Origin of the sequence: Streptomyces sp. NPDC051921, assembly GCF_040680975.1 — a bacterium.
Lineage (GTDB): Bacteria > Actinomycetota > Actinomycetes > Streptomycetales > Streptomycetaceae > Streptomyces.
Genome location: NZ_JBFAXU010000019.1, coordinates 56,927 through 168,119, shown reverse-complemented (window position 1 = coordinate 168,119; position 111,193 = coordinate 56,927). Strand labels below are relative to the sequence as shown.

At 73.0% G+C, this 111,193-nt stretch carries 103 protein-coding genes and 4 pseudogenes (2 of these 107 cut by a window edge); 46 read left to right on the top strand and 61 right to left on the bottom strand.

Annotated elements, in window-relative coordinates:
- A protein-coding gene (locus AB0M16_RS24845) for a universal stress protein (protein WP_365346451.1) crosses the window boundary here: on the bottom strand, nt 1–140 show its 5' end (the start). The gene continues 271 nt to the left of window position 1, outside the view; only the first 140 of its 411 coding nucleotides appear in the window; it begins with the start codon at nt 138–140; its stop codon lies beyond the left edge, outside the window.
- The gene (locus AB0M16_RS24840; RefSeq protein WP_365346449.1) at nt 137–745 is read right to left on the bottom strand and encodes a universal stress protein; all 609 of its coding nucleotides are present in this window, start codon (nt 743–745) and stop codon (nt 137–139) included. Before AB0M16_RS24840 ends, AB0M16_RS24845 begins: the two co-directional genes overlap by 4 nt.
- Nucleotides 746–994: 249 nt before the next feature.
- On the opposite strand from AB0M16_RS24840, the gene AB0M16_RS24835 reads away from it, so the two are divergent.
- The 6 genes and pseudogenes from AB0M16_RS24835 to AB0M16_RS24810 all read left to right on the top strand — a co-directional run.
- Nucleotides 995–1,618, top strand: coding sequence for a CBS domain-containing protein (locus AB0M16_RS24835; RefSeq protein WP_365346447.1), 624 nt, complete (start codon nt 995–997; stop codon nt 1,616–1,618).
- 22 nt (nt 1,619–1,640) lie between these two features.
- Nucleotides 1,641–2,630, top strand: a complete 990-nt coding sequence (locus AB0M16_RS24830; RefSeq protein ID WP_365346445.1) for a nitroreductase family protein — start codon at nt 1,641–1,643, stop codon at nt 2,628–2,630.
- Between the two features lie 164 nt (nt 2,631–2,794).
- Nucleotides 2,795–4,222: an MBL fold metallo-hydrolase gene (locus AB0M16_RS24825; protein WP_365346443.1), complete on the top strand. Its 1,428-nt coding sequence runs from the start codon at nt 2,795–2,797 to the stop codon at nt 4,220–4,222.
- A gap of 94 nt (nt 4,223–4,316) precedes the next feature.
- The gene (locus AB0M16_RS24820) at nt 4,317–4,544 is read left to right on the top strand and encodes a hypothetical protein (RefSeq protein ID WP_365346441.1); all 228 of its coding nucleotides are present in this window, start codon (nt 4,317–4,319) and stop codon (nt 4,542–4,544) included.
- A 10-nt stretch (nt 4,545–4,554) separates the two neighbouring features.
- Nucleotides 4,555–5,211 carry a CBS domain-containing protein gene (locus AB0M16_RS24815; protein WP_365346439.1) on the top strand — a complete coding sequence of 219 codons (657 nt, stop codon included), beginning with the start codon at nt 4,555–4,557 and terminating at the stop codon, nt 5,209–5,211.
- Nucleotides 5,212–5,253: 42 nt separating this feature from the next.
- Nucleotides 5,254–5,484: pseudogene (locus AB0M16_RS24810) on the top strand (DUF4389 domain-containing protein); the annotation flags it as partial.
- Here AB0M16_RS24810 and AB0M16_RS24805 read toward each other — a convergent pair.
- The 7 genes from AB0M16_RS24805 to AB0M16_RS24775 all read right to left on the bottom strand — a co-directional run bounded on the left by AB0M16_RS24805 (nt 5,454) and on the right by AB0M16_RS24775 (nt 12,003).
- Nucleotides 5,454–8,165, bottom strand: a complete 2,712-nt coding sequence (locus tag AB0M16_RS24805) for a cation-transporting P-type ATPase (protein WP_365346437.1) — start codon at nt 8,163–8,165, stop codon at nt 5,454–5,456. The pseudogene AB0M16_RS24810 and the gene AB0M16_RS24805 sit on opposite strands and share 31 nt — an antisense overlap.
- Nucleotides 8,158–8,751, bottom strand: coding sequence for a hypothetical protein (locus AB0M16_RS24800; protein ID WP_365346435.1), 594 nt, complete (start codon nt 8,749–8,751; stop codon nt 8,158–8,160). Before AB0M16_RS24800 ends, AB0M16_RS24805 begins: the two co-directional genes overlap by 8 nt.
- Before the next feature lie 142 nt (nt 8,752–8,893).
- Nucleotides 8,894–9,055 (bottom strand): hypothetical protein, encoded by a 162-nt coding sequence (locus AB0M16_RS24795; RefSeq protein ID WP_365346433.1) that lies wholly within the window; start codon nt 9,053–9,055, stop codon nt 8,894–8,896.
- Complete coding sequence (locus AB0M16_RS24790) at nt 9,052–9,507, bottom strand: Hsp20/alpha crystallin family protein (protein ID WP_365346431.1); 456 nt, start codon at nt 9,505–9,507, stop codon at nt 9,052–9,054. Before AB0M16_RS24790 ends, AB0M16_RS24795 begins: the two co-directional genes overlap by 4 nt.
- Nucleotides 9,508–9,719: 212 nt before the next feature.
- Nucleotides 9,720–10,133: a CBS domain-containing protein gene (locus AB0M16_RS24785; protein WP_365346429.1), complete on the bottom strand. Its 414-nt coding sequence runs from the start codon at nt 10,131–10,133 to the stop codon at nt 9,720–9,722.
- On the bottom strand, nt 10,130–11,101 hold the full coding sequence (locus AB0M16_RS24780) for a universal stress protein (RefSeq protein WP_365346427.1): 972 nt from the start codon (nt 11,099–11,101) through the stop codon (nt 10,130–10,132). The genes AB0M16_RS24785 and AB0M16_RS24780 overlap by 4 nt, the downstream gene beginning before the upstream one ends.
- A complete protein-coding gene (locus AB0M16_RS24775; protein ID WP_365346425.1) occupies nt 11,098–12,003 on the bottom strand; it encodes a universal stress protein in 906 nt (301 codons plus the stop codon). Before AB0M16_RS24775 ends, AB0M16_RS24780 begins: the two co-directional genes overlap by 4 nt.
- Before the next feature lie 228 nt (nt 12,004–12,231).
- Here AB0M16_RS24775 and AB0M16_RS24770 point away from each other — a divergent pair.
- Nucleotides 12,232–13,020: pseudogene (locus AB0M16_RS24770) on the top strand (universal stress protein); the annotation flags it as partial.
- Here AB0M16_RS24770 and AB0M16_RS24765 read toward each other — a convergent pair.
- The gene (locus tag AB0M16_RS24765) at nt 12,958–15,825 is read right to left on the bottom strand and encodes a heavy metal translocating P-type ATPase (RefSeq protein ID WP_365346423.1); all 2,868 of its coding nucleotides are present in this window, start codon (nt 15,823–15,825) and stop codon (nt 12,958–12,960) included. The pseudogene AB0M16_RS24770 and the gene AB0M16_RS24765 sit on opposite strands and share 63 nt — an antisense overlap.
- 161 nt (nt 15,826–15,986) lie before the next feature.
- On the opposite strand from AB0M16_RS24765, the gene AB0M16_RS24760 reads away from it, so the two are divergent.
- A complete protein-coding gene (locus AB0M16_RS24760; RefSeq protein WP_365346422.1) occupies nt 15,987–16,214 on the top strand; it encodes a DUF2933 domain-containing protein in 228 nt (75 codons plus the stop codon).
- Nucleotides 16,174–16,452: a DUF305 domain-containing protein gene (locus AB0M16_RS24755; RefSeq protein ID WP_365346420.1), complete on the top strand. Its 279-nt coding sequence runs from the start codon at nt 16,174–16,176 to the stop codon at nt 16,450–16,452. Before AB0M16_RS24760 ends, AB0M16_RS24755 begins: the two co-directional genes overlap by 41 nt.
- A gap of 55 nt (nt 16,453–16,507) precedes the next feature.
- Here the strand turns inward: AB0M16_RS24755 and AB0M16_RS24750 are convergent, their stop codons facing one another.
- The 3 genes from AB0M16_RS24750 to AB0M16_RS24740 all read right to left on the bottom strand — a co-directional run bounded on the left by AB0M16_RS24750 (nt 16,508) and on the right by AB0M16_RS24740 (nt 18,938).
- On the bottom strand, nt 16,508–17,233 hold the full coding sequence (locus AB0M16_RS24750; protein WP_365346418.1) for a hypothetical protein: 726 nt from the start codon (nt 17,231–17,233) through the stop codon (nt 16,508–16,510).
- 83 nt (nt 17,234–17,316) lie between these two features.
- The gene (locus AB0M16_RS24745) at nt 17,317–18,039 is read right to left on the bottom strand and encodes a pyridoxamine 5'-phosphate oxidase family protein (RefSeq protein ID WP_365346416.1); all 723 of its coding nucleotides are present in this window, start codon (nt 18,037–18,039) and stop codon (nt 17,317–17,319) included.
- Entirely contained in the window at nt 18,039–18,938 is a 900-nt protein-coding gene (locus AB0M16_RS24740) for a universal stress protein (protein WP_365346414.1), read from the bottom strand. The genes AB0M16_RS24745 and AB0M16_RS24740 overlap by 1 nt, the downstream gene beginning before the upstream one ends.
- Before the next feature lie 370 nt (nt 18,939–19,308).
- Here AB0M16_RS24740 and AB0M16_RS24735 point away from each other — a divergent pair, with 370 nt between their 5' ends.
- Nucleotides 19,309–19,908, top strand: coding sequence for a CBS domain-containing protein (locus tag AB0M16_RS24735; RefSeq protein ID WP_365346412.1), 600 nt, complete (start codon nt 19,309–19,311; stop codon nt 19,906–19,908).
- 25 nt (nt 19,909–19,933) lie between these two features.
- On the opposite strand, the pseudogene AB0M16_RS24730 reads toward AB0M16_RS24735, so the two are convergent.
- Nucleotides 19,934–20,113, bottom strand: a pseudogene (locus AB0M16_RS24730) (DUF1918 domain-containing protein); the annotation flags it as partial.
- Between the two features lie 334 nt (nt 20,114–20,447).
- Between AB0M16_RS24730 and AB0M16_RS24725 the strand changes: the two are divergent.
- From AB0M16_RS24725 to AB0M16_RS24710, 4 genes are read left to right on the top strand one after another with little or no spacing between them, the layout of a single operon-like run.
- A complete protein-coding gene (locus AB0M16_RS24725) occupies nt 20,448–20,654 on the top strand; it encodes a 2-oxo acid dehydrogenase subunit E2 (RefSeq protein WP_365346410.1) in 207 nt (68 codons plus the stop codon).
- The gene (locus tag AB0M16_RS24720; RefSeq protein WP_365346408.1) at nt 20,651–20,920 is read left to right on the top strand and encodes a phosphopantetheine-binding protein; all 270 of its coding nucleotides are present in this window, start codon (nt 20,651–20,653) and stop codon (nt 20,918–20,920) included. Before AB0M16_RS24725 ends, AB0M16_RS24720 begins: the two co-directional genes overlap by 4 nt.
- Nucleotides 20,920–21,600, top strand: coding sequence for a CBS domain-containing protein (locus AB0M16_RS24715; protein ID WP_365346406.1), 681 nt, complete (start codon nt 20,920–20,922; stop codon nt 21,598–21,600). The genes AB0M16_RS24720 and AB0M16_RS24715 overlap by 1 nt, the downstream gene beginning before the upstream one ends.
- On the top strand, nt 21,597–22,454 hold the full coding sequence (locus AB0M16_RS24710; protein WP_365346404.1) for a universal stress protein: 858 nt from the start codon (nt 21,597–21,599) through the stop codon (nt 22,452–22,454). Before AB0M16_RS24715 ends, AB0M16_RS24710 begins: the two co-directional genes overlap by 4 nt.
- A 30-nt stretch (nt 22,455–22,484) precedes the next feature.
- Here the strand turns inward: AB0M16_RS24710 and fdhF are convergent, their stop codons facing one another.
- The 3 genes from fdhF to AB0M16_RS24695 are packed head-to-tail and all read right to left on the bottom strand — an operon-like array spanning nt 22,485 to nt 27,174.
- Nucleotides 22,485–25,178: a formate dehydrogenase subunit alpha gene (fdhF, locus tag AB0M16_RS24705; RefSeq protein ID WP_365346402.1), complete on the bottom strand. Its 2,694-nt coding sequence runs from the start codon at nt 25,176–25,178 to the stop codon at nt 22,485–22,487.
- Nucleotides 25,175–26,863 carry an NADH-ubiquinone oxidoreductase-F iron-sulfur binding region domain-containing protein gene (locus AB0M16_RS24700; protein ID WP_365346400.1) on the bottom strand — a complete coding sequence of 563 codons (1,689 nt, stop codon included), beginning with the start codon at nt 26,861–26,863 and terminating at the stop codon, nt 25,175–25,177. Before AB0M16_RS24700 ends, fdhF begins: the two co-directional genes overlap by 4 nt.
- Before the next feature lie 53 nt (nt 26,864–26,916).
- On the bottom strand, nt 26,917–27,174 hold the full coding sequence (locus tag AB0M16_RS24695) for an SHOCT domain-containing protein (RefSeq protein ID WP_365346486.1): 258 nt from the start codon (nt 27,172–27,174) through the stop codon (nt 26,917–26,919).
- A gap of 238 nt (nt 27,175–27,412) precedes the next feature.
- Here AB0M16_RS24695 and AB0M16_RS24690 point away from each other — a divergent pair, with 238 nt between their 5' ends.
- From AB0M16_RS24690 to AB0M16_RS24675, 4 genes are all read left to right on the top strand, one after another.
- On the top strand, nt 27,413–28,627 hold the full coding sequence (locus AB0M16_RS24690) for an MFS transporter (RefSeq protein ID WP_365346398.1): 1,215 nt from the start codon (nt 27,413–27,415) through the stop codon (nt 28,625–28,627).
- A gap of 97 nt (nt 28,628–28,724) precedes the next feature.
- On the top strand, nt 28,725–29,462 hold the full coding sequence (locus AB0M16_RS24685; protein WP_365346396.1) for an ABC transporter ATP-binding protein: 738 nt from the start codon (nt 28,725–28,727) through the stop codon (nt 29,460–29,462).
- Between the two features lie 2 nt (nt 29,463–29,464).
- Nucleotides 29,465–32,401: an FtsX-like permease family protein gene (locus AB0M16_RS24680; RefSeq protein ID WP_365346394.1), complete on the top strand. Its 2,937-nt coding sequence runs from the start codon at nt 29,465–29,467 to the stop codon at nt 32,399–32,401.
- Between the two features lie 334 nt (nt 32,402–32,735).
- Entirely contained in the window at nt 32,736–33,452 is a 717-nt protein-coding gene (locus tag AB0M16_RS24675; protein ID WP_365346392.1) for a flavodoxin family protein, read from the top strand.
- A 165-nt stretch (nt 33,453–33,617) separates the two neighbouring features.
- Here AB0M16_RS24675 and AB0M16_RS24670 read toward each other — a convergent pair whose 3' ends face one another.
- Nucleotides 33,618–34,874, bottom strand: coding sequence for an MFS transporter (locus tag AB0M16_RS24670; protein ID WP_365346391.1), 1,257 nt, complete (start codon nt 34,872–34,874; stop codon nt 33,618–33,620).
- 140 nt (nt 34,875–35,014) lie between these two features.
- Between AB0M16_RS24670 and AB0M16_RS24665 the strand changes: the two genes are divergently transcribed.
- Nucleotides 35,015–35,896 (top strand): winged helix-turn-helix transcriptional regulator, encoded by an 882-nt coding sequence (locus AB0M16_RS24665; RefSeq protein WP_365346484.1) that lies wholly within the window; start codon nt 35,015–35,017, stop codon nt 35,894–35,896.
- A 135-nt stretch (nt 35,897–36,031) separates the two neighbouring features.
- On the opposite strand, the gene AB0M16_RS24660 is transcribed toward AB0M16_RS24665, so the two are convergent.
- Nucleotides 36,032–36,790: a GntR family transcriptional regulator gene (locus AB0M16_RS24660; protein ID WP_365346389.1), complete on the bottom strand. Its 759-nt coding sequence runs from the start codon at nt 36,788–36,790 to the stop codon at nt 36,032–36,034.
- 162 nt (nt 36,791–36,952) lie between these two features.
- Between AB0M16_RS24660 and AB0M16_RS24655 the strand changes: the two genes are divergently transcribed.
- From AB0M16_RS24655 to AB0M16_RS24645, 3 genes are all read left to right on the top strand, one after another.
- Complete coding sequence (locus AB0M16_RS24655; RefSeq protein WP_365346387.1) at nt 36,953–37,552, top strand: hypothetical protein; 600 nt, start codon at nt 36,953–36,955, stop codon at nt 37,550–37,552.
- A gap of 66 nt (nt 37,553–37,618) precedes the next feature.
- Nucleotides 37,619–38,911 carry a VWA domain-containing protein gene (locus AB0M16_RS24650; RefSeq protein WP_365346385.1) on the top strand — a complete coding sequence of 431 codons (1,293 nt, stop codon included), beginning with the start codon at nt 37,619–37,621 and terminating at the stop codon, nt 38,909–38,911.
- The gene (locus AB0M16_RS24645; RefSeq protein ID WP_365346384.1) at nt 38,911–39,720 is read left to right on the top strand and encodes a hypothetical protein; all 810 of its coding nucleotides are present in this window, start codon (nt 38,911–38,913) and stop codon (nt 39,718–39,720) included. Before AB0M16_RS24650 ends, AB0M16_RS24645 begins: the two co-directional genes overlap by 1 nt.
- A gap of 76 nt (nt 39,721–39,796) precedes the next feature.
- Here AB0M16_RS24645 and AB0M16_RS24640 read toward each other — a convergent pair whose 3' ends face one another.
- From AB0M16_RS24640 to AB0M16_RS24605, 8 genes are all read right to left on the bottom strand, one after another.
- Complete coding sequence (locus AB0M16_RS24640; protein WP_365346382.1) at nt 39,797–40,486, bottom strand: response regulator transcription factor; 690 nt, start codon at nt 40,484–40,486, stop codon at nt 39,797–39,799.
- Nucleotides 40,483–41,835 carry a sensor histidine kinase gene (locus AB0M16_RS24635; RefSeq protein WP_365346381.1) on the bottom strand — a complete coding sequence of 451 codons (1,353 nt, stop codon included), beginning with the start codon at nt 41,833–41,835 and terminating at the stop codon, nt 40,483–40,485. The genes AB0M16_RS24640 and AB0M16_RS24635 overlap by 4 nt, the downstream gene beginning before the upstream one ends.
- The gene (locus AB0M16_RS24630; protein ID WP_365346379.1) at nt 41,828–42,994 is read right to left on the bottom strand and encodes an acyltransferase; all 1,167 of its coding nucleotides are present in this window, start codon (nt 42,992–42,994) and stop codon (nt 41,828–41,830) included. The genes AB0M16_RS24635 and AB0M16_RS24630 overlap by 8 nt, the downstream gene beginning before the upstream one ends.
- On the bottom strand, nt 42,987–44,018 hold the full coding sequence (locus AB0M16_RS24625) for an alpha/beta hydrolase (RefSeq protein WP_365346377.1): 1,032 nt from the start codon (nt 44,016–44,018) through the stop codon (nt 42,987–42,989). Before AB0M16_RS24625 ends, AB0M16_RS24630 begins: the two co-directional genes overlap by 8 nt.
- 211 nt (nt 44,019–44,229) lie before the next feature.
- Nucleotides 44,230–44,886 (bottom strand): maleylpyruvate isomerase N-terminal domain-containing protein, encoded by a 657-nt coding sequence (locus tag AB0M16_RS24620; RefSeq protein ID WP_365346375.1) that lies wholly within the window; start codon nt 44,884–44,886, stop codon nt 44,230–44,232.
- 112 nt (nt 44,887–44,998) lie between these two features.
- Nucleotides 44,999–45,571, bottom strand: coding sequence for a dihydrofolate reductase family protein (locus AB0M16_RS24615; RefSeq protein ID WP_365346373.1), 573 nt, complete (start codon nt 45,569–45,571; stop codon nt 44,999–45,001).
- Nucleotides 45,572–45,616: 45 nt separating this feature from the next.
- Nucleotides 45,617–46,096 (bottom strand): (2Fe-2S)-binding protein, encoded by a 480-nt coding sequence (locus AB0M16_RS24610; protein ID WP_365346371.1) that lies wholly within the window; start codon nt 46,094–46,096, stop codon nt 45,617–45,619.
- A gap of 33 nt (nt 46,097–46,129) precedes the next feature.
- Nucleotides 46,130–48,496: a molybdopterin cofactor-binding domain-containing protein gene (locus AB0M16_RS24605; protein ID WP_365346369.1), complete on the bottom strand. Its 2,367-nt coding sequence runs from the start codon at nt 48,494–48,496 to the stop codon at nt 46,130–46,132.
- Here AB0M16_RS24605 and AB0M16_RS24600 point away from each other — a divergent pair.
- From AB0M16_RS24600 to AB0M16_RS24590, 3 genes are all read left to right on the top strand, one after another.
- The gene (locus tag AB0M16_RS24600; protein ID WP_365346367.1) at nt 48,495–49,376 is read left to right on the top strand and encodes an NAD(P)-binding domain-containing protein; all 882 of its coding nucleotides are present in this window, start codon (nt 48,495–48,497) and stop codon (nt 49,374–49,376) included. The two genes, AB0M16_RS24605 and AB0M16_RS24600, sit on opposite strands and share 2 nt — an antisense overlap.
- Nucleotides 49,377–49,482: 106 nt before the next feature.
- A complete protein-coding gene (locus AB0M16_RS24595) occupies nt 49,483–49,986 on the top strand; it encodes a hypothetical protein (RefSeq protein WP_365346365.1) in 504 nt (167 codons plus the stop codon).
- A gap of 7 nt (nt 49,987–49,993) precedes the next feature.
- On the top strand, nt 49,994–50,455 hold the full coding sequence (locus tag AB0M16_RS24590; protein ID WP_365346363.1) for a hypothetical protein: 462 nt from the start codon (nt 49,994–49,996) through the stop codon (nt 50,453–50,455).
- Between the two features lie 289 nt (nt 50,456–50,744).
- Here AB0M16_RS24590 and AB0M16_RS24585 read toward each other — a convergent pair whose 3' ends face one another.
- Nucleotides 50,745–51,125, bottom strand: a complete 381-nt coding sequence (locus AB0M16_RS24585; RefSeq protein ID WP_365346361.1) for a hypothetical protein — start codon at nt 51,123–51,125, stop codon at nt 50,745–50,747.
- Nucleotides 51,126–51,393: 268 nt separating this feature from the next.
- Here AB0M16_RS24585 and AB0M16_RS24580 point away from each other — a divergent pair, with 268 nt between their 5' ends.
- Nucleotides 51,394–52,155, top strand: coding sequence for a type 1 glutamine amidotransferase (locus AB0M16_RS24580; protein ID WP_365346359.1), 762 nt, complete (start codon nt 51,394–51,396; stop codon nt 52,153–52,155).
- A 61-nt stretch (nt 52,156–52,216) separates the two neighbouring features.
- A complete protein-coding gene (locus AB0M16_RS24575; protein ID WP_365346357.1) occupies nt 52,217–52,660 on the top strand; it encodes an OsmC family protein in 444 nt (147 codons plus the stop codon).
- A gap of 44 nt (nt 52,661–52,704) precedes the next feature.
- Here the strand turns inward: AB0M16_RS24575 and AB0M16_RS24570 are convergent, their stop codons facing one another.
- Nucleotides 52,705–53,400 (bottom strand): RraA family protein, encoded by a 696-nt coding sequence (locus tag AB0M16_RS24570; RefSeq protein WP_365346355.1) that lies wholly within the window; start codon nt 53,398–53,400, stop codon nt 52,705–52,707.
- A 176-nt stretch (nt 53,401–53,576) separates the two neighbouring features.
- Here AB0M16_RS24570 and AB0M16_RS24565 point away from each other — a divergent pair, with 176 nt between their 5' ends.
- A complete protein-coding gene (locus tag AB0M16_RS24565) occupies nt 53,577–54,347 on the top strand; it encodes a metallophosphoesterase (protein WP_365346353.1) in 771 nt (256 codons plus the stop codon).
- Here the strand turns inward: AB0M16_RS24565 and AB0M16_RS24560 are convergent.
- Both AB0M16_RS24560 and AB0M16_RS24555 read right to left on the bottom strand, forming a co-directional pair.
- Nucleotides 54,323–54,478, bottom strand: coding sequence for a hypothetical protein (locus AB0M16_RS24560; protein ID WP_365346351.1), 156 nt, complete (start codon nt 54,476–54,478; stop codon nt 54,323–54,325). The genes AB0M16_RS24565 and AB0M16_RS24560 overlap by 25 nt on opposite strands.
- A gap of 103 nt (nt 54,479–54,581) precedes the next feature.
- Nucleotides 54,582–56,039, bottom strand: coding sequence for a carboxylesterase family protein (locus AB0M16_RS24555; protein ID WP_365346349.1), 1,458 nt, complete (start codon nt 56,037–56,039; stop codon nt 54,582–54,584).
- Between the two features lie 192 nt (nt 56,040–56,231).
- On the opposite strand from AB0M16_RS24555, the gene AB0M16_RS24550 reads away from it, so the two are divergent.
- A complete protein-coding gene (locus AB0M16_RS24550) occupies nt 56,232–56,606 on the top strand; it encodes a hypothetical protein (RefSeq protein WP_365346347.1) in 375 nt (124 codons plus the stop codon).
- Here AB0M16_RS24550 and AB0M16_RS24545 read toward each other — a convergent pair.
- From AB0M16_RS24545 to AB0M16_RS24535, 3 genes are all read right to left on the bottom strand, one after another.
- Nucleotides 56,588–57,118 (bottom strand): GNAT family N-acetyltransferase, encoded by a 531-nt coding sequence (locus AB0M16_RS24545; RefSeq protein WP_365346345.1) that lies wholly within the window; start codon nt 57,116–57,118, stop codon nt 56,588–56,590. The two genes, AB0M16_RS24550 and AB0M16_RS24545, sit on opposite strands and share 19 nt — an antisense overlap.
- 78 nt (nt 57,119–57,196) lie before the next feature.
- Nucleotides 57,197–57,703, bottom strand: a complete 507-nt coding sequence (locus AB0M16_RS24540) for a DinB family protein (RefSeq protein ID WP_365346343.1) — start codon at nt 57,701–57,703, stop codon at nt 57,197–57,199.
- A gap of 74 nt (nt 57,704–57,777) precedes the next feature.
- Complete coding sequence (locus AB0M16_RS24535; RefSeq protein WP_365346341.1) at nt 57,778–58,140, bottom strand: cupin domain-containing protein; 363 nt, start codon at nt 58,138–58,140, stop codon at nt 57,778–57,780.
- 289 nt (nt 58,141–58,429) lie between these two features.
- Here AB0M16_RS24535 and AB0M16_RS24530 point away from each other — a divergent pair, with 289 nt between their 5' ends.
- The 5 genes from AB0M16_RS24530 (at nt 58,430) to AB0M16_RS24510 (ending at nt 62,420) form a co-directional block, all read left to right on the top strand.
- On the top strand, nt 58,430–58,810 hold the full coding sequence (locus tag AB0M16_RS24530) for a VOC family protein (RefSeq protein WP_365346339.1): 381 nt from the start codon (nt 58,430–58,432) through the stop codon (nt 58,808–58,810).
- A 344-nt stretch (nt 58,811–59,154) separates the two neighbouring features.
- Nucleotides 59,155–59,514, top strand: coding sequence for an SPW repeat protein (locus AB0M16_RS24525; RefSeq protein ID WP_365346337.1), 360 nt, complete (start codon nt 59,155–59,157; stop codon nt 59,512–59,514).
- 196 nt (nt 59,515–59,710) lie between these two features.
- Entirely contained in the window at nt 59,711–60,064 is a 354-nt protein-coding gene (locus AB0M16_RS24520; RefSeq protein ID WP_365346335.1) for a DUF805 domain-containing protein, read from the top strand.
- A gap of 262 nt (nt 60,065–60,326) precedes the next feature.
- A complete protein-coding gene (locus tag AB0M16_RS24515) occupies nt 60,327–61,622 on the top strand; it encodes a bifunctional GNAT family N-acetyltransferase/ATP-binding protein (RefSeq protein ID WP_365346333.1) in 1,296 nt (431 codons plus the stop codon).
- A gap of 213 nt (nt 61,623–61,835) precedes the next feature.
- Nucleotides 61,836–62,420 carry a YdeI/OmpD-associated family protein gene (locus AB0M16_RS24510; protein ID WP_365346331.1) on the top strand — a complete coding sequence of 195 codons (585 nt, stop codon included), beginning with the start codon at nt 61,836–61,838 and terminating at the stop codon, nt 62,418–62,420.
- A 13-nt stretch (nt 62,421–62,433) separates the two neighbouring features.
- Here AB0M16_RS24510 and AB0M16_RS24505 read toward each other — a convergent pair whose 3' ends face one another.
- The gene (locus AB0M16_RS24505; protein ID WP_365346329.1) at nt 62,434–62,940 is read right to left on the bottom strand and encodes a GNAT family N-acetyltransferase; all 507 of its coding nucleotides are present in this window, start codon (nt 62,938–62,940) and stop codon (nt 62,434–62,436) included.
- Nucleotides 62,941–63,042: 102 nt separating this feature from the next.
- Between AB0M16_RS24505 and AB0M16_RS24500 the strand changes: the two genes are divergently transcribed.
- Complete coding sequence (locus AB0M16_RS24500) at nt 63,043–63,693, top strand: NAD(P)-binding domain-containing protein (protein ID WP_365346327.1); 651 nt, start codon at nt 63,043–63,045, stop codon at nt 63,691–63,693.
- On the opposite strand, the gene AB0M16_RS24495 is transcribed toward AB0M16_RS24500, so the two are convergent.
- Complete coding sequence (locus AB0M16_RS24495; protein ID WP_365346325.1) at nt 63,690–64,883, bottom strand: pyridoxal-phosphate dependent enzyme; 1,194 nt, start codon at nt 64,881–64,883, stop codon at nt 63,690–63,692. The two genes, AB0M16_RS24500 and AB0M16_RS24495, sit on opposite strands and share 4 nt — an antisense overlap.
- Nucleotides 64,883–65,284, bottom strand: a pseudogene (locus AB0M16_RS24490) (hypothetical protein); the annotation flags it as partial. The gene AB0M16_RS24495 and the pseudogene AB0M16_RS24490, both read right to left, overlap by 1 nt.
- A gap of 1,855 nt (nt 65,285–67,139) precedes the next feature.
- Between AB0M16_RS24490 and AB0M16_RS24485 the strand changes: the two are divergent.
- Nucleotides 67,140–68,585: a SpoIIE family protein phosphatase gene (locus AB0M16_RS24485; RefSeq protein WP_365346323.1), complete on the top strand. Its 1,446-nt coding sequence runs from the start codon at nt 67,140–67,142 to the stop codon at nt 68,583–68,585.
- 335 nt (nt 68,586–68,920) lie between these two features.
- On the opposite strand, the gene AB0M16_RS24480 is transcribed toward AB0M16_RS24485, so the two are convergent.
- Entirely contained in the window at nt 68,921–70,411 is a 1,491-nt protein-coding gene (locus tag AB0M16_RS24480) for a hypothetical protein (RefSeq protein WP_365346321.1), read from the bottom strand.
- Between the two features lie 237 nt (nt 70,412–70,648).
- On the opposite strand from AB0M16_RS24480, the gene AB0M16_RS24475 reads away from it, so the two are divergent.
- From AB0M16_RS24475 to AB0M16_RS24465, 3 genes are all read left to right on the top strand, one after another.
- Nucleotides 70,649–71,779 (top strand): aminoglycoside phosphotransferase family protein, encoded by a 1,131-nt coding sequence (locus AB0M16_RS24475; RefSeq protein WP_365346319.1) that lies wholly within the window; start codon nt 70,649–70,651, stop codon nt 71,777–71,779.
- A 334-nt stretch (nt 71,780–72,113) separates the two neighbouring features.
- Entirely contained in the window at nt 72,114–74,066 is a 1,953-nt protein-coding gene (locus AB0M16_RS24470) for a peptidoglycan recognition family protein (RefSeq protein WP_365346317.1), read from the top strand.
- A gap of 169 nt (nt 74,067–74,235) precedes the next feature.
- Nucleotides 74,236–76,434, top strand: a complete 2,199-nt coding sequence (locus AB0M16_RS24465; protein ID WP_365346315.1) for a terpene synthase family protein — start codon at nt 74,236–74,238, stop codon at nt 76,432–76,434.
- 52 nt (nt 76,435–76,486) lie between these two features.
- On the opposite strand, the gene AB0M16_RS24460 is transcribed toward AB0M16_RS24465, so the two are convergent.
- From AB0M16_RS24460 to AB0M16_RS24420, 9 genes are all read right to left on the bottom strand, one after another.
- Nucleotides 76,487–76,852 (bottom strand): RNA-binding S4 domain-containing protein, encoded by a 366-nt coding sequence (locus tag AB0M16_RS24460; protein ID WP_365346313.1) that lies wholly within the window; start codon nt 76,850–76,852, stop codon nt 76,487–76,489.
- A gap of 17 nt (nt 76,853–76,869) precedes the next feature.
- The gene (locus AB0M16_RS24455) at nt 76,870–77,370 is read right to left on the bottom strand and encodes a hypothetical protein (protein WP_265864155.1); all 501 of its coding nucleotides are present in this window, start codon (nt 77,368–77,370) and stop codon (nt 76,870–76,872) included.
- Nucleotides 77,371–77,429: 59 nt separating this feature from the next.
- Nucleotides 77,430–80,651, bottom strand: coding sequence for an AAA family ATPase (locus tag AB0M16_RS24450; RefSeq protein ID WP_365346310.1), 3,222 nt, complete (start codon nt 80,649–80,651; stop codon nt 77,430–77,432).
- Nucleotides 80,652–80,789: 138 nt separating this feature from the next.
- Nucleotides 80,790–81,185, bottom strand: a complete 396-nt coding sequence (locus AB0M16_RS24445; protein WP_365346308.1) for an ACT domain-containing protein — start codon at nt 81,183–81,185, stop codon at nt 80,790–80,792.
- 103 nt (nt 81,186–81,288) lie between these two features.
- Nucleotides 81,289–81,531, bottom strand: a complete 243-nt coding sequence (locus tag AB0M16_RS24440; RefSeq protein ID WP_365346306.1) for a DUF397 domain-containing protein — start codon at nt 81,529–81,531, stop codon at nt 81,289–81,291.
- 129 nt (nt 81,532–81,660) lie between these two features.
- Entirely contained in the window at nt 81,661–82,842 is a 1,182-nt protein-coding gene (locus AB0M16_RS24435; protein WP_365346304.1) for a thiolase domain-containing protein, read from the bottom strand.
- Nucleotides 82,835–83,908 (bottom strand): thiolase domain-containing protein, encoded by a 1,074-nt coding sequence (locus AB0M16_RS24430; RefSeq protein ID WP_365346302.1) that lies wholly within the window; start codon nt 83,906–83,908, stop codon nt 82,835–82,837. The genes AB0M16_RS24435 and AB0M16_RS24430 overlap by 8 nt, the downstream gene beginning before the upstream one ends.
- Nucleotides 83,905–84,864 carry an OB-fold domain-containing protein gene (locus AB0M16_RS24425; RefSeq protein ID WP_365346300.1) on the bottom strand — a complete coding sequence of 320 codons (960 nt, stop codon included), beginning with the start codon at nt 84,862–84,864 and terminating at the stop codon, nt 83,905–83,907. Before AB0M16_RS24425 ends, AB0M16_RS24430 begins: the two co-directional genes overlap by 4 nt.
- A gap of 58 nt (nt 84,865–84,922) precedes the next feature.
- Nucleotides 84,923–85,750: a crotonase/enoyl-CoA hydratase family protein gene (locus AB0M16_RS24420; RefSeq protein WP_365346298.1), complete on the bottom strand. Its 828-nt coding sequence runs from the start codon at nt 85,748–85,750 to the stop codon at nt 84,923–84,925.
- A 187-nt stretch (nt 85,751–85,937) separates the two neighbouring features.
- Between AB0M16_RS24420 and AB0M16_RS24415 the strand changes: the two genes are divergently transcribed.
- Nucleotides 85,938–87,569: an acyl-CoA synthetase gene (locus tag AB0M16_RS24415; protein ID WP_365346296.1), complete on the top strand. Its 1,632-nt coding sequence runs from the start codon at nt 85,938–85,940 to the stop codon at nt 87,567–87,569.
- 15 nt (nt 87,570–87,584) lie between these two features.
- Here the strand turns inward: AB0M16_RS24415 and AB0M16_RS24410 are convergent, their stop codons facing one another.
- Nucleotides 87,585–89,105 carry an alpha/beta fold hydrolase gene (locus tag AB0M16_RS24410; protein WP_365346294.1) on the bottom strand — a complete coding sequence of 507 codons (1,521 nt, stop codon included), beginning with the start codon at nt 89,103–89,105 and terminating at the stop codon, nt 87,585–87,587.
- 103 nt (nt 89,106–89,208) lie between these two features.
- On the opposite strand from AB0M16_RS24410, the gene AB0M16_RS24405 reads away from it, so the two are divergent.
- Nucleotides 89,209–90,054, top strand: a complete 846-nt coding sequence (locus tag AB0M16_RS24405; RefSeq protein WP_365346291.1) for a pentapeptide repeat-containing protein — start codon at nt 89,209–89,211, stop codon at nt 90,052–90,054.
- Here the strand turns inward: AB0M16_RS24405 and AB0M16_RS24400 are convergent.
- The 5 genes from AB0M16_RS24400 to AB0M16_RS24380 all read right to left on the bottom strand — a co-directional run bounded on the left by AB0M16_RS24400 (nt 90,051) and on the right by AB0M16_RS24380 (nt 95,090).
- Nucleotides 90,051–90,842: a GNAT family N-acetyltransferase gene (locus tag AB0M16_RS24400; protein ID WP_365346289.1), complete on the bottom strand. Its 792-nt coding sequence runs from the start codon at nt 90,840–90,842 to the stop codon at nt 90,051–90,053. The genes AB0M16_RS24405 and AB0M16_RS24400 overlap by 4 nt on opposite strands.
- A 66-nt stretch (nt 90,843–90,908) precedes the next feature.
- On the bottom strand, nt 90,909–92,120 hold the full coding sequence (locus AB0M16_RS24395; RefSeq protein WP_365346287.1) for a cytochrome P450: 1,212 nt from the start codon (nt 92,118–92,120) through the stop codon (nt 90,909–90,911).
- Nucleotides 92,117–92,686, bottom strand: a complete 570-nt coding sequence (locus tag AB0M16_RS24390; RefSeq protein WP_365346285.1) for a cupin domain-containing protein — start codon at nt 92,684–92,686, stop codon at nt 92,117–92,119. The genes AB0M16_RS24395 and AB0M16_RS24390 overlap by 4 nt, the downstream gene beginning before the upstream one ends.
- Nucleotides 92,687–92,703: 17 nt before the next feature.
- Entirely contained in the window at nt 92,704–93,933 is a 1,230-nt protein-coding gene (locus AB0M16_RS24385; RefSeq protein ID WP_365346283.1) for a cytochrome P450, read from the bottom strand.
- Entirely contained in the window at nt 93,930–95,090 is a 1,161-nt protein-coding gene (locus tag AB0M16_RS24380; RefSeq protein WP_365346281.1) for a type III polyketide synthase, read from the bottom strand. The genes AB0M16_RS24385 and AB0M16_RS24380 overlap by 4 nt, the downstream gene beginning before the upstream one ends.
- Nucleotides 95,091–95,521: 431 nt before the next feature.
- On the opposite strand from AB0M16_RS24380, the gene paaK reads away from it, so the two are divergent.
- Both paaK and AB0M16_RS24370 read left to right on the top strand, forming a co-directional pair.
- Entirely contained in the window at nt 95,522–96,802 is a 1,281-nt protein-coding gene (paaK, locus tag AB0M16_RS24375) for a phenylacetate--CoA ligase PaaK (RefSeq protein WP_365346279.1), read from the top strand.
- 58 nt (nt 96,803–96,860) lie between these two features.
- Nucleotides 96,861–97,235, top strand: coding sequence for a VOC family protein (locus tag AB0M16_RS24370; protein ID WP_365346277.1), 375 nt, complete (start codon nt 96,861–96,863; stop codon nt 97,233–97,235).
- Here the strand turns inward: AB0M16_RS24370 and AB0M16_RS24365 are convergent.
- Nucleotides 97,232–98,746, bottom strand: a complete 1,515-nt coding sequence (locus tag AB0M16_RS24365; protein ID WP_365346275.1) for a fatty acyl-CoA synthetase — start codon at nt 98,744–98,746, stop codon at nt 97,232–97,234. The genes AB0M16_RS24370 and AB0M16_RS24365 overlap by 4 nt on opposite strands.
- 158 nt (nt 98,747–98,904) lie before the next feature.
- Here AB0M16_RS24365 and AB0M16_RS24360 point away from each other — a divergent pair, with 158 nt between their 5' ends.
- Nucleotides 98,905–101,358, top strand: a complete 2,454-nt coding sequence (locus AB0M16_RS24360; RefSeq protein WP_365346273.1) for a penicillin acylase family protein — start codon at nt 98,905–98,907, stop codon at nt 101,356–101,358.
- 6 nt (nt 101,359–101,364) lie between these two features.
- Here AB0M16_RS24360 and AB0M16_RS24355 read toward each other — a convergent pair whose 3' ends face one another.
- Nucleotides 101,365–102,471: an ionic transporter y4hA gene (locus tag AB0M16_RS24355; RefSeq protein ID WP_365346271.1), complete on the bottom strand. Its 1,107-nt coding sequence runs from the start codon at nt 102,469–102,471 to the stop codon at nt 101,365–101,367.
- A 59-nt stretch (nt 102,472–102,530) separates the two neighbouring features.
- On the opposite strand from AB0M16_RS24355, the gene AB0M16_RS24350 reads away from it, so the two are divergent.
- A complete protein-coding gene (locus AB0M16_RS24350; protein WP_365346269.1) occupies nt 102,531–103,049 on the top strand; it encodes a DinB family protein in 519 nt (172 codons plus the stop codon).
- A 40-nt stretch (nt 103,050–103,089) separates the two neighbouring features.
- On the opposite strand, the gene AB0M16_RS24345 is transcribed toward AB0M16_RS24350, so the two are convergent.
- Both AB0M16_RS24345 and AB0M16_RS24340 read right to left on the bottom strand, forming a co-directional pair.
- Nucleotides 103,090–104,640, bottom strand: coding sequence for an acyl-CoA synthetase (locus tag AB0M16_RS24345; protein ID WP_365346267.1), 1,551 nt, complete (start codon nt 104,638–104,640; stop codon nt 103,090–103,092).
- A complete protein-coding gene (locus tag AB0M16_RS24340; RefSeq protein WP_365346265.1) occupies nt 104,637–105,746 on the bottom strand; it encodes a nitronate monooxygenase family protein in 1,110 nt (369 codons plus the stop codon). Before AB0M16_RS24340 ends, AB0M16_RS24345 begins: the two co-directional genes overlap by 4 nt.
- A gap of 98 nt (nt 105,747–105,844) precedes the next feature.
- Here AB0M16_RS24340 and AB0M16_RS24335 point away from each other — a divergent pair, with 98 nt between their 5' ends.
- Nucleotides 105,845–107,665: a serine hydrolase gene (locus tag AB0M16_RS24335; protein WP_365346263.1), complete on the top strand. Its 1,821-nt coding sequence runs from the start codon at nt 105,845–105,847 to the stop codon at nt 107,663–107,665.
- Nucleotides 107,666–107,765: 100 nt separating this feature from the next.
- Here AB0M16_RS24335 and AB0M16_RS24330 read toward each other — a convergent pair whose 3' ends face one another.
- From AB0M16_RS24330 to tdh, 4 genes are all read right to left on the bottom strand, one after another.
- Nucleotides 107,766–108,686: a proline iminopeptidase-family hydrolase gene (locus AB0M16_RS24330; RefSeq protein ID WP_365346261.1), complete on the bottom strand. Its 921-nt coding sequence runs from the start codon at nt 108,684–108,686 to the stop codon at nt 107,766–107,768.
- 110 nt (nt 108,687–108,796) lie between these two features.
- On the bottom strand, nt 108,797–109,705 hold the full coding sequence (locus AB0M16_RS24325; RefSeq protein ID WP_365346259.1) for a LysR family transcriptional regulator: 909 nt from the start codon (nt 109,703–109,705) through the stop codon (nt 108,797–108,799).
- Nucleotides 109,706–109,709: 4 nt separating this feature from the next.
- Nucleotides 109,710–110,909 (bottom strand): glycine C-acetyltransferase, encoded by a 1,200-nt coding sequence (locus AB0M16_RS24320; protein WP_365346257.1) that lies wholly within the window; start codon nt 110,907–110,909, stop codon nt 109,710–109,712.
- A 38-nt stretch (nt 110,910–110,947) separates the two neighbouring features.
- On the bottom strand, nt 110,948–111,193 hold the 3' portion of the coding sequence (gene tdh, locus AB0M16_RS24315) for an L-threonine 3-dehydrogenase (protein ID WP_365346482.1). 783 nt of this gene lie beyond the right edge of the window; 246 of the gene's 1,029 nt are visible here — the last part of the coding sequence; its start codon lies beyond the right edge, outside the window; it ends in the stop codon at nt 110,948–110,950.

Here is a 111,193-nt window from a genome sequence, read left to right as displayed (position 1 = left end):
TGCGGTGTTACGGCGACCACGAGGCGCAGTCGCACGCCTCGCAGGTGGGCCTCGTCCACTGACCAGGCAAGGGGCAGGTGCCAGTTCTTGACCGGGTCGATGCCGACCGCGATGTCGTGTCGGGCCGTGGTGCGTGTCATGACGTACTCCCGTGTCCTGGCCCTTGCCGAGGGATGAGCTCCACGGGGCATCGGGCGTGCTGCAGCAGGCCGAGCGTGATCCGTCCGATGGTGGGCCCGGGATAGCCGGGCGACCGCCGGCCCCCGACGACGAGCAGGTCGGTGTGGCGCGATGCCTCGACGAGAGCTCCGGGCACGCTGTGGCTTCTCTGACCTTCGGCGTGCACGGCCAGTTCCGGAAACTCCTGCCGGACCCTGTCCGCCACCGAGGTGAGCGCGCGTACGTGATCGCAGGCTGTCTCCTCGCCACCGTTGCGCAGCACAGTCCGCGGTCCGCCGGACAACCCCACACCCCAGATGTGCAGGAGTCGCAGGGGCACCTTGCACAGCAGGGCCTCACGGGCCGCCGCACGGGCGCAGACCACGTCGGCCTCGTCCCGGACCGCAGCCAGGACGAGGCTTGTCCCGGCGGGCTCGACGGCCCCCCGCACCACGACCACGGGCGTGGTCGCGGCGGCCGCGACCTCAAGGCCGACCGAACCGAGCAGCAGCGACGAGAAGCCGCCGAGGCCGCGGTGTCCGACGACGACCCTGCCGAGGCCGGGACGGGCCGTGGTTCCGCCCATCGTTCCTCCTCACACGCCATGAGGGACTCGTTCCCACTCTGGCAGCCGGTGCGGCGCCGCCGGAGGGCCGGTGGGGCCCATGACGGGACCGAAGGGCCCCCGCCCTGGCCAGTCGGAGTACGGAGGGGCGGTGACGTGCCCGTTCGGTCCTGCCCGGGGACCGTTCGGCCCTCGCGGCTCCCAGGCATGCGCTGGAGTCTGGTTACGCGGGACAGCGCACCTTCCGGACCCGCGACAGGAGGCGCCGCGATGAGGCACATGAAGATCGGCGGTCTCATGACCAGCAACGTGATCTCCGCCGTCCCCGCGACCTCGTTCAGGGAGATCGCGAAGCTGCTCGCCGAGCACGACATCAGCGGGATCCCCGTGGTGGACGAGGACGACCACGTCGTCGGGGTCGTCTCCGAGAGCGACCTCCTGGCCCACCACGAGCTGACCGCACGGGATCTGATGACCACGCCGGCCATCACTGTCCACGCCGAGGAGACAGTGGCCGACGCGGGGCGGCTGATGGTGCGTCGCGGAGTCGAGCGCCTGCCCGTGGTCGACGTGGAGGATCGGCTGGTCGGCATCGTGACGCGCCGTGACCTGCTCTGCGTCTACCTCCGCCCGGACGCGGAGATACGGCGCCGCGTCCGCGAGGACGTCCTGACGGACGCCATGGACCTGCCCGGGGACGCGGTGGACGTGCACGTCCTCGACGGCGTGGTCACCCTCGCCGGTCGTCTCCGTCGGCACAGCCAGGCCCAGACGCTCGTCGGACTCGCCGAGCGGGTGGACGGCGTCGTCGCCGTCGTGGACCGGCTGTCCTTCCACGAGGACGACACGCGTCTTCCGTCCCCCGCCAGGACTCCGCAAGACACGTCTTGGTGACCCATCGCAGACAGGACGAACCGTGTCCACCACCGCTCTGACCCGACCACTCGTGACGTCGCTGATCGAAGACGCCGTCACCGCTCCGTCGATGCACAACGCACAGCCGTGGAAGTTCGTCGCCAGGACGGACACCGGCATCATCGAGTTGCACGGTGATCCGCTGCGCGGCATGCCGCGCCAGGACCCGGACCACCGTGCCCTCCACCTCGGCTGCGGTGCCGCCCTGTTCGGGCTGCGTGTCGCGGCCGCGCACCGGGACCTGCGTCCGATGGTGCGGCTGCTGCCCACCCCCGACGATCCCTGGCATCTCGCCGACGTACGGTTCGAAGGGCCCGCCGACGCCGACAGCGACCTGGGTGTGCTCCATGCCGCTCTCGCCCGGCGGCACACCAGCCGCTTCCCCTTCACGGAGGAGCCGGTCCCCTCCGAGGTGATCGACGGGCTGTGTGCCGCGTCTCTGCTGGAGGGCTGCCACCTGGTCGTACCGGGAGCGTGGCACACCGACACCGTCATGGATCTCGTCCACGCCTCCGAGCTGTTCGAGGCAGCGGACGAGGCGGTACGCGCCGAGATCGCCGCCTGGACAGGCACCGGTGCGGCTGGGGAGGATCCCGGCACCGAGGGAATCCCGGCGTACGCCTTCGGCCCACGGCAGTACGACGTGACCTCACCCGTCAGGGACTTCGGCGCTCCCCGACACGTGCCGGGCCGCACGTCGGCGCGCTTCGAGAAGAGGCCCCAGATCGCGCTGCTCGGCACAGCCGAGGACACCCAGGAGGAATGGCTGAAGGCCGGCCAGGCCATGCAACGCGTCCTCCTGCAGGCCACCCTCGACGGCCTCGCCACCTCCCTCATGTCCCAGCCGCTGGAATGGCCCGAACTCCGTTCCGACGCGCGCGACCCCGGGTCGACGATCGGTTTCGTCCATATGGTGATCCGCCTCGGGTACGGCCCCCAGGGGCAGGCCACCCCGCGCCGCCCCGTCTCCGAAGTGCTCGCCTTCGACTGATCGGCCTCGCTTGTCGGCCGCCGGGGCGCCGACGTCGTCATGGAGGCCGCAGGCGTCCCGGACGCCACCCACTTCCCTTCGTGCGTCCCCGGGAAGCAGCGGAGGTCGAGGCAGGGGCAGGACGAGGAGCTCGTCCCGGAAGACATACCGAAGGAGGGCCGGCCATGCCCGAAGCAGCCTCGAACCCCGCTCCCACCACGCCGCGCCCGGCACTGCTCAGCTTCCTGGGCGGGGTGGGTACGGTCACCGGGAGCAAGTTCCTGGTCGAGAGCGACCACGCTCGGATCCTCCTCGACTGCGGTCTCTTCCAGGGTTTCGCGACCCTGCGGCGCCGCAACTGGGAGCGGTTCGCCCGCGACGCCGCGGACGTCGACGCCGTGGTCGTCACCCACGCCCACCTCGACCACTGCGGCTACCTGCCCCGCCTGGTCCGGCAAGGCTTCCGGGGACCGATCCTGACCAGTGCGCACACCGCCCGGCTCGCCGGGATCGTGCTGCGCGACAGCGCCCGCCTCCAGATGGAGGCCGCCCGGCACGCCGACGAACACGGCTGGTCCAAGCACCGGCCGGCCAAGCCGCTGTACGACGACTCCGATGTCGAGAAGACGCTGGCGTACTTCGACCCGATCCCGATCGGCGAGGACGTCGAGATCATGGCCGGCAACCGGCTGAGGCTGCACCACGGCGGACACATCCTCGGGTCGGCATGGGTGCACCTCACCCTGGAGGACGGCCACACTCTGGCCGTCTCGGGCGACCTGGGGCGGCCTGGACACCCGCTGCTGCTGCCGCCCGAGCCGTTCTCGGGCGCCGACGCGCTGCTCATGGAGTCGACGTACGGCGACAGGCGCCACGACCAGGAGTCCGCCCGGTCGGAGTTCGCCTCCGTGATCGCCCGGACCCTCGCCCGTGGTGGCACCGTGGTCATCCCGGCCTTCGCGATCGACCGCACCGAGGTCGTCCTGCACGAACTGAGCCGGCTGCGCGACTCGGGCGTCCTGCCCCGGTCGGTCCCCGTGTACGTGGACAGCCCCATGGCCCTGGCCGCCCTCGACGTCTACCGGGACGCGGTACGCGAGCGCTCCCCCGAGCTGCGGCCGGAGATCCTCTCCGAGGGAGTGGCCGTGCTGAGCCCTGAGCCGTTCCTCGCCGCGCGGACCGTTCAGGAGTCCATCGAGATCAACGAGGTGGAGGGCCCGGCTGTCATCGTCTCCTCGGCCGGAATGGCGACGGGCGGCCGCGTCCTGCACCATCTCCACCGGCTGCTCCCCGATCCGCGCAACGCGGTCGTCGTGGTCGGCTTCGCCGCCGCCGGCACCCGGGCGCGGGACCTGGTGGACGGTGTCCGGACGCTGAAGATGTTCGGCGAGTACGTGCCCGTACGGGCCGAGGTCGCCGACGTCCCCCACTTCTCGGCCCACGCCGACGCCGGACAGATCATCGACTGGCTCCGCGGCGCCCCTCCCCCGCACGCCACCTACCTCGTCCACGGCGAACCGGCCGCGTCGGAGGCCCTGCGCGACCGCATCGACCACGAACTGGGCTGGACGGCCGTCGTCCCCCGCTCCGGTGAGGCCGTCCTGGTCCGCTGAGAGGGGGCCCTTCGGTCCCCTGGTCCGGCCTGCGCGGCCCTCCCCGGACCCGCCCACCGCGCGGGAGGCTGTGAAGGGAGGGCTGGAGGACACCATGACCACCACGCGGACGCTGCCGAACGAGCTCGCTCCCGAGGCACGCGGCCGGCCCCTGGAGTACTCCCACCCGGTCCGCCTCCCTGCGGAGGACCTGTCCGTCGGCGAAGCGGTGTTCGTCGGCGTCGCCGCGACCATGGCGCGTCGGCTCCTTTCCGTCCGCAGCCGTCTTCTGGACGACCTCGTGCCGCGCGTCGGCGCGGAAGACCTCGCGTACGCCCGCTGAGGAGAGAGTCATGACCACCCAGCCGTTCACCGTCGCCGACGTGATGACCAAGAAGGTCGTCGCTGTCCTGCCCGGCGCGGAGTTCAAGGAGATCGTCACCACCATGGAGCGGTGGAAGGTGACGGCCGTGCCCGTGGTCGAGGGCGAGGGCCGCGTCGTCGGTGTGGTCTCCGAGGCGGACCTCCTCCTCAAGGAGGAGTTCCACGACCACCGCCTCGGCCTCGTCGAGCAGCTGCGACGCCTCGACGCCACCACCAAGGCCGGCTCTCGCCGTGCCGGGGACCTGATGACCTCGCCCGCCGTCACCGTCGCCCCCGATGCGTCACTGCCTCAGGCCGCGCGCCTCATGGCCGCCCATCGCATCAAGCGGCTGCCGGTCGTCGACGCGAGCGGCACGATCCAGGGGATCGTGAGCCGCGCCGACCTGCTCAAGGTCTTCCTGCGCCCGGACGACGACCTCGCCGCCGAGGTGCGCCATCACGTCATCGAGCACCTGTTCCCGCTCTCCCGCCACCAGGTCGACATCCGTGTCGACGGCGGTGTCGTGACCCTGTCCGGTGAGGTCCGCGACAGCGCCCTCATCCCGCTCGCGGAACGCCTGGCGCGGGCCGTCGAAGGTGTGGTGGACGTTCGGTGCGAGCTCACCGCTCAGGATGGAGGAAGGTGACGGGCGATGAGGCACCGCAGTGTCGCGTGCAACAGCGTCGACGGCACCGACCGCTACCCGCCCTTCAGCCTGGGCCCCGAGCCCGACTACCCCGCCCGACTCGACGTCGCCTACCCGGAGCGCTCTCCCGCTCGCAGGTGCTGGTCAAGTGGTGGCTGCTCGAACCGCTGGGTCCTGCGCGTCGCCGCCTACGCGAGCCTCATGACGGACGCCTACCCGCCCTTCCGTCTCGACCAGGGTGGTCACGAGCCGGCCGCGGGTGCGGTGCGCTGACGGCGCCGCCTGGCGCGCCGCAGCTCGTCCGTGCCCCACACCAGGACCGGGAACGTCGCGATGAGGAGGACGACGTCCAGGGGAAGGGCGGCCGTGCCGAAGAGGTGCTGGAGCGGGGGCGCGTAGACGAGGGCGGCGGTGAACGCGAGCTCGAAGGCGACACCGGCCAGCAGCAGCGGGTTCGAGAACACCCCGATGTCGCGCAATGCCGCGTGGTCGGTGCGGGCCGCGAGGGCCGTACCGACCTGGCACGTGACGATGCCGGCGAACGTGGCCGTGGTGGCCGTCACATAGGCGTGGTGCAGGGGATCGTCCGTGCCGGTCGGATCGCCCGGCTGCCAGCCCGCGCGCCAGAGCACGTAGAAGTAGCCCGCCATGACGAGGGCCGCCGACACCAGGCCCAGGTAGCCCCAGCTGCGGACCAGCATGTCCTTGGAGATCACGCCTTGGTGCCGTGGCCGGGGCGGCCGCTGCATGATGCCGGGCTCGGAGCGTTCCCGGCCCAGAGCGAGGGCGGGCAGCGTCTCGGTACCGAGGTCGATGGCGAGGATCTGCAGCACGGTGAGGGGAAGGGGTACGGCGCCGGCGGAGAGCGCGAAGACGAGGAAGGGCACGATCTCCGGGGTGGCGTGGGCGAAGATGTAGACGATGAACTTGCGGACGTTGTCGTAGACGCGGCGGCCGGATTCGACCGCGGTCACGATGGTGGCGAAGTCGTCGTCGGTGAGCACCATGGTGGCGGCCTCGCGGGCGACGTCGGTGCCGGAGCGTCCCATGGCCACCCCGATGTGCGCGCGGTGCAGCGCGGGGGCGTCGTTGACTCCGTCACCTGTCATGGCGACGATCCGGCCGTGGGCTCGCAGGGTGTCGGCCACCTTGAGTTTCGTCTCGGGCGAGGAGCGGGCGAAGACGATCTCGGCGTCGCCTTCCACGAGCAGCCGGTCGAGCTCGTCGTCGCCCAGCGACTCGGACGCCGCGACCACGTGCAGGCTGGGCACTCCGATGCCCACTTCCCGGGCGACCGCCGCGGCGGTGGCTCCGCTGTCGCCCGTCACGATGTGCACGCGCACCCCGGCCTCGTGGCAGGATCGGACGGCTTCCGCCACCTCGGGGCGCGGCGGGTCGTAGAGCCCGACCAGACCGAGCAGGGTCAGCCCCGACTCGGCATCCTGACGGCGTGACGGCGGCTCCGCCCCCGGCGGCAGGTCGCGTACGGCGACGGCCAGGACCCGCATGCCGCCCTCGGCCAGCTCCTCCGCCGCCGAGCGGGCCGCGTCCGATGCGGAGCCGGGCAGGACGCGGGCCAGGACGGCTTCCGGTGCTCCCTTGGCGACGATTCGCAGGCGACCCGTCGCCTCGTCGTCCTGCACGACCGACATCAACCGCAGCCGCGGATCGAAGCGGAACAGTCTGCGCCGTCCCGCGTCGCGCCGACGGGGATCCATCGGGGCCCCGTGGTCGGCAGCCCCTGTGAGGAGGGCCGCTTCGGTCGGGTCGCCGTGCAGCTCACCCTCCTCGTCGCGGGTGACGGTGGTGCACAGGGCGCTCGCCCGCACCAGCTCCTGCGCCCAGGGGCCGGGTTCCGTTCCGTGCCCCGCGGTCCACAGTGCTCTCAGGCTCATGCGGTTGCGCGTCAGGGTGCCGGTCTTGTCCGTGCAGATGACGTTCGTCGACCCGAGCGTCTCCACGGCGCTGAGCCGTTTCACCAATGCGCCCTGGCGGGCCAGCGCGCGGACGCCGACGGCGAGGGCCAGCGTGATCGTCGGAAGCAAGCCCTCGGGGACGTTGGCGACGAGGAGCCCGATGGCGAACATGAGGGAGTCGGTCACCGGCAGTCCGACAGCGACGCCCAGGACCAGGAACAGGGCCCCCATGCCGGTGGCGACGCCGGCGATGAGCCACGCGACCCTTTTCACCTGCCGTTCCAACGGGCTCGCCTCGCGCCGGGTCCGCTGGCTGAGTGCGGCGATCCGGCCGAGCTCGGTGTGGCTGCCGGTGGCGAACACGACGGCCCGGGCCTGTCCCTCGACGCAGGTCGTCCCGCTGAAGACAAGGTTCGGCTCCTCCAGCAGCGGAGCGCCGAGGAGCCCCGCCGCGGCCATGCGCTCGGCCGGCACGGACTCCCCCGTGAGCATCGACAGGTCGACTTCCACTCCGCCCTCGGTGACGCGCGCGTCGGCAGGGACCTTGTCGCCCTCCTCCAGGACGATCACATCGCCCGGCACCAGGTCGCGAGCCTCCACGGTGAGCGGCTGACCGTCGCGTACGGCGAGGGCGTGCTCGGGCAGATAGCGCGCGAGGGTCTCCACCGCCCGCTCGGCCTGCCGTTCCTGAAGCAGCGCGAAGGCAGCGTTGACGGCGATGACCGCCAGGATCGCCCAGCCGAGCACCCCGAGGTCCGCCACGAAAGCCAGCGCGGCCGCAGCCCACAGCAGGAGGGCCAGCGGGTGGATCAACTGTCCGACGAGTTCCCGCGCGAAAGAGGAGCGGGCCTTGCGCCGCACCTCGTTCGGTCCGTGCACGGCGAGGCGGCGGGCCGCCTCGCGGGCGGACAGTCCGTCCGGACCGGTGGCGAGTTCCCGGCGCAGTCTGGGCAGGGGCTCGCTGGGGTCGAAGGGCAGCGCCGGGGCAGGGGTGGTGCTCGGATCCGCTGCGGTTCGGCCGGCAGCGCGGTCAGTCATCGTCGCCCCCGGCATCACTGCCCCGGTGCAGGCGGCCGGACCACACGGGTTCCACCTGCTCCCACTCCCGTTCCCAGGCGCGGAGCCGGTGACCTTCGCTGCGCCGCCGTACGAGGAAGACCACGCCGGCTCCCGTCACCCCGACGGCTCCCGCCGCCGCGGTACCGCCCGAGAGGGAGGTGAATGCTCGGTCCGCAACGGTGCCCGGGGGCCGGGCGGGGGACCCTGCGTCGTCCACCCAGATCGTCACGATGCGGCCCGGGGGCGTTCTCGGCGGGACATGGATCGTGCCGGAGCGGCGGACATGCTCGGGCTGTTCCCACACCGCCGGTGCGCGGGCCTGCGGCTTCGTGCCGTACCTGGCGGCGACGGGTGTTTCCTTGGCCGGCCCTGTGGTGGTGGCCCGCACCTGATGGCGATGGGCGGCGAGTTCGCGATCGGTCCTCGCCCCGGCGTTCCACAGTGTTCCGCCGGCCACGGCGCCACAGACCAGGGCGACGATCAGGACGAGGACAAAGGCGGCATGCCCGCGGGATCCTTTCGCCGGCAAGGCGGCACCGCTGCTCGAAGACTCCTGGTGAGACATGCCGCGCCTCCCGTCGGGTGTGGCCGGGCTATGGATCGGCGACACCCGATCAGAGGGTGCTGCCGCGTTCCGTTCCGATGTGGTGGGCCCATGCCCGGCTGCGTTCCGCATTGCGGAAGTCGCCGTCGGTGCTGCGCCGGGCTCAGCGCCGCATCCTGCCGGTCCAGTGCCCGGCTGAGAGGGCTCCGCCGAGGACGACGGCGTCGAAGCCGTCGTCCCGGAGCGTCTCGCCGATCTCTTCGGCGAGCCCGGCGGGCGCGCCGGCCTTGCTGCCGTAGGCGACCAGGACTCGCCCGGGGTTCACGGTGTGGCGTCCTCGGGCGGGGTGCCGCCTCGCTTCACCGGGATGGTGCGTGCGGCGCTGCTCTCCTCCTCGGGCATCGGGACGCGGATGGTGAGGATGCCGTCCGCGTACGACGCCTCGACGTCGTCGGCCGGGATCGTGGCCGGGAGGCGCACGGTCCGGCGGAACGATCCGTAGCGGAACTCCGAGTGCTCCTTGTCCTCCGTGCTCTCGCTGTGCTCCGCACTCACCGTGATCATGTTGTCGTCGACGGTGATGGTGAAGTCGTCCGGGTCCATCCCGGGCAGCTCGGCCCGCAACACGTACCCGTCGGCGCTGCTGGTCACCTCCACAGGAATGGAGTGAGCGGCCGTCGCGGGTCGCCACCCGGGCAGCCCCGGGAACTCCCGGTTGAACCAGTCGTTGAAGTCGGGGAAGAGGCTGTGCCTGCGTTCCACCTTGCCTCCGGCCATTGTTCTGCTCCTCGTTCCGGGGCCCTCGGACGGTCGTCGTGGACCCGAGTCGGTACGGACGGGCGGTGGACCGGGTTACGGGGCCGGTCCGACTCCGTAACCCCATCGTCCGCCCGCGGGGTCACGTGGCGCAGCGTCCGAGGGGGCTGTCCGACAGGGCCGAAGGGGCCGCCCCTGGACCGACCGGCCCATGGCGCCACGGCTCCGGGCTGTCAGCAACAGACCGCCTCGACGAAGTGGCCCACCCGCTCCTCCGGCAGGTGCCGGGCCAGGTCCGCCTCGCTGATCATTCCGACCAGGCGGTGGTCGTCGATCACGGGTACGCGGCGGATGCGGTGGTCCTGCATCGTGCGGAGCACCTGCTCGCTGTCGGCGTCAGCGTCCACGGTGACCGGCTTGCCCTGGGCGAGGTGCCCGGCCGTCATGTGGTGGGGGTCCTTGCCCCTGGCGAGGCACTTCACCACGATGTCCCGGTCGGTGATGATGCCCTGCAGCCGGTCGTCCGGCCCGCAGATGGGCAGCGCGCCGACATCCAGTTCGCTCATGCGCCTCGCGGCGTCCATCAAGGTTTCGTGCTCCTGCACACAGCTCGCACCGGTGTGCATGATCTCCCTTGCGGTCGTCATGGCCGCGGCCTCCTTTCAGGCCCCCCTATCTCACGATCCCCCCGATCGGCCTTTGATTCACCGTTCTTCGGTCGCCTTGAACGGGACCGGTCGGCCCATGCAGGGTCGCCGGTCCGCCCCTCGCGATGTGGGAGCGGGACGGTGATCACAGGACACATGGCGCGGTGCAGCACGCCGTGGACCGTCGACCCCAGCCACATGCCGGAATAGCCGCCGCGGCCTCTTCGGCCGACGACCAGACCCAGGGACTCCTGGGACGCCAGGGCGAGTTGCTCGACCGGGTGTCCTCGAAGGACCTCTTGCGAGATGGAGACGTCCGGATACCTCTGCGCCCACCCCGCGACCGACTCGGCCAGCAACCGACGGCGTTCGGCCAGCCCTTCGGCCACATCGTCGCGGGCGAGGACGGAAGGGGGCCATACCCAGACCGCGCGCAGCCTTGCCTCGCGCAGGCTTGCCTCCTCGACGGCGAAGGCGACCGCGGCCCGTGAGGACTCGCTTCCGTCCACGCCGACGACGAGGGTCGGCGGGTGCACGGCGCTGTGTTCGGGTTCGCGGACCACGACGACGGGGCATTCCGCCCGTGCGGCGAGCGGGACGACCACGGAGCTCTCGCTGAACACTTCGGCCACCCGGCCGAGACGGCGCGAGCCGACGACGACGAGCGCGGCGTGCGCCGCCAGGTCGCGGAGCACGGTCACCGGCACGCCGTTCACGCGTTCCGTCGCGATCCGCAGACCGCCATGGAGTTCCCGTACGAGGTCCTCCGCGTTGGCGATCGCCGACTCCGCACGGAGTCGCAGGGCGCTCTGGTGGGCGAGCGCGTCGTACCGAAGCCTGTCGTGGGCGGGCGGTACGGCGACGAGCAGGCGAAGCGGCAGTCCTCTTCGTTCGGCCTCCGCAGCGGCCCAGACGAGAGCGGGGATCGACTGCTCCCGGGGGTCGATTCCGAGCAGTATCTCGTTCACGTCTCCTCGACCCGTGTGGCGAAAGCGGGTGGGACGATCTCCACCGGACAATGCGCGTGGTGGAGCAGAACGTGGGCGACGCGCCCCAGGGAGGGGCCCGCACCCAGGACCCGGTGTTCTCTGCCCATCACGAGCAGATCGGTGTGGGCAGTCGCCTCCACCAGGATTCCGGGCGTGCTCGTGCCGGTCTCCACGTGATGGCTGACGTTGAGCCCGGGATAGAAGTCACGCACGCGGTCGGCGAGCGCCTTGATCTCGTGCACGCGCTGCCGCGCGATCTCGTCGAGGTCGTCCAGCATCGTCGCGACGCTGCCGACGTGGGTGAGCACGTTCCAGACACTCACCAGTCGCAACAGCGCCTTGCGGGCGTCCGCCTCGGCAGCCGCAGCGAGCAGCCAGCCGACATCCGAGGCACCGTGCACGGCTGCCGTCACCGAGCCCGACTCCGGACGGTCGCTGTCCCCACGGACGACGACCACCGGCACCTCGGCGCGGGCTGCCACGCCCAGACCCACGGAGCCGAGCATGAGCGAGGAGAATCCGCCGAGGCCCCGGTTGCCCACCACGATCGTTCCCCGGTGGCCGGCGGCCGCCCGGAGACCGACGACCGGCTCCTGGCGACTCAGTTCCCTCGTGACGGCAAGGTCCGGAAAGCGCTCCTGGACCGTGCTCGCGGTCTCGATCAGCAGGTCGCGGCCCGCTTCGCGTACCGCCTGGATCGTCTCGGCATGGGCGAAGAGGGCCCGGCGGTCGGTGTCGGCGGCGTGGACGAGATGCAGGGACCGCCCCCGTAGGGCCGCCTCGGCGGCGGCCCAGAGCACGGCCGTGCGCCCGGAAGGCGACCCGTCGACTCCCACGACGACGTTGCCGAGCTCCGGTCGAGCGGGTATCTCGCTGGTCATGGCTTCCTCCTCCGGGGTATGCCCGGCGCTCGGGAGCGCGTCCTGAGGCGCGACACCTCCCACGCTGACACCGTGGTGGGCCTTCCGAGGATGGGCCGTTCGGCCCCGATCGAGACCTGCCCGGCCCTGCTGCCGGGACGCACGGGACCACCAGCCTGAAGTTCGGGATGTCCTCTCCGGTTCCGGACCACGAGCGGAACGGAGCGGACACGGCTGAGGAGGCACGCCATGACGGCTCAGGTCACCGTCGGTCTGGACGGGTCGCGGGAAAGCCTCGCCGCCGTGGGTTGGGCAGCGACGGCAGCGGTGTTGCGCGAAGAGTCCCTGCGTCTGGTGCACGTGGAGGAGTGGCCGAGCACCCCTGACGTGCCCCTGCCCTACGTCCGCACCCTGGGCGAGGGGGCCGAGAGTCTCCTGCGGGACGAGGCAGACCGTGTGCGGAAGGACCATCCCGGCCTTGAGGTGCTCACGGAGCGTGCGCGGGGCCGTGCGGCCGAGGAACTGACGGCCGCGGCGAACGAGGCGGATCTGACGGTGCTCGGGTCTCGGGGGCTCGGTGGAGTCCGTGGCTTCCTCGTCGGCTCGGTCTCCCTTGCCGTCGTGGGCGCGGCGCGCGGGCCAGTCGTCCTCGTGCGCGCGGAGGGCACCCCGGTGGTTCCCGAAGGCGGGATCGTGGTGGGCGTCGACATCTACCACCCGTGCGACGCCCTGCTCGCGTTCTCGTTCAACGAAGCCGCCCGCAGGAACACGCCGCTGCGGTTCCTGCACAGCTGGACGCTTCCCGCCTCGTACGGCTACGCGGCCGTCATGGACCCGGGGATCGGCGAGGAGGTGGGCGGCCACCTCCTCGGGGGTCTGGACGATCTCGTGGAACCGTGGAGGAAGCGGTACGCGGGCGTTGACGTGGCGGTCGTTTCGCCGGTGGGCCCGCCTGCGTACCAGCTGGTCGAGGCGTCACGGACCGCGCAGCTTGTCATCGTGGGACGACGGAGCCGGAAGGTCCCTCTCGGCGCGCATCTCGGCCATGTCGCCCACGCGGTCATCCACCACAGCCCCGCGCCGGTCGCCGTCGTCCCCTTGATGTGAGTCGTCGCCTCCTCGCTCCGTCCTCTGCGGATGCCGCTGCCCGGTGGAAGGCGTGTAGCGGTCGGGAGCAGCGTCGTAGGCGGTGGCGCAGTGGGTGGAGCAGAAGTGCAGCGGGCCGGCTGGGCCGGCCCGGTGTTCGGGTGCGGTCACGGGGTCGACTTCCATGCCGCACACGGGGTCGACGGCCACTTCGCTTCCGTCCGGGCCGTCCGTTCGCCCCGTGGCGTCGGTCGCGGTCTCGACCTCCGGCTGTGACGGGGCGCCCGCTTCGGGCAGCGGTGCGGGGCGCCAGCGGCGCAGGCGGGAGGCGTTGGTGACGACGGACAAAGAAGACAGGGCCATCGCGGCCGCGGCGATGATCGGGCTGAGGCGGATGCCCCACAGGGGATAGAGGGCACCGGCTGCGATCGGGATGCCGACGGCGTTGTAGACGAGGGCGAAGAACAGGTTCTGCTTGATGTTGCGCATGGTCGCCTTCGAGAGGCGGACGGCGGTGACGACCCCGGCGAGGGAGCCGGAGATGAGGGTGATGTCAGCGGATTCGATGGCGACGTCCGTGCCGGTGCCGATGGCCAGTCCGACATCTGCCTGAGCGAGGGCGGGGGCGTCGTTGATGCCGTCGCCCACCATGGCGACGGTCCGCCCCTCCGCCTGGAGGCGTCGGATCTCGTCGGTCTTGTGCTCGGGCAGCACCTCGGCCAGGACCCGGGGGATGCCGACGGAGGCGGCGATGGCCGTGGCGGTGCGGGCGTTGTCGCCGGTGAGCATGACGACCTCGGTGTCCAGGCGTCGCAGGGCCGCGATGGCCTGGGCCGAGTCCTCCTTGACGGTGTCGGCGACGGCGAGCACCCCGGCGGGGCGGCCGTCGACCGCGGCGAGGACGGGTGTCCTCCCCTCGGCCGCGAGGTCCGCGGCGACGGCGGCGAGCGGGGTGGTGTCGACGCCGGCGTCGTGGAGGAGGCGGGTGGTGCCGACCAGGATGGTGTGGCCGTGGGCCATGGCGCGGACGCCCTTGCCGGTGACGGAGTCGAAGCCGGTCGCGGTCGGCGGCTGAAGGCCGCGGTCGCGGGCGCCGGAGACGATGGCCCGGGCGAGGGGGTGTTCGCTGTCGGTCTCGGCGGCGGCGACGAGCCGCAGGAGTTCGGCTTCGTCGACTCCTTCGGCGGGGCGGACGTCGGTGAGTACGGGACGGCCGATGGTGACCGTGCCGGTCTTGTCGAGGACGACGGTGTCGAGCTTGTGGGCGGTCTCCAGGGCTTCCGCGGAGCGGATGAGGATGCCCGCCTGCGCACCTTTGCCGGTGCCGACCATGACCGACAGCGGGGTGGCCAGGCCGAGGGCACAGGGGCAGGCGATGATCAGGACGGCGACGGCGGAGACCAGGGCGAGAGTGAGCGCCGGCGCGGGTCCGACCGTGTACCAGAGAGCGAAGGTCGCGATCGCGATGCCGATGACCGCCGGGACGAAGTAGGCGGAGATCGCGTCGGCGAGGCGCTGGATCGGAGCCTTGGACGCCTGCGCCTGCTGCACCAACCGGATGATCTGGGCGAGCATGGTGTCCGCGCCGACCTTGGCCGCGCGCACCCGCAGGGAACCGGTGGTGTTGACGGTGGCACCGATGACGCCGTCGCCCGCGTGTTTCGTGACCGGCATCGGCTCGCCCGTCACCATCGACTCGTCCACGGCGGACGAGCCCGACAGGACCTCGGCGTCGACGGGGACCTTCTCGCCGGGGCGGATGACGACCTCGTCCCCGACGACCACCTCGTCGACGGGTATCTCGGTCTCGGCGCCGTCGCGCAGGACGCGTGCGGTGCGGGCCTGCAGGCCGATCAGAGCGCGGATGGCCTCGCCCGTGCCGGCCTTGGCGCGTGCCTCCAGAAGGCGGCCCAGCAGGATCAGGGTCAGGATGACGCCGACCGCTTCGAAGTACACCTCCCGTACGTCCTCGGGGAGCAGCCCTGGGGCGAGGGTGACGATCAGACTGAATCCGTAGGCGGCGCTGGTGCCCAGGGTGATCAGGGAGTTCATGTCCGCCGACCGGTGACGCAGGGCCAGCCAGCCGGTGAGGTGCACGGGCCGGCCGGTGTAGAGCATCACCGGCGTGATCAGTGCGAGCTGGAACCAGTGGTTCAGCATCCAGCCGGGCACCCAGTCGGCGCCGAACAGCTCGTGCGCCATCACGGCGAACAGCACCGGCGCGGTGAGCACCGCGCCCACGACGACGCGGCGGGTCAGATCCCTGATCTCCGCCCGGCGCTCGGCGATGTCGGCCGCCTCCGCGTCCTCCGCCGACGGCTCCCCCACGCCCGGCGCCGCCTCTCCGCCCCGTACCGCGCTCGGTTCCGGTGCTCCGCCGTCGGCGGGCTCGACGACGAGGGTCCCGTGGATCATGTTCATGCCGCACGCGAACCCGTAGCTGCCGGGCCGGTCAGGGTTCAGCCGGACGGTCGTGCGGGTGTGGGCGGGCAGGCCGGCCCCGACCTTCAGATCAGGAAACACGACGCGGGAGGTGCATTCGCCGGCCTCCTGGCGGTCGAAGACGAGCTCGACAGGTACGCCCTGGCGGACCTTGATCAGGTTCGGGCTGTAGCCGCCCCGCACGGTCACATCGGCTCGCTGCACGCCTCCGTCCATACGGGCCGTGCCGGCCTTCCGCGGGCCGAAGAAGTACCAGGCCAGCACGGCGATGAGGCCGACGGCGAGCACGATGACGATCACGTCCACGACAGACATTCCCCATCGCCTCCTCGCGCACCTTCACCAACCAGCCTCCCCCGCGGCGTCCGCCCGGGCCACCTCTGCCGGCAGGGCCGGACGGTCCGAGCAGGGACCGTCCGGCCCCTCTCCCCATCCGTCTGCCGGAGAGACGGTCAAAGTGACGAAGGAGGCCCGCGATGAAGCGGAACCAGTGGGGCCTGTACGCCCTCGCCGCGGCCATCGCCGTCGTCGGCGCCTTTGCTCTCGGCGTCCCCGTCGCCACCCTGGCGATCCTGGGCGCCGCGCTCGCATGCCCGCTGATGATGTTCTTCATGATGCGCGGCATGCATGACCAGGCCGGTCGCGACCACGATCCCCGAAGGCATGGACGGCATGCACCACCCCGGCTGGGGCAAGACGGTTGACACCATGCGCGGCATGATGAGCAACCGGCAGGTATCGGACCTCGACCGTGCCTCCGACCGCACCTTCGGCACCATGTTCCTGGCCATGATGATCGAACACCACGAAGGCGCGATCGCCGTGGCCAGGACCGAGAAGCAGAACGGCGCCCACGGCCCCGCCATGGACCTCGCCGACCAGATCATCAAGACCCAGACCGCCGAGATCGCCCACATGCGCGAGATGCTCAACGGAAACTGACGGACCGACACCGGTAGTCATCTCAGACGGCGCGTCCGTCCCTCCGAGGCTCGGCCTACGCGGACTGCAAGGCGCGAACCCGGGTGCGGAAGACGCGCCAGCGCCCCTCGTTGCCGTGGACCAGCGTCGCCGACTCCGTCATCAGGTCAGCCGCCCGGTCCAGCAGTTCCGAGGCCGAATAGAGGTAGGAAGGGGCCGTCCGATCGCCGCCCAGGTCGGCGCGCAGCGCCGCCGGGGCGAAGTCGACGCGGGCCAGCAGGTCAAGGGCGCGTCGCAGCAGCCGCGCCATCAGGGCCTGCAGGCCCGCCGACTGCCAGTCGTCGGCGATGATTCGGTGCCGCTCCCCGAGCAGGTCGGCCAGCGCCGGATACGCAGCCAAGCCACCCGCCATCTCCCACGCCTGCTCCATCGCCCCGGCCAGCCAGGCTCCCGTCTGCTCAAGGTCGTCCGCCAGCAGCCCGACCTCACGCTTCAGTCTCTGCAGTTCGGGTGGCTCACCCTCTCCCTCCATGAAGAGAATCCCCGACTCCGCGACGAGCCCGGGGGCATTCAGGTCCTCCGTGCCGGCGAACGCGACCGGCGACGCCTGCTCGCCCGCTCCGATCACGCTCCACCGGTCGGCCAGCGCCTTCCGCGCCCGGGATCGCGCCTGCAGCTCGCCGGCCTGGCGCAACGGCGCCTGTGCGTAGTACTCCTCATGTTCACGATGGAACCGCGCGAGATTCTCGATCAACTGCAACAGCGACTCAGGTGGGCTGAGCTGCTCCTCGTCCTCGGCCATGTCGGCAGTGTGCACCAGGTGCCACGCATGGGGGCGTGCGGGCACGCCCGCCACAGCGGATTCGAGCCCGCCCGGCTCACGGATCACATACGCGCCCCTGGGTCAGCAGACCCGGACGGCGTGCCGGGCGCGCCAGGAACCCGGATGCGGCGGCCGGTCACGCGTCGCGGCGAGAGCGTCACGATGGTGTCGCGCCCGTCCCCGGCCCACGGCTCCGGGCGGCCGGCGTCCGTGATCCTCAGTACCGACGCCTCGTCCGACACCGTGCGCACCGGACCGACGAGGAGCACGCTCCAGCCCTGGCTGAACGCTTCGTCCAGGCGGTCCTCCTCGAAGGCGACGTCCGCGCCGGACGCCGAAGCGCGCGCGAGGGACGAGTCCGCGGCGGTCATGAAGACGATCTCCCCACCGACGACGCGGTAGTTCACGGGGAAGACCGCCAGGCCGTCCCGTTCCTCGACGGCGACCCGGCCGACTCCGTGGCCGTCGAGCAGCTCCCAGCACTCGGCCTCGCCGATCTCCTCCAGCCGTGCACCGTGCGCGGCGTGGCCTCCTCCGGGCGCCAGGTCCACCCGGTACCCGGTGAGATCCTGGACAGTGGTCTCCAGGGCGTTCGCGAGCCGGACCAGGAATTCAACCCCAGGGGTCGGCACCTGCTCCTCGACATAGGCGATGAAGCCCGGTGCGGAGCCGGCCCGTTCGGCCACTTCCTCCCGGGACAGGCCGAGTTGCGCGCGTCGTGCCGCGACGCGGCGGCCCAGGTCGCTCGTCACGTGCGGCGCGTGCCGGTCATCGGCCGTGTTCATCACCGGTCTCCTTCCATGGGCTCCGGACTCCGTTGGGGTACGACGGCGACCGGACACGAGGCGTGGTGCAGGGCACGGTGGGCGACCCTGCCGAGTTCCAGGCCGACGAGCCCGTCCCGGCGTCGCGCCCCGACGACCAGCAGGTCGGTGGCGGCCGAGCGCTCGGTCAGTATCTTGTGGGCGGGGCCCTCGACCGAGCTCCTGCGCAGACGCACCTGGGGATGTTCGGACGCCGCGGCCTCAAGGGCCTTGTCGAGCAGTTCGGTGGACTCCTCCGTGAAGTAGGCTCCCCCGGCGCGCTTCATCAGCAGGTGGTCGGCCGGTCCATGCGCCGGTCGTCGCCAGGCGCGGACGACGTCGAGTTCCGCCTCCCGGGCTGCCGCCTCACGGAAGGCGAACCACACGGCCGGCGAGTCCACGTCGTGGTCTCCCAGGCCGAGCAGGATGCGCACGTGGCGTGCCTCCAGGGCATGTCGGTCTCCACGGACGACGACGACCGGGCAGTGGGCCCGGGCAGCCACGACGAGGCTGACGGATCCGAGCAGAAGGTCGGCGAACTCGCCGCGTCCCCGGGATCCCACGACGAGGATCGAGCCCTCACGCCCCTCCCTGAGCAGCCCGGTGGAGGCGTCCTCGGCGAGGACGTCGGTGGTGAGGGAGAGGTCGGGTGCGCGGCGTCGCGCGCGTTCGGCCGCGGTGCCGACGATGTTCTCGGCGAGGACCTGGCCCGAGGGCCGGTGCGTGGCCCAGCTCGGGACGACTCCCTCGTACCGTTCCCACATCGAGGCATGGACGATCCGCAGGGAAAGCCCACGCCATAGCGCTTCGTCGACGGCCCAGTCCAGAGCCGTGAGACTGCCGTCGGAACCGTCTACTCCCACCACCAGGGGCGATTCCATCGTCCCCACCGCCTTCCGGGTCCAGTGGTGACCTGCTGCCACGCTCGCACCGGGCGGCAGGCACCGGGTAGGGCCGGTCGGCCCCGGACACCGTCCGCCCGGACCAAGCGCGGAGGCGGCACCGAGACACGACGAAAGGAGGGGCCCATCCGCTTCTCGCGGATCCTGATCGCGCGGTGCGCGGCTCCCAGCCGCTTCCCCGCGTCCCTGGGCGCCGGCCCCTCCTCGATTCCAGGAAAGCGCCGGTCGACGGTCCGCGCCAGGGCTGACCGGGTTCCGACGTGCCCCTTTCGGCCCTTGTCGTCCGCCGCCCGGCGGCGACACCCTCGCAGCAACAGGACTCGGGGCGCAGGAGTACCGGAGGCCCGTCATGAAGCACCCACGTACCGTCGACGACGTGATGACCCATGCGGTGGTCTCCGCCAGGCTCGACGCACCGGTGAAGGAGATCGTCCGGTCCATACGCAGCTGGGGCGTGAGCGCCGTTCCCGTCCTGTCGGCCGAGGGGCGTGTGGTCGGTGTGGTGTCCGAGGCGGACGTACTCGGCAAGGTTCCGGGAGAGGACCGGGAGGGCGCAGGACCAGCGACGGCGGGCAGCCTGATGTCGTCGCCGGCCGTCACCGTGCCGCGCGAGGCCACGATCGCGGGGGCCGCACGGCTGATGGGGCGGGGACATCTCAAGCGGCTTCCCGTGGTGGACGAGGACGGCCGCCCGGTCGGTGTCGTCAGCCGGGGCGACCTGCTCAAGGTCTACCTGCGCTCAGACGCCGAACTCGCCGAAGACGTACGCCACGAGCCCCTCACGCATCTGATCCCTGAAGGCGACGCCGCACTCACCGTACGGGTCACAGACGGCGCGGTGACGCTCACCGGAAGCCTGCCACAGTCTGTTCCTACGGATCTGGCCCTGCGGCTCACACGGGCGGTGCCCGGCGTGGTGGACGCGGCGGCGGAGTTCACGACCGCGTAGCCGCCTTCGTGTCATGCGTCGGAAAGTGCTGGACCCGCGCGTCCGGGCCCGGGAACACCAGAGTGACCCGGCCCGTGTCCGACCATCGGACGTCGAAGGGGGGAGTTCCGTCGGCGTGGTGCAGCCCGACGATCTCACCGTCACGTCCCTCGTCCCCGACCGTGGAACCACCCACGATCAACCGGTCGCCGACATGAGCCCACAGCCCGGCGCGTGGCTTCTCCTGGCCTTGCCGTGTTCCGGTCGCAGTCATGGTTCTCGCCTCCCGGCCCACGCACCCGACCTCGGCACTCCGAGACCGGCGCTCTCGCCTTCCACCGTGCATCCCGGCCTGCCGACCGCCATAGGGGCGAACAGTCCCGGAAGGGGACCATTCGGCACTGCCCGAAGAAGGGCTGCGCGCAGCAGGGTGAGACCTGACGGGGCCGCCACGTCCCGTGAAGGAGGACCGTCATGCAGCACCGCACGGTTTTCGAGGTCATGACCCACGAAGTGGTCACCGCCGCCCCACAGGCCCCGTTCATCAGGGCGTCCAGGCGGTGTTCGGCGTCGTCTACCCGCCGCAGGTCGCACTCGTCGGCCTCGGTCGGATCGTCGAACGGCCGGTCGCCGTGAACGGCCTGCCGGGAGTACGTCCCGTGCTGACGACGACGCTGTCCGCCGATCACCGAGCCGCCGACGGAGCCACCGGCGCGCGTCTCCTGACCGCCCTGGACCGACTCCTGCAACACCCGGAGGAACTGTGAACCACGACCAGGCACAGGAGTTCGTCCGGCGAGCCGTCCAGCGCGTCGTACCCGGCGCCGAGTTCGCGGGGCTCGATCGCGACGTGTCACTGCGGGACACGTTCGAGGTGGATTCGCCGGACTCCGTCGAACCCGTCGAGGCGCTCGCCGAACTCAGGGGGAGGGAACTCGCTGAAGACGCCTGTCCGGCCCTCGACACCTGGGACGGCTGCGCCGCTCGCCTGGCGGGCGAGGCACGTGCGTACACGAACGGAAGGAGAGGGTGATGCGTCACCGCAGGATCGGCGAGCTGATGACCCGCGAGGTGGTGAGCGTCCACGGTGCCGATCCCTTCAAGGAGGTCGCCCGCACGCTGTCGCGGCGCCGGGTGACCGCAGTGCCGGTGGTGGACGGCGCGGGCAGGGTGGTCGGGGTGGTGTCGGAGGGGGATCTGCTGCGCAAGACCGCCGACCGAGCCGACGCACCGGGTGATCGGCCGGCCGTGCCGGACCTGGACGCGTGGGAGCGGGCGAAGGCCGAGGGGACCAGAGCCGAGGAGCTGATGTCCGCGCCTGCCGTCTGCGCCCGCCCGGACTGGACCGTGGCGGAGGCGGCACGGCTGATGGAGGTCCAAGGAGTCAAGCGGCTCGTCGTCGTCGACGACGAGGACCGGCTGCTGGGCATCGTGAGCCGCCACGACCTGCTGGGCATCTTCCTGCGCGAGGACGACGACATCCACCGGGAGATCGTCGAGGACGTGCTCGGCGACACGCTCCGTCTCGAACCGAACGCCCTCGCCGTCGAGGTCCGCGACGGGCGGGTGGACCTCGTCGGCAAGCTGCCCTTCCGGGGCATGATTCCGGCGATCGAGCGCATGGTCGCGACCGTCGACGGCGTGGTCTCGGTCTCCTGCACCCGTCTCACGTACGACATCGACGACACCGCACGAGGAGGTGCACGATCATGACGCGGAACATCGTGGTCGGCCTGGACGGCACGGAACAGGCGAACGCCGCCGCAGAGTGGGCGGCCGAAGAGGCGCTGCTGCGCGGCACCGGCGTTCACCTGGTGTACGCGAAGGAACCGGTGCCGGAGACCGTGCTGTCACTCGTTCCACGAGGGTCTGACGACGCGTGGGCCGAGGAGATGGTGGCGCGCACCGCCGCGCGCCTGCGCGAGCGCCGTCCCGGCCTGTCGGTGACCACCCGCCTGCTGCCCGCGGGTCCCGTGCCGGGCCTCGTCGCCGCGGCCGAGGAGGGCGAGCTGCTGGTCCTCGGCTCCCGGGCCCTCGGCAGCGTCGCCGGCTATCTGCTCGGCTCGGTCGGCCTGACGGTCGCCGGTGCGGTCGAACGGCCGGTCGTGCTGGTTCGGGCCGGTAGCGGGGCGACCGTTCCGAGGGGCCCCGTTGTGGTGGGGACCGATGTGCGACAGCCCGTGGACGCCGTGCTGGGTTTCGCCTTCGAGGAGGCCGCCCGGCGTGACTCCGAGGTCCATGTCGTGTACACGGAGCAGCTCCCGCTGTTCGCCGGCCTCGGACCCGCCATGGTCCCGGACATCCGCCTCGCCGTGGCTCCGGAGATCGAGCGTTCGCTGGAAGAGCTGTTGGAGCCCTGGCGCGCGAAGTACCCCGACGTCGAGGCCGCCGCCCGCGTGACGATCGGATCCGCCGGACTCGAGCTGGTCGAGGCCGCCGGAGACGCCGCGCTCGTGGTGGTGGGCAGGCGTCTGCGCCAAGCGGCGCTGGGCGCGCACATCGGCAGCGTGGCACACGCCGTGCTGCACCACAGCCCCGTGCCGGTGGCTGTCGTGCCTCACGCCTGAGCTCGGTTCCTGTGCCGGTGCCGGTGCCGGTCAGGGCTCGGGCGCCGTCGGCCGCAGCCTGACCGCCGTGACCTTGTACTCCGGACACGAGGTCGCGGTGTCGGCGTGCTCCGAGGTGAGGGAGTTGACGCCGCTGTCAGGGAAATGGAACGCGCAGAAGACCTGCCCGGGTGCGAGCTCCGTCCCGACGCGGGCGACGAGCCGCGCCTGTCCGTGACGGCTCTCGACGGTGACCGGCGTGCCGTCCCGGACCCCGAACCGGGCGGCGTCCTCCGGGTTCAGGTCCAGGCGGTCGTTCGCGTCGAGGAGGAGGTTTCCGCCGCGCCGGGTCATGCTGCCGGAGTTGTAGTGGGCCCAGCGGCGCCCTGTGACGAGCACCAAGGGATAGTCCCGGTCCGGCTCCTCGCCGGGCGGCAGATAGGGGGCCGCCGACAGGTGGGCGCGTCCGTCGGGCGTGGCGAACTCCTCCGCGTACAGGGTGGCTTCGCCCGGTCGGTCCGATGCGCGGCAAGGCCAGGGAACCGCGCCCTCCTGGTCGAGCCGCTCGTGCGAGAGACCCGCGAAGAGAGGGGTCACCCGTCCGCACTCCGCGAGAGCAGCCGCCGGGGTGGGGCAGCCCAGGTCTGCACCGAGGGCGTCGGCCACGGCGTGCATGACCTCGAAGTCGGAGCGCGCCGTACCGGGCGGAGTCACCGCTCGCCGTACGCGCTGGAAGCGGCGGTCGAAGTTGACGAAGGTCCCGTCCTTCTCCAGCCAGGAGGCCACGGGCAGGACGACATCGGCATGCCGCGCGGTCTCGCCGAGGAAGAGCTCGTTGACGACGACGAGCGGGCAGGCGTCCAGGGCCTCGGCGACGCGGCGGCTGTCGGGGTCGGTCGCGCACACGTCCTCGCCGATGATCCACAGCGCCCGCAGCCTGCCTTCCCGGGCCGCTGCGAACATCTCGGGGATGCGCAGCCCCGGGACCGGTGGGACCGGCCGGCCCCACACCGACTCGGCCCGGGCTCGGGCATCCGGGTCGGTGACACGGCCGTAGCCGGGGAGCAGGTCGGGCAGGGCTCCCATGTCGGATGCACCTTGCACGTTGTTCTGGCCGCGCAGGGGGCTGATGCCGAACCCGCGGCCGGTGCCGCCGAGGGCGCCGCGCAGGATGGGGAGGTTCGCCAGGGTGCGTACGCCGTCGGTGCCGTGCAGGTGCTCGGTGACACCGAGTCCGTACAGGACGGCGGGACGTTCCGCGCGTCCGTACAGCCGGGCGGTCTCCCTGATGTCGTCGGCGGGTACGCCAGTGATCGCGGCGACCCGCTCGGGCGTGTAGTCGGCCAACAGCTCTGCGAGTGCGTCCAGCCCGGTGGCGCGGTCGCGGAGGAAGTCCGGGTCGGTCATGCCTTCGGCGACGAGGACGTGGGCGAGGCCGTGGAAGAGGGCGACGTTGGTGCCGGGGCGGGGGCGCACGTGCAGGTCGGCGTGGCGGGCGAGTCCGACGGTCCGGGGGTCGGCGACGATCAGGGTGGCGCCTTCGAGCGCCCGTTGGAGGAGGCGGGCGCCGATGACGGGGTGGGCCTCGACGGGATTGGCGCCGACGACCAGGAGGCAGTCGCTGGTCTCGACGTCGTCGAAGGGGTCGGTGCCGCCGGCGCGTCCGAAGGAAGCCGTCAGGCCGGCGGCGGAGGGCGCGTGGCAGAGGCGGGAGCAGTTGTCGACGTTGTTGGTGCCGATGACGGTCCGCAGGAACTTCTGGACGAGGTAGTTCTCCTCGTTGGTGGCGCGGGCGGAGGAGATCGCGGCGACCGCGTCGGGACCGCCGTCACGGACGGCAGCCCGCAGGCCGTCGGCGACTCGTCCCACCGCTTCGCCCCAACTCGCGGGCCGCAGAACCCCGTTCTCACGGACCAGGGGCTCGGTGAGACGCTCGGCGGAGCCGAGGTACCCATACGCGAAACGACCCTTGACGCAGGCGTGACCCCGGTTGACCGGCCCGTCCCGGGCCGGAAGCACGGCGGCGACACGGTCCTCGCGGACGACGACGTCCAGCGCGCAGCCGACCCCGCAGTAGCCGCAGGTGGTGCGGACGCGGTCAGCAGGCGCCTGCCGTGAGGTGATGCCCTGACCGGGTCCAGACTGGGTGATCGCCCCCGTGGGGCAGGTGTCGACACAGCCGCCACAGGACACGCAGTCCGACTCGGCCCAGGTGCCGCCGCTCCCCGGCGCCACCACCGTGTCGGCGCCGCGTCCGGTGAGGGTGAGCGCGAAGGTGCCCTGAACGTCGGAGCACATCCGGACGCAACGCCCGCACGCGATGCACAGGTCCCGGTCGAGATGGACGTACGGGTGACTCTCGTCGCCTCCGCGCGTGGGAGCACCGGTCGCCGTGCCCGGCGGGATCCCCAAGGCCCGGCACGCGTCGCCCAGTTCACTGGGCGCGTCGTCGGCGAGCGCGTGCGGCGGGAGCGCCGAGGCGATCAGGGCGACCGCGTCCCGGCGCAGGTTCCGCACACCCTCGTCGGCGGTGTCGACGGTGAGGCCCGGTGTCGCGGGTGTCACGCAGGCGGCGACGGTCCGGCCGCCTGCACGGACCAGGCAGGTCCGGCAGGAGCCGACCGGGCGGAGCCGGTCGTCGTGACACAGGGTGGGCAGGCCGGCTCCGGTGGCACGTACGGCGTCGAGCAGCGAGGCCCCGTCGGGCACCTCGACCGAGACGCCGTCGACCTCGACCCAAGTCATCGGTCCCATCCTTCCAGGGCCGGCCCGTAGGCGCGGGCCAGGCTGCGGACGGCGGCGGGAACACGCCTGCCGAAGGCACAGAGGCTCGCCTCGTCCATCAGCCGTGCCAGCTGCTCGTAGGACTCCCCCGGGCCGCCCCGGCCCTGCGCGCGTTCGAGCCCTCGCCGGGTGCCGATCCGGCAGGGCGCGCAGGCTCCGCAGCTCTCGTCGGCGGCGAACTCCCAGACATGCCGCAGGAGTGCGTACGGATCGGTGGAGGCGTCGAAGCCGACGATGCCGGCGTGCCCGAGAGCGGCACCCTGGTCCGTAAGTGCTGCCGTGGTGAGCGGGACGTCGAGGGCGGTCCCGGCGAGGAAGCCGCCGAGGGGCCCGCCGATCTGGAGGGCGACGAGCTCGCGACCGTCCTTGAGGCCGCCCCCGAACCGGGTGACGATCTCGCTCACGGGTGCGCCGAGTTCGACCTCGTAGGCTCCGGGCCGGGCGAAGCGTTCGGAGAGGCACACCAGCTTGGTGCCGGTCTCGTCCGGTACGCCGCGCCGGGCGTAGGACGCTCCGCCGTGGGCGACGATCCAGGGCACGGCCGCCAGCGTCTCCACGTTGTTGACCACGGTCGGCCTGTCCCACAGGCCGTGGTCCGTGGGATAGGGCGGCCGGGGGCGCGCGCAGCCGCGAGCACCTTCGAGGCGGGCGATGAGGGCGGTCTCCTCGCCGGCGACGTAGGAACCGGCTCCTTCGACGATCTCGACGAACGGCCGCGGGCCGGCTGCCTCGATGGAGGTCGCCAGGTCGCCCGCCTCCGTCGCGCGTTCCACCGCCCGGCGCAGCCGCGCCATGGCCTTCGGGTACTCGGAGCGCACCAGGACGATCCCGCGCCGGGCGCCGCAGGCGTAGCAGGCCAGGGCGAGTCCGGTGAGGACGCGCTCGGGGTCCTCCTCCATGAGCAGCCGGTCGGCGTACGAGCCCGGGTCGCCCTCGTCGCCGTTCGCGACGACGACCGCGCCCGGCCTCCCCGCCGCGGCGGCCCACTTGTCGGCCACAGGAAACCCGGCGCCGCCCCGCCCGCGCAGTCCCGCGGCGGCGGTCTCCTGCTGCACGTCATCGGGCCGCAGCCCGGCCACCGCCCGGCGCCACACGTCCCAGGCGTCCTGCCCTCCCACGATGCCGGCGAGCAGGACGGGCACACCAGTGGTGTCAGCCGCGGGGATACCCGGCGCGCGGGGTTGCGTCCGCCCGCGGAGTTGGTCGGCCAGGTCCGGGCCGGCGCGGGGCCGGGTACCGTCGAGGGCTGCGGGGCCCGCGTAGCAGTAGCCGAGGCAGTGCACGGTCTGCAGCGAGGTCGCACCGGCCTCGTCGACCGTGCCCGCCGTCACTCCGAGAGCCCGTTCGACCTCAGCCAGGTGCCGTCCGCCGCGCGCGGCGAAGCACGCCGTCGCGGTGCAGACCCGCACATGCCGCTCGCCGCGCGGGGCGGCGAGATCGGCGAAGAAGGTGGCGGGGCCGAGCCCCGCGGCAGCAGGCAGTCCGACTGCCTCGGCGGCTCGGGGTGCCCACGCCGAGGGCGCTTCAGCACTACCCGACCTGGCACGCTCCAGCGCGGCCGGCAACAGCCCGCCGCCCCCTCCGTGCCGCGCGGTCAGCTCACGGAGCGCATCTGAGCGTCGGCCCGGCTCCCCGGACGTCCTCATGGTCCCAGAGTGACCGGCCGGTCCCCCGCCCGCATCCCGGCCGGTCATGGGGCTCACGGTTCCGCGCTCCGCAGGGCGGTCAGGCGCCGGCGGTACTCCTCCTCGTCGATCTCACCGCGCGCCAGTCGCTCACCCAGGATCTGCTCTGCCGACGTGGCGGGCCGAGACCCCCGCGGTCGTTGCGAGGCGCGATCCAGTGTGCGGAAGAGCATCACCGCGATGGTGATGAGCAGGCCCCAGAACAGCACCATGCCAGCAGACATGGCGAACCAGCCCCATCCGTTCATGCCGTCGCCGTACCAGAACATCATCGCCACTCACACTCCCGGCGGCGGACCGGCACAGGAGCGGGACGCCGTGCTGCTGGTCCGTCCGCCACTCCCACCGTGCGTCGACCCAGGACGCCCGCACAGGGCCGAGCGGCCCCCGACCGGGGGCCGGTCGGTCACGGAAGGGAACGAGTGGCCCTTGGAGCCGCAGGCCCACCGGCCGAGAGTGGGGAACAGCACGGCTCGCTCCGTCCACGCGGATCACTGCCGGGAGGCCACCATGGTCCGGAATACGGGGAGCCCGCCGGTCGCGGACGCGCCGCGGCCGTGGCAGATGCTGCTCCTGGCCACCCTCGGGTTCGCGCTCTGCTTCTGGGCGTGGGCGCTGCTCGCTCCTCTCGGCCCACGGCTGCGGGACGACCTCGGCCTCAGCTCCTTCGAGCAGTCGCTGGTGGTCGCCGTTCCCGTGGTGGTCGGCGCGCTCGGCCGGATCCCGGCGGGGGCGTTGACGGACCGCTGGGGCGCACGCCGTGTCTTCCCGCTCGTCGCGGCGCTGACGATCCTCCCCGTGCTGTACCTGGGGCACCTGGCCGACTCGTTGGGCGAGGTGCTCGCCGGCGGCTTCCTCCTCGGGCTCGGGGGAACGGCCTTCGCCGTCGGCGTGCCGTTCGTCAACGCCTGGTACCCGCCCGCACGGCGGGGCGCCGCCCTCGGCATCTTCGGCGTCGGCACCGGAGGAACGGCCCTGTCGGCCTTCACCACCGTCCAGCTCGCCGACGCCGTCGGACGGGCCTTCCCCTTCGACCTCGTGGCCGGTGGCCTCGCGGTCTACGCCGGAGTGGCCTGGTTCCTGCTCCGCGACCGTCCGGGGCGCGCGACGGCGACGGGGTCGATGGTCTCGCGCACGGCCCTGGCCGTGCGTACGCCCGCCACCTGGCAGCTGGCATTCCTGTACGCCGTGTCCTTCGGCGGGTTCGTCGCGTTCAGCGTCTACCTGCCGACGTATCTCACCAGGGCCTACGAACTCGGCCGCTCCGACGCGGGACTGCGGACCGCGGGGTTCGTCGTCCTCGCCGTGGCGATGCGACCTGTGGGCGGCTGGCTGTCGGACCGTACCCATCCCGTTCCCGTACTGACGGTGTCGTACGGGTGCGTTTCGGCGTGCGCCCTGGTCGCGGCGTTCGAGGCGGCCCTCGTCCCCGTGGGCACGGCGGCATTCTTCGGCATGGCCGCGGGCCTGGGTGCCGGGTCCGGGGCGGTCTTCGCGCTCGTCGCACGACTGGTTCCGGCCGAGCGCGTCGGCGCGGTGACGGGAGTGGTCGGTGCGGCCGGCGGGCTCGGAGGGTTCTTCCCACCCCTCGTGATGGGAGCGATCGACAGCGTCGCGCACGACTACACGTGGGGATTCGTCCTCCTCGCCGTGACCGCGGCGGGCGCGGGAACCCTGGCCGCCACCGCCGTCCGCAGACGGGCCCGAGTGACCGCGGACGCCTGATCACAGCAGCGAAGCCGCGACGATTGGGCCCTTCGGCCCCTTCTCAAGGCCTGGGTGGCCGTAGCCTCCCGTTCTTCCAGAGGTTGGGATGGAGAGCATGAACACCGACCGGGCACTCCTCGTCGCCACCGGCGTCAGCAAGATCTACCGGACGGGCTCCGTCGAGGTCACCGCCCTGCTCGACCTGGACCTCCTCGTGCGCCACGGAGAGATGGTCGGAGTCATGGGACCGTCCGGCTCCGGGAAGACCACGCTGCTCAACTGTCTGTCGGGGCTCGACGACATCGACGGCGGCCGGGTCGAGGTCGACGGCCACGACCTGTTCACGATGTCGGACGCGGCGCGCACGGAGCACCGCGCCCACACCATGGGCTTCGTCTTCCAGGCGTTCAACCTCATCCCCGTCTTCTCCGCGGTCGAGAACGTCGAACTGCCCCTGCTGCTCGTGGGCACCCGGCCGCACGAGGCACGTCGCAGGGCACTCGCCATGCTCGACCGGGTCGGCCTCGGCCACCGCGTCGAGCACCGGCCGAGCGAGATGTCCGGAGGCGAACAGCAGCGGGTGACCATCGCCCGCGCCCTGGCCGGACGCCCGGCCATCGTGTGGGCGGACGAACCCACCGGCAACCTCGACAGCGCGATGGCCGACCAGATCATGAACCTGCTGTGCGAGCTCAACCAGGAAGAGGGCCAGACGATCGTCCTGGTCACCCACGACAGCGCCATCGGCGCGCGCGTCCCCCGACTGATCCGCATGCGCGACGGGCAACTGGTCGACGACGTCCGCCAGGCCGTCACCGCCCCGGCGGCGACCCGCGACCTCCCTCAGGGCTGACCATGTACCCGAACCTCCTCGTCCCGCTGCTCATCGCCCTGGCGCTCTCCCTCGCGGCCCTGGTGCTGGTCGCCGTCCGGCAGCCGGTGTCACGGCGGCTGGCCTTCCGGCAGGTCGCCCGCCGGCGCACCGAGGCGGCGCTGGTGATCGGTGGATCGATGCTCGGAACGGCCATCGTCATCGGGGCCCTGGTCGTCGGCGACACCCTGAACTTCTCCGTACGGCAGGAGGCGTACCGCACCCTCGGGCCGGTGGACGAACGCGTCGTCGCACCCCCGGGGCCGACCGGGCGCGCCGTCGCCGAACGGCTGGCGGGCCTGGCGGGAAGTCCAGACGTCGACGGAGTCCTGAACGCCCGGGCAACCCAGGCATCGGCCGTCAGCACCGCCGATGACCGCATGGCCGCCGAACCGCGTGTCCTGGCCTGGCAGATGGACTTCGACAAGGCATCGCGCTTCGGCTCAGCGGGCGGAGACCCCGGTCTCGGCGGACCGAACCCGAAGCCCGGGCAGGTCGTGGTCAACGAGCCGCTGGCCCGGTCGCTGAGCGTGGGAGCCGGGGATGCGATCACGGTGTATCTGTTCGGGACGCCGCAGAGCTACCGGGTCGAGCGTGTGGTGCCGGAACAGGGTCTGGCCGGTGTGGGGCTGGGCGGCAGGCTGAACCGCGACGTCTTCCTGCCACCGGGGGCCCTGGACTCCGCCGCCCGGATCGCCGGTGCGGAGCCGCGCTCGGTCACCTTCGTGTCCAACCGCGGCGGCGTCGAAGGCGGCGAGGCCCTCTCCGACCGCGTGACCGCCGACATCCGGAAGGCGCTGGGCCCGCTCGCCGGCCAGACGGCGATCGAGACGCCGAAGCACACGGTCCTGCGGGACGCGAAACAGGCCGGGGACTCCCTCGGCGCCCTGTTCCTCATGATCGGCAGCTTCAGCATCATCGCAGGTGCCCTGCTCCTGGTGAACATCTTCGTGATGCTCGGCGAGGAGCGGAAGTCCCAGATGGGCATGGTGCGGGCGGTGGGGATGAAGCGCTCGCGGCTGGTCGGGTCCTTCACCCTCGAAGGGGCGACGTACGCACTGCTGTCCGCCCTGCCGGGAGCGGCCATCGGGGTCGCCGTCGGCTGGGGCGTCGCCGTGGTGGCCGCGCAGATCTTCCAGGGCTGGTCGGTCGGCGGAAGCAGCATCCGCATCGCGTTCGACGTCACCCCCACCAGCGTCCTCAACGGACTGGCCATGGGTCTGCTCATCGCCTTCGCCGCGATCCTCGCGACCAGCGTGCGCATCAGCAGGTTCAACATCATCGCGGCCATCCGCGACCTCCCGACGACGCCCGGTCAGCGGCCGCGCCGCCGTCTGCTCGCGGTCTCCACCGCCCTGGCGGTCCTGTGCGCGTTCGCGTCCGTTCCGGCCGTGGCACGCAGCCAGCCCGACGCCACGTACCTCATGCCGGCGCTCGCCCTCGCCTTCGCCACTCCGGCGCTGCTGCGCGTCCTCCCCCGTCACACGGTCACCACCCTGGTCGCGGGAACCGTTCTGACCTGGACGCTCCTGGCACCCGTCATCCGCCCGCGGATCTTCGACACCCCCTCGATGTCCGTGTACGTCATCCAGGGCGCCCTGGCCGCCTTCTCCGCGGTGGTGCTCGTCAGCGACAACCAGAAAACGCTGCTCCGCCCCGTACGGCGACTCCTCCAGCGCCCGACGGAGGGCGGTCTGGCCGCCCGCCTCGCGGTCGCGTACCCCCTGGCCAAACGTTTCAGGACCGGCGCGACGCTGGTCATGTACACCCTGATCGTGTTCGTCCTCGTGCTGCTGACGGAGATCTCGGGCATCCTCCGCGCCGGCGTCGACGGAGTCGTCGCCGACGCCACCGCCGGATACTCCCTGCGGCTCGACTACAACCCGCAGGTCGCCGGCGACCGACTCGCCGCCGAACTGCGGGCCGGTCCCTCGGCTGCCGGGATCTCCGCCGTGACACCGCTGATCAACGCCACGGGCCGGGCCACCGACCCGGGGAACCGCAGCACCCAGCCCCTCGACATAGCCGCCGTCGGAGTGCCCGACGGCGCGATCACCGGCATCACCTTCCGCGAGCGGCTGCCCGGCCTGGCGGACGACCCCGCCGTGTGGCGGGCTCTGGCCTCCGACCCCCGCTACGTCGTCCTCGACAACTTCTTCGGCAGCACCGGCGGCCCGGCCGGCGACTACTACGACCCCGGCGACACCCTCACCCTGACCGATCCCCGGACCGGCCGCAGCGAACAGAAGGTCATCGCCGGCGTGCTCAGCAACGGCTTGGTCTTCTACCCGGGTACGGGGGCCAGTTCGACCACGTACCCCGTGGTGCTCAGCGAGCAGGCGACGCGCGAGCTCTTCGGCGCCCAGGCACAGAACGCCTCCGCACTGGTGAGAACCAGTCCCGGAACCTCCTCCGACGCGTTGGCGACCCGACTCCAGGGCGAGCAGCTGTCGTCCAGCCTGGTCGCCACGCCCATCGAGTCGGACATCCGCCGGCAGTTCGACTCCAGCACCGCCTTCTTCCGCCTCATGCAGGGCTTCCTCGCCCTGGGCCTCGGCGTGGGCATCACCGGCCTCGGCGTCGTCATGGTCCGAGCCGTACGCGAACGCCGCCGGACCATCGGCATCCTGCGGGCCCTCGGCTTCCGGGCCCGGACCGTCCAACGGTCGTTCCTCTGGGAGAGCACCTTCATCGCCGTGGAGGGAATCGTCCTCGGATCCCTCCTCGGCGTCCTCACCACCTGGCTGATGTACAGCAACAGCGCCGCGTTCGAAGGCCTCGAAGGAGGCTTCCCGGTCGAATGGACCAGCATCTGCGGCCTGGCCGCCGCCACCTTCGCCGCCTCGCTCCTGGCCACGATCGGACCGGCCCGCCGCGCGGCCGCCATCCGCCCGGCCCTCGCGGTCCGGGTCACCGAATGAAGGACACCCGCTCGCACCCATGGGTGACGACCTGGCAGCAGCGCCTCCGACGGTTCGACGTCCCGTGCCGCCACGGGACGTCGCGACGGCGTCCAGCGCGTCGCGTGCCAGAGTGTTCCACCGAGCTCATTCCGGGACACATGTCATCGGTGCGGGGCCATGCGGGTGATCGTGCGGCCGACTCCGTGACCGTGGGCGCGGCGCTGGATCATTCCGCCCGACGGGGCGAGACAGTGGACGGGATTCTCGGCCGGACCAACCCGGGGTCCTGTCGAGGTCGGCACCCGGGTGTTGCGCCGCCCGACCACCCACTCGTCCGCAAGGGGACGCATCGATGACCGACACCGGCACGTCCTACCGTGATCTCCGCGCCCTCGTGATCAACTGCACCCTCAAGCGGTCGCCGGAGCGGAGCCACACCCAGGGGCTGATCGACATCAGCACCGGGATCATGGAGCGCCAGGGCGTGCAGGTCGAGGTGCTCAGGGCAGTGGACATCGACCTCGCGACCGGTGTCTGGCCGGACATGACGGAGCACGGGTGGGAGACCGACGAGTGGCCCGTCATCTACTCGAAGGTGATGGCCGCGGACATCCTCACCCTGGCTGGACCTGTCTGGCTGGGAGACAACTCCTCGGTCATGAAGCAGGTGATCGAGCGCCTGTACGCCTGCTCGTCGATCCTTAACGAGCACGGGCAGTACGCGTACTACGGACGGGTCGGCGGCTGCCTGATCACCGGCAACGAGGACGGCGCCAAGCACTGCGCGATGAACGTGATCTACAGTCTGCAGCACCTGGGCTACGTGATCCCGCCGCAGGCGGACGCCGGCTGGGTCGGCCCGGCCGGACCCGGCCCTTCGTACCTCGACGAGGGCTCGGGTGGGCCGGAGAACGACTTCACCAACCGCAACGCCACGCTCATGACCTGGAATCAGCTCCACCTGGCCCGCATGCTCAAGGACGCCGGCGGCATCCCGGCGTACGGCAACCAGCGCTCCGAGTGGGACGCCGGCTGCCGGTTCGACTTCGAGAACCCCGAGCACCGCTGAGTGCGGGCCGGAACGGTCGGAGGTCCGGTGGGAGCCAGCTCCCGATCAACCTGGTCCGTCGTGCGGCCTGGCGCACCTTCACCGGACAGGTCCTGCGTGCTCGGGATCGTCCTGGTGGCCGCATGAACCCCCGCCACCGATCTGACGGGGTGTGGCGCCAGGGCGTCAGATGAGGTCGCGGTGGCGGCCCACCTTGGTGGAGAAGAGGTAGAGCGGGGGCAGGAAGGCGGCGGCGCAGACGGTCCAGAGAGCGGCGTGGGCGCCGGCGAAGGTGGCGAGGAGGCCGGCGGTGAGCGCACCGAGCGGCAGCGCGCCCCAGGAGACGAAGCGGACCGTGGCCATCACGCGGGACAGCAGCTCCGGGGGCGACTGGGTCTGCCGGTAGGTGCGGGTGGTGATCGAGCCGATGACGGTACCGAAGGCGAAGCCCGCGTTGCCCAGGGCGAACCAGTACGCGTCCCCCGCCGACGTGGTCAGCGGGGCGAGCAGGAGCAGCGCGCCGCCGGCCAGGTCGGCCGCGATGACGCCCCGCGCGGTACCGAGGCGGGTGGTGACCCGGACCGCGACGGCTGCGCCGGCGAGGGCGCCGACCCCGTCCATGGCGAGGACGAGGCCGAGCTGTACGGAATCGAGGCCGGCCTCGCGGACCAGGTAGAGGGGGGTGAGGGCCACGAGGGCCGCGTTGAGGAAGTTGGCGGCGGTCGCCCAGATCATGCAGGGCCGCATGACCGGGTGCCCGGTGACGTAACGCCAGCCCTCGCGCATCAGCCGGAGCGCGCTCTCGCCGGTGCGGGGCGCGGGGCGGCTCTCGGGGAGGGTGCGCAGGAGCACGGCGGAGGCCAGGTAGCTGGCGGCGTCCACGACGAGCGCGCCGACCGGGCCGGTCGCGCCGATCAGGACGCCGCCGAGGGAGGGGCCGCCGGTGTCGGTGACGGCATGCGTGCCGGACATGACGCTGTTGCGGGCGGCCAGCTGCCGGGCCGGGACGACGGCGGGCAGGAAGGTCGAGTTGCCGATGTCGAACAGCACCGTCGCCGCGCCGGTGACGAGCGCCGCGAACAGCAGGTGCGGATACGTGAGGGTGCCGAGCCACCAGGCGAGCGGCAGCGATCCGAGCGCCGCGAACCGTACGAGGTCGAGCGCGACCTGGAGCCGGCGCAGCGGCACGCGCTGGGCGACGACGCCCGCCGGGAGGCTGAGCAGCAGCCAGGAGATCTGCCCGGCGGCGGCGAGCAGGGCGACCTCGAAGGCGGTGGCGTCGAGGACGGTGAGGGCGACGAGGGGCAGGGCGAGGGCGGTGACGGCGGTGCCCGCGCCGCTGACGGTCGCGGCGGCCCAGAAGCGCCAGAAGACGCCCGGCGGCGAGGTCTCCTGCTCGTCGTCGCGTCGGTCGTGCTCCGGGATCGCTCGTGTTCCGCTCATACGGCGCCCACCCCCTGGGTCTCGTTAGTCTCTTTTGGGAACTCACTCGTTCCGGGTGAGTTTCTATCGGGAACCGACCTGATGGCGCAAGATGGTCCCGAGGAGCGGCCGCCGTGCGGCGGAGGAGTGGAGACGCGGTGATGAGGTCGGTGCCCGAGCGGGACGCGGCGTGCGCGATCGCGCATGCGGCGACGGTGGTCGGCGACTGGTGGAGCCTGCTCCTGATCCGGGAGACCGCGCGCGGGCACCATCGGTTCGACGCGCTCCAGGAGGAGCTGGGCATCTCCCGGAAGGTGCTCACCGAGCGCCTGGCGCACCTGGTGGAGACGGGGGTCCTGGAGAAGGTCCCTTACCAGGACAGGCCGGTGCGGCACGAGTACCGACTGACGGAGAGCGGTCAGGGACTGCTGCCGGTACTGCTGTCGATGCAGGACTGGGCGGACCGCTGGGTCTTCGGCGACGGCTCGCTCAGCGGCACCGCCGACGAGGCGAGCGCGGAGGCGCGGCGCGTCGCCGGCCTGGCGGGCGAGCGGCTGCCGCGCCTGGAGCTTCCAGGTCACCGGGACGGCGTGCCGGTGGACCCGGTGACCGGCGCCGCCGCCACCGTCCTGTTCTGCTATCCGGCGACCGGGACCCCCGGCCCCCTGCCGGACGGCTGGTCGGGCATCCCCGGCACCGTCGGCTGCACGCTGGAGAACCGGCTCTTCCGGGACGCGTACGAGGACTTCCGCGCGGCGGGCGCGGAGGTGCGCGGCGTCAGCACCCAACGCCCCGACGAGCAGCGGGTGTTCGCGGTCGAGGAGGGCATACCCTTCACTCTCCTCTCGGACGTCGACCTGCGCCTCGCCGCCGCCCTGCGACTGCCCACCTTCCGCGCCGGGCAGCTGCTGCGGCTGAAGCGGGCCGTCCTGGTGGTGGACCGCGACCGCGTGGTGCGGCACGCGCGCTTCCCGGTGACGGACATCCCGGCGGCGGTGGACGAAGCGCTGACGGAGGTGCGGCGCCTGGCAGCGGAGGACTGACGTCACCCCGCGGGCCTCTGCCCGCCCCTCCCCCTGCCCATCGGGGCATCCGGGATCCGTCTTGCCGAAAGCCGGGCACCGCTGAGGGACGGTGCCCGGCGCCGGCGGGGCCCGTCCTTCCCGATGCGGTCCCGATCAGGCGGATCGGGAGGGCGTCCCCCGGCCCTCGGAGGCCTCGGAGCCCTCGGAGGCCTCGGAGCCCGCGAGGTCGTCGGAGGCTTCGAGGTCGTCGAAGAGGAGCCGCATCGCCACCTCGCGGTAGTACCGCACGTGGTGCAGGGCCAGGTTCTCGGCCGCGTTCGCGTCGCCCGCGCCGATCGCCTCGTACAGCAGCCGGTGCTCCTCCCAGAGCGGCCCCGGCTCGTCGACCTGCTGGAACAGCCAGCGCAGTCGGCCCTCCAGAGATTCGAGGGTGGTGACGAGGAGCTCGTTGCGCGACATGCGCACGATCTGGGCGTGGAAGGCGGCGTTGGCGCGCGAGAGGCGTTCGGGGCCGCCCGCGTCGGTGGCGGCGCGGGCCTCCTTGAGCAGCCGGGCCAGGGCGTCGAGCTCGGCCGTGGTGCGGCGCTCGGAGGCGCGACGGACGGCGAGGACCTCCAGCGCCTCGCGCATGTCGAAGAGGTTCTCGACGTCCTGCCGGGTCATCTCGCGGACGACGATCCGGCGCTGGGAGACGGCCTGGAGGAAGCCCTCGCCGATGAGGATGCGGATGGCCTCGCGCACGGGGACGCGGGAGACGCCGAAGTCCTCCGCGACGTCCCGTTCGACCAGCCGGTCCCCCGGCTTGAGCCGTCCCGTGATGATGCGGTCGCGCAGCCCTTCGCAGACCTGGTCGCGGAGCCAGCCGCCCCCCTGGGCGGGCGAGGCGGAGTCTGCCTCCCGTGTCCCGGTCATCTGTCCTCCCGGTGTCGATCACCTCACGGTATGCCACCTGGGCGGGAGCACCGCGTCCCAGGGCGTGGGACGCCCGTCACGATCCACTTGACGTGAACACAGGAGGCACTTAGCTTCGCCTTACCTAACCTCTACTTCGCGCCAACTCGAAAGAAACGAGACATGCCGAGAGCCCTGCCGCGTCCGCCCCGCACCGCCACCGTCGCCGCGGACGCGACAGTCCGTGAGGAGCCGTTCCAGGACCTCACGCCCGGCTGGCTCCTCACCCTCGCCGGCGTGCTCGCCGCCGGCGTGCTGGCGGCCTCCTGCTGGACCGCCGGCCACGTGCACGCGGACGCCGCGCTCCAGACCGTGGCCCGGTTCCTGCACGTGGTGAGCATGGTCGCCGGGCTCGGCTCGGTCCTCGCGGTCGACTGGCTCGCACTGCTGTGGCTCACCGGCCGCCGACCTCTCGCGGGAGTCCTGGACACGGCGGCCGCACTGCAGACCCCCATCTGGGCGGGAATGGGCGGCCTGACGGTCTCGGGGCTCCTGCTCCACCCCGAGCTCGGCTCCCCGCTCACCCTGGTCAAGCTCGGCCTCGTCCTCGCCGTGACCCTCAACGGCCTCTACGCCCACCGCCTCGGTCAGCTCCTGGAGCGCTTCCGGGAGCACGGCGACGTGCCCCGCCGACTGCTCGTCCGCTCCGGTGCCGCCGCCGGCGTGAGCCAGGTCGGCTGGTGGGGCGCGACCTTCATCGGCTTCCTCAACAGCCAGTCCTGAGCCGCGCTCAGGAGCCCCCGGCGGACCCGGTTTTGGTTTTCGGAGGATCATCCCTACGATCCTCCGATGATCACGAGAAAACGGCTGGCGACCGGGGCCTGCGCGCTGCTCGCCGCCCTGACCGTCGGGCTCCTCCCGACCAGCGCAGCCGCAGACGACGGACCGGCGGCCACGGACTCCGCGAAGGAGTCGCCCAAGGTCGAGCTGGTGCTCGACGTCAGCGGCTCGATGCGCGCCCGCGACATCGACGGACAGTCCCGCATGGCGGCCGCCAAGCAGGCCTTCAACGAGGTGCTGGACGCGGTCCCGCAGGAGGTGCGGCTCGGCATCCGCACCCTCGGCGCCGACTACCCGGGCCAGGACCGCAAGCGCGGCTGCAAGGACACGCGGCAGCTCTACCCCGTCGGCCCGCTGGACCGCACGGAGGCCAAGACCGCCGTCGCCACCCTCGCCCCCACCGGCTGGACCCCGATAGGCCCGGCGCTGCTCGGCGCGGCCGAGGACCTCAAGGGCGGCGAGGCCACCAAGCGGATCGTGCTCATCACGGACGGCGAGGACACCTGCGCCCCGCTCGACCCGTGCGAGGTCGCGCGCGACATCGCCGCGCAGGGCATCCACCTGGTCATCGACACCCTCGGCCTCGTCCCGGACGTCAAGACCCGCCGTCAGCTGATGTGCATCGCCGAGGCGACCGGCGGCACCTACACCTCCGTGCACCGCACCGAGGAGCTGTCCGGCCGCGTACGGCAACTGGTCGACCGCGCGGCCGATCCGGTCGTCACGCCGATCGCCACCGAGGGCGCCGCGCGCTGCGCGGGCGCCCCGCAGCTCAAGCCGGGCCTCTACACCGACCGGCAGGTCTTCGGACAGCACCGCTGGTACCGGGTCGACGTCCTGCCGGGCCAGGAGCTGCGCGCCTCGGTGAGCGTCTCCGCCGACCGTGCCGTCAACGACGACTACGGGGTGCTGCTGCGGGCCGTCACCACGCACGGGCGGGAGATCGTCCGCGGCTCGGAGGCGGGCGACGGACGCACCGACGTGATCTCGACGGGTCTGCGCTACCCGAAGAAGGACGACCAGGACGCCCTCGACGACGACACCAGGAGCGCCGCCGAGACGGTCTGTCTCCAGGTCAGCAACTCGTTCTCCGCTGCCCCGTCGGTGAAGACCACCCCCGGCATGCCGGTCGAGCTCGCGATCGACGTCGTCGACGGCCCCGGCTCCGCCTCGGACGTGGCCTCCTTCGGCCTCGGCCGCGGCTGGTGGCTGCTCGGCGTCCTGGTGCTCGCCGGCTTCCTCGGCGGCCTGATCTGGGGCTGGCTGTCCCGCTGGCGCGTCGCTGTCTGGAGGACCCACTGATGCGTACCGTACGCACGATGCTCGCGGCCGCCGCGCTCGCCGGCGCCGCCCTGCTCGGCCCGGCCGCGCCGGCCGGCCTCGCCGACTCGGCGACCCCCACGCCGAGCGGCAGCGCGAGCGGCGCCGCGTCGGAGGCCGGGCCGACCGAGGCCGGCACGTCCTTCCGTACCGCCGCCTTCTTCAAGCAGGGGCAGCAGGCCACCGCGCAGGCCTCCACGGGTGACTACCTGTACTGGGTGTTCCCCGCCGACACCGGTGAGCGGCCGACGGTCACCGCGAGCGTCACGCTGCCGGACGCGGCTCTGCGGCACGGCTCGTCCGCGTGGCGGATCGACGTGTACGACGGACTGCGCCGCCGTCAGCCGTGCATGTACGGCATGCAGTCGCGGCTCGCGGCCAAGGAGGCGACGACCGTGGAACTGGCGTGCACGCTGCGCCCTGTACGGGCCGCCGCGGACACCTGGTCGAACGATCCGCTGCCGGGCAGCTACTTCGTCCGGCTGACCGTGACCGGGCTGCCCGAGGAGGACTCGGGCCAGCCGTTCTCGGCGCGGATAGGGGCGACCTCACGCGACACGGGCGGGGCGTACGCCACGGACGGCGCCCTCGCCGTGCCGCTGGTGCCCGGCGCCACCACCCCCGAGACGGTGGAGGCCCGCGCGCCCGAGGACGGCTGGTCCTCGGGCTGGTGGTCCGACCGCTGGCTGTGGACCGCCGCGGGCGGGGTGCTCGCCGCCCTCGCGGGCGTCGGCGGCTACGTCCTGACGCGCGGCGCGGGCCGCCCCTCGCGCGTCCCGCCCGCCGTCTGACCCCGGATCGCTTCTCCGGACACCCCGGCCCCCGCCGCGCTGCCGGCGGGGGCCGGGGCCGTTCCCGGTCCGGCCGTCACCGTCCGCCGGGCCGGACCAGACCCGTCTCGTACGCGTGGACGGCGGCCTGGGTGCGGTCGCGCAGCGCCAGTTTGGTGAGGATGCGGCTCACGTACGTCTTCACGGTCTGCTCGGCGACGACGAGCCGGTCGGCGATCTCCGCGTTCGACAGGCCGTGGGCGATGAGCGTGAGGACCTCGGTCTCGCGCTCGGTCAGGGCGCCGAGCCGGTCCATCAGCGGAGCCCGGGGCGCGACGCTGAGCCGGGAGAACTCCGCGATCAGGCGCTTGGTGACATGGGGCGCGAGCAGCGCGTCGCCGCGGGCCACGACCCGTACCGCCTGGGCGAGTTCCTCGGCGGACGCGTCCTTGAGCAGGAAGCCGGCGGCGCCCGCGCGCAGCGCCTCGTACACGTACTCGTCCAGGTCGAAGGTGGTGAGGACGAGCACCCTGACGGTGGCGTCGGCGGGGGCGGTGAGGACGCGGGTGGCCTCGATGCCGCCGGTGCCGGGCATGCGGATGTCCATCAGGACCACGTCGGGGGCGAGTTCGGCCGCCTTGGCGATCGCGTCGGCGCCGTCCACGGCCTGGCCGACGACCTGGATGCCGGGTTCGGCGTTCAGCAGGACCGTGAAGCCCTGCCGCACCATGACCTGGTCGTCCGCGATGAGCACCCTGATGTTCTCGCCGCTGTCGGCGTCGCTCATGAACCGTCCTTCGCTCGGGGCTGGGTGGGGAGGGGGGCGGGCAGGGTGGCGGTGATCTCCCAGCCGCCGTCGGGGGTCGCTCCCGCGGCGAGTTCGCCGCCGAGCATGGCGGTGCGCTCGCGCATGCCGAGCAGGCCGTGCCCGGGCTCCCGCGCGGGCCCGGCCGTCACGGACCCGGCGGGCCGGGTGGCGGCGGTGTTGGTGATCCGCACGGTCAGTCCGCCGTGGTGGTAGTGGGTCCGCACCGTCGCCCGGGCGCCGGGCGCGTGGCGCATGGCGTTGCTCAGGGCCTCCTGCACGATGCGGTACGCGGACAGTTCGGTGCCCGGGGAGAGCGGCCGGGGCTCGCCCTCGGTCTCGACGTTCACGTCGAGACCGGCCGCGCGGACGTTGGCGAGGAGTTCGTCGAGCCCGTCGAGAGTGGGCTGGGGCGCGTGCCGTACGCCCGCGGCCGCGTCGCCCTCCGCTCCGTCGCCGCGCAGCACACCGAGGACGCGGCGGAGTTCGGTGAGGGCGTCGACGGCGTTCTGCCGGATGCCGGCCAGGTTCTCGCGGAGCTCCGGGGACGGGTCAGCGACGAGGTGCGGGGCGACCTGGGCCTGGATCGAGATGACGGACATGTGGTGGGCGACGACGTCGTGGAGCTCCCGGGCGATCCGCCCGCGCTCCTCCAGGAGGGCGCGGCGGGCGCGCTCCCCGGCGGTGAGCTCCTCCTGTTCGACGAGGCGGGTGCGCGAGACACGGGTGGCGCGCAGGGAGCAGCCCAGGACGGTGGCCATGGCGAAGGAGACGGCGCCGTGAGGAAGCGTCAGCAGTTGCGGGACGTCGTGCGGGCCGACGGCGCCGATCCCGGTGAGCAGCGAGATCCCGAGGGCGGCGACGGCGGCGGCGGGGCGCACCCGCAGGGACAGCAGGAGGAGCACCAGGGTGTGCAGCGCGACGGCCGGCACGCTCCAGGGCCAGGCCACGCCGAACACCGCGGAGGTCAGCCCGGCGGTCAGGGTGAGCGCGGCCGAGGAGATCCACAGGGCGGCGGCGGGCCTGCTGAGTGCCAGGACGGGCGCGGCGCTCTGGAGGACGACGAGCAGGGAGACCGCACCCGTGGCGGGATCCATGAAGCTCTCGTAGTGGTTCTGGTCCCAGATGCCCATGAGGACGCAGAACAGCACGAGGTGGCCGTGGGCGAGACGGCCGAGATGGCGGTGGCGGGGCAGTGGGTCGCGGCGCCCCGGCCGCAGGTCGGCGCGCAGGATGCCGGGGACCGCGCGCAGGGCGCTCTCCCACCTCGCCGTGTCGCCCACCGTGCTCCCCCCGCTGGTGTGTTCGTTCTCCTGCCACAGCCTAGGCACGTCGTGTCTCCGTCCTTCTGCCGGGCCGCGGTTTCGGCGCACGGGCCGTGCTCGTGCGTTCGTGCGCGTGGAAGGCGGCGCCGCAGATCAGCAGCGCGCCGGCGAAGAGGGGCAGCCAGCCGAGCCGGGCGAGGACCCAGGCGTAGCCGTCCGGGACGCTGTGCAGCCCGGTGAGCGGGGCGTGGCCGAGGAGGTCGGCGGTGAGGAGTCCCCCGGCGGTGACGGCGATCATCGCGGTCTGGTGCCAGAGGAACACGGTCATCGCACCCAGGTTGAGCAGGGCCACCGCCGCCCAGGCGAGGGGACGCCGCAGCGCGTGGCGGAGCGGACCGAGCAGCAGGATCGCTCCGCCGCACTGGGCGAGGCCGAAGGTGACGGCGGCGAGCGTGGGCGGGTTGAGGTTGGAGACCGGCGCGCCGGGGACTCCGACCATGGAGCCCGGGTAGCCGGCGAAGGCCACGAGGAGGCCGGTCGCGGCGGCGCCGCCGAGGAGCAGGGTCCAGGCGGCGGCCGGAGCGAGCGGGCCGCGGCGGGCGAGGAGGGTGCCGAGGCAGTACGGGACGAGCCACCCGGCCGGCAGGTTGAGCCAGGCCGGCCACTGCGGTCCGTCGAAGCCGAAGCGGATCAGGTCGACGTGGAGGACGACGGCGAGCGGCCACAGCGGGTGGACGCGGGCGACGAGCGGGGTGGCGGCGGTGAGCGCGGCGAGGACGAGCAGGAACCACAGCGGGGACAGCACGAGCTTGCCGAGGGTGTACAGGCTCGGCCAGGGCACCCCGCAGCCGAGCATGACGGCCGACGCGAGGAGCCACACGCCCGCAAGCGGGAGGACCGGCCGGAAGAGCCTGGCGAGCCGGGAGGCGATCCACCGGCCGTGGCCCTCGCCGCGGGCGCGGGCGGCCGTGTGACCGCGGGCGGCCACGTACCCGCCGACGAGGAAGAACACCGCGAGGGTCTGGAACACCCAGGAGACCGGGGTGAGTTCGGGCAGGTGGCCGAGCGGGCTCTCCACGCGCAGGGTGCCGCTGTCGACGACGACGGCGGTGACGAGCCAGTGGCCGAGGACCACACCGAGGATGGCGAAGGCGCGCAGCGCGTCGAGGGCGCGGTCACGGCCGGGCGGGGTGGCGGCGGCTAAGCGGTGGGCGAGTTCACGCACGGTCCGGCTCCTGTCCGTCGACGATCCGGGCGAGGTTGCGCAGGGACGGGGAGCCGGGGACGAGGTAGTCGCTGTGACCGCCGGCGCCCGCGGCGAACCGGCGGGCGCCGAAGCGCGGGTCCACGGGGTCGGTGCCGAAGCCGAGTTCGGTTCCGCCCGGCAGCGGGACGCGGACGTGGGGCACTTCGGCCACCCAGTCGCCGGTGGCCCGTCCGGCCCAGACGGAGGCGGTGGTGCGCAGGTCGGCGGCGGTGTCGAAGCCGGTACCGGGGCTGCCGTAGAGGACGACGGCGGCGACGGGCGTTCGGGTGGCGGCCAGGGCGCACACCACGGAGCCGTAGGAATGCCCGAGCAGGGTGATCCGGGCGCCGGGCCGGACCGCGCTCAGCTCCTGGACGAGGGAGCGGAGTGCGGGCGCGGCCTGTTCGGCGCGGCCGGGGGTGAGGGAGGCGGCACTGCCGGTGCCCGGGGTGCGGTAGCCGAGCCAGGCGATGACGGCGGTACGGGCGTAGGCCCCCTGCTGCAGGGCCTTCTGCAGGGCGACCGCGCCGGCGCGGAGGCGCCCGTAGCTGTCGAGTCCGGTGTCGGCGCCGGGCACGAGCACCGCGATCCGCTCGGCGCGGGCCAGGTCCCCGACGACCTCGGCGCTGCGTCCGCCGTCGCGCCCGTCGAAGGAGAGGAACTGGCGCTCGGGTGCGGCCATCTCGCGCAGCGAGGCGGCCCGGCGGCGGGCGCCGTGGCTGTCGGCCGTCCCCTCGGCCGCCCGCAGCGCCTCCCGGTTCGCCGCGTACCGTGCGGCGAGCTCCCCGGCGAGCGCCGTGGGCTCGGCGGAGGTCAGCCGCCCGATGCCCGGGGGTGCGGGCGCGGGGACCTCCGCCGGCCGGGCGGCTCCCGCGACCGGCACCGCCACGGCGGCGGTGACGAGCGCGGCGAGCAGGGTCCGCCGGAGCCGACCGGTGCGCCGCCGGCGACGCGGGCGAACGGGGGCGGGTGCGCGGCGGTCGCCGCGCGCGAGGGGCGCCATGGGGGGTCCTTCCGTACCGGGGTTCGTTCCGGTACGGACGGTATGAAGGGTGCCTTGTGGTCGGCGTCCCACCGGGGAGCCAACCTCGTTGGTAGCTCTCAGGTATGACGGGTAGTCGGTCCCCGCCGCCGGGCCCGGGGCCCGCGGGACCGCCGTGAGCGCTGCTTGCGACCCCCCGCGGGAAGGGCCGCCCGCGGCGCGACCGCCCCGGTCAGCCGAGCGAGAGCGGGATCCGTACGCCCGTCCCGGACAGGGCGGTCCGTTCGGCGGGGGTCGGTGTGCGGCGGCCGGTGCCCACGAGCAGCGCGTCGGTGTCGGACAGCGCGGCCGGGAAGGGCGTGCCGGAGATGCGGTCCAGGAGTCCGCGCGCGGTGGCCAGCGTCCGCGCGGGCGGTCGTGGCGCACCGGGCAGGTGCGCCACGAGGTCCAGGTGGTGCAAGGTCCACTCCAGGACGTAGGCGTCGAGGTAGTCGGCGGCCGTGAGCACCTCGCCGCGCGTTCCGACCGCGAGCCCCGGGTCGGCGAGCACGGCGGCGCGCCCGGCGGCGGAGCCGAGGTCGTCGAGGTGGAACCGCAGCAGTCCCGGGTCCTCGTACGCGGCGGCCAGCCGCACGGTCAGGGCGTCGAGCGGGTCGTCGCCGGTCGGCGGTGCGTCGGCGACGTCCCAATAGGTCGCGGCGTCGCGTGTCGGGGGTGTGTCGGCGGGGGTCGCGAGGGTGATCAGGACGTCCTGGGCGTCGATGACGAGGTGGCAGACCAGGTCGCGTACGAGCCAGCCGGTGCAGCCCGACGGCCGGGCGAAGTCCTCGTCGGCGAGGCCGGCGACGGCCTCGCGCAGTGCGGTCCACGAACGTGAGAAGTCGTCCACGTCCGCAAGCTACCAAGCCGGACGGGCCGACCGACGGGTTCCGGCCGCCCGGCCCGACCGTCTGCGCACACGCGCCGGCCGACGTCGCGCCGGCCGCCCCGCCGGGGGCCGGTCAGGGCCGGCCCTCGCGCTCGTAGCGCAGCAGCACGACCCCGTTGGAGAAGCTCCGGGTGCGGTCGAGGCGCAGTCCGACCTGGGTGTCGGTGGGGGCGAAGAGGGGCGTGCCCCGGCCGACGACGACCGGGTGCACGTAGATCTGGTAGGCGTCGATCAGATCCCGTTCACGGAACGCGTGGACGAGCGTCGCGCCGCTGAGGGCGAGGTCGCCGTCGGAGGCGGCCGCGAGGGCGCGGACCTCGTCGGGGTCCACCCGGGACACGACGGTGGTGTTCCAGTCGGCACGCTCCAGCGTCGTGGAGTAGACGGTCTTCGGGGTCGACCGCCAGATCTCGGCGAACTCCCGCTCGACGGGCGTGCTGTCCGGGTCGGCGCCGACGGCCGGCCAGTAGTCCACCATCAGCATGTGGGTGCGGCGGCCGCTGACGAAGCGGCCCATCGCCGCGAGTTCCTCGTTGAAGTGCCGGTGCAGGTCCTCGTCGACCCGGTGCCAGCTGATGTCGTGCCCCTCCGCCTCGATGTAGCCGTCGAGGGAGACGGACATGAAGAGGACGATCTTTCCGGGCATGGGCGGCGCTCCCTCTCGTCGACGGAGACCGCCCGGCGGGCCGGCTCACCCCATGCGGCGGGCGCCCTCCTTGATGGCCTCACGGATACGGTTATAGGTCCCGCAGCGGCAGATGTTGCGGATCTGGTCGAGGTCGGCCTCGTCGACCTCCCGGCCGGCCTCGTGGGCGCGCCGCACGGCCGCCACGGCGGTCATGATCTGGCCGGGCTGGCAGTAGCCGCACTGGGCGACGTCGATGTCCAGCCAGGCCTCCTGCATCGGGTGCAGTTCCCTGCCGACGGTCGCGGGCAGGCCCTCGATGGTGGTGACCTCGTCGGTGTCCGCGAGGTCCTTCACCGGAACGGAGCAGGGTGTGAACGCCTTTCCGTTCAGGTGGCTCGTACACGCCTGGCAGACGCCGACGCCGCAGCCGTACTTGGGTCCGGTGACGCCGAGGACGTCCCGGAGTACCCAGAGCAGCCGGACGTCGTCCTCGACCTCGGCGGTGACGGCCTTGCCGTTGAGGATGAAGGTGTGCTGGGGCACGGTGGCTCCTGAATCTGTGGTCGGCCCGGGGGCTCAGAGGGCGCGGTCGCGGCCGTCGGTGGGAGAGGCGGGGATGGGCGGGACGGCGGGCAGTGGGGTGAAGGGCAGCGGCATGGCGTGGTTGACGGGGAACGTCGTCGGCACGGTGCCGGTGGCCCGCCCGTACGCGCAGGCGACGGCGGCCATGGAGGCGGCGACGGCCAGTTCGCCCGCGCCGCCGGGCTCGTCGCCCGTGGACGGCATGACGACGATCTCCAGCTCGGGCGGGGTGTTCCACTGCCGCGTGTAGAAGTAGTTGTCCCAGCTGCTCTCCAGGAAGCGCCCGTCCTTGAGGTGGAGGCCGGAGGTGAGGGTGAGGGCGATGCCGTCGATGATGCCGCCCATCATCTGGGCCTCCAGGCCGCGCGGGTTGACGGCGAGGCCGACGTCGACGGCGCACACGATCTTGGTGACGCGCGGGCCGGTGTACGCGTCGCGGATCTTCCGGCCGGTGGTCTCCGGGCGGCAGTCGATCTCGGCGAGGACGGCGACGAAGGAGTGGTACTCGGGGTGGAGGGCGATGCCCTGCGCGGTGCCGGGCGCCATCGTCCGTCCCCAGCGGCCGACGTCGGCGACCTTGTCGAGGACGGCGCGGGCTCGCTCGTCCTTGAGGTGGCGGCGGCGGAAGGCGAGGGCGTCCTGGCCCGTCTTCCGGGCGAGCTCGTCGACGACGAGCTCCTGGGCACAGCGCACGTTGGGCGAGTAGATGCCGCGCATGGAGCCGGTGTTGAAGCCGTGGTCGACCTCGTTGAGGAGCTGAGTCGTGACCCCGAAGTGGTACGGGCTCTGCTGCGTGAGCGTGAACATCGTCTCGGAGAACGTGAGGTCGGCGACCGGGAGCTTGGCGGCCTCGGAGGTGATGATCTCACCGACGCCGTGGCTGAAGTCGGTGGCGACGGAGGTGTGCCGCTGCTCGTAGGTGAGGACCTCGCCGAGCGCGTAGGTGGCGCGGACCCGGGAGGTCGACATGGGGTGCGTACGGCCCTGCCGGAAGTCGTCGGTGCGGTGCCACATGAGCCGTACGGGCTTGCCCATGGCCTTCGAGATCTCGGCGGCCTCGCCGGCGGCGTCGTGGAACAGCTTGCGGCCGAACGATCCACCGCCCTCGGTCACATGGACCTTCACGGCGGTGGGCGGCAGGCCGAGCTGAAGGGCGATCTTCTCCTGGGCGACGATCGGCGACTTGAGGCTGGCCCAGATCTCGGCTGAGCCGGGCCGGACATCGGCGACGGCGCAGTTGGTCTCCAGGGCGCCGTTGCTGGCGAAGTGGAAGGTGAAGCGGGCGTCGACGGCCTTGGTGAGGAGGTCGAGCGGCGGTACGACGAGGGGCAGTTCCGCGGCGCGCAGCTTCTGGAGCACGGTCGCGTCGGAGGCGCCTTCTGCCGTGCCGGGGCCCCAGGTGACCTTGAGGGCGCGGACGGCGTCGATGCACTGGCCGAAGGTCCGGCCGCGGACGGCGACCCCCGTGGAGACGGTGGCGACGTCGGTGATGCCGGGCAGGGCCCTGACCTCGGCCAGGTTGTCGACGGAGCGGACGGTGCCGTTGATCGTGGGCGGGCGGCAGACCATGGTGGGCAGGGCGCCCGGCACCTGGACGTCCATGGCGAACGTCTTCCGTCCGGTCACCGCGGCAAGGGCGTCGACACGGCTCCGGGCGGTGCCGATGATCTGGAAGTCGTCGGGGTCCTTGAGGGTGACGGCGACCTGGGTGTCGGTGAACGCGGCAGCCTTGGCGGCGAGTTCGCCGTAGGTGAGGCGGATGCCGGCGGCCGAGGTGATGACGCCGGCCTTGGCCGTGAGAGTGCCGACGGCCTCGCCGAGTTCCAGGGCGGCGGCGCGCAGCAGCCGGCCGCGGGCGACGGCGGCGGCGACCCGGATCGGGGTGAAGGTGGAGATGGTGGTGTTGGAGCCGCCGGTGAGCTGGTTGAAGAGCAGCTCGGGGCGGGCGTCGGCGAGCGTCACCTTGATCCGGTCGAGCGGGAGGTCGAGCTCCTCGGCGATGATCATCGCGGTGGAGGTGGTGATGCCCTGGCCGACCTCGGCGCGGGGCAGCGCGAAGTGGGCGGTGCCGTCGGGGTCGATGCGGATGGTGACGAGGTTCGCCGTGGGCAGGGCGGCGGAGGTGAGCAGGTCGTTGAGGTCGAGGATCTCGGCGGGTCCGGGGAGGGACGGGATGACGGCCGGCGCGGCGGCGGGGACGGCGGCCGCCGCCACGCCGGGGGCGAGGGCGTCCTCGCCGATGCGCGCGGCGACCGTGAGGGTCGGCCCCGCGAGTACGTAGCCGAGGAATCGGCGCCGGCCGATACGACGCGGCGGCTCGGCCTCCTGCTCGTGGCGTGCGGCGCGGTCCTGCGCTTCCATGGGCGCTGCCCTTTCGACGTGTGGCCCCGGGTGTGGCCCGGATGAGGTAAGTGGATCATCATCCGGACGGCTCCGTCACGGGGGTGGAAAGGCCCGGCCTTCACCCCGGTCGCGCCAAGTCCTCACGGGGGCGGGGAATAGCGCCTCGGCGGGGCCGGTTGGCCACTGCCGTGACGGCGATCCGCGCCGCCGCTCGCTCTGCTCGGAAGGAACGACGATGAAGATCGGCATCATCGGGGCAGGCAACATCGGCGGCAATCTCACCCGTCGGCTCACCGCGCTCGGTCACGAGGTGTCCGTCGCCAACTCGCGGGGGCCGCAGACCTTGACCGCCCTGGCCGAGGAGACCGGCGCGACCCCGGTCCCGGTCACGGAGGCCGCGCGCGGCGCGGAGATCGTGATCGTGACGATCCCGCTGAAGGCCGTCCCCGACCTGCCGGCCGGTCTCCTCGACGGGGCCGCGGCGGGCTTCGCCGTCATCGACACCAACAACTACTACCCGCGTGAGCGCGACGGCCGCATCGCGGGCATCGAGGACGACGGGCTGACGGAGAGCCGCTGGACCGAGCGTCACCTCGGCCACCCGGTCGTCAAGGCCTTCAACGGCACGTACGCGGCGGACATTCTGGACCGCCCCCGGCCGGCCGGCGATCCCCAGCGGATCGCGCTGCCGGTGGCGGGCGACGACGAGGTGGCGAAGAAGACGGTCCGCGCCCTCATCGACGAGCTCGGCTTCGACACCGTCGACGCGGGCGGCCTCGACGAGTCCTGGCGCCAGCAGCCCGACACCCCGGTCTACGGCCTCCGCGCCGGCGTGGCCGCCGTGACCGCGGCCCTCGCGGCGGCCTCCCCCGAGCGCCCGGCGGCCTTCCGGGGCTGACGGAGCGCGCCGCTTCCCCTCCCCCGGCGACGGTCCGCGGAAGCCCGCGCCCCGGGCGGTGCGAAATCCCGGGGCCAGGGCCTCGGGGTTCTGACACGATCACCCCATGTTCGATTTCGGTGTGGCCGGCTACCGGCCCGTGTGGTCGACCGGTCTCGACGAGGCCGCCCAGGCACACGCGGCGCGGCTGGGCGGCCTGTCCGGCCGGACGCTGACGCGCGTCTGGCTCGTCTGGGACGAGGAGGACGACGAGTGGTTCCCGGACTGCCCGGTGCTGTTCGACTTCGCCGGTGAGCAGGTGGAGATCAACCACCACAAGTTCGACGACCTGTCGCTGACCTGGAACACCATCGATCCCGCGGGCCCGGTCCTGTGGCCCGGCTTCACCGCTCTGCGCTGGCGCCCGGAGCCCTTCCCTGCGCTGCGGGCCCTGCGGGGCCTCGCCCTCGCTTCGGCGGAGCTGCGCGAGTGGCAGGGGCAGCCCCAGGTGCCGGACCTCGCCAAGGGCTGCGTCGACATCACCTTCGCCTTCGGGCCGCGCGACGTGACGGTCTTCAACGCCCTCGACGAGAACGGGCTGCGCTTCGACCCGCCCACGGACGGGGAGTGAGGCGCCGGTGTCCGGGACATCCGGCGACCTGACCGCCGAGGAGTGCGCGGGAGTTCGCGCCGCCCTCACCGCTGTCACCCCGCACGGTGCGGGCGGACAAGAGTGGACGCTCGCCTTGCTGTTCTCGGCATGGCGAGACGTCGTGTCCGAAGTGGAGGAGGGCTACGCGTGGTGCGCTCCGGAGCTGGACAACGACACCTGGTGCCGGGACGCGCTGGCCCGGGTCTGGCCGTTGCTGCCACCCCGCGTGCGTGAGCTGCGACGCCCTGAGCTCGACGCGCTGGACGCCCGGTTCCGTACGGCCACGATCGCCTGGCCGGACCGGAGCGAGGAGCCGCCCCGGTGGTGGGAGTACCGCATCCCCCGGATCCTCCGGGCCGAACCGGGCGAGCGCCGACGGCTCGGGTGGACCGAAGGCTGGGCCATGCTGCCGTTCCCCAAGCCCGCGGAGGTCGAGGTCGTCGAGTGACGCGGTCCGACACTGGGCTCCGGGACGTCACCGTGCCCTCGGGGTGGGCGGGCAGCCGCTACGCCCGCCCCGCCACCGCTTCCACCCCGGCCCGCCGCAACCGGCGTGCCGGCAACTCCGGCTCCGGGAGCGTCCCCTCGTACGCACCGCCGGTCACACGCCGCGCGGCGTCCTTCGCGTACGCCAGGCCGAGCCCGGCCCGCCCGCTGCTCGTGGCCTTCAAGGTGGGTGACGAGCGGGTCCGCCTGGCGGAGGCGTACGGGCACGAGGTCGACCTGGATGTCTACTGCTACCCGGCCGAGCGGGTCGCCTCGCTGCTGACCGACGCCGGCTTCACGGTGACGGCGCGCCTGGTGCGGGAGCCCGGCACGAGGGAGGCGACCCCGCAGGGCTTCCTGACGGCCCGCAGCGCGGACTGATCCCACGCTCCGCGCGCCCGCGCCACGGCCCGGCCGCCGCAGTCCCGCAGGTGGGTGCGGGAGAGCCGGGCCCGCTGGCCGCCGCCCGCGATCAGCGCGTTGACGGACGCCGTCGGGTCGCCGCCCACCGTGCGGGCCAGCAGCGCGCCGACCACGACCGGCAGCAGCGCCACGGCGAGCGCCGTACCGGTGGCGGTGGCGGTCGCCGTGACCTGCCGAAGGGGGCGGGGGCGCGTGGTGTCGTCGGTCATGACACCAGTTCACCAGCGGGGCGGGGCGCGGGCATCGGACGCCGTACTCAGTTCCCCGCGTCGCGGGTACTCAGCTCCACGGGTGGTCGGCGGCGAAGCCGCCGGTCCTTGTCCGTGACGTGGGCGTCTGCGTGTTCGGGCGGCGCGCGGACGTCCGGGGCGGGCGCAGCCTCCGACAGGTTCCGCTGAATCGATTCTTCAGGGACCCTCGGGGGTGACGCAGCAGCGCACCACCCCCGTTCCCCTCAGCCCGGGAGGCCGTACGCCCGTGACGAACCATTCCGCATTCCCCGTCCTGGTGGTCCAGCACGAGGCCGACGCCGGGCCCGGTCTGGTCGCCGAACGGCTGCGCGCGGCGGGCGTCGACCCGCGGCCCTGCCACCCGTGGCAGGGCGAGGCGCTGCCCGCGTCCCTGGAGGGCTGGGCCGGGCTGATCGTCCTCGGTGGCTCGCCCAACTGCGAGGACGACACCGCCGCACCGTGGCTGCCGCGGGTCAGGGCGCTGATACGGGAGGCCGTCGACGTCCGGGTCCCGCTCCTGGGCATCTGCCTCGGCGCCCAGCTCATGGCGCACGCGCTGGGCGGCGCGGTCGCGCCGCGCGCCGCCCGGGGCGCCGAGCTCGGCGCCGTACCGCTGCGCCGGCTGCCCGCCGCCGACGGGGATCCGGTGCTCGGCGCGGTACCGGAGGGCGCCCTGGCGGCGCAGTGGCACTGGGACGACGTCGAGCGGCTGCCGCCCGGGGCGGCGCTCCTGCTGACCGGTGACCACTGCGCATACCAGGCCTTCCGCGTGGGCGCGAGGGCGTGGGGCGTGCAGTTCCACCCGGAGGCCCTGTCCGACACGATCGCGGACTGGGCGGTGGCGGACGGTGCCCGGATCCGGGCCGAGGGCGGCGACCCGGACGTCGCCGTCGACTCCGTACGGGATGCGGAGCCGCTGCTGCGGACGGTGTGGGGAGCCGTGGCGGAGGCATGGGCCGCCACGGTGCGGGAGGGCGTGCCCGTGCGCACGCCGGTCGCGCGGGGGTGATGGGATGAGGGTGCGTACGCGCTCGCGTGCGCACGCCGTCCCCTTGAGGAGCAGTGCCGTCATGTCCGACTACCGCATCGAGACCGTCCGCACGGGTTACCGCACCTGGATCGCCCGTAACGACCGGGGCGCGGAGGTGCGGATCGCCGCTGCCGACGACGCGGACGCGCAGCCGTCGTTCACGCCCGTCGAGCTGCTGCTCGCGGCGATGGGCGGCTGCGGGGGCCTGGTGATCGACCGCACGGCGCGGGCTGTCGACCACGACGACCTGCGCATCGTGGTGGAGGGCGTCGCGGGTCCCGAGGACGACGGCCGGATCGGGCGGATCAAGGTGAGTTACGAGTTCGAGCTGCCCGACAGCAATCCGCGGGCGGCCGAGGTGTTCGCCCGCGGGGTGCGGCTCACGCACGAGAAGTACTGCACGGTGAGCCGCACCGTCGAGCACGGGGCCGAGGTCGAGGCGGTGCTGCCGGACGGGACGACCGGCTTCCGCGCCGGTGGCTGACAGCGCGCCCGTGCGTCGCCGGGACGCCGGGACCGGGGCCCCGCTCACTCCTCGATGGCGCCACCGATCCGGCGCAAGTGGCGCCGGAAGGTGTACTCGGGGTCCTGGGCGCGCAGTTCCAGGTACTCGTCGAAGCGGGTCTGGTCGCGCAGGGTGTCCCCCGCCCTGATCCGCCGGGCCTGGCTCCGCTCGGTGCGGAAGATGCCCTCGGCGGTGTCGAGGACGGCGGCCACGCGGTCGGCCGCCACGAACAGGACACCGTCGTCGTCGGCGAACACCACGTCGGCGGCGCCGACGACGTGCTCGCCGAACCGCGCGGTGCGGAGCGCCTCGGGCCCCCGCGGGTCGAGGCGCACGGGACCGGGCGCGCGGGCCCCGTACGAGAAGACCGGCAGTCCGATCTCGACCAGGTCGGGCGTGTCGCGGTGCAGTCCCCAGACGACGAGGCCCGCGAGCCCGGCGGCCTCGGCCTCCAGAACGGCGAGGTCACCGACGCACGCCTCGTCGCGGCGCCCCTCGTTGTCGATGACGAGCACGTCGCCGACGGCGGCGTGGGTGGTGAAGGCCTCCAGGAACACGTCGACGCTGCCGTAGTGGCGTACCGGGAGCACCCGCCCGGCGAGGCGCCGGCCGGGCAGCACGGGCACGATGCCGGCGGGCGCGGCCCGCAGCGGTTCCCCGAGCCGTACGCAGGCGTCGGCGATCAGGGGGGTGGAGAGCTCGGCGAACCGCTTGAGCATGACTGCTCCCTTCGAACGGGTGGGGCGGTCCGGATGCTATCCCGGTCGGAACGTCAGAAAAGGGCCAATCAGCGGCAATTGGCCCGTGCGCGGGCGTCGCGGCCCGCGATACGTTCCGCCCGGACGGAATCGAAGCAGGAAAGAAGCCGACGGGGACGGCGAAGGGGAGCCAGACCGTGATCGTGATCGCGCACCTCAGTGACATCCACATCGACGCCGCACCGCGCAGCAGGCGTCGGGCGCGGGCCGCCATGGACTTCCTGGACTCGCTCGCGTACGACTTCGACGCGGTGATCGTCACGGGTGACGTCGCCGACAACGGCGAGGAGTCCGAGTACGCGTGGGTCAGGGAGAACGTCCTGAGCTCCCGCCACCCGGTGCTCGCCTGCCCCGGCAACCACGACCGCCGGGACACGTTCCGACGGGTCCTGCTCGGCACGGAACCGCCGGCCCCGGAGGCGCCGGTGAACCAGGTGCTGCGCGGGGACGGCTTCGTCCTGGCGCTGTGCGACTCCTCGGTCCCGGGGAAGGACGAGGGCTTCCTGGAGGACGTGACGCTCGACTGGCTGGAGGCGGAACTGGCGCGGACGCCGGAGGGCACGCCGGTGCTCGTCGGCTTCCACCACCCGCCGACGACGCTCGGCATCCCCTTCGTGGACGGCATCCGCCAGTTCGGCGAGGACCGGCTGGCGGCCCTGGTCCGCCGTCACCCCTCGGTCACGGCCCTGCTGTGCGGACACACCCACACCGCCACGGCCACGCGCTTCGCCGACCGCCCGGTCCTGGTGGCGCCGGGTGTGGTGTCGATGTCGAAGCTGCCCTGGGAGCAGAGCGGCGACCCCCAGGACTACGTCTACCGCGACGAGATGGCCCCGTCGCTCGCCTTCCACCTGCTCACGGACGACGGGCGCCTGACGACCCACTACCGGAGCGTGCCGACCGCCTGAGCCGCCGGGCGCTCCATGACGTACGCGTTGCCGATGTCGGGATCGCCGTAGAAGAAGAACAGCACGACGGCGCCGCGGGAGTCGCCGTCGACGCGGAAGCGGCCGAGCGCCCGCTGCCCACCCCGAGCCATCCCCGTAGCCCTCGCTCGCAGGCTGTGCGGCTCCACCCCGCCAGACGCGTTGAACGTGTTCAACACATCCATCGGAAGCGGTCGGCAAGGGGGCGCGCGCTTCTCAGCCGAGCCAGACCGCGCGCACCGTCCCCAGCGGGTCCTGCGCCGTCCGGGGCGTCTCGTCCCAGACCATCGTCGTCCGGGTCGCGGGGGTGTACGCGGGCCACTCCTCGCCCGGGTCCTGGTCGGCGACGAAGCGGACCCAGGCCCGGTGGACCGCGTCGGCGAGGGCCTGGGGCGGGGTGCCCCCGGCGGCGGCCTCGACGCCTTCCGCGTCCAGGAGGTCGAAGGCGAAGGGCAGGTCGAGGCAGTGGTAGGCCTGGCCGTTGACGGCCGACGCCCACGCGAACTGGTAGAGCCAGGTGGGTTGTTCGCGCTCCGCGCGGGCGTCGGCGACGGCGAGGGACGGAGCGCGGAAGGTCACGTCGGTGAGCGCCTGGCCGAAGAGGGCCGAGGGATCGGCGTCCGCGTACGCCTCCGTGAAGGCGGCGACCCGGTCGCCGACGAGGCCGAGCCCGCCGAGCAGGACAGGCAGGGGCGGGCCGCCGGGGGCGGCGGCGGGCGAGGGGATCATGTTGAACTCGTGGGCGGTGAAGCCCAGCATCAGCGGGACCCCGGCGCCCGCGTCGCCCGTCGTGAGCGCGTCCAGGACCGGCTCGGGGATCAGCTCGCCGTCGGCGAAGGGCGCGAGGGACAGCATCGGCGGCAGTCCCTCGCGGTCAGGTCCGGGCTCCCCGAGCCTGTCCTGCAGGTCGAGGAGTTCGTCGTCGCTCAGGTCCTGGAGCGCGGCGGCCGTGGCGGGCAGGCCGGTGCGGGCGGTGAACAGGCGCGAGACGGTACGGGCGACCTCGGGCCCGTCGGGACGCATCACGGCCCCGGAGACGGAGAGGGCGCCGCGGAACAGGCCGCGCGCCGAAGGCACGGCGAGCAGGGTCTGGACGGCTCCGCCGCCCGCCGACTGCCCGGCGACGGTCACCTTGGCGGGGTCGCCGCCGAAGCGGGCGATGTTGTCCCTGACCCACTCCAGGGCGGCGATCCAGTCCCGTACGCCCCGGTTGTCGGGCGCGTCGTCGAGGCGGAGGAAGCCCTCGATGCCGAGCCGGTAGCCGAGGGAGACCAGGACCACGCCGTCCCGGTTGAAAGCGGCGCCGTCGTACCAGGGGCTGGCGGCCGAGCCGGCGACGTAGCCGCCGCCGTGGATCCAGACGAGCACCGGCAGACCGGCCTCCGGGTCGGGCTCCGGGGTGAAGACGTTCAGGTTGAGCACGCCCTCGCCGGGGATCGACGGCTCGGGGATGGTGGTGACCTCGGCGAACGGGCGGCGCTGGGCGGTCGGCCCGTACGCGGTGGCGTCCAGCGGCTCGGTCCACGGCTCCGGCGGGACGGGGGCCGCGAACCGGAGGGGGCCGACCGGCGGCTCGGCGTACGGGATGCCGAGGAAGCGGCAGCTTCCGTCGGCGCGCCGCTCGCCGCGGACCGGGCCGCGGGTCGTGGTGACGAAGGGGGTCTCCGGGGTCATGGGCATGCCTTCCTGGCCTGGCCGGTGCGGCGGCGTTCGGTGCTCGGAGAAGAGTGACACGTGTAACCTGTCCGTGTCACCTGCCCCGCCCACCGGTTCATGGGTCCGCACCGCCGGGCGGTTCGGCTCGGCGGCGCGGAGGGGGCGTGCCGCCGCCGGTTCACCCCGGCCCGAGCGGGGAAAGGAGGCGGTGTGAAACTGACTCCCGACGCGGCCGTCGGCGTCCTGGTGGTCGTGACCGGCGTCGTGCTCATGGCGGCTGGTGCGTTCTGGAAGGGGCGCGCTGTGCGCCCGCTCGCGCCCCGGCGGGCACGGGCCCTCGCCTGGCAGGCGTACCTGCGGGCGCTGACCCGCTCCGCCGAGCTGGCCATCGCGTCGGCACGGGGTGCGGCGGGCCACGGCGAGCCGGCGATCGTCACCGTCGAGGACGTCGTCCGGCTCGCGCACGAGCGGTTCGGTTACGAGGAGGTCGTCCGCGACCACGCGGCCGCGGCCCTCCGCCGCGCGTACGAGCGCTGCGGGTGCGCGGCCGACACGATGACCGACGCCTACAGCTCGATCCAGTAGCGCCGCTTGAGCCCGATCTCGGTCTCGCGGACGTCCTCCAGGACTCCCCCGTTGCGCTCGATGGTGCGCGCCGACGCGGTGTTGGTGTCGTCGCAGGTGAGCAGGACGCGGCCGAGGCCGAGGGCGCGGGCCTCCGGCAGGACGGCGCCGAGCGCCCAGGTGGCGAGGCCGCGGCGGCGGGCCGAGGGGCGGACGCTGTAACCGATGTTGCCGCCGGCGCGCAGCAGGAAGTCGTTGAGTTCGTGGCGCAGGTCGATCGCGCCGAGGTACGTGTCGTCCTCGACGATCCACCAGTGCGTGGCGTGCACCCGGCCTTCGGGCACGGGCCTCGTCCGGTCGGCCTGTTCGCGCAGTCGCCCGACCCAGGAGGCGAAGACCTCGGGGACGGCGAAGGCGTTCCGGGGGGCGAGCCACAGGCCGACGCCGTCCTGGCCGCTGCCCGGGGGCCACTCGGCGTGGGCCTCCAGCCAGGAGGCGTGCAGTCGCTCGGTGGGGGTGATCAGCTGCGGCATGCGGCGACCATAACAGCGCCTCGTGGCCGAGTCGGTGCGCGGCGCCCGCCTTGCCCCGGTGACGGGCGCCGATGGACGTCACTCGCCCGTGGTGCCGTCGATCCGCTCACGGAGCAGGTCGGCGTGCCCGTTGTGGCGCGCGTACTCCTCGATCATGTGGGCGAGCACGTACCGCAGCGCGTACGTCTCCCCGCCCCGACTCCCCGTCACGTCGAGGGAGGGCGCGGCGTCCACGATCGCGCGGGCACGAGCGCATTCGTCCCTCCAGACGGCGAAGGCCTCGTCCACGTCGGCCTCGTCCACGTCGAAGTCGGCCCAGTCCGTGGAGCCTGCCGGGGTCCAAGGGCTGCGACTCCGCTCGCCGTTGACGACGTTGCGGAACCAGCCGCGCTCGACCTCGGCGGCGTGCCGCACCAGACCGAGCAGCGACAGTCCGGAGGGACGGACGGCCCGGGTCCTCAGCTGCTCGGGCGTGAGGCCGGCGCACTTCATCTCCAGCGTGTCGCGCTGGAACTGGAGCATGGCGGTGAGCGTGGCGCGCTCGTCGGCGGTGCGGGGCGGCTGGATGCGGTGATCTTGGTCCATGGCCGCATCGTGTCAGCGGGCACCGACGCCGGGTCAGGGATTTCGCTCCTCGGACGGACTCGCCGCCGCCGGGGTCACCGCTTCGCGTAGTCGGCGAATCCCATCCAGTCCAGGGCCACGCACGGTTCGTCGCCCTCCACCCACGCGTCGTGTCCCGGCTGCACCTCGTAGAAGTGACCGGGAATCAGGTCGGCGGACTCACCGTCGCTCATGACCACCTTCATGCGGCCGCTGACCACGTATCCGACGTGGTGCGCCATGCACCTGTCGGTGCCGGCGATCGGCTTCACGTGCTCCGACCACTTCCAGCCCGGTTCGAACACGGCGCGGCCCACTGCCCCGCTGTCCGTGATGAGCAGGTCGAGCCGGCCCTTGTCGTCCTCGAAGGGACGGACCTCGTCCGCGGAGTCGAAGCTCCTGGAAACGATTCCGGTCATCGTCCGCCTCCCGGCGGTGGCAACGTACGACCCCGAGTCCACTTCCCAGACTACGCCGCGGGGCCCGGCCGCACCTGACCGCAAACCGCGTTGCAGGGGAAGATCGACGCGGGTTAGCTTGATCGTATGACTGCCGGGTCGGCCATGGGCCGTGATCGAGAGAGGCGCCCGGCCGTGGCGTGAGCGCCCCCGGCCGGTGGGCGCGGGGTCCGCCGCGGTCGTCCCGTCCCGTACCGCGTGTGCGGGAGAGGAGGAAGACACCAACGCCTGCCCTGCGAAAGGACCCCCTGTGGCCGCCGAGCTCAACCACACCGTCGTCCATGCCCGCGACAAGCGGGTCTCCGCCGAGTTCCTGGCCGAGGTGCTCGGCCTGGAAGTCGGCGCGCCCTTCGGACCGTTCCTGCCGGTCGACACCGGCAACGGCGTCACCCTGGACTACTACGACGCGGGGGACGCCGAGTTCACCCCCACCCACTACGCGTTCCTCGTGCCCGACGAGGAGTTCGACGCGATGATCGACCGCCTGGAGCGGATGCGCGTCACGTACTACGCCGACCCGAGCCACACCGAGCCGGACCGGATCAACCGCCTCTTCGGCGGCCGGGGCGCGTACTTCGACGACCCGTCGGGCCACAACATGGAGATCATCACCCGCCCGTACACACGGTGACGCGTCCGGCCGGCACGACCTGACGGACCCGAACCGCTCGACGCGGCCCGCGCATAACGATGCGGGGCCGCGTTTGGCCTTTCCCTGAGTTTTTGTTGAATCCTCAGCGGAGTTGGCGGTTCCGTGCATATCGCGAGGGGGTTTTCTGTGCACATCCCTTATCGGACACATCTACACATAAAGGCCAGATAAGAGCACAATGAAACCGCGGCATCGATGCCGCAAGCGCGGTCAGACGTGCAAGACGCCAGAAGGAGGCGAGTCGTATGGCCGACGTCTCTCACCGTCCCGGCGATATCAGGGGACACCCGGACGCGGGAGAAATGCGGGAGCGTTATGCCCGTATGCTCCAGACCCGAGGTGTTGCGGCGGTCGAGGAGCTGGTGATCATCGCCGGCATCTACGCCGCCGTCTCCGCGTGGACGGTCCACTTCTCCGCCGCGAAGCCGGAACTCGCCATCAGCAACCTGATCGTCGGCCTGGCGCTCGCCGGCCTGGGTCTGTGCATGTCGATGGCTCCGGAACGGTCCCAGGACCTCAACTTCGTGGTGCTGCTGATGGGTGTGTGGCTGATCGTCTCACCGTGGGTGGTCTCCCGGGACGCCGGCACCGGCGCGATCCTCAGCAATGTCATCACCGGCGCCTGCGTCTGCCTCTTCGCCCTTACGGCAGGCGGACTGCTCATGAGCAAGAGAAGGACGTGACATCCGATCCTCTCCGGAACGGCGTCGTCTCCTCGCACGAGGAGACGACGCCGTTCACTTCTGACGCGCCCGTGTCTGTGAACGGCCACTGCCAGGTAACGAATTGACCCACGCCGTTTCAGCCACATAAGTTCTGCGTAAGCCTTGCTCCACAGGGACAGGCTCCCGCTCTCAACCCAGTCCTTGGGGGGACAAAGTGAACTGGTACCTCGACGTCTTCAAGAAGTACGCAGTGTTCAGCGGCCGGGCGCGCCGCAAGGAATTCTGGATGTTCTTCCTGTTCAACCTGATCGCGGCGATCGTCCTGTCGATCATCGACGCGGCCCTGGGCATTCAGCTGCTGAGCCTGATCTACACGCTCGGCACGCTCATCCCGAACCTCGCGCTGTCGGTGCGCCGCCTGCACGACACCGGCCGCTCCGGCTGGTGGCTCCTCATCGGCCTCGTGCCGCTCGTCGGCTTCATCGTGCTCCTGGTGTTCTACTGCACCGAGGGCGACCAGTCGCAGAACGAGCACGGCCCGAACCCGAAGCTGGCCGGCGCCTACTAAGCCGGAGAGGCCCGCCAGAGCCGCTCGTCCACGCTGTTCACGAAGCCCCCGGAAGGTCCGCCTTCCGGGGGCTTCGCCCGTTCCCGCACGCTTTCCGCGGTGACGGCACGGCAGGAAGCGCGCACCGCCGTCGCCGCATAGAGCCGGTCCGGCGCAATTGCCGCCCGCCGCTTGTGCACCGAGGCGCAGGACCCGCCCGCACCGCCCCGCCTAGCCTCGCCGACACCAGGTGCGACAGTACGAACGAGGGGCGGTACCACCGGTGAACTGGCTCATCCACGACTACCGCGAGAGCGATCTCGCCGCGGTCGTCCATCTGATCGACACGACCGCCGAGCTCGGCCAGGAGTCGGTCTTCTCGCTGGCCGAGTGCATCGGCGCCCTCACCTCCCGACAGCCGGCCGTCGTCGCCGTCCACCAGGGCGCGCCCATCGGCGCCGCGCTCGCGTGCGTCGCCGGCGAGCGGGCCTGGGTGATGCGGATCGCCATCTCCTCGGCGTGGCGCGGCCGCGGCCTCGCCAGTGCCCTGCTGGTCGAGCTCGAGCGGCGCCTGGTCGCCGCCCGGGTGGCGCGGATCGCCTACGTACTGCCCGAGGAGGAACTCCTGGGCGAGGGACTGCTCAACGCCGGCTACACCCGACAGCCCGCGGTGGCCTACTTCGAGAAGGTCGAGCCGCTGCACGGTCCCGCCGCCAACCTCCTCGACGACCTGGGCGGCCGGGTCCTGCCCACCGACCTGTGGGCCAAGGTGGCCGGCATGGAACGCGAGAAGGACCTGATCGAACGGCGTGTCGTACTGCCGCTGGCCGAGCCCGAACGGGCCGCGCGCCACGGGGTGCGCCCGCCGCGGGCCATCGGCCTCTTCGGTCCGCCCGGCACCGGCAAGACGACCTTCGCGCGGGCCATCGCCTCGCGGCTCGGCTGGCCCTTCGTGGAGATCCTGCCGTCCCGGCTCGCCGACGAGGGCAATCTGGCGGCGGCGCTGCGCACCGCCTTCGCCCGGATCGCCGAGCTCGACCGCGTCCTGGTCTTCATCGACGAGGTCGAGGAGATCGCGCCCGTGCGCACCGAACCCGTACAGCCCGGAGGCATGCACGGCGTGACGAACGAACTCCTCAAGCTCATCCCCGGGTTCCGGGAACGCGACGAGCGGCTGCTGGTCTGTGCCACCAACTCCATCCGCTCCCTCGACCCGGCGTTCCTGCGCCCCGGCCGCTTCGACTACCTCATCCCCATCGGTACGCCGGACAAGGCGGCGCGCGCCGCGATATGGGCGCGCTACACGGACGCGCGCACGGACGTCGACGTGGACGCGCTCGTCTCCGCGAGCGACCTGTTCACCCCCGCCGACATCGAGCACGCGGCTCGGATCGCCGCGCAGAACTCCTTCGAGCGGGGCCTGGTGGCGGTCGGCGGGCACCCGGCGAACGGTGCCGCGTCCACGCCCGGCGCGACCACCGCGGACTACCTGGACGCGATCGGCCAGTGCCGGCCGACGGTGACCGCCGAGATGATCGAGCAGTTCGAGTCGGACATCACGACGCACGCCCGGTTCTGAGGGCCTCGGCCCGAGCCCCTCGATCCGCCCGCCCCCTCCGCCCCTCCCCTACCTCCGACCCCCGCGCCCCTTCCGGGCCCTCCGAACCCTCTGGGCCTTCCGAACCCGAACCCGAACGCGGCGCGCGCGGACGGCCGGTCCGTCCTGCCCGGACGACCGGCCGTGCCCCTATCCTGGTCGCGATCTTGCGGGGTGCGTGGGAGGGAGCGTCCGATGGAGACGACGGAGCCGGTCGAGGGGCTCGCGGTGATCGCGTTCGCCGACGGGCCGGACCTGGAAGCCTGGCTGGAGCGGCACCACGGGGACACGCCGGGCATCTGGCTGCTGCTGGGCAAGAGCGGCTCCGGCCTCGCCTCGCCCACGTCCGAGGACATCCTCGACGCCACGCTCGCCTTCGGCTGGATCACCGGCAAGCGCAAGACCCGCGACGAGCGCAGCTACCTGCAGAAGATCACCCCGCGCCGGCCGCGCAGCCTCTGGTCGCAGGTCAACGTGCGGCAGGTCGAGACGCTCCTCGCCGCCGGCCGGATGCGCGAACCCGGCCTCGCGGAGGTCCGGGCGGCCCAGGCCGACGGACGCTGGGAAGCCGCGTACCCCTCCCAGAAGGACGCGACGGTCCCCGAGGACCTGGCGGCGGCGCTCGCGGCCGACCCGAGGGCGGCGGCCGCGTTCGAGGCGCTCGGGAGGACCGACCGCTACCTGATCATCCTGAGCCTGTGGCAGGCCCGGACGCCGAAGACCCGGGCCGCACGACTGGAGCGGGCCGTGTCGGCCCTGACGGCCTCCGCCACCCCGTGACCGCTCCGGTGGTTCAGCTCCGCCCTCGCCGGTAGAGCACCTGGTGGGCGTCCCACTCCACGAAGGACTCCGCGTGGGTCATGCCCACGGCCTCCAGGAGGCGGCGGGAGGGGGTGTTCGCCTCCTGGGTGACGGCGACGACGGCCGGCACGTCCTCCAGGGCCCGTTCGACGGCCGCGGCGACGGCCTCGCGGGCGTAGCCCTGCCCCCAGTGCTCGGGCAGGAACTGGTACGACACCTCGGTCTCCCCGTTCCGCCCCTCCCTCTGCACGGTGACCAGGCCGAGGACCACGCCGTCGCAGGCCCGCTCCACGGCGTGGAACCCGGGCGCGCCGACGATGCGCCGCTGCCGGATGCGGATCACGGACTCGACCACCGGACCGCCCAGGTGCCGCCGCACCTCCGGATCGGTCCACAGCCGCGTCACGGCGGGGACGTCCCGGGCGCGCACGCCCCGGAGCACGAGCCGCTCGGTGACGAGGGGTGCGGCCGACCTGGTCGGTGCGGTGGATGAGGTCATACGTCGATGATGACAGGCCCGGGGACGTACGACCGACGACCGACCGCCCTCCCGCCCACGGCCCGACGTGCGACGACGCCCCGTCCGCCTAGCGTCTGCCCCATGAGAATCGGAATCCTTGGAACGGGACATGTCGGCCGCGCGCTGGCCGGCGCGTGGTGCGCGGCGGGCCACGAGGTGCTGATCGGCTCGCGCGCGCCGGACGAGGCGCCGCCGCACGACACCGGCGTGCGGATCGTGGCCACGGCCGACGCGGTCGCCACCGCGGACGTCGTCGTCAACGCCACCCCCGGCACGGCATCCGTCGCCCTCCTCGCCTCGGTCGGCGCCCCCGCCCTCGCCGGCAAGGTGCTCCTCGACGTCGGCGTCGGCTTCACCGAGACCGGAGACCTCTCCCACCTGGGCGAGAGCCTCGGCGAGGAACTTCAGCGCACCTTCCCCGCCACCCCCGTCGTGAAGACCCTGTGCACCATCGACCGCCTCGTCATGGTCGCCCCCGACTCCCTGGAGGGCCCGAGCACGGTCTTCCTCTCCGGCGACGACCCGACCGCGAAGCAGACCGTACGCGGCCTCCTCCACGATCTCGGCTGGCCCCCGGACTCCCTGCTCGACCTGGGCGGCATCACGACAGCCCGCGGCCAGGAACACTTCAGCCTCCTCTTCATCGGCATCGCCGAGGGACTCGGCTCGTACCGCTTCGGACTGCGCGTGGTGAAGCTGTCCGAAGAGCACGCGGCGGGGGCGGCGCCCTAGAGACCGCCGAGGAGGGCCTTCACCTCGTCCCAGTCGAGGTCAACGGGCGCGTGGGTGTCGCGCGCGGTGGCCGTGTCCTTGTAGCCGCTGGAGGTGACGACGCAGACCACGGGGCCGTCCTCGTCGGCCGGGCCGTGGGCGCGCAGGGCCGCGAGACCGGCGGCCGAGGACAGCTCACACCAGAGGCCCTGGGCCGCCAACTCCGCCTGTGCGTCCGCCATCTGGCGGTCCGTCACCGTACGGGCCGCTCCACCGGTCGCGCGGAGGGCGACGACCCCACGGTAGCTGCTGATCTCGCAGTCGATGGCGTACGCGGCGGTCGGGCCGACCGGGACCCTTGCCGTGTCGGCGCCGGTGCGCATCGCCTCGGTGAGCGCGCCGGCGGCGGCCGGCTCGGCCGCGTACACGCGCGGCACCGAGTCGGTGACGCCGAGCCGGGCCAGCTCCTGGAAGCCCTTGGCCACGCCGAACAGCAACTCGCCGTACCCGGTGGGCACATGCACCGCCGCCGGGGCACGCCCGAGTTCGAGGGCGATCTCGTACGCGATCGTCTTGTAGCCCTCGGGCCCGAAGGGGTGCCCGGTGTGGGCGGTGTCGGTCACGCTGCTGACCGACTGGTAGCCCAGCTCGGCCACGATCCGGCGCATCAAGGGGCGCACGGACGTGTGGGGGACGGTCAGCACGGTCGCGCCGTAGGCGCGGACGTGGCTCGCCACGGCGGGTGGGGCGAGGGGCGACGTGAAGACGACGCACGGCAGCCCCGCGCGGGCCGCGTACGCGGCCGCCGACGCGCCGTGGTTGCCCGAGGACGACACGACGATTCCGCTCGCGCCCGAAGCCACCGCCGCGCTCACCGTCACCCGGTTCAGCCGGTCCTTGTGGCTCCACGTCGGGTTGCGCGACTCGTCCTTGACCCACACCCCGTCGGCCAGCCGCACGAGCGGCGTGTCGCCCTCGCCGAGGCCCGGCGCGGCGAGCGGCGGCAGCAGCGGTGCCCAGCGCTCCAGGCCGTGGGCCGCCGGTCGGCCGAACAGGTCGTGCGGAACGCGGTCGTAGGCGTAGTCGACGTCCAGTGGGTACGCGACGGTGTCGGTGGACAGAATCGGATCGCCCTGTGTGAGCGGTGGCCACAAGGGGTGGGTCACCGCCGGATCGCGGAGCGAACGCTGCACGGTGGCAAGGGAGTTCATCAACCCATCCTCCTCTGCAGCGCGGCAAGGGCGCCGGCGCGCCGACCCGGCACCGCGCGCCGCAGCTCGACGAGCGCGGGACCGAGCGCGCGGGCCCGGGCCGGGTCCTGGATCTGCTCCCACTGGTGGTGCGCCCGGTCCACCGCGCCCTCGACGTCCGGCTCCTCGGGAGTCTGCCGCAGCCCGAGCCGGGCCTGCGCGGCGGCGATCCACAACTCGCAGCTGCGCGCCGGCTCCCCGGCGAGCCGCGCCAGGTCCGCCCGCACCTCGACCCAGTGCAGGGCCTCCCCCGACCGCGGACCGTACCGCCGCAGCGCGTCGCTCTCCCACGCCGCGGCCACGGCCGCCGCCTCCCCGTGCCGCCCGGCCATGGCGGCAGCGAGAATCGCCGGATGCGGATCCACCCCGCTCCCGGGCCGCGGCGGCCCGTCGGGCGCGGCCGCGAGGCCGGGCGCGTGCCGGCCCGTCCCCTCCGGCCCTGCCGCGCCGCCGGGCGCGTACGCGGGACGAGGGGGCACCGAGACCGGCCGGGCGGGGGTGGGGACGGGGCCGGCGGGAGCGGGCACGGGGGACGGCGCGTCGGCGCCCGTGGGACTCTGCGGCAGCCCGCCGAGCGCCCGCTCCGGGCGTGCCTCCGGCGCCTGTCGGACCTGCGGCTCGGGAGTCGGCTCGGGGTGCGCCGAGGAAGCGTCCTCGGACTCCTGCTCCGGGCGCGGCCCGGGGGCGAGGGTGGGCGTGGGCGGCGCCGGTCGCGGCTCGGGACCCGCCCTGTGGGTCGGCTCCGACGCCGCCTCCGGGCTGCGCTCCGGGCGCGGCCCGGGGGGCGACTCGTGCTGTGCCTCCGGCGACGCGGCCCCATGGGCCGGCTCCGGCCGCGCCTCGGTCGTCGACGCGGGCCGTGAGCCGGGCATCGCCTCGGGCATCGCCTCGGGGACCGCCTCGGGGACCGCCTCGGGGACCGCCTCGAGGGCCGGCTCGGAGGTCGGTCCCAGGGACGGCACAGGTGTCGGCTCGTCCAGCCCCTCGTCGGGCTCGCCGACACGCCCGTCGGGCTCGCCGACACGCCGGTCGGCGGCTGACGCGGCCGGCTCGTCGGCGCGGCGGGGCGCCGCTTCGTCCGCGGTCTCCCGGCCGGCTGCCCTCTCCCGGGCCGCCGCCTCCCCCGGCGCGGCCGTGGCCGCGACGGGAATCTCGTCAACTGCGTCCCAGGCGAGAGCGATCGCTCCTGCCGTCGCTCCCGCGCCGACCGGCGCCGTCGTCACTCCACCCGCCGCCCCGTCCCGCCGGGCGCCCACGCTCGCCGCCCGCTGCGCGAGGCTCCCCGTACCGAGGCGGCGGGTCGGCGGGGAGTCGACGAGGGCCACCGGAGGGGCGGGCTGCAGCGAGGGGGCCGGGGAAGGCGCGGCCGTCGGGAGCGGTGGCGTCAGGAGGAGGGACGGCGCGTCGCCCGCGGTCGCTGCCGCCGCCTCCGTGTGGAGGGTCGCGAGCGGCGGGCGGGCGCCCGTGCGCCAGAGGGTGCCGAAGTGGCGGAGGTAGTCCGGGGTGAGGAGGGTGCCGCGGCGCGGGAAGGGGGTGACGCGGGCGTGGAGCGGGGCCGCCGGGCCGAGGTCGAGGGCGTTCCGGTCGGCGGCGAGGCGCTGCCACAGCTCCGGGTCGACGGCCAGGTCGGCGACGACCGTGGTCGTGCCCGGGCGGCGCGGCGCGAGTTCGGCGGCGAGCCAGTGCCAGGGAAGTCCCGTGTAGCGCAGAGTCGTCGGCGTGCTCCGGGCGAGGGCCAGGTGCGGCAGCTGCTGGCGGCGGTCGAGTTGGAGCTGGCCGGCGAGGTAGAGGGCGAGCGGTCCGGGGCTCCCCGCGGCGGCGCGCAGCCGCGTGAGGACGGTCTGCGGGTCGAGCGGGTCCGCCAGTTCGACCACCGTCGCCGTGTCCGTACCCGCGAGCGCCCCGGCGGGCACCGCCGCGAGGGCGGGCAGCACCGACGCCGCGTCCATCGCCCGTCCCCGTCCTGCCGGTGCCGCGGCCAGCAGCAGGGCCGTACCCATTGCGTTCTCCGAATCGCTCACCACAGCAGCACCGTAACCCGTGCCGGCGTGGCCGAATGTCGACCGGTCCCCATGTGGGCCTTTGGCATATGCCGTAAGCACCACCGTATCGAGTGTTGCCAAATCCCTTACGGGGTGTCGTGGGCTGTGCCAAAGTCGTACCCGGGCTTCACCTTCCAGACTTGGCCGCGCCACGTCGCCTGCATCGGAGTACGACATGCCGTCCCATCTGTTCGCGGACCGTCCCGCCCAGCCTCCTGAGCCTGGCACCGTGGACGCGCTGATCTCGCAGACGCGGCGTCTGCGCGGCGACGTGGACGCGGTGCGCCGGGACGCCGCCGTGGACGAGGACGACCCGCACAACCGGTGGCAGCGCGCGCTGTGCGATCTGGCCGTGCACCAGCTGGACGATCTCGGCGAGCACCTGGGCCAGTTGAAGGAGGGCCTGCCCGGCCAGTTCCAGCCCGACTCGGCCGCCGCCTACGCCGAGTCCGCCTTCCAGGCCGTTCCCCCGCCGCGGCTGACCGGCTCGCTGCTCTCCCGTGTCGGCAGCGCCGAGTGGGACCTGCTCACCGACGACGTGCACTGGTCCGACGAGCTGTTCCAGATCTTCGGCCGCCCGGAGGAGAGCGGCCCGATGTCCCTCGACGAGCTGCCGTCCATGGTCTTCGCCGAGGACCAGCCCGTCCTCCAGGCGATGGTGACGGACTGTCTCATCGACGGAAAGCCGATCGACGGCGAGTTCCGGATCGTCCGCACCGACGGGCGGGTCCGCACCGTGCACATGACGGGCGAGCCGGTCCTCGACTCCGACGGCTGCACCGCGTCCATGTGGGCCGTGCTGCGCGATGTCAGCGAACTGCGCCGCAGCGAGCGCGCGGTCCGTGAGAGCAAGGACACCCTCCAGCGCCACCAGCACATCGAGCACACCGAGCGCCGGGTCGCCGTCGAGCTCCAGGAGGCCGTGCTGCCGCCGTGGCGCGGCTCGCTCCGGTTCGCCCACGACGGTCCCGCCCCGCTCGACGTGGCGGGGCACTACCTGCCGGCCGTCTCGACCGGTCTCATCGGCGGCGACTGGTACGACGCGCTGGCTCTCCCGGACGGGGACGCGCTGCTCACGGTCGGCGATCTCACCGGTCACGGCGTGGCCGCGACCTCCTCCATGGCGATGCTCCTCGGCGCGCTGCGCGGCATGGCCGTGGCCGGCATCCGGCCCGGCGCGCTGATGGGTCACCTCAACCAGCTCCTGGAGACCTCGGTCCAGCCCGCCCTCGGCAGTGCGATGTGCTGCCGCTACGACCCGGCCGCCCAGACCCTCACCTGGTCCCAGGCCGGCCACCCCGCTCCGCTGCTGTTCCGCGACGGAACGGGGCGCGCCCTGGCCCGCCCGGAGGGCGTGCTGCTCGGCGCGACGACCGGCGCGGCGTACGAGGAGGCCGAGACGCGGCTCCTCCCCGGCGACGTGCTGCTGCTCCACACCGACGGGCTGACCAGAACCGACGACTGCACGGACGACAGCGGTACGGAACGGCTGCTCGCCCTCGCCCCCCGCCTGTCCGCCGCGCGCGACGCGCAGGACTGCATCCGGTCGGTGCTGGAGGAGTTCGGCGAGGGCCCGCGCGAGGACGACGCCTGCGTGATGGTGGTCCGGGTCGGAGGGTAGTCGTGGCCGTCCGGCCACGGTGAAGGGACGCCGGGGACGTCGCCGCCGACGGGTCCCGCCCCACCTGGGGACCCCGCCACGGCTGAGCACGCCCGCGCACGCTCTCCGTCCCGCACGGCTTCACCGCTGCTGCCCGGCCGGCCCTCGCCCTGCTGCCCGACCGGCCGAAGACACGTCGAGGCACGCCTGGGCACGCCCGGAGATGTCCGGCACGCCGAGGCATCAGGGGCAGGCCGACCACGCCTTCGGGCTCCGGCCCGGTCCTGTCCCGCCTCCCGCGGCTCCGTCGCGCCGCGTGTGCGTGAGGGGCTGCCGGGGCCCGACCCGCGCGCCCCTCACGCCTCTCCGGTCCTGGGGCGGTTCGCCGGTGCCTTCGGCAGGGCGGTCTCGATCTCCTCCCTCAGGTCCTCGATCTTGCTGTAGCCCGCGTACTGTCCGGTCAGCCGGTACATTTCGCGCAGCCGGTCCCAGGTGCGGTGCGAGGAGGTGTCGCCCATGGAGACCAGGGCCAGCCGCGCGTACCGGTCCGCCTGTTCCGGATCGTCGGCGATGAAGCAGGCCGAGGCGAGCGAGATGTGGTCGAACAGCTTGGAGCGGTCGTGCCCGTGGCGCCGCAGTTCCAGGGCGAGCTTGGCGTGACGCTGGGCCGGGACCGCGGCGGCCGGGTCGTGTTCGGCGAGGGTGCGGTAGGCGAGCGCCTGCATGCCGTGCAGGTCGGCCTCGTCGAAGTTCTGCATCCAGCTGGGCTTCTCGTCGCCCTTGTCGGAGACGAAGAGGTCCTCGGCCTCGCCGAGGGTGCGGCGCATCGCCTGACCGCGGCCCATCGACGCCTGTGCCCAGGCCTCGATGGTCTGGAACATGGCCTGGGTGCGCGGCAACAGCCGTTCCCCCGCACCCGACTTGGCGAGCTTCATCAGGTCGAGCGCCTCGTCGGGCCGGCCCAGGTGGACCATCTGGCGGGCGGCGCGGGAGAGCGCCTCGCCCGCCCGCGGCCGGTCGCCGCCCTCGCGGGCGGCGTGGGCCGCGATGACGAAGTACTTCTGGGCGGTGGGTTCGAGGCCGACGTCATGGGACATCCAGCCGGCGAGCACGGCCAGGTTGGCGGCGACGCCCCACAGGCGCCGCTGGAGGTGATCGGGGTGGTGGTAGGCGAGCATGCCGCCCACCTCGTTGAGCTGACCCACGACCGCCTTGCGCTGCAGGCCTCCGCCGCGGGAGGCGTCCCAGGCGCGGAAGACCTCGACGGAGCGTTCCAGTGCCTCGATCTCCTCCGACCCGATGGGGGCGGCCTCGTAACGGTCGTACCCAGCGGGGTCGGCGTGGAGGGGATCGATGGCGCTGGGGGCGGCGCCGGGTCGTGCGGGGTCGGTGTGGAGCCAGTCGTGCATGGCGTTGGTGAGTACGGAGCCGGCGGCAAGCGCGGCACCCGCGCCCACCAGGCCGCGTCGGTTGAGCATGAGGTCCATTCCCGTGAATTCGGTGAGGACCGCTGCCGTACGTTCGGGCGCCCAGGGCAGCCCGTCAGGGTTGTCGGTGTTCCTGACGTCCCGCCGCTTGCCGGCGCGCCCGTGTCGTACGAACCCGAGGTCCTCGATGGTCACGACACGGCCGAGTCGCTCGGTGAACAGCGCTGCCAGCACCCGGGGGACGGGATCGCGCGGGGTCTCCCCCATGTCGATCCAGCGCCGCACCCGCGAGGTGTCGGTCGCCAGCTGGGGGTGGCCCATGGCCGCCGCCTGCCGGTTCACGAGTCTCGCGAGTTCGCCCTTGGACCAGCCGGCGAGGCCGAAAAGGTCCGCCAGGCGGGTGTTGGTCTGTCCGGTCACGTCTAAGCCCCCAGGTTCTCGGCTGAGTTGACAGTAACCCCCTGTCATAGGGCTGGCGACTATTCGCCAGGGTTCGCCAGGGTGCGCCCGATGTTCCGCCACCCGCGCCCGGGTGTCAGGTAGGAACGCGCCACCCCGCCCCGTCGACCGGCCCTCATTTTCCCCAGGGTGCGGATCGGTCGGGCGGGCGGGGCGACGCACGCAACTCGTCGGCGCACGAAGGGATCTGTCACCTCCATGTACACAGCATCGTCCTCCGTGACCGCCCCGCCCCGGCCGCTGCACCGCACCATCCCGGCCGGTTCCGGACCGTACCTCGCGCCCGCTCCGACACCGGGGGTGGCGCGGCCCAGGCGCTGGGCGGGGAGCACCGTCCAGCCGCCCAGCGGTCGCATCGACCTGTCCGGCCCTCAGGGCGCGCAGCTGCGCACGGCGATCGCGTCCGTCCACCGGATCTGCCCGGAGTTCAATCCGGTTCAGGTGCTGCGCCGCAGTGGACGTTCCGTGCTGATCGTCGGGACGACCGGTAGGACCACGGCGGTCGCGAAGTGTTTACTGGACCACTCCCCCGCGTGGGTCGAGCGGTTCAGGCACGAAATAGCGTCGTACCGCTCCTTCGTCCGGCACCGTCCCCCGGTGCGCGCGCCGCGGCTGATCGCCGCGGACCCGGAGAACTGCACGCTGGTCATCGAGCGGATGCCGGGACGGGCGGCCGCGCTGAGCCGGCATCCCGTCGAGGCGCCGCCCCGCGCGGACGTCCGCGCCACGCTCGGTGCGATCGCCCGGCTGAACGCCTGGCGCCCGCCGGCCGGGACCTTCGACGCGCCGCTCGACTACGGGGCGAGGATCGCCCGCTACCACGAGCTGGGCCTCTTCACCGACCGGGACCGGGACGACCTGCAGAAGCTGCTGCACGGGCTCGCTCCCGCGGGTGGCAGGCAGGGCATGGGGCAGTTCTGTCACGGTGACGCGCTGCTCTCCAACATCCTGCTGTCGCCCGCCGGTCCGGTGCTGGTCGACTGGGAGCACGCGGGCTGGTACCTGCCCGGGTACGACCTGGCGACGCTGTGGGCGGTGCTGGGGGACGCGCCGCTGGCGCGCCGTCAGATCAGCCAGCTGGCGCAGCAGGCGGGCACGGCCTCCCGGGACGCCTTCCTGGTCAACCTGATGATCGTGCTGACCCGGGAGATCCGCACGTACGAGACGGCGGTGCAGCGGACGATCAGGGAGGCTCCGCCGGCCGGTTCCGTGCCGGTGCCCGTGGGCGCGGTGTCGCCCGGCGAGGAACAGCGTCTGTTGCTGCGGCGGCTGCACGACGACTGCGCCATGGCACGGCGGGCCGTGCGCGCGGCGGTCGGGACGCGCTGAGCGCGGGCCGACACGAGACGGGGGTGGCGCGCCGCGCGCCCGGTGCCGACACACCGGGTGCGCGGCGCTTCCGTGTGCGCGGCCGAAGGGTCGAGGGCGGGGTGGGGCCGCTCCCGTGGGCAGCGCGGCCGGAGGAAGGAAAGTCGGCACGACACACCCCCATTGGTCTACTCCACTGACGCACCGCAGGCGGGCGCGCCGCCCGCCGGAAACTCCTCCGACCAGGTAAATCGCCTGTGTGGAGGGGTGATTGACGGATGGTCCGGGAGCCGCTACCCCTGTACGGGTTCGGTCCCGCACGCCCCCGCTCCCCCATCCGTTCCAGGAGGCTGCCTTGCTCCGTTCCACGTCCCTCAGACGTGTCGCGCCCGTCGTCCTGCTCCTGCCGTTGTTGTCCGGCGCGCCGACCGGCTGGGCGCCGGTCGCCGCCGAGGAGCCCGTGGCGGGCTCGCTGCAGCGGCAGTTCACGGTGGCGGCCGAGCGGCACGGCGTCCCGCAGAGCGTGCTGCTCGCCGTGTCGTACCTCCAGTCGCGGTGGGACGCCCACGGCGGCGCGCCGAGCGTGACCGGCGGCTACGGTCCGATGCACCTCACGGACGCGGTGACCGCGCTGGCCGAGGCACCGCACCACGCGGAGGGCGTGGAGGACGCCCGCGGCGACGGGTCGCGCACCCCGCGGCTCGGTGCCGGGACCCGGGCGGCGCCGCCCGCGGCGGCCGCGCTGCCGCCCCGGCTGCGGACGCTGGAGCGCGCGGCCGAGCTGTCCGGCCACACCGCCGAGGAGCTGCGGACGAGCACGGCGGCGAACATCGAGGGCGGTGCGGCGCTGCTGGCGGCCGCGCAGCGCGAGGCCGGCCTGCCGGCGAGCACGGACCCGGCCGCCTGGTACGGGGCGGTGGCGGCCTATTCGGGCGCGGACGACTCGGCGACCGCGACGGTCTACGCGGACGACGTCTTCGACGTGATCCGCACCGGCGAGTCGCGGACGACGGACAGCGGGCAGCTGGTCACCCTGGCCGCCGACCCGGGCGTCGCCCCGGCCACCGGACAGGTGGCCGCGCTCGGGCTGCGGGCTCCCGCGAAGGGTCCGGTGGAGTGCCCGCCGTCGGTGGCGTGCGAGTGGATCCCCGCGCCGTACGAGGAGTTCGGGGACGGCGACTACGGCAACCACGACCTCGCTGACCGGCCGCGGTCGCAGTCGGTCGACTACATCGTGATCCACGACACCGAGGCCAGCTGGGACACCACCCTGAAGCTGGTACAGGATCCTACGTACGTGTCGTGGCAGTACTCGCTCCGCTCCTCGGACGGTCACATCGCGCAGCACCTGTCGCTGAAGGACGTGGGCTGGCACGCGGGCAACTGGTTCGTGAACGCCAAGTCGGTGGGTCTCGAGCACGAGGGCTTCCTGACCTCGCCGGACTCCTGGTACACGGAGGCGATGTACCGGACCTCGGCGCGGCTGGCGCGCCATCTGGCGAAGCGGTACGACGTCCCGCTCGACCGGCAGCACGTGCTCGGCCACGACAACGTACCGGGGACGGTCACCTCGTCGATCAAGGGCATGCACACGGACCCGGGCCCGTACTGGGACTGGGCGCACTACTTCCAGCTCCTGGGCCGGCCGATCACGCCGAGCGCGGGCCCGAACGCCGGGGTGGTGACGATCCGTCCGGACTACGCGTCGCACCGGCCGGTGTACACGGGGTGCGTGGCCGCCGGGGAGGCGTGCGCACCGCACGGGAGCGGCGCGGTGCGCCTGCACACCGCGCCGAGCGCCGACGCGCCGCTGGTGAAGGACATCGGTCTGCGGCCGGGCGGGCAGGATTCGACAACCGGGGTCAACGACACGGGGGCGCGGGCCTCCACCGGCCAGAGCTTCGCGGTGGCGGAGCGGCGGGGCGACTGGACGGCGATCTGGTACCTGGGGCAGAAGGCGTGGTTCCACAACCCGAAGGAGGGATCGACGGCGGTGAACGCGCGGGGGCTGGTGCTCACGCCGAAGGAGGGCGTGGCGTCGGTGCCGGTCTACGGGCGGGCGTATCCGGAGGCCTCGGCCTACCCGGCGGGCGTCCCGGTGCAGTCGGTGTCCCCGCTGCCGTACAAGCTCCTCGCGGGGCAGCGGTACGTGGTGGGCGGCCGTACGCCGGGAGAGTACTACTTCGCACCGACGTTCGACCCCACGGGGCACACGGTCGTACGCGGCCAGGAGGAGTACTACGAGATCCAGTTCGGCCATCGGGTGGCCTTCGTGAAGGCCGCTGACGTGCTGGTTTCCCGGGCCTGACCGAGGTCTGGCCGAAACCGCGCGAGAGGCGCGGGGGTGCCGCCGGGTCAGGATCCGGACGGCACCCCGTGTCGAGCGGTATGACTATTCCGGTGTTCGCGTGGGCGCCAGGGGCGACGGGTAATGCTCGGCCGGACGACAGCCCAGCTCACCGAGAGGCCTCCCTGGCATGGCTCAGCCCTTCGTTCTGCCGGATTTCTATGTCCCGTATCCGGCGCGGCTCAATCCCCATGTGGAGACGGCCCGCACGCACACGCGTGACTGGGCGCGGGAGATGGGGATGCTGGAGGGCTCCGGGATCTGGGAGGAGGAGGACCTGCAGTCCCACGACTACGCGCTGCTCTGCTCCTACACCCACCCCGACTGTGACGAGGAGACCCTGTCCCTCGTCACCGACTGGTACACGTGGGTGTTCTTCTTCGACGACCACTTCCTGGAGATCTTCAAGCGCTCCCTGGACCGTCGGGGCGGCAAGGCGTACCTCGACCGGCTCCCGCTCTTCATGCCGGCCGATCCGGCGGCGGGGATGCCCGAGCCGACCAATCCGGTGGAGGCCGGACTCGCCGATCTGTGGCGGCGGACCGTTCCGTCGATGTCGGAGGCCTGGCGGGTGCGGTTCGCCGAGGCGACCGAGCACCTGCTGTACGAGTCCCTCTGGGAGCTCGACAACATCCACGAGGGGCGGATCGCCAACCCCGTCGAATACATCGAGATGCGCCGCAAGGTGGGTGGGGCACCCTGGTCGGCGGGGCTCGTCGAATACGCGGCGGGCGCCGAGGTGCCGGAGCGGGTGGCGGACGCACGGCCGCTGCGCGTCCTGCGGGACGCCTTCTCGGACGCGGTCCACCTGCGCAACGACCTCTTCTCGTACCAGCGGGAGGTGGAGGAGGAGGGCGAGAACAGCAACGGCGTGCTGGTCCTGGAGAGGTTCCTCGGCTGTACGACCCAGGAGGCGGCGAACGCCGTCAACGACCTGCTGACCTCGCGGCTGCAGCAGTTCGAGAACACCGCACTCACCGAAGTGCCCGCGCTCTGCGTGGAGGAGGCGCTCGGTCCGGAGGAGGCGGCGGCGATCGCCGCGTACACGAAGGGCCTGCAGGACTGGCAGTCCGGCGGCCACGAGTGGCACCTGCGCTCCAGCCGGTACATGAACGGGGGCCTGGTGAAGGGCGCTTCGCCGTTCGGCGGCCTGATCGGCACCTCCGCGCTCGACATCAGGAACCTCTTCGGACGCCCGGCGGCGAGCCGGCTGCGCACGCTCACCCACCAGCCGTACCAGCGGGTGGGCCCGTCGCTGCTCCCGGACTTCGACCTGCCGTACCCGCTCGCGCTGAGCCCGCACCTCGACGAGGCACGGCGGCACACGGTGGAATGGGCGGAGCGCATGGGGCTCCTGGACGACATCTGGGACCGGCCGATGGCGGAGGGCTTCGACCTCGCGCTCTGCTCGGCGGGGCTCGCCCCGGACGCCACGGCGGAGGAGCTGGGGCTCAGTGCCGACTGGCTGACCTGGGGCACGTACGCGGACGACTACTACCCGATCGTCTTCGGGCGCCCGCGGGACCTCGTCACGGCGAAGCGGCAGACCGAACGGCTCAAGTCCTGTATGCCGCTGTCGGATCCGTCCGCGGGGGCGGCGCTCGCGGAGCACCCGATGGAACGGGCGCTCGCCGACCTGTGGGGACGCACGGCCGGGCCGATGAGCGACGCGGCACGGGCGCGGTTCCGTGCCGCCGTCGAGATCATGCTGGACGGCTGGATGTGGGAGCTGCACAACACGGCCCAGCACCGGGTGCCCGACCCGGTCGACTACATCGAGATGCGCCGCAGCACCTTCGGCTCCGAGCTGACCACGCTGATGTCCCGGTTGCGGAGGCCCGAGGTCCTGCCTCCGGAGATCTTCCGTACGGGTACCGTACGCGCCCTGGAGGGCTCCCTCATGGATTACGGGGCGATGGTCAACGACCTGTTCTCGTACCAGAAGGAGATCGAGGTCGACGGGGAGCTGCACAACCTGCTGCTCGTGGTGCAGACGTTCTTCGACTGCGACTACCCGGCGGCAGTGTCGATGGTCGACGACCTGATGCGGGGGCGGCTGCGCCAGTACGAGCACGTGAAGAAGCACGAAGTGCCGCTGCTGCTTGCGGACTTCCGGCTCGACGCGGAGGGCCGGGCGGCCTTCCGGGGCTATCTGCGGGACCTGGAGGACTGGGTCGCCGGGGTCCTCAACTGGCACCGGAGCGTGCGGCGTTACGGGGCGGAGGACGTCCGCGCGGGTGCCGGGACCTCACTCGCGCGCCGGGGCCCGCGGGGCCTCGGGACGTCTGCGGTGCGGATCGCGGCGACGTACGGCGCGCTCGTGAGCTAGCCGGGCGCGACGAGGCCCCCGGCGCCGAGCCGGGGGCCTGGTCGGCGTCGCGCTACGGGCGCTGACCGCGCAGCTGGTCGAGTTCGCGGCGGTCGCGCTTGGTGGGGCGGCCGGCGCCGCGGTCGCGCACACCGGCCACGGCCACGTGCTCACGGGGCGGCGGGGGCGGGCTGTTGTCGACGTAGGCCTCGGCGGCGGCGGGCGGGCCGACCCGCTTGGTGAGCACTTCCTTGACCTCGACGATCCGCTGCCGGCCGCCGTGGAAGACCCGTACCTCGTCGCCCGGCTTCACGGGCTGGGCGGGCTTGGCCCGCTCCCCGTTGACCTTCACGTGCCCGGCCCGGCAGGCCGCGGCGGCCTGGGAGCGGGTCTTGGTCAGCCGGACCGCCCAGATCCAGCTGTCGACGCGTGCGCTCATCGGCCCCCGCCTCCCGGTCAGCCCTGCTGGAACAGCTCGGCGGGCAGCGGCTTGAGCAGCGCGTACAGGTCGTCGGTGATGGGACGGTCCCAACTGGCGATGGTGACCAGGACGTTGTCGCTGCGGTCGAACTGCACGCAGGAGATGCGGCTCTCCGAGAGCTTGAGGCGGCGCACGATCAGCAGGTTGTCGCCCTGCATCACCGGCACGTCCTCGCGGTCGAGGACCTCGACCGGCTCGTCGTTCTCCAGGGCCGCGAGCAGCTGGGCCACCTCGAAGGGGACCTGTCCGTCGGCGAGCTCGCGCGCCGGGGAGCCCTCCGGGAGATTGCCGATGATCATCGCGGGGCCGCGGCCGCCGAACAGGTCGTAGCGGAGGAACACGCCCTGGCAGCTGCCGTCGGGTGCCGGGAGCAGGCCGGCGCCGAGATTGCCGGGCCAGTCCCCGGGGTCCATGGCCAGGACGTCGAAGTCCGGACCCGCGGGTGTGGCGGCGCTGCGGCGGCGGAGGAAGGACATACCGCCATGGTACGTGCCCCGGCGCGCAGCGCGGCGCGCCGGGGCGGGCATCGCGCGCCTCAGTTCCGAAGCGCCTGCGCGAGTCCGGCGCGGTCGGTGCCGAGCTTGCGGTAGACGGCGGAGAGCAAGCGGGTGACGGTGGCCCCGTCGACGCCGAGCACGTCGGCCGGGTCCTCGCCACGGGCGGTCAGCTCGGCGGCCGCCCGCTCACGGGCGGTGAGCGTGTCGGTGCCCGCGGGCAGCAGCGCGCGGGGGCGCAGCCCGGCGGCGGCGAGCTCGGCCCGCGCGTCCTCGACCAGGCCGTCCGCGCCACAGCTCTGGGCGGTCTCCAGGCCGCGGTAGAGGTGCTCGGCGGCCTCATGGGTGCGGCCCGTGCGGCGCAGCGCGGTACCCAGGGCGACGAGCGAGCGGGCCAGCTCGTACGCGGCGGGCGAGCGGTCGAGCCAGTCGACGGACTCCTCCAGGAGCTTGACCCGCTCGGTGTCCGGGGAGACCTCGGCGGTGACGCGGAGCGCCTGGCCGATCGCGGAGGGCGCGCCGTACTGCCGGGCGCGGGCCACGGCGGCGAGCGCCGTGTCGCGGGCCCGGTCGGGGGTCTCGCAGGCCTCGGCGAGGGCGAGGTGCGACTGCCACGGGCACCAGGCGGGGTTGCGCATGCCGCGCGGGTCGAGACGGCGGCCGACGGCGGCGAGCTCGGCGGCCGCCTCCTCGGTACGGCCGGTGGCGAGGAGGAGTTCGGCGTGGACGGTCTGGGAGTCGGGAAAGGTGACGGCGGCCGGGAAGGGTTCGCCGAAGTCGTGGGCGCGGGCGATCCGCTCGGCCTCCGCCGTACGGCCCCGGGCGAGCAGCACCTCGATCATGACGCCGGTGGCGTACCACTGGGCGGGCGTCCGGGGACCGACGCGCTCGGCGAGCCGCAGCCCCGCGCGCACGAAGTCCTCGGCCTCGACGAGGCGGCCGCGGCGGTAGCGGATGTAGCCGAGGAGGGTGTACGCGAAGGACAGGTGGGCCCCGCGCCAGCCCTGCCGCTCGAACTCGGCGGTGCCGGCGGCGAACAGCTCCTCGGCGCGGCCGGGCCGGTCGGCGTAGAGGAAGGTGAGGGCGACGAGGACGGGGACCTCGAAGCCGCGGCTCTCGTCGGCCCAGCTGAGACCGCCCTCCAGGGCGCGCTCGGCGTGGCCTACGGCGACGGCGGAGGGCTCGGCGCGGACGGTGGCGTCCCAGGCGCGCAGGCCGATGATGTACCGCTCGGTGAGGTCGCGGCCGGTGAGGCGGTCGGCCAGCTGGGCCAGCCGGCGGGAGCGGGCCGGGGAGTCGGGCTCGTCGGCGCGGAAGGCGTCCCACATGAACTTCTCGGACTGCATGCGCAGCCGGCTGCGGGCGTCGGTGGTGAGCCGGGACTCGCGGCCGAGGAGCTCGGAGGCCTCGACGAGCCGGTCGCTGTGCGCGAGGACCTGGGAGAGCCGGTACACGATGCCGTGCCGCAGGGCGGGCTCGGCGACCGGTTCCTCCAGGGCGGCGCGCAGGTGGTTGACGGTGGTGGCGGGCTCGGTGAGGAGGGAGGCGCAGCCGAGCTCGAAGAGGACGGCGGCCCGCTCGTCGCGGTCGGGGGGCTCGCGCAGGGCCCGGGCGAGATAGCTGCGGGCGGTGTCGGGGGCGCCCGCCCGCAGGGTCTCCTGGGCGGCGGCGCGCAGGTGCTGGACCACCCAGGGGTCGCCCTCGGGGTGCGTCTCGACGAGGTGGCGGGCGGCGGCGGTGGGGCCGAGCCCGGCGTCGACGACGCACCAGGCGGCCTGGCCGTGCAGGGCCACCCGGGTGGCGGCGGGGATGGCGTCGTAGACGGCGGTGGCGATCAGGGGGTGGACGAATTCGAGGGTCTCGGTCTCCTCGTCGGGCGCCTCGGCCAGGACGCGGGCGCGGCGCAGGAGTCCCGCGCTGCGGGCGACCTCCTCGCCGCCGAGTCCGGCGACGGCGCCGGCGAGCTGTGGGGAGATCTCGGTGCCGAGGACGGCGCAGGCCCAGGCCAGGCGGACGGTGGCGGTGCCGAGACGCTCGATCTGCGCGATCAGCCCGCTGCCCTTCACGGCGGCGGCGAGATCGCGCAGCGTGTGGGCGCGGTCCGCGACGGGCTCCAGGCCCCGGTCGCGGATCCTGGCGGCGAGCTCGACGGCCTCGAACGGATTGCCCGAGGTGACGGCCCAGCACTCGCGGCAGAACGCGTCGTCCGCATGGGCGCCGACGCGGTCGCGCACGAGCCTGGCGATGGCGGTGGAGGTGAGCGGCTCCAGGCCGAGCGGCCGCTGCCCTGACCGGCGTCCGGTGAACTCGGCGCCCGACTCAGGGAGTTCGTCGGGCCGGTAGGCGACGACGAGCAGCATCGGCAGCTCCTCGGCGCGCGGCGAGAACGCCGACAGCCAGCCGAGGGACTCGGGGTCGGCCCAGTGGGCGTCGTCGAGGACGACGACGAGCGGGGCGCGGCGCACCGCGAGGTGGGTGAGTACCCAGTCGAGGCCGTCCCGCAGCCCCTGGGGGTCCGGCGGCGCGCCCTCGGCGGCGGTGCACAGACCGAGCGCGGGGCCGACGATGTCGTACCAGCTGCCGAGCCGCTCGCGCAGTTCGGTCCGTGAGGCGGCGGCGAGCTGCGGCTGCAGCAGCTGGCGCGCCACGTGGAACGCGACCCGCTGCTCCTGGTCGCCGCCCCGGGCGGACAGCACGGTGCACCCCTTGGCGGCGGCCCGCCGCCGGATCTCGGCGAGCAGCGTGGTCTTCCCGAGCCCGGCGGGCGCGGCGTAGGCGAGTACGCCGCCGCGCCGGACGCTCCGCGCGGCCCGACCGCCCTCGCTCGCGGTCCCGGCGCCCCGCACGACGCGCAGGAGCGGTGTGCCGGGCGCCTGCCGGGGGCGGGGGACGCGTGCGGGCCGACCGGCGCGGTCGGCGTCGGTGCCGGGGCCGGCGGAGGGGAGAGGGTCGGGGCGGGACCCGGCGGGGTGCCCGTGGGGCGGCCCGTCGGCGGCGCCGGGCCCGTGGGCCGTCCCGCCGGGCGCGGCGTCGGGGCGCGTCACGGCCCGGTCGGGACCGGCCGACGGCTCCCCGCCCTCGCCGCCGGGCGTACCGTCGGCGGCCCCCACCGCCCCGTCGCCCCCTGCTTCCTCCCCGCGCCAGGACGCCTCCGCGCCGTGGCCCGTCAGAAGGTTCAACGCCTCTTCGGCTGCCGCGAGTTCGGCCTCGCGCTCGATGAGGCCGAAGCCTCGGCCGGCCGGTCCGCCGGTCTGTACCGCCATGGTCCACCCCCACCCCACGCTGGGGGCGCACACCCGGCGCACAAGGGGTGCGTCCGGAGCGGTGGCCCCACGAAAACCCCAGCGTACGCCGGGAAGCGCCCCCGGGGCTGAAGATTGTGCAGGTCGTGTGAAAGAGCCTCAGGAGCGCCGGGCGAGCGCCTCCAGAACACCCAATGCCTCCTCCGCCCGCGCATGTTCGACGAAGAGGTGGTCGTGGTGGAAACCGGCGACCACGTTGCAGCTGAGCCCGGCGTCGGCGAGGGCTCCCGCTACGGACGCCGTCAGACCCACGGCGTCGAGGGCCGAGTGGACCCGCAGGGTGATCCAGCCGGCCACGTAGTCGTACGCCAGCGAGGCCGCGTCCGCGTCCTCCTGGCGTACGACCATCGTCAGGCCCTCGCGCTCGGCGACGGTGACGACCGGGGCGAGGTCTTCGGGGGCGGGGCCGTCCACGGTGGTGAAGACGTAGCGGCCGGGGTGGAGTTCCGGCCGCATCCCGGCGAGCAGCCGGGTCAGATCACGCTCTGCGTTCATGATCACCACCCTAGGGGGTGTCGTGCCGATCAGGCCGGGGCCGCGGCGCCCGGTCGGCAGGACACTCCTCGGACCGCCCCCGGGGAACGGCCCCTCGCCGGGCTCAGGTCAGGTCGAACTCGCCGTCGCGCGCATTGACCACGAACGCCCGCCATTCCGCCGGGGTGAACACGATCGACGGCGCTTCCGGCCGACGCCCGTTGCGCATCGCGATGAAGCCCTCGACGAACGCGATCTGGACGTCGCCCACGCCCTGGCTGCCGGAGCGCCAGTCCGCCTGTGACAGGTCGAGGTCCGGAAGGTCCTGCCCCGTCCTGGCGTGCTGGGTCATGGTGCTGTCCGTCACGTCCGTGCTCCTCTCGCGTCGTCCCACGCATCACGCGTCACGCTGTGCTGCTCGTCCGGGCCTCAGCGTAGCGACCGGTCCGGGGCACCGACAGACCTCGGGCCGTGTGCGGCCGGTCGTCGACCTCCCTCAGGCGGTGGGCGGCCGGTCGCCGACGAGCCACATGGCGAAGAACTGCGCGCCCCCTCCGTACGCGTGCCCGAGCGCCGTGCGCGCCCCCTCCACCTGGTGCTCGCCGGCCTGCCCCCGTACCTGGAGGGCCGCCTCCGCGAAGCGGATCATGCCGGAGGCGCCGATGGGGTTGGTGGACAGCACGCCGCCGGACGGGTTCACGGGCAGGTCGCCGCCGATCTCGGTGACGCCCGCCTCGGTGAGCTTCCAGCCCTCGCCCTCCTCCGCGAAGCCGAGGTTCTCCAACCACATCGGCTCGTACCAGGAGAACGGCACGTACATCTCGACGGCGTCGATCTGCCGGCGCGGATCGGTGATCCCGGCCTGCCGGTAGACGTCTGCCGCGCAGTCCCGCCCGGCCTGCGGGGAGACGAAGTCCTTGCCGGCGAAAAGGGTGGGCTCGCTGCGCATGGCGCCACCGAGCATCCAGGCCGGCGGGCGGGGCGAACGGGCCGCGCCCGCCCGATCGGTGAGGATCATCGCGCAGGCCCCGTCGGAGGACGGGCAGGTCTCCGAGTAGCGGATCGGGTCCCAGAGCATCGGCGAGGACTGCACCTTCTCCAGGGTGATGTCGTGCTCGTGGAGATGGGCGTACGGGTTCTTGAGCGCGTTGCGGCGGTCCTTGTAGGCGACGAGCGAGCCGATCGTGTCGGGGGCTCCGGTGCGCCGCATGTAGGCGCGTACGTGGGGGGCGAAGAAGCCGCCCGCGCCGGCGAGCAGCGGCTGCTGGAAGGGGACGGGCAGGGAGAGGCCCCACATGGCGTTGGACTCGGACTGCTTCTCGAAGGCGAGCGTGAGCACCGTGCGGTGCACACGGGCGGCGACGAGGTTCGCGGCGACGAGGGCGGTGGAACCCCCGACCGAGCCGGCGGTGTGGACGCGGAGCATGGGCTTGCCGACCGCGCCCAGGGCGTCGGCGAGGTAGAGCTCCGGCATCATCACGCCCTCGAAGAAGTCGGGGGCCTTGCCGATGACGACGGCGTCGACGTCCGCCCAGGTCAGCTCGGCGTCGTCGAGGGCGCGCCGGGCCGCCTCGCGGACGAGGCCGGCGAGCGAGACGTCCCGGCGGGCGGCGACGTGCTTCGTCTGGCCGATGCCGACGATCGCGACGCTTTCCTTCGATGTCACGGCCTTACTCATGCGAGTCCCCTTCCAGGACGGCGACCAGGTTCTGCTGGAGGCAGGGCCCGGAGGTGGCGTGGGCGAGGGCGCGGTCGGAGGCTCCGCGGTGGATGCGGGCGGCGGCCTCGCCGAGCCGGATGAGGCCGGCGGCCATCACGGGGTTGGCGGCGAGCGCGCCGCCGGACGGATTGACGCGGACGTCGTCACCGAGGGCGAGGGCCCTGCGCAGGACGACCTCCTGGGAGGTGAACGGCGCGTGCAGTTCCGCGGTGTCGACGGGCCGGGCGGCGCCGGGGTCGAAGGCGCCGGCGCGCTCGGCGGCGAGCCGGGTGGAGGGCGAGTCGGTGAGGTCGCGGACGCCCAGGGAGTGGGCCTCGATGCGGTGGTCCATCCCGGTGATCCAGGCGGGCCGGGCGCACAGCTCGCGGGCCCGGTCGCCGGCGGCGAGGATCACGGCGGCGGCTCCGTCGCCGATGGGCGGGCAGTCCCCGGTGCGGAGGGGGGCGACGAGGTGGTCGCCCTGGGGCCGCGCCCCGGGCAGCTGGGCGTGCGGATTGGCGGCGGCGTCCTGGCGGCTGCGGGTCGCGATCGCGGCGAGCGCGGGCTCGTCGGTGTGCCCGGCGTCGATGAGGGCCTGTGCCTGGAGGGCCGCGAGGGCGACGGAGTCGGGCCACAGCGGGGCGACGTAGTACGGGTCGAGCTGGCGGGTCAGCACGTCGCGTACGGAGCCGGGCGAGGACTTGCCGTACGCGTACACGAGCGCCGTGTCGGCCTCGCCGGTCAGCAGCTTCACCCACGCCTCGTACAGCGCCCAGGCACCGTCCATCTCCACGTGCGACTCGGAGATGGGCGGCCAGGCGCCGACGCCGTCGAGGGCCATGGTGAAGGAGAAGGCGCGTCCGGCGAGGTAGTCGGAGGAGCCGGAGCAGGTGAAGCCGATGTCGGAGGTCCTGAGGCCGGTCCGCCGCAGCACCTCGTGGAGGACCGGCATCACCATCTCGACCTCGGAGAGGTCGTCGGTGCGGCGGGTGTGGTCGGTCTGGGCGAAGGCGACGATGGCGACGTCCCGGCGTGCTGCGGTCACAGGAGCTCCTTGTACGTGTCGTAGTCGGCGTCCGGCTCCCCGCTGGGGCGGTAGTGGTCGGGGTATCGGCCGCCCTCGCTCCACACGGGCTCGACGCGCAGCCCCATGCGGACCTGGTCGTAGGGGATGCCGGCGATCCGGCCGTGCAGGGCGAGCCCGGCGCCGTCGAGGGCGATGTGGGCGTAGACGTACGGGACCTCGATGTCGAGGTTCTTCGCCTTGATGTTGACGATGCAGTAGGTGGTGACGGTGCCCCGCGGGCCGACCTCGACCCGCTCGGTGGTGGCGACCCCGCAGGTGGGGCAGGCGCCGCGGGGCGGCACGTACACCTTGGCGCAGGAGGGGCAGCGCTCGCCGACGGTACGGCGCTCGGCGAGGGAGTGGAGGTAGCCGGTCTGGGCGCGGCCGGGGGTGTACGTGTAGTCGAGGCGGGCGGGGGCGACGATGCCGGTGACGGGCTCGTCGAAGTCCCCGTCATGGGCCCGGCGTTCGCGCCGTTCGTCGCGGTCGTGCGAGGCCGGCTCGAAGCACGCGATGTCGGTGACGGCTCCGTGCCGTTCGGCGGCCCAGCGGATCCGGACGCGCATGCCGGTACGGACGGCCTCGGGCCCGGGGGCGTCGAGGGCGTGCAGGAGGGCGGTGTCGGCGCCGTCCAGGCGGACGAGCACCCAGGCGAAGGGGGTCGCGAGGGGCTGCCCGCGGCGGGGGTCGGGGTTCCAGGCCCAGGTGGTGACGGTGCCGGTGTCCCCGACCTCGACGAGTTCGCGCAGTTCCGCGGCGGTCTCGGGGTCGTACTCGACGGGCGGCACGAGCACGCGTCCGCCCTCGGTGCGCACGCCGAGCGGGACGCGCTCGCGCAGGCCGGTGAGGAAGGCGGACTGGACCGGCCCGAGGGAGCGGGTGAAGGGGAACTCGACGACGAGCGGGGCGCGCAGGGTTTCGAGGGCGTCGGTCATGCTGGCTCCTGACTGGGTGGGCGGGGCGGTTGCGCCTGCGGCGGGACCGGGCCGCGGGTCACTCCCGGCGGTAGACCGGGGCGCGCTTCTCGGCGAAGGCCTTGGCGCCCTCCTTCGCGTCGGCCGTGGCGAAGATCGGCCATCCGCGCTTGAGCTCCGCCGCCAGGCCCTCCTCCTCGGTCATCTCGGCGGTCTCGTAGACCGACGCCTTGACGGCCTCGACGGCGAGCGGCCCGCAGGCGTTGATCCGTTCGGCGATCTCCAGGGCAGTCTCCAGGGCGGTGCCGTCGGGGACGACCCGGCCGACCAGGCCGATGCCCGCGGCCTCCTCGGCGGTGTACGGACGTCCGGTGAGGAGCATTTCGAGGGCGTGGGTGCGGGGGATCTGGCGGGGCAGCCGGACCGTGGAGCCGCCGATCGGGAACAGGCCGCGCCGGACCTCGAAGAGGCCGAAGGTGGCGGAGGCCCCGGCCACCCGGATGTCGGTGCCCTGGAGGATCTCGGTGCCGCCGGCGACGCAGTAGCCCTCGACGGCGGCGATGACCGGCTTGCGCGGGCGATGGTGCCGCAGCATGGCCTTCCAGTGCAGGTCCGGGTCGGCTGTCATGCGGTCCCGGTACCGCTCCCCCTCCATCCCCCTGCCCGCGAGGGCCTTGAGGTCCATGCCCGCGCAGAAGGCGCCGCCGGCGCCGGTGAGGACGACCGAGCGGATCGTGTCGTCGGCGTCGGCCTCCAGCCAGCCGTCGTGGAGTCCGACGAGCATCGGCAGCGAGAGCGCGTTCTTGGCCTCGGGCCGGTTCAGGGTGAGGACGAGCGTGGCGCCTTCGCGCCGCACGTCGAGGTGTTCCGTGCCGCCATTCGACGGAGTTCCTGCCGCGTCTGCCATGTCTGCCGTCTCCCGACTCCCGGCGCCATTTCTGGAACAGGTTGCAGGAGTGGCGGAGCCAGTTCAATAGTTTTCTGACACCCAGTCAGATTCTTCTGCGCACCCCCTTCCCCCCTGCGCCCGTCGGCGCTCTAATGACCGCCCAGTGACCGATGGGGGTCAGTCCGGGCCAGGATCAGGAGGAACGGTGGAGTACAACCTTGCCGACCTGTTCGAATCGGTCGTCGACGTGGTCCCGGACCGCGAGGCGCTGGTGTACGTCGACCACCCCGGCACCGGGGCGGAGCACCGGCTCACCTACGCCGGCCTCGACGCCGCCGCCAACCGGCTTGCCCACCACCTCGTCGACGCGGGCCTCCGCCCCGGCGAGCACCTCGGCCTCCACCTGTACAACGGCACCGAGTACCTGCAGACCGTGCTCGCCTGCCTCAAGGCCCGGCTCGTACCGGTCAACGTCAACTACCGCTACGTGGAGGAGGAGCTGGTCTACCTCTACCGCGACGCCGACCTGGCCGCGCTCGTCTTCGACGCCGAGTTCACCGAGCGGGTCGCGGCCGCGCTGCCGCAGACGGAGAAGCTGCGGCACCTCGTGAGGGTGGGGACCCCTCCCGAGGGCGCTCCCGCTCTCGACTGCGTGGCTTTCGCGGACGCCGAGGCGGGCGGTTCACCCGAGCGCGGCTTCGCGCCCCGCTCCCCCGACGACCTGTTCATCATCTACACCGGCGGCACCACGGGGATGCCCAAGGGCGTGATGTGGCGCCAGGAGGACCTGTTCTTCGCCGGGCTCTTCGGCGGCGACCCGAGCGGTGAGCCGGTCAAGCGCCCGGAAGAGCTGGCCGAGCGGGTGGCGGCGGGCGGCGCGGGGCTCACCTTCTTCCCGACTCCCCCGCTGATGCACGGCACGTCCACGCTCACCTCGTTCATCGCCTTCCACTACGGACAGCGGGTGGTGATCCACCGCAAGTACGTGCCCGAGGAGGTGCTGCGCACCATCGAGAAGGAGAAGGTGTCGAGCGTCTCGCTGGTCGGCGACGCGATGCTGCGGCCCCTGGTCGACGCCCTGCACGGACCCCTCAAGGGCACCGACCTGTCCTCGCTGTTCAGCCTCTCCTCGTCCGGTGCGATCATGTCCGACACCGTGCGCGACCAGTTCCAGGCCCTCGCCCCGAACGTGCTGCTGCTCAACAACTTCGGTTCCTCCGAGTCCGGTTCCAACGGCCGGGCGACCGACGACTCCGGCCCCGCCAAGGGCTTCCGGCTGCACGTCAACGAGCGCACCCAGGTCGTCGACCCGGCCACCCACGAGCCGGTGGCCGTCGGGGAGATCGGCCGGCTCGCCCAGCGCGGTCACGTACCGCTGGGCTACTACAACGACGCCGCGAAGACCGCCGAGACCTTCTTCCGGAAGGGCGAGGAGCGCTGGGTCCTGCTCGGCGACATGGCCACGGTCGACGAACAGGGCATCGTCACCGTCCTCGGACGCGGCTCGCAGTGCATCAACACCGGCGGCGAGAAGGTCTATCCGGAGGAGGTCGAGCAGGCGCTCAAGTCCCACCCGGACGTGTACGACGCCCTGGTCGCCGGCGTCCCGGACGCGAAGTGGGGCAGCCACGTGGCCGCCGTCGTCCAACTGCGCGACGGCGCCGCGCCCCTGGACCTGGCGGCCGTCCAGGCTCACTGCCGCACCCGGCTCGCCGGCTACAAGGTGCCGCGCCAGCTCGTGCTCACCGACACGATCCAGCGCTCCCCCAGCGGCAAGGCGGACTACCGCTGGGCCCGGTCGGTGGCGGTGGAGGCGGACGCCGGGGCGGGGGCCTGACCCGGACCCCGTCCGTCACACGCCGAACTTCCGCAGGGCGGCCAGGAACTTGACCGGCCGGTGGGTGTGCACCAGGTGCCCGCCCTTGATGGTCACCAGCAGGCCGTCCTGGACCAGCTCGGCCAGCTCCGCCAGCGGCGCCTGCGGGAGATGACTGGAGGCACCGCCCCCGACGATCAGAGTGGGGGCGGTGATCTCCCCCAACTCCTCGCGCCACGCGGGGTCCGGAGCGTTCAGCTCGGCGTCGGTGGCGCCCACCACCGCCCAGTCCACCGTGACCGGCTCCTCGGGCGGGCCCGCCGGGCCGCGCGGCGGGTCGAGGGGGACGAAGGCGGGCGGCTCCTCCAGGACGAGCCGTCCGATCAGCTCCGGCTCCCGCTGGGCCAGCAGGCAGGCGGCGCCGGCCCCCATCGAGTGCGCGACGACGGTGACCCCGACCAGACCGAGCGCCTGCAGGAAACCGGCCAGTTCGTCGCGGAACACCGCGAAGCCGTAGTGCCCGGGCCAGTCGCTCAGTCCGTGGCCGCGCAGGTCGAGGGCGTACACACGCCGGTCGGCAGCCAGTTCGGCGGCGATCTCGGCCCAGTCCGTGCCGTCGGCGCCCCGCCCGTGCACCAGCACGACCGGTTCGGCGTCCTCCGGGCCGGTGACCCGGTACGCGAGGCGGACGCCGTCGACGGTGACCGTGCGTACCGCCGGGTCGAGGAAGGCGACGACCGGGCGCAGGAACGCACCGGCGTCGTCGATCCACGGGAAGTGTCCGGCGGCCTGCTGGACGGCGAGCTCGGCGTTCGGGAAGCAGGCGGCGATCTCGGCGGCCTTCCGCGGCGTGGGGCCCGCGTCGTACCCGCCCGCGAGGACGAGGACCGGGGCGGTCAGCTCGCGCAGCGCGTGCCGGGTGGTCTCGGGCTCGAAGGCGCCGTCCGCGTAATAGGCCCGTGCCGCCGTCCAGTTGGTCTGCTCCTGGACCTGAGCCGCGTGCGCCCGGGCGGCCGTGTCCCAGCGGCCGTACGCGAAGGGCATCACGATCGCCGCGGCCCGCTCCGGAGGGGTGGACCCGTCGAGTGCGTCCAGGGCCGCGCGTGCCTCCGGGTACCAGGGCTGGTGGGCGTGCACCTCGGCGGCCTCGTCCCACTCCTCGTCGGTGACCTCGACGCCCACCGCCCGCCCGCCCGGGGTCACCAGGACGAGGGAGCGGATCCGCTCGGGGTGCGCGGCGGCGTACCCAGTGGCCAGGTTGGCGCTGCCGGAGTGGCCGAGCAGGTCGATCCGGTCGAGGCCGAGGTGGGCGCGGAAGGCCTCGACGTCGGCGACCTGCCGGTCGCAGCGGTAGCTCGTGGGGTCGGCGGGCACCGCGCTGCCGCCGGTGCCGCGCGGGTCGAGCACGAACAGGGTGCGGTGCGCGGTCAGTCCCCCGAGGTCGCCGAGGTAGTCCGCGTCCCGCATCGGGCCGCCGGGCAGTACGAGCAGGGGTTCCCCCGTGCCGCTGATCCGGTAGGAGAGTTCCGTTCCGTCGTACGTCGTGAACCGAGGCATGTCGTCGATCATGGACGCGGGGCACGGAGCGTGACAACCGTGTTCGCCGAGGGCGCGATACGGTGGGATGTCCGCCTCCACCAGCGAAGGAAGCCGCTCCACCGTGTCCGAGACCCGTCCGTCCGAGACCCGTCGCGAACTCCCCCAGGTCGCGCTGCGCGGCGACTGCGCGAACTGCTTCGGGCTGTGCTGTGTCGCCCTCCCCTTCGCCAGGTCCGCCGACTTCGCGGCGGACAAGTCCTCGGGCGAGCCCTGCCGGAACCTCCAGGAGGACTTCCGCTGCGGCATCCACACCCGGCTGAGGGACAGCGGCTTCCCCGGCTGCACCGTCTACGACTGCTTCGGGGCCGGCCAGAAGGTCTCCCAGGTCACCTTCGGCGGCGTGTCGTGGCGGGAGGCCCCGGACAGTGCGCGGCAGATGTACGAGGTGTTCCCGGTGATGCGCCAGCTGCACGAGCTGCTGCGCCATCTCACCGAGGCCCGGGCACTCGCCGCGGCCCGCCCGCTCCACCGTGACCTCGACCGGGCCCTGGCCCGGGTCACGGCGCTGACCGAGGGGGCGGCGGCCGACCTGGAGAAGCTGGACGTCGCTCCGGTCCGGGCCGAGGTGAATCCGCTGCTCCTGAAGAGCAGCTCCCTGGTCCGTGCGGCGGCCGGCGGCAAGCCGAAGAACAAGAGGGGCGCCGATCTGATCGGGGCCCGGCTGCGCGGGGCGAAGCTCAGGGGCGCCGACCTGCGCGGGGCCCTGCTCATCGCCGCGGACCTGAGTGGTGCGGAACTGTCGCTCGCCGATCTGATCGGCGCGGACCTGCGGGACGCCGACCTGTCGGGCGCGGATCTGACCGGCGCCCTGTTCCTCACCCAGCCGCAGCTGAACGCGGCCCGCGGCGACGCCGCGACCCGCCTGCCCGAGGGCTTCGAGCGCCCGGCCCACTGGGCCGCCCGCTAGGCGCCTTCGGCCTCGATCTCGTACAGGTACGGGGTCGTCGTCGTGAGTTCGGCGAAGCCCAGGCGGGCGAGGATCGGGCGGCTGGTCGGGGCGGCGTCGACCTGGAGGTGGCGGTAGCCGTGCTCGGCGGCGATCCGGGCGCGGTGCGCGACCAGGGCCCGGTAGAGGCCCTTGCCCCGCCAGGCCTCCACGGTGCCGCCGCCGTACAGGCCCGCGAAGTCGCTGCCCTTCGGGAGTTCCAGGCGGGCGGCGCTGACGGGAACGCCGTCGGCGAGGGCGACGACGGCCGCCACGGTGCCGGGCGCGTCGGCGAGCTGGTCGAGGAGGCGGCGGCCCAGGTGGGAGCTGTCCGTGCCGAAGGCGCGGTCGTGCACCTCGACCACCATCCGCACGCCGGCCTCGTCGGTGACGGCGCGCAGCTCCACGCCCGCCGGCAGCCCCTCGTGCGCCGGCAGGGCGGTCGCCTCGGCCACCATCAGGGTCTCCTGCTCGTCGGGGGTGAACCCGGCGCGGAGGAGGCGTTCGGCGAGGTCGGCCGGGCCGTCGTGCCCGTACAGCTTCCATTCGAAGGATCGGCCGGCGGTGCGGAAGTGGCGGATCTGTGCGGCGATGGCCGCGTCGGCGTCGTACGGGCCGAGGCCGGACCAGAGGATCCCGTTCCAGCCGTGAAGGGGCCCGGTCTGCCGGACGACGAGTCCGTCGCGTTCGACCCGGGCGCCGGGTCCGTCGGGGCGGGCACCGAGCCGGAGCTGGCGGTCGTAGTGGAGGCGCAGAGTGGTGAGTTCCATGGCCTCCACCCCAGCATCCGCCGGGACTCCTACGCCACTGGATTACGGGGGGGTGCCCCGGGCTCGTCACCAGGTGACGGGCAGGGTCTCCGGTCCCCGGTTGACCGTGCCGGTGCGCCAGGCGATCCGGTCGGGCGGCTCGGCGAGCGCGAGACCGGGGAAGCGGGTCAGGAGGGTGGCGAGCATGACCTCGGCCTCCATCCGCGCGAGCTGGGCGCCCGCGCAGTAGTGGGCACCGTGGCCGAAGGCGAGGTGTGGGGCCTCGTCGCGGCCGAGGTCGAGACGGTCGGGGTCGGTGTAGACCGCCGGGTCGCGGTTGGCGGCCGGGTAGAAGACGTAGACGGCCTCGCCCGCTCGGACGGTGACGCCGCCGACCTCGACGTCGGTGGTGGCGACCCTCGGCATGCCGACGCCGTTGCGCTGCGGGACGAAGCGAAGGAGCTCGTCCACGGCGCGGGGCAGCCGGTCGAGGTCGCCGCGGAGCTTCCCCGTCTGATCGGGGTGGACGAGGAGCACGTAGACCATGGTGGCGACGATGTTCCGGACGGCGTCGAGGCCGTTCAGGGTGAGCATCACGGCCGTCGACACCAACTCCGGGGTGCTGATGCCGCCGGTTGCGCGGGCGGCGGCCAGTTCGCTGATCAGGTCGTCGGCCGGGTAGTCGGCGCGCTGCCGGGCGAGGTCGGCGAAGTAGCCGGCGATCTCCTTCTTCACGGACTCGCCCTCGGTGGCGGTGGTGTCGTGGCGCAGGAGTCGGGCACGCCAGTGCTCGACGCGGCCGAGGTCGGCGGCGGGTACGCCGAGGAGTTCGGCGACCACGGTCGTCGCGAGCGGGCCGATGAACGTCTCGGCGAGGTCGGTGGGCGGACCGGCGTCGTGGGTGCGCCGCGCGAGCATGCCAGCCGTGCGCTCGGTGTGGGCGCGCAGGGCGGTCATGCGGCGGCGCCCGAAGGTGGGGGCGAGCAGCTTGCGCAGCCGGGTGTGGTCGGGCGGGTCGGCCCGGCCCACTCCGCCCGGCGGGGCGAGGGTGTGCGGGGTCATGCTGGTGATCGGTCGTCCGACGGTGAGCGCCCGGCTCATCCGGGGATCGGCGGTGATCTGCTTGACGTCCTCGTAGCGGGTGACGAGCCAGGCGTGCCCTTCGCCGTGGGGCAGCCTGACGCGGGCGACGGGTTCCTCGTGCAGGAGCCGGTGGGGCACGGGGTCGAAGTCCGTGCCGGCCAGCGGGACCACGGCCCAGTCGTGGACGACCGGCCCGTCGTGCCGGGGTGACGTCATGGCGTGGGCACCGTCTCCGGTCGGACTCCGGTGTCGTGCCGGAGTGGGGTGATCTGTTCGATGTCGTAGCGGACGCGGAGCTGGGCGATGGCCTCGTGGTCGACCGGCCCGCCGGAGCCGAGGATGTCCATGAGCTCCTCGAAGTAGCGCTCGTGATCGGGTGGCGGCGAGGCCTGGAACAGCATGCGGACCGGGTCGCCGGTGGGGTTGGCGAAGGCGTGCGGGCATCCGGGCGGCACGAGGATGAGGGTTCCGGGAGTGGCGCGCACGGCCCGCTGTCCGGAAGCGGACTCCCATTCCCGCCAGCTGTCGCGCGTGCGCACCAGCGGTTCAAAGGCGAGGACGTCGAGTTCGCCCTCCACCAGGTAGAAAAGCTCCTCGCTGCGGGCGTGGGCGTGGGCGCCGACGTCGAAGCCCGGCGGGACGACGACCTCGAAGGTGGAGGCGGTACGACTGTGCTCGCCGGTCACCTTGAAGGTGACGTGCTGGGCGGCGGTGGTGAGCGTCCTGCCGTGGCCGGGCGGCACGATGAGCCCGCCGCCCGGTCCGATGGCTGTGGCGGTCATGGGGGTGGCGGTTCCTCTCACCAGGCGACGGGCAGGGCTTGGGGGCCGCGGATGAGGGCGCCGCGCTGCCAGCGGATCTCCTGCGCGGGGACGGCGAGCCGCAGGTCGGGAAAGCGGCTCCACAGGGAGCCGACCAGGATCTCGGACTCGATGCGGGCGAGGGAGGAGCCGGGGCAGAAGTGCGGGCCGTGACCGAAGGAGACGTGCGGGTTGTAGCGGCGGTCGAAGTCGAGCGTCTCCGGGTCGGGGAAGACCGAGGGGTCGCGGTTGGCGGTGAGGTACGAGACGTAGACCGGGTCGCCCTCGGGGATGACGACCCCGCCGACCTCGACGTCCTCCAGGGCGATGCGGGAGAGGCCGACGGCGTTGCGGTGCGGGATGTAGCGGAGGAGTTCGTCGACGGCCCTAGGGAGGACGCCGGGTTCGGCACGCAGCCGGGCCAGGTGCTCGGGGTGGGTGAGCAGGGCGTAGACCATGTTGGCGCTGTTGTTGGTGACGGCGTGGGCGCCGCTGATCTGGATGAGGGCGGCGAGGGCGACGGCCTCGTGCTCTTCGAGGGTTCCGTCGTCCAGGGCGTCGGCGAGGACGGCGGCGAGGGTCTCCTTGCCGGTGCCGTGGCTGCGGCCGATGAGCTCGGTGAAGTAGCGGCTCAGCTCCGCCTTGGCTCGTTCGCTGGCCTCGCGGCCGGCGGCGGCGGAGATGACGGTGTCGCCCCACCGCGCCATGAGGGGCCGGTCGCCCTCGGGGACGCCCATGAGCTCGCTGACCACGGCGAGCGGGAAGGGCCGGTTGACGAAGGTCATCAGATCGGCGCCCGGGCCGTGCCGTTCGAGGCGGTCGAGGAGCCCGTCCATGACGTCCTGGGCGGTCTCGCGCAGGGTGCGCAGGGCGCGGGCGACGAAGGCGCGGGCGACGACGCGCCGGATCCGGGTGTGGTCGGGCGGGTCGGCGAAGCCGACCGCGCCCTCCAAGGGGATGAAGTGCGGGGCGAGCCGGGTGACGGAGCGGCCGTAGACGGCCTGGCGACTGAACCGCGGGTCCATGGAGACGAACTTGACGTCCTCGTAGCGGGTGACCAGCCAGGCGTGCCCTTCGCCGTGCGGGAGGCGGATGCGGGCGACGGGGTCCTCGTGGAGGAGCTTGGCGAGGAGTGGGTCGAAGTCGAGCCCGGTGAGGTCGGGTACGGCCCAGAAGTGCACCTGCGGGTCGGCCGCGTCGTCCGTGTGCGTGGTCGTGGTCGTGGTCATCGGGCCACCGCCGCTGTCGTGGGGAGTGCGCTGCCGAGGGGGGTTTCGGAGGGACCGGTGCGGGGCGTGCCCAGGAGGACGGCCTCGCGGCGCGGGTGCGGGGTCGTCGCGGTGCCGGTCCAGCTGCCGAGGGAGATCTCGGCGGTGATTCCGGGGCCGAAGCCGGCGAGCAACCCGGTGGCTCCGGTGGCCGGGCCGCCCTCGTCGAAGAGCCGGCGCAGTGCGTCGAGGACGACGGCGGAGGCGATGTTGCCGTACTCGGTGAGGGTGGCGCGGCTGAAGCGGAACATGTCGGGGGTGACGTCCAGGTGCTTGCCGAGGTCGTCGAGGATGCGGGGGCCGCCGGCGTGGATGAGGTAGAAGTCCTGGCGGCCGGCGTCCCGGCCGTGCCGGGCGGCGAGGTCCACGAGGGCGGGTGCCAGTTGTTCCATGGTCCCGGGGACGCGCTTGTCGAGCATGAAGTGGAAGCCGGTCTCGCGGACCTTGTAGGCGATCCAGTCCTCGCTGTCGGGGACGAGGTAGGAACCGTTGTGCTCCAGGCGGATACCGGTGCCGCCGGAGCCGCGGACGACCGCGGCGGCGACGGCGTCGCCGAAGAGGCCGTTGGAGAGCAGGTTGCCGACGGTGAGGTCGGTGGGCTGGTAGCAGAGGGAGCAGAACTCGCAGGCCACGACGAGGGCGTTGGCGCCGGGGTAGGCCGAGCAGAAGTCGTGGGCCCGGTTGATCGCCGCGCCGCCGGCGGCGCAGCCGAGCTGGGCGATCGGCATCTGCCGGGTGTCGCTGCGGAAGCCCAGGGTGTTGATCATCCAGGCGGTCGGCGAGGGCATGGTGAAGCCCGTGCAGGAGACGTAGACGATGAGGTCGATGTCGCGCGCCTCCAGGCCGGCGTGGTGCAGGGCCTCGGCGACGACGGCGGGGACGCGGGCCTTGGCCTCGGCCTCGTACATCGCGTTGCGTGCCTCGAAGCCCGGGTGGGCGAGGGTGCGCTCGATGGGCTGCACGAGGTGCCGTTTCGCCACGCCCGTGCTGTCGATCAGGCGCAGGACGAGCGGAAGCGACTCATGGCCCGCGTGGAGGGTGCGGGCCAGGTCGAGGGTCTCCCGCCGCGTGATCGTGTGTTCGGGCACGGCGACGGCGGGACGGCACAGGACAGGCATGGTGGTCCAATTCGTCCGGGGGTGGGGAAGGAGAGCCGGACGGAATCATCTTCCGTCCCCCTTTCCCTCGCTCTGCACGGTTCCTGCCTCATCGGGACCAATCGCACCCGAATGTGTGATCTTCTCCGCGCGTCGCCGCGTCGCGGGCATAACGTCGGTGCGGGCGGCCCGGCTGGGGTGCCGGGCCGCCTCTTCGTCCAGCCGCCGGCGGGCCTGCTTCCGCCGCTCCGCGACTCCCCCCGTGACGCGCAGGAGTGACGCCCGCCCTGCCCGCCCGCAGGGCGCACGCGCCGAGAAAACACGTCCGGGCCTCTTGCCAAGCCCGGGGTGGGGACGGCTTTACTGACCTCGCAAAGATCTACCGAATGATCGGTCGTCCGATTTACGACGGGCGGCACGGTGGTGAGCGCGTGAGGGCGAGGGAGTGGCGCATGACTGACCTGCTGGACGCGGGCGAGCGGCTCGGCCGTGGGGAGCTGGAGGCGCTCCAGCTGGATCGGCTCCGCGCGACCCTGCGGCACGCCTACGACAACGTGGCGTTCTACCGGCGGTCCTTCGACGCGGCGGGTGTCCGGCCGGAGGACTGCCGCACGCTCGCCGACCTGGCCCGTTTCCCCTTCACCGCCAAGACCGATCTGCGCGAGCACTACCCCTTCGGGATGTTCGCGGTCGACCAGTCCGAGATCCGGCGCATCCACGCCTCCAGCGGCACGACCGGCCGGCCCACCGTCGTCGGCTACACCGAGCGGGACCTCGACACCTGGGCGGACGTGGTCGCCCGCTCGATCCGCGCCGCCGGCGGCAGGCCCGGCCACAAGGTCCATGTGGCGTACGGGTACGGGCTGTTCACCGGCGGCCTCGGCGCGCACTACGGGGCCGAGCGGCTCGGCTGCACGGTGATCCCCGCCTCCGGCGGCATGACGGCCCGCCAGGTGCAGCTGATCCAGGACTTCCGGCCCGAGATCATCATGGTGACGCCCTCCTACATGCTGACCCTGCTGGACGAGTTCGAGCGCCAGGGCGTGGACCCGCGCGGGACCTCCCTCAAGGTCGGCATCTTCGGCGCCGAGCCGTGGACCGAGGAGATGCGCCGGGAGATCGAGGAGCGCTTCGCCATCGACGCCGTCGACATATACGGGCTCTCCGAGGTGATGGGCCCGGGCGTGGCGCAGGAGTGCGTGGAGACCAAGGACGGCCTGCACATCTGGGAGGACCACTTCTACCCGGAGGTCGTGGACCCGGTCACGGGCGAGGTGCTGCCGGACGGCGCGGAGGGCGAGCTGGTCTTCACCTCCCTCACCAAGGAGGCCATGCCGGTGGTCCGCTACCGCACCCGCGACCTGACCCGGCTGCTGCCCGGGACCGCCCGGGTCTTCCGGCGCATGGAGAAGGTCACGGGCCGCAGCGACGACATGGTCATCCTGCGGGGGGTGAACCTCTTCCCCACCCAGATCGAGGAGATCGTCCTGCGCACCCCCGCGGTGGCCCCGCACTTCCAGCTGCGGCTGACCCGCGAGGGCCGGCTGGACGCGCTGACGGTCCGGGCGGAGGCCCGTCCGGACGCGACGCCCGAGCAGCGCGACGACGCCGCCCGGGCGATCACCAGGGCGGTCAAGGACGGGATCGGGGTGTCGGTCGCTGTCGAGGTGGTCGACCCGGAGACGCTGGAGCGCTCGGTGGGCAAGATCAAGCGGATCGTGGACCTGAGGTGACCTGCGGGGGGGCGCCGAGCACGGTCGCTGCGTAGCCTGGGGGGAGGAGGTGGTTGCGATGCTGGCGGACTCTCCTGTAGCCGCGATCATTCCGGCCAACGATCTGGCCAGGGCGAAGCGCTTCTACACCGAGACCCTGGGCCTCACCTTGACCCGGGACGTACCCGAGGACACCAGACTGGAGTCCGGTGGGACGATCGTCGGTCTCTACGAGACCCCCTATGGCGGTCAGGCCCAGCACACGCTGGCGAGCTTCAAGGTCGACGACCTCGATGCGTCGATGTCGGAGCTCAAGGAGAAGGGCGTGACGTTCGAGGACTACGACCTGCCGGGCCTGAAGACCGTCGACGGCGTCGCCGAGACGGACAACATGCGCGGTTGCTGGTTCAAGGACAGCGAGGGGAACATCCTCTGCCTGGTGCAGGATCGCTAGGGCTGACGGCCGAAGCGGTCCCGCAGTTCGCGCTTGAGGATCTTTCCGCTGGCGTTGCGGGGCAGCGCGTCGACCAGGACCACCCGCTTCGGGGCCTTGAAATGGGCGAGCTTCTCGCGCGCGTGCGCGAGGAGTTCGGCCTCGGTGACCTCGCCGCGCGGGACGACGAAGGCGGTGACCGCCTCGATCCAGCGGGCGTCGGGGAGACCGACGACCGCGGCCTCGGCGACCGAGGGATGCGTGTAGAGGGCGTCCTCGACCTGGCGTGAGGCGACCAGGACGCCCCCGGAGTTGATGACGTCCTTGACCCGGTCGACGACGGTGAAGTAGCCGTCGGCGTCGCGGACGGCGAGGTCCCCGGAGCGGAACCAGCCGTCCCGGAAGGCCTCCGCGGTCTCCTCGGGCTTGTCCCAGTAGCCGGCGCACAACTGCGGGGAGCGGTAGACGACCTCGCCGGGGGTGCCGTCGGGCACGTGCTTGCCGTGCTCGTCGACGATCCGCGCCTCGACGTGGCGGACGGGCCGGCCGCAGGAGTCCATCCGGCCCTCGTGCTCGTCGGGACCGAGCACGGTGGCGAGGGGGCCGATCTCCGTCTGCCCGAAGCAGTTGTAGAAGCGCAGGCCGGGCAGCCGGGCGCGCAGCCCCTCCAGGACGGGGACGGGCATGATCGAGGCGCCGTAGTAGGCCTTGCGCAGGGCGGAGAGGTCGCGGGTGGCGAACTCGGGGTGGTTCGCGAGCCCGATCCAGACGGTCGGCGGGGCGAACAGGCTGTCACAGCGCCCGGATTCGGCCAGGTCGAAGACGAGCGCGGGATCGGGTCCGTCGACGATGGTGTTCTCGGCGCCGACCGCGAGGTACGGCAGCAGGAAGACGTGCATCTGCGCCGAGTGGTACAGCGGCAGCGAGTGCACGGGGCGGTCGTCCTCGTGCAGGTCGAGGGCGTCGATCGCGCTCGCGTACTCGTGGACGAGGGCCCGGTGCGTCATCATCGCGCCCTTGGGCAGGGCGGTGGTGCCCGAGGTGTAGAGCAGCTGTACGAGGTCGCGCGCGTCGCGGTCCGTGTCGTACGCCTCCGGGGCGGCGAGCGCGGCGAGGAACGAGTCCGGGGCGTCGCGCAGCACCCGTACGGGGACGTCGGCGGCGACGCGGGCGGCGAGCGCCGGATCGGCCAGGACGAGTGAACTGCCGGACTGGCGCAGGACGTAGTCCAGGTCGTCGCCCGTCAGGTGGTGGTTCACCGGTACGTGCACGAGGCCGGCGCGGGAGCAGGCGAGGAACGCGATCAGGTAGGCGTCGGAGTTGTGGGCGTAGGTCGCGACCCGGTCGTGCTCCCGCAGCCCCCAGCGCTCCCGCAGAACGGCGGCGGCGGTGGTGACGGCGGCGTCCAGCTCGGCGTAGGTCCAGGCGCGGTCCGCGTAGCGCACGGCGGTCCGGTCGGGTACGCGCTGGGCGCTCATGCGCAGCACACCGTCGACGGTACGGGTGAGCAGGCTGCGGGGTACTCGGTCCATGGCTGCAGATCCTCGGCGGGGCCGGGCGGCGGGTCAAGTACCCGGCCGGGGTCGCGCGTCCGTGGTGGGGCGGATACCGAACAGGATGTTGACAGAGCAAGCGCTTAGCTGCCTGGATGGCCCAACCCGCATTCTCCGCATGCTCGTTGGGAGGCACGTTGCACTTCCGCACCTTGTTCCCGGCCCGGTTGAGACGCCTCGCGCTGGTCGGCGCGGCGCTCGCCACCGTCACGGCCTCGCTGCCCGCCGCGGCCGTCGCCGACGCGGGGGACCGCGCCCACCACCCGTCGGACCGGGGGTTCTCGGCGGTCATCCGGTACACCGAGTACGGCATTCCGCACATCGTCGCCAAGGACTACGCGAACCTCGGCTTCGGCACCGGCTGGGCACAGGCCGCGGACCAGGTCTGCGTCCTCGCCGACGGCTTCCTGACCGTGAACGGTGAGCGCTCGCGGTACTTCGGCGCCGACGCCGCGCCCGACGGCTCGCTGTCTTCCGCGACGAAGAACCTCTCCAGCGATCTGTTCTTCCGTGGGGTGAAGGAGGCGGGCACGGTCGAAGCGCTGCTCGCCACGCCCGCCCCGGCCGGGCCGAGCCGGCAGCTGGCGGAGCTGATGCGCGGCTGGGCGGCCGGCTACAACACCTGGCTGCGGAAGAACCGCGTCACCGACCCCGCCTGCGCGGGCGCCGCATGGGTCCGCCCGGTCACCGCACTGGACGTGGCGCGCCGCGGCTGGGCGGTCTCGGTGCTCGGCGGCCAGGGCCGGGGCGTGGACGGCATCACGGCGGCGCGGCCGCCGGCCGGGCCGGCCGGGCCCGGGGCGGCGTCGACGGCGGGTCCCCTCCCGGCTCCAGGGGTCCCCGGTCCGGGGTCCGCCGCGGTCCCCGACCCGCGCCGGACGGCCGAGGCGGCCCGCGAGCTGTTCGCCGCCGAGAACGCGACCATGGGCTCCAACGCCGTCGCCTTCCACGGCGCCACCACCGCGAACGGGCGCGGACTGCTGCTCGGCAATCCGCACTACCCGTGGCAGGGCGGCCGCCGCTTCTGGCAGTCCCAGCAGACCATCCCCGGCCAGCTCGACGTCTCCGGCGCCTCCCTGCTCGGCACCACGGTCGTCAACATCGGTTTCAACGACAGGGTCGCCTGGAGCCACACCGTCGCCACGGGCGTCCCGCTCAACCTGCACCAGCTCGCGCTCGACCCGGCCGACCCCACCGCGTACGTCGTGGACGGCAGGTCCGAGAAGATGACCCCGCGCACGGTCACGGTCGCGGTCAAGGACGGTGACCCGGTCACCCGCACCCAGTGGTGGACCCGGTACGGACCGGTCGTCACGGGTCTCGGCGCGTCCCTGCCGCTGCCGTGGACGGCGACGTCGGCCTTCGCGCTCAACGACCCCAACGCCGCCAATCTGCGGGCCTCCGACACCGCTCTCGGGTTCGCGAGGTCCCGCTCCACGCGGGACATGGCGGAAACGCTGGCCCGTACCCAGGGGCTGCCGTGGGTGAACACCGTGGCCGCCGACGCGGCCGGGCACACGCTCTTCGCCCAGGCGCAGGTGCTGCCCCGGATCACCGACGACCTGGACCGGCGCTGCTCGACCCCGCTCGGCCGGGCCACGTATCCGGCCGCGGGGATCGCGGTGCTCGACGGCTCGCGCGGCGACTGCGCGCTCGGCTCGGACCCGGACGCGGTGCAGCCCGGTGTCTTCGGCCCAGCGCGGTGGCCCGTCCTGCGGGACGCGCCGTACGCGGCGAACTCCAACGACAGTGCCTGGTTGGCCAACGCCGACCGGCCGGTCACCGGCTACGAGCGTGTCTTCGGCACCATCGGCACGCCGCGCTCGCTGCGTACCCGCGGTGGCATCGAGGACGTGGCGGCGATGGCGGAACGGGGCCGGCTGACCGTGGCCGACCTGCAGCGCCAGCAGTTCGCCGACCGGGCGCCGGCCGGCGACCTGGCGGCCGCCGACGCGGCGGCGGCGTGTGCGAGCGCACTGGCCGACGATCCGGAGGCCTGCCGGGTCATCGGCGCCTGGGACCGCACCGTGGACGCGGACAGCCGGGGCGCACTGCTCTTCGACCGCTTCTGGCGCAGGTTCACCGCCTCGGCACCGCTCGCCGAGCAGTGGAAGGTGCCGTTCTCGGCCGCCGACCCGGTCCGTACGCCGCACACCCTCAACACCGGGTCCCCCGCCTTCGCCAAGGCCCTGAAGGACGCGGTGGCGGAGCTGCGGGCAGCCGGGATCGCGCTCGACGCGCCGCTCGGCCGGCACCAGTTCGTGGTGCGGAACGGAGCGCGCATCCCGTTGAGCGGCGGCACGGAGGCGCTGGGCGTCTGGAACAAGACGGAGTCCGTGTGGAATCCGGCGGGCGGCGGTTACACGGAGGTCGTGCACGGTACGAGCCACGTCCAGGCGGTGGGCTGGGACGGCGGCCGCTGCCCGGTGGCCCGCACGCTCCTGACGTACTCCCAGTCCTCGAACCCGAACTCGCCCCACTACAGCGACCAGACGCGGCTGTTCTCGGGCGAGCGCTGGGTGACCTCCCGGTTCTGCGAGAAGGACATCCTGCGCTCGCCCGGACTGAGGGTCGTGGTCGTCAGGGGCTGAGGTCCGTCACGGACTGAACGACAGGAACACGAAGGCGGCGAAGATCGAGAGATGGACGCTGCCCTGAAGGAGGGTGGCCCGGCCGGGCACCACCGTCAGGGCGCTCACCACGGCCGTGAGCACCAGCAGCACCATGTGGAGGGGCCCCAGGCCGAGGATCAGGGGCCCGTCCAGCCAGACGGAGGCGAGCGCGATCGACGGGATCGTCAGGCCGATGCTGGCGATCGCGGAGCCGTAGGCCAGGTTCATGCTGGTCTGCATGCGGTCCCGGCCGGCCGCCCGCACGGCGGCGAGGGTCTCCGGCAGCAGCACCATGAGGGCGATGACCACACCCACGACCGCCTTGGGCAGGCCCGCGTCCGCGACGGCGTCCTCGATGGTCGGCGAGACGAGCTTGGCGTTGCCGACGACGGCGACGAGGGCGACCACGAGCAGGCCCAGGCTGAACCAGGTCGCGCGGGCGGTCGGCGGCTCGGCGTGCTCGGCCTCCGGGTCCCTGGCCTCCTGACCGGGCCGTGGCACGGGCAGGAAGTAGTCGCGGTGCCGGACCGTCTGGACGGCGACGAACACCCCGTAGAGGAGGAGGGAGGAGACCGCGGCGAAGGCCAGCTGCCCCGAGGAGAACTCGGGGCCGGGGTGGGTCGTGGTGAAGGTCGGCAGGACCAGGGTCATGGTCGCGAGGGTGCAGACGATGGCCAGCTCGCCGCCGGAGCCCTCGGCGTTGAAGACCGCGATGCGGTTGCGCAGCGCGCCGACGAGCAGCGACAGGCCGACGATGCCGTTGCAGGTGATCATGACGGCGGCGAAGACCGTGTCCCGGGCGTAACTGGTCGCCTTGTCGCCGCCGCCGATCATCAGCATGACGATCAGTCCGACCTCGATGACGGTGACGGCGACGGCGAGTACGAGGGAGCCGTAGGGTTCGCCGACGCGATGCGCGATGACCTCGGCGTGGTGGACGGCCGAGAGGACTGCGGCGAACAGGCACAGCACGATGAGCGCCACCGCGAAGCCCGGTAGGTCACGCCCCCACCCGAGGGCCAGGCCCACGGCCGCGACCACCGGCCCCCAGGTGGTCCACTGTCGTGTCAGTCCTGCGGTACTCGAACTCATGCCCTGAATCCTGCCATAAACGGCATGAGCCCCTTTTGCGCGCCGCGTAGGGTGCCCCCATGACGGAGTCTCAAGAAGCAGACAGGGCACGGAAGGACGTGCCTCCGCCGCACGGCGGCACGGATGAGCGTTCGACGTTGTCGGCCTTCCTCGGTTACCTTCGGGAGGCGGTGGCCGCCAAGGCCGAGGGCATCGACCCACGGCTCGCACGGAAGCCGGGGGTGCCGTCGGGCACCAATCTGCTCGGCCTGGTGCAGCACCTCACGGCGGCGGAGACGCACTGGTTCGTCCGTACCTTCGAGGGCGCGGACGTGCCCGTGCCGGACCTCGGCATGGAGGTCGCGGAGGATGTCACCGCTGAGCAGGTCCTCTCCGACTACCGCGAGGCGTGCCGGCGCTCGGACGAGATCGTGGCCGGCTGCCCGGACCTGGAGACCGTCTCGGCCCGGCCGGCCGGGCAGGCACGGGTGCACCGCACCCTGCGCTGGATCCTGGTGCACATGATCGAGGAGACCGCCCGGCACGCCGGCCACGCCGACATCCTGCGCGAGCAGGCGGACGGGGCCGTGGGGCGCTGATCCCGCCGGCGTCGGCGCGACCGGCGTCGGCCTCTCCTCGTCACAACGGGCGGTCGCGGCCCTCCCAGTAGGGGTCGCGGAGGCGGCGCTTGTACAGCTTGCCGTTGGGGTCGCGGGGCATGTGGGCGATGAAGTCGACGGACTTGGGGCGTTTGTAGCCGGCGAGGTGCGTCTCGCAGTGGGCCAGGACGGCGGCGGCGAGCTCGGGCCCCGGGGTATGGCCTTCGGCGGCCTCGACGACGGCCTTCACCTCCTCGCCCCAGTCGGCGTGCGGGATGCCGAAGGCGGCGGCGTCGGCGACGGCCGGGTGGGCGAGGAGCGCGGCCTCGATCTCGGCGGGGTAGATGTTGACGCCACCGGAGATGATCATGTCGATCTTGCGGTCGCGCAGGAACAGGTAGCCGTCCTCGTCGAGGACGCCGAGGTCGCCGACCGTGAAGAAGTCGCCGATGCGGTTCGACGCGGTCTTCGCCTCGTCCTTGTGGTAGCGGAAGCCGCCGGTGCTCATCTTCATGTAGACGGTGCCGAGCCGCCCGGGCGGCAGTCGCTCGCCGTCGTCGTCGAAGACGGCGAGCTCGCTGATGGGCCAGGCGCGTCCGACCGTGCCGGGCTTCTTGAGCCAGTCCTCGGCGGTGGCGAAGGCGCCGCCGCCCTCGCTCGCCGCGTAGTACTCCTCGACGCAGTGACCCCACCACTCGATCATCGCCCGCTTGACGTGGTCGGGGCAGGGCGCGGCGCCGTGGATGGCGTGGCGCAGGGAGGAGACGTCGTAGCGGTTCCGTACGTCCTCGGGGAGGGCGAGAAGTCGGTGGAACTGGGTGGGCACCATGTGGGTGTGGGTGCAGCGGTGGGCGTCGATGAGCCGCAGCATCTCCTCGGGCGTCCACTTGTCCATCAGGACCACCGGGTGGCCGATGTGCAGGGCGGCGCCCGCGAACTGGAGCACGGCCGTGTGGTAGAGCGGCGAGCAGACCAGGTGGACGTTGCCGTCGAACGGCTTGATGCCGAAGATGCCGAGGAATCCGCCGAGGTAGGTCTCCTCGGGGGGCTTGCCGGGCAGCGGGCGGCGGATGCCCCGGGGACGTCCGGTGGTGCCGGACGTGTAGTTCATGACCCAGCCGAGGGTGCGGTCCTCGGGCGCGGACACGGCTTGGCCGTCGAGCAGTTCGGCGTACGGGCGGAACCCGGGGATCGTGCCGACTGCGTAGCGGTGGCTGCCCGCCAGGCCGGCCTCGTCGGCGGCGACGGCGGCGGCCTCGGCGAAGCGCTCGTGCGCGACAAGGACCTTGGCGCCGGAGTCGGCGACGATCCAGGCGATCTCGGGCCCCACCAGGTGGTGGTTGACGGGCACGAGGTAGAACCCGGCCTGGGCGGCGGCGAGATAGGCGGTGAAGAACTCGATGCCGTTGGGGAGCACGACCGCGAAGGCGTCGCCGCGCTCCAGGCCGGCCGCGCGCAGGCCGTGGACGAACTGGTTGACGGTCGCGTGGAGACGGCCGGCGGACCACTGCTCTCCGTCCGGAGCGGTGATCACGGTACGGTCCGGGTCGGCGGTGGCCTGCGCCCAGAATCCGTTGGGGCCCTCACTCATCCCTGGCTCCTTCCGGCGATGCGGTTGATCCGGTCGACGGCCTCCTCGAAGCCGCGGGTGAGCTCGTCGAAGACCTGCTGGACGCTGCGCTCGGAGTTCATCCGGCCGACGATCTGCCCCACCGGGGTGCCGAGCAGCGGCGTGACCTCGTACTTCTGGATGCGGGAGACGGCCTCGGCGACGAGCAGCCCCTGGAGCGGCATGGGCAGCGGTCCGGGACCGGCGGGGTCGTCCCAGGCGTCGGTCCATTCGGTGCGCAGCTGACGGGCGGGTTTTCCGGTCAGGGCGCGGGAGCGGACGGTGTCGCCGGAGCCGGCGGCGAGGAGCTTCTCGGTCAGGGCGCGGGAGTGGAGTTCGGCCTCGGTGGTGGTGAGCCAGAGCGAGCCGAGCCAGACGCCCTGGGCGCCGAGGGCGAGTCCGGCGGCGATCTGCTCGCCGCTGCCGATGCCGCCTGCGGCGAGCACGGGCAGCGGGGAGACGGCCTCGACGACCTCGGGGGTGAGGACCATGGAGGCGATCTCGCCCGTGTGTCCGCCGGCCTCGTAGCCCTGCGCGACGACGACGTCGATACCGGCCTCGGCGTGGTGCCGGGCGTGCCGGGCGCTGCCGGCCAGGGCGGCGACGAGGACGCCGTGGGCGTGGGCGCGGTCGACGACGTCGGCGGGCGGCGAGCCGAGGGCGTTGGCCAGCAGCTTGATGGGGTAGTCGAAGGCGACGTCGAGCTGGCTGCGGGCGACCTGCTCCATCCAGCCGGTGATCCGCCAGCCGGAGGCCTCTCCCTCGCCGAGTTCGGGCACGCCGTGCTTGGCGAGGGTGGTGCGGACGAACGCGCGGTGCTCCTCGGGGATCATCGCCTCGACGTCGGCCTCGGACACGCCCTCGACCTTCTTCGCGGGCATGACGACGTCGAGGCCGTACGGCAGCCCGTCCGTGTGGTCCTGCATCCAGTCGAGGTCGCGCGCGAGGTCGTCCGGGGCGGTGTAGCGGACCGCGCCGAGGACGCCGAATCCGCCGGCTCTGGTGATGGCGGCGGCCACCGCGGGGAAGGGCGTGAAGCCGAAGATGGCGTGCTCGATCCCCAGTGTGCGACTCAGCTCCGTCTTCATGGGCGGCATGGTGCCGCAGCCGGTGTGCCGAGGGAAGAGATTTTCTGATGCAGTGTCAGATTGTTTCGCGGCGGGGAGGGCGGTGGGAGAGGGTGGGCATGACGGAGACGACGAGGTTCAGGGGCCGCGGTCCGAGCCGCCGGGCGTTCGGCGGCGGGATCCTCGCCCTGGGAGGTGCGCTGATGATCGGTACGGTGCCGGGCGCCGCGTCCGCCCCGGACCCGGGACCCCGCGACGGGCGCACCGGCCCGGGCGGTGCGCGGCGGACCACGCTGCGGCGCGGCTCCGCCGAGCGGGCCGGGCTGCTGCAGGAGCATCTGGACCGGCTCGTCGCCGACGCCGAGTCCTTCCTGCGCCCCTCCCCCGCGCACCCTTGGTACGCGGGTGCGGTGCTGCTCGCCGGGCGCGGTGACACGGTCGCGCTGCACCGGCCGATCGGGACGGCCGTGCGCTACGCGGCGTACGACGAGAAGACCGACACCGGTGTCGAACTCCCGGCCGACGAGCAGATCCCGATGCGCGAGGACACGGTCTTCGACCTGGCGTCGGTCTCCAAGCTCTTCACCTCGATCCTGGCGGTGCAGCAGATCGAGCGGGGACCGCTGGCCCTCGAGGAGCGGGTCACGGCGTATCTGCCGGAGTTCGGGGCCGGTGGAAAGCAGGACGTCACGGTCCGTCAGCTGCTCACGCACACCTCGGGTTTCCGCGCCTGGATCCCGCTCTACGAGGAGCCGACGCGGGAGGGGCGGCTGCGCCTGCTGTGGAACGAGGTGCCCGCCGACCCGCCCGGCACGGTCTACCGCTACTCCGACCTCAACCTGATCACGCTGCAGCTGATCCTGGAGGAGATCACCGCTCTCCCGCTGGACGAACTGCTCCGCACCGAGATCACCGATCCGCTCGGGATGCACCGCACGCGCTTCAACCCCCCGCTCTCCTGGCGGCCGGACATCGCCGCCACGGAGGACGCCCGCAAGCCCTGGTCCGGCCTCGACCGCGGCATGGTGTGGGGCGAGGTGCACGACGAGAACGCGTACGGCATGGGCGGCGTCGCGGGACACGCCGGGGTCTTCTCCCACGCCTGGGACCTCGCCGTCCTCGCCCGCACCCTGCTCAACGGCGGCGCGTACGGCGACGCCCGGATCCTCTCCGCCGCCTCGGCCGAGCTGATGTTCACCGACTTCAACACGGCGTTCCCCGGCGACGAGCACGGCCTCGGCTTCGAGCTCTACCAGCACTGGTACATGGGCGCGATGGCCACCCCGCGCTCCGCCGGACACACCGGCTTCACCGGCACCAGTCTCGTTCTCGACCCGACCACCGACTCCTTCCTGATCGTCCTCGGCAACTCCGTCCACCCCGTACGGAGCTGGCGCTCCGGCTCGGCTCCCCGGGTCGCCACCGCGAACGCCCTCGCCCGCGCCGTGCCGGTGCGCCCGCTCCGGGGTCGTCGCTCCTGGTTCTCCGGGACGGCGCGCGGGACGACCGCCTCGCTCACCCTCCCGGAGGTACCGGGGGCCGCCCGCTTCGAGTGCGCCCTGTGGTGGGACGCCGAACCGGGCGCGGACGCCGCCGTCCTGGAGGCCTCGGCGGACGGCGGCACGCACTGGGCACCCGTCCCGTTCACCACCACCGCCCACCGGCCGGGCGCTCCGCGGCGTCAGGACCACCCGACGGGCGCGGTCGGCGGCTGGTCGGGCCGGGAGTGGTACGCCCTCGCCGCCGACCTGACGGCCTGGTCGACGGCCCCGGTACGGCTGCGCTGGCGCTACGTCACGGACCGGCGCTTCGTGGGCCGCGGCGTGTACGTGGACGCGATCCGGCTCCTGGACGGGTCGGGCCGCCCCCTGTTCGACGAGGCCCGCCCGGCTGACGGTGCGCGGATCGAGGCGGTCGGCTGGACGGCCTCGGCGGACTGAGCGGCCCCGGGCCCGGTCACGCCGTGTCGCCCGGCCACGCCGTGTCGCCCGGTCGCCGTCGTGCCGAGTCGCCCGGGCGCGCCGTCACGCCGTCACGCCGTCACGCCGCCGCGCGCGACCCGCCATCCGCCTCCGCAACCGCCTCGACCTCCGCGAGGAAGGCCCCGACCACGCGGCGGTAGCGCTCCGGCTCCTCCGCCGAGGGCAGGTGGGAGCTCTGTTCGAACAGCGTCCAGCGGGCGTCCGGAACGGCCTCGACCAGCTCCCCGACCAGGGCGGGCGTCACCACGTCGTGGCGGCCCGACGTGACGAGCACCGGGAGGTCGATCTCACCGAGCCGGGCGGTGACGTCCCAGTCCTTGAGGCTGCCGGTGAGGTTCCACTCGCTGCCGCCCCACAGCGTCTCGTACACGTCCCGGTTCATGCCGGTGAAGGAGCGCACCAGGTGCGGTGGCCACGGGTCGAGGCGGCAGAGGTGGCGCGCGTAGAAGGCCAGGCAGGCCTCCTGGTACTCCGGGTCGTCGGTGGTGCCGGCGGCCTCGTGGCGGTCCAGGACCTCACGCACCCCGGCGGGCAGGGACTCCTTCAGGCGGCGCGTCTCGGCCTGGTAGGCCGGGGCACTGGCGATCGGGCCGCCGAGGACCAGGCTCATCAGCCCCTGGGGGCGGGCGAGCACGTACTCCAGGGCGAGCTGGCTGCCCCAGGAGTGCCCGAGGAGATGGACGGGGTCGAGGCGGAGCGTCTCGCGGACCGCCGCCAGTTCGCCGACGAAGGTGTCGAGGGTCCAGAGGGACGGATCGTCGGGGTGGTCGGACCTGCCGCAGCCGAGCTGGTCGTAGAAGACGACCGGCCGGCCGGTCTCCTCGGGGAGGAGGGCGAGGTCGTCGAGGTAGTCGTGCGAGCAGCCGGGGCCTCCGTTGACGACGAGCAGCGGCGGCCGGCCGCCGGACCGCCGCGCGCCGACGACGCGGTACCAGGTGCGGTGGCCGCGGAACGGCACGGTTCCTTCGGTGACGGACATGATCCGCCTCCTCGTCTCGGCGGCGCCCCTTCCATGATGCGCCCTTCGGAACGGCGCCGTTCGGCCACGTCCGACCGTCGTCGAACCCGGATGGGGGCGCACCCGCGGGATCACTGCCCCGACTCGGCCGTCTCCCGCAGGGCGTCGAGGACCGGCTGGATCAGCGGATGGTCCTCGGCCCCGCGGCGGACCGCGGCGAAGACCCGGCGGGTGGGGGCGACGCCGTCGACCGGGCGGACCACGACGCCGGTGAGGTCGGTGCCGCGCAGCGCGGACCGGGGCACCAGCGCGACGCCCGCACCGGCCGCCGCCAGGGCGACGACGGCGCGGAAGTCGTCGGAGATGTGTTCCATGCTCGGTGCGAAGCCCGCGTACTCGCAGGCGAGGACGGTCACGTCGTGGCAGGGGTTGCCCGCGGACTGACCGATCCACGCGTCCTTGGCGAGGTCGGCGAGGGCGACCCGCTCCACCCCGGCGAGGCCGTGGCCGGGCGGCAGGACGGCGTCGAACGGCTCCGCGTAGAGCGGTACGCGGGTGAGCCGGGCGTCGTCCTCGCCGGGTGCGCCGCGGTACTCGACGGCGACCGCCACGTCGACCTGCCGGTCGAGGACCATGAGCAGGCTCTCGTCGCCTTCGGCGTCCCGCACCCGGACCCGGATGCCCGGCGCGCTGCGGGCCAGGGAGCCGATGGCGGGCGCGACGACGAGGCCGATGCCGGTGGCGAAGGCCGCCACGGTGACCGTGCCGGCCTCGCCCGAGCCGTACGCGGCGAGCTCGGCCTCGGCACGCTCCAGCTGGGCCAGGACGGCGTTGGCATGGCTCAGCAGGATCTCGCCGGCCGGGGTGAGCCGGGCGCCCCGGGCGTTGCGTTCCACCAGGCGGTGGCCGGTCTCCTGCTCCAGGGCGGCGAGCTGCTGGGAGACCGCGGAGGGCGTGAGGTAGAGCGCGGCGGCAGCCGCCGTGACGGTCCGGTGGTCGGCCACCGCCCGGAGGATGTGCAGCCGCCGCGCTTCGATCATGCCCCTAGTTTCGCAGGGCGGCCCGCGCGTCGACGAACGCGTCCACAGCGCGGTTGACGTCGTCCACGGAGTGGGCGGCCGACAGCTGCACGCGGATGCGCGCCTGGCCCTGCGGCACGACCGGGTACGAGAAGCCGATCACGTACACACCGCGCTCCAGGAGCAGCTCGGCCATGCGGCCGGCCTCGGCGGCGTCACCGATCATGACGGGGGCGATGGCGTGGTCGCCGGGGAGGATGTCGAAGCCCTCCTCGGTCATCCGGTGGCGGAAGAGCTCGGTGTTGGTGCGGAGCCGCTCGCGCAGGTCGCCGGCCGACTCCAGCAGGTCGAGGACCTTGAGGGAGGCGGCGGCGATGACCGGGGCCAGGGTGTTGGAGAACAGGTACGGGCGGGACCGCTGGCGCAGCAGGGCGACGATCTCGGCGCGGGCGGCGACGTAGCCGCCGGAGGCGCCGCCGAGGGCCTTGCCGAGGGTGCCGGTGATGATGTCGACACGGTCCATGACCCCGTGCAGCTCGGGGGTGCCGCGGCCGCCGGGGCCCACGAAGCCGACGGCGTGCGAGTCGTCGACCATGACCATGGCGTCGTAGCGCTCGGCCAGGTCGCAGATCTCGTCGAGCGGCGCGACGTAGCCGTCCATGGAGAAGACGCCGTCGGTGACGATCAGCTTGCGCCGGGCACCGCCGTCGACGGCCTCCTTGAGCTGCTGCTCCAGGTCGGCCATGTCGCGGTTGGCGTAGCGGAAGCGGCGGGCCTTGGAGAGGCGGATGCCGTCGATGATGGAGGCGTGGTTGAGGGCGTCGGAGATGACCGCGTCCTCGGGGCCGAGGAGGGTCTCGAAGACGCCGCCGTTGGCGTCGAAGCAGGAGGAGTAGAGGATCGTGTCCTCCTGGCCGAGGAAGTTCGAGAGGCGCGCCTCGAGCTCCTTGTGGACCTCCTGGGTGCCGCAGATGAAGCGGACGGACGCCATGCCGTAGCCCCAGCGGTCCAGGGCCTCGTGGGCGGCGGAGACGACCTCGGGGTGGTCGGCGAGGCCGAGGTAGTTGTTGGCGCAGAAGTTCAGCACCTCTCCGGGGCGGCCGCCCGCGGTGACCTCGACGGTCGCGGACTGGGGGGTGCCGATGACCCGCTCCGGCTTGTGGAGGCCGGCCTGCTGGATCTCTTCGAGGGTGGTGCGGATGCCGTCGCGTACGGAATCGAACATGTGGGTGCAGCTCCTGAAGTTCGGACGATCCGGGGGGATCAGGCGGTCCAGTCGAGGATGATCTTGCCGCCCTTGCCGGACGCGGCGTCGTCGAAGGCGGCGTCGAAGTCGCGGTAGTCGTAGCGGCCGGTGATCACCGGGGCGAGGTCGAGGCCACCCTCCAGGAGCACCGACATCGCGTACCAGGTCTCGAACATCTCGCGGCCGTAGATGCCCTTGATGGTGATCATCGAGGTGACGATCTTCGCCCAGTCGACCGAGAAGTCCTCGCTCGGCAGGCCGAG

Bases quoted from the DNA above. Each gene is read 5' to 3' on its own strand.
- AB0M16_RS24840 (WP_365346449.1), bottom strand. From the start codon at position 745: ATGGGCGGAACCACGGCCCGTCCCGGCCTCGGCAGGGTCGTCGTCGGA.
- AB0M16_RS24835 (WP_365346447.1), top strand. From the start codon at position 995: ATGAGGCACATGAAGATCGGCGGTCTCATGACCAGCAACGTGATCTCC.
- AB0M16_RS24825 (WP_365346443.1), top strand. From the start codon at position 2,795: ATGCCCGAAGCAGCCTCGAACCCCGCTCCCACCACGCCGCGCCCGGCA.
- AB0M16_RS24820 (WP_365346441.1), top strand. From the start codon at position 4,317: ATGACCACCACGCGGACGCTGCCGAACGAGCTCGCTCCCGAGGCACGC.
- AB0M16_RS24815 (WP_365346439.1), top strand. From the start codon at position 4,555: ATGACCACCCAGCCGTTCACCGTCGCCGACGTGATGACCAAGAAGGTC.
- AB0M16_RS24805 (WP_365346437.1), bottom strand. From the start codon at position 8,165: ATGACTGACCGCGCTGCCGGCCGAACCGCAGCGGATCCGAGCACCACC.
- AB0M16_RS24800 (WP_365346435.1), bottom strand. From the start codon at position 8,751: ATGTCTCACCAGGAGTCTTCGAGCAGCGGTGCCGCCTTGCCGGCGAAA.
- AB0M16_RS24790 (WP_365346431.1), bottom strand. From the start codon at position 9,507: ATGGCCGGAGGCAAGGTGGAACGCAGGCACAGCCTCTTCCCCGACTTC.
- AB0M16_RS24785 (WP_365346429.1), bottom strand. From the start codon at position 10,133: ATGACGACCGCAAGGGAGATCATGCACACCGGTGCGAGCTGTGTGCAG.
- AB0M16_RS24775 (WP_365346425.1), bottom strand. From the start codon at position 12,003: ATGACCAGCGAGATACCCGCTCGACCGGAGCTCGGCAACGTCGTCGTG.
- AB0M16_RS24765 (WP_365346423.1), bottom strand. From the start codon at position 15,825: ATGTCTGTCGTGGACGTGATCGTCATCGTGCTCGCCGTCGGCCTCATC.
- AB0M16_RS24760 (WP_365346422.1), top strand. From the start codon at position 15,987: ATGAAGCGGAACCAGTGGGGCCTGTACGCCCTCGCCGCGGCCATCGCC.
- AB0M16_RS24755 (WP_365346420.1), top strand. From the start codon at position 16,174: ATGGACGGCATGCACCACCCCGGCTGGGGCAAGACGGTTGACACCATG.
- AB0M16_RS24750 (WP_365346418.1), bottom strand. From the start codon at position 17,233: ATGGCCGAGGACGAGGAGCAGCTCAGCCCACCTGAGTCGCTGTTGCAG.
- AB0M16_RS24745 (WP_365346416.1), bottom strand. From the start codon at position 18,039: ATGAACACGGCCGATGACCGGCACGCGCCGCACGTGACGAGCGACCTG.
- AB0M16_RS24740 (WP_365346414.1), bottom strand. From the start codon at position 18,938: ATGGAATCGCCCCTGGTGGTGGGAGTAGACGGTTCCGACGGCAGTCTC.
- AB0M16_RS24735 (WP_365346412.1), top strand. From the start codon at position 19,309: ATGAAGCACCCACGTACCGTCGACGACGTGATGACCCATGCGGTGGTC.
- AB0M16_RS24715 (WP_365346406.1), top strand. From the start codon at position 20,920: ATGCGTCACCGCAGGATCGGCGAGCTGATGACCCGCGAGGTGGTGAGC.
- AB0M16_RS24710 (WP_365346404.1), top strand. From the start codon at position 21,597: ATGACGCGGAACATCGTGGTCGGCCTGGACGGCACGGAACAGGCGAAC.
- fdhF (WP_365346402.1), bottom strand. From the start codon at position 25,178: ATGACTTGGGTCGAGGTCGACGGCGTCTCGGTCGAGGTGCCCGACGGG.
- AB0M16_RS24700 (WP_365346400.1), bottom strand. From the start codon at position 26,863: ATGAGGACGTCCGGGGAGCCGGGCCGACGCTCAGATGCGCTCCGTGAG.
- AB0M16_RS24695 (WP_365346486.1), bottom strand. From the start codon at position 27,174: ATGATGTTCTGGTACGGCGACGGCATGAACGGATGGGGCTGGTTCGCC.
- AB0M16_RS24690 (WP_365346398.1), top strand. From the start codon at position 27,413: ATGGTCCGGAATACGGGGAGCCCGCCGGTCGCGGACGCGCCGCGGCCG.
- AB0M16_RS24685 (WP_365346396.1), top strand. From the start codon at position 28,725: ATGAACACCGACCGGGCACTCCTCGTCGCCACCGGCGTCAGCAAGATC.
- AB0M16_RS24680 (WP_365346394.1), top strand. From the start codon at position 29,465: ATGTACCCGAACCTCCTCGTCCCGCTGCTCATCGCCCTGGCGCTCTCC.
- AB0M16_RS24675 (WP_365346392.1), top strand. From the start codon at position 32,736: ATGACCGACACCGGCACGTCCTACCGTGATCTCCGCGCCCTCGTGATC.
- AB0M16_RS24670 (WP_365346391.1), bottom strand. From the start codon at position 34,874: ATGAGCGGAACACGAGCGATCCCGGAGCACGACCGACGCGACGACGAG.
- AB0M16_RS24665 (WP_365346484.1), top strand. From the start codon at position 35,015: ATGAGGTCGGTGCCCGAGCGGGACGCGGCGTGCGCGATCGCGCATGCG.
- AB0M16_RS24660 (WP_365346389.1), bottom strand. From the start codon at position 36,790: ATGACCGGGACACGGGAGGCAGACTCCGCCTCGCCCGCCCAGGGGGGC.
- AB0M16_RS24655 (WP_365346387.1), top strand. From the start codon at position 36,953: ATGCCGAGAGCCCTGCCGCGTCCGCCCCGCACCGCCACCGTCGCCGCG.
- AB0M16_RS24650 (WP_365346385.1), top strand. From the start codon at position 37,619: ATGATCACGAGAAAACGGCTGGCGACCGGGGCCTGCGCGCTGCTCGCC.
- AB0M16_RS24645 (WP_365346384.1), top strand. From the start codon at position 38,911: ATGCGTACCGTACGCACGATGCTCGCGGCCGCCGCGCTCGCCGGCGCC.
- AB0M16_RS24640 (WP_365346382.1), bottom strand. From the start codon at position 40,486: ATGAGCGACGCCGACAGCGGCGAGAACATCAGGGTGCTCATCGCGGAC.
- AB0M16_RS24625 (WP_365346377.1), bottom strand. From the start codon at position 44,018: ATGGCGCCCCTCGCGCGCGGCGACCGCCGCGCACCCGCCCCCGTTCGC.
- AB0M16_RS24615 (WP_365346373.1), bottom strand. From the start codon at position 45,571: ATGCCCGGAAAGATCGTCCTCTTCATGTCCGTCTCCCTCGACGGCTAC.
- AB0M16_RS24600 (WP_365346367.1), top strand. From the start codon at position 48,495: ATGGGCGCTGCCCTTTCGACGTGTGGCCCCGGGTGTGGCCCGGATGAG.
- AB0M16_RS24605 (WP_365346369.1), bottom strand. From the start codon at position 48,496: ATGGAAGCGCAGGACCGCGCCGCACGCCACGAGCAGGAGGCCGAGCCG.
- AB0M16_RS24595 (WP_365346365.1), top strand. From the start codon at position 49,483: ATGTTCGATTTCGGTGTGGCCGGCTACCGGCCCGTGTGGTCGACCGGT.
- AB0M16_RS24585 (WP_365346361.1), bottom strand. From the start codon at position 51,125: ATGACCGACGACACCACGCGCCCCCGCCCCCTTCGGCAGGTCACGGCG.
- AB0M16_RS24575 (WP_365346357.1), top strand. From the start codon at position 52,217: ATGTCCGACTACCGCATCGAGACCGTCCGCACGGGTTACCGCACCTGG.
- AB0M16_RS24570 (WP_365346355.1), bottom strand. From the start codon at position 53,400: ATGCTCAAGCGGTTCGCCGAGCTCTCCACCCCCCTGATCGCCGACGCC.
- AB0M16_RS24560 (WP_365346351.1), bottom strand. From the start codon at position 54,478: ATGGCTCGGGGTGGGCAGCGGGCGCTCGGCCGCTTCCGCGTCGACGGC.
- AB0M16_RS24555 (WP_365346349.1), bottom strand. From the start codon at position 56,039: ATGACCCCGGAGACCCCCTTCGTCACCACGACCCGCGGCCCGGTCCGC.
- AB0M16_RS24545 (WP_365346345.1), bottom strand. From the start codon at position 57,118: ATGCCGCAGCTGATCACCCCCACCGAGCGACTGCACGCCTCCTGGCTG.
- AB0M16_RS24540 (WP_365346343.1), bottom strand. From the start codon at position 57,703: ATGGACCAAGATCACCGCATCCAGCCGCCCCGCACCGCCGACGAGCGC.
- AB0M16_RS24535 (WP_365346341.1), bottom strand. From the start codon at position 58,140: ATGACCGGAATCGTTTCCAGGAGCTTCGACTCCGCGGACGAGGTCCGT.
- AB0M16_RS24525 (WP_365346337.1), top strand. From the start codon at position 59,155: ATGCTCCAGACCCGAGGTGTTGCGGCGGTCGAGGAGCTGGTGATCATC.
- AB0M16_RS24510 (WP_365346331.1), top strand. From the start codon at position 61,836: ATGGAGACGACGGAGCCGGTCGAGGGGCTCGCGGTGATCGCGTTCGCC.
- AB0M16_RS24505 (WP_365346329.1), bottom strand. From the start codon at position 62,940: ATGACCTCATCCACCGCACCGACCAGGTCGGCCGCACCCCTCGTCACC.
- AB0M16_RS24500 (WP_365346327.1), top strand. From the start codon at position 63,043: ATGAGAATCGGAATCCTTGGAACGGGACATGTCGGCCGCGCGCTGGCC.
- AB0M16_RS24495 (WP_365346325.1), bottom strand. From the start codon at position 64,883: ATGAACTCCCTTGCCACCGTGCAGCGTTCGCTCCGCGATCCGGCGGTG.
- AB0M16_RS24485 (WP_365346323.1), top strand. From the start codon at position 67,140: ATGCCGTCCCATCTGTTCGCGGACCGTCCCGCCCAGCCTCCTGAGCCT.
- AB0M16_RS24475 (WP_365346319.1), top strand. From the start codon at position 70,649: ATGTACACAGCATCGTCCTCCGTGACCGCCCCGCCCCGGCCGCTGCAC.
- AB0M16_RS24465 (WP_365346315.1), top strand. From the start codon at position 74,236: ATGGCTCAGCCCTTCGTTCTGCCGGATTTCTATGTCCCGTATCCGGCG.
- AB0M16_RS24460 (WP_365346313.1), bottom strand. From the start codon at position 76,852: ATGAGCGCACGCGTCGACAGCTGGATCTGGGCGGTCCGGCTGACCAAG.
- AB0M16_RS24455 (WP_265864155.1), bottom strand. From the start codon at position 77,370: ATGTCCTTCCTCCGCCGCCGCAGCGCCGCCACACCCGCGGGTCCGGAC.
- AB0M16_RS24450 (WP_365346310.1), bottom strand. From the start codon at position 80,651: ATGGCGGTACAGACCGGCGGACCGGCCGGCCGAGGCTTCGGCCTCATC.
- AB0M16_RS24445 (WP_365346308.1), bottom strand. From the start codon at position 81,185: ATGAACGCAGAGCGTGATCTGACCCGGCTGCTCGCCGGGATGCGGCCG.
- AB0M16_RS24435 (WP_365346304.1), bottom strand. From the start codon at position 82,842: ATGAGTAAGGCCGTGACATCGAAGGAAAGCGTCGCGATCGTCGGCATC.
- AB0M16_RS24425 (WP_365346300.1), bottom strand. From the start codon at position 84,864: ATGACCGACGCCCTCGAAACCCTGCGCGCCCCGCTCGTCGTCGAGTTC.
- AB0M16_RS24420 (WP_365346298.1), bottom strand. From the start codon at position 85,750: ATGGCAGACGCGGCAGGAACTCCGTCGAATGGCGGCACGGAACACCTC.
- AB0M16_RS24410 (WP_365346294.1), bottom strand. From the start codon at position 89,105: ATGCCTCGGTTCACGACGTACGACGGAACGGAACTCTCCTACCGGATC.
- AB0M16_RS24400 (WP_365346289.1), bottom strand. From the start codon at position 90,842: ATGGAACTCACCACTCTGCGCCTCCACTACGACCGCCAGCTCCGGCTC.
- AB0M16_RS24395 (WP_365346287.1), bottom strand. From the start codon at position 92,120: ATGACGTCACCCCGGCACGACGGGCCGGTCGTCCACGACTGGGCCGTG.
- AB0M16_RS24390 (WP_365346285.1), bottom strand. From the start codon at position 92,686: ATGACCGCCACAGCCATCGGACCGGGCGGCGGGCTCATCGTGCCGCCC.
- AB0M16_RS24385 (WP_365346283.1), bottom strand. From the start codon at position 93,933: ATGACCACGACCACGACCACGCACACGGACGACGCGGCCGACCCGCAG.
- AB0M16_RS24380 (WP_365346281.1), bottom strand. From the start codon at position 95,090: ATGCCTGTCCTGTGCCGTCCCGCCGTCGCCGTGCCCGAACACACGATC.
- paaK (WP_365346279.1), top strand. From the start codon at position 95,522: ATGACTGACCTGCTGGACGCGGGCGAGCGGCTCGGCCGTGGGGAGCTG.
- AB0M16_RS24370 (WP_365346277.1), top strand. From the start codon at position 96,861: ATGCTGGCGGACTCTCCTGTAGCCGCGATCATTCCGGCCAACGATCTG.
- AB0M16_RS24365 (WP_365346275.1), bottom strand. From the start codon at position 98,746: ATGGACCGAGTACCCCGCAGCCTGCTCACCCGTACCGTCGACGGTGTG.
- AB0M16_RS24355 (WP_365346271.1), bottom strand. From the start codon at position 102,471: ATGAGTTCGAGTACCGCAGGACTGACACGACAGTGGACCACCTGGGGG.
- AB0M16_RS24350 (WP_365346269.1), top strand. From the start codon at position 102,531: ATGACGGAGTCTCAAGAAGCAGACAGGGCACGGAAGGACGTGCCTCCG.
- AB0M16_RS24345 (WP_365346267.1), bottom strand. From the start codon at position 104,640: ATGAGTGAGGGCCCCAACGGATTCTGGGCGCAGGCCACCGCCGACCCG.
- AB0M16_RS24340 (WP_365346265.1), bottom strand. From the start codon at position 105,746: ATGAAGACGGAGCTGAGTCGCACACTGGGGATCGAGCACGCCATCTTC.
- AB0M16_RS24335 (WP_365346263.1), top strand. From the start codon at position 105,845: ATGACGGAGACGACGAGGTTCAGGGGCCGCGGTCCGAGCCGCCGGGCG.
- AB0M16_RS24330 (WP_365346261.1), bottom strand. From the start codon at position 108,686: ATGTCCGTCACCGAAGGAACCGTGCCGTTCCGCGGCCACCGCACCTGG.
- AB0M16_RS24325 (WP_365346259.1), bottom strand. From the start codon at position 109,705: ATGATCGAAGCGCGGCGGCTGCACATCCTCCGGGCGGTGGCCGACCAC.
- AB0M16_RS24320 (WP_365346257.1), bottom strand. From the start codon at position 110,909: ATGTTCGATTCCGTACGCGACGGCATCCGCACCACCCTCGAAGAGATC.